104 protein-coding genes, 1 pseudogene and 1 riboswitch (1 of these 106 cut by a window edge) are annotated in these 111128 nt (G+C 74.5%); of the genes and pseudogenes, 37 read left to right on the top strand and 68 right to left on the bottom strand.

Annotation, left to right across the window (positions count from 1 at the left end; translation table 11 throughout):
• The 6 genes from ACIOHG_RS19605 to ACIOHG_RS19580 all read right to left on the bottom strand — a co-directional run.
• Positions 1-361, bottom strand: the 5' portion of a protein-coding gene (locus tag ACIOHG_RS19605) for an EF-hand domain-containing protein (protein ID WP_400952091.1). 209 nt of this gene lie to the left of the window's left edge; only the first 361 of its 570 coding nucleotides appear in the window; its start codon is at positions 359-361; its stop codon lies off the left edge, out of view.
• A 108-nt stretch (positions 362-469) separates the two neighbouring features.
• The gene (locus tag ACIOHG_RS19600) at positions 470-1417 is read right to left on the bottom strand and encodes a 2-hydroxyacid dehydrogenase (RefSeq protein WP_400952089.1); all 948 of its coding nucleotides are present in this window, start codon (positions 1415-1417) and stop codon (positions 470-472) included.
• Positions 1414-2451 (bottom strand): hypothetical protein, encoded by a 1038-nt coding sequence (locus ACIOHG_RS19595; protein WP_400952087.1) that lies wholly within the window; start codon positions 2449-2451, stop codon positions 1414-1416. The genes ACIOHG_RS19600 and ACIOHG_RS19595 overlap by 4 nt, the downstream gene beginning before the upstream one ends.
• Positions 2452-2540: 89 nt before the next feature.
• A complete protein-coding gene (gene tpg, locus ACIOHG_RS19590) occupies positions 2541-3083 on the bottom strand; it encodes a telomere-protecting terminal protein Tpg (protein WP_400952086.1) in 543 nt (180 codons plus the stop codon).
• A 150-nt stretch (positions 3084-3233) separates the two neighbouring features.
• Entirely contained in the window at positions 3234-5105 is a 1872-nt protein-coding gene (gene tap / locus ACIOHG_RS19585) for a telomere-associated protein Tap (RefSeq protein ID WP_400952084.1), read from the bottom strand.
• 127 nt (positions 5106-5232) lie between these two features.
• Positions 5233-5952, bottom strand: a complete 720-nt coding sequence (locus ACIOHG_RS19580) for a helix-turn-helix domain-containing protein (protein ID WP_400952081.1) — start codon at positions 5950-5952, stop codon at positions 5233-5235.
• Between the two features lie 377 nt (positions 5953-6329).
• Here ACIOHG_RS19580 and ACIOHG_RS19575 point away from each other — a divergent pair, with 377 nt between their 5' ends.
• The gene (locus tag ACIOHG_RS19575; RefSeq protein WP_400952079.1) at positions 6330-6884 is read left to right on the top strand and encodes a peptidase inhibitor family I36 protein; all 555 of its coding nucleotides are present in this window, start codon (positions 6330-6332) and stop codon (positions 6882-6884) included.
• Between the two features lie 131 nt (positions 6885-7015).
• Here ACIOHG_RS19575 and ACIOHG_RS19570 read toward each other — a convergent pair whose 3' ends face one another.
• Positions 7016-7366: a 5-carboxymethyl-2-hydroxymuconate Delta-isomerase gene (locus ACIOHG_RS19570; protein WP_400952076.1), complete on the bottom strand. Its 351-nt coding sequence runs from the start codon at positions 7364-7366 to the stop codon at positions 7016-7018.
• A 108-nt stretch (positions 7367-7474) separates the two neighbouring features.
• On the opposite strand from ACIOHG_RS19570, the gene ACIOHG_RS19565 reads away from it, so the two are divergent.
• Both ACIOHG_RS19565 and ACIOHG_RS19560 read left to right on the top strand, forming a co-directional pair.
• Positions 7475-8545, top strand: coding sequence for a hypothetical protein (locus ACIOHG_RS19565; RefSeq protein WP_400952073.1), 1071 nt, complete (start codon positions 7475-7477; stop codon positions 8543-8545).
• A 156-nt stretch (positions 8546-8701) separates the two neighbouring features.
• Positions 8702-9322 carry a hypothetical protein gene (locus ACIOHG_RS19560; RefSeq protein ID WP_400952070.1) on the top strand — a complete coding sequence of 207 codons (621 nt, stop codon included), beginning with the start codon at positions 8702-8704 and terminating at the stop codon, positions 9320-9322.
• An 18-nt stretch (positions 9323-9340) separates the two neighbouring features.
• On the opposite strand, the gene ACIOHG_RS19555 is transcribed toward ACIOHG_RS19560, so the two are convergent.
• Both ACIOHG_RS19555 and ACIOHG_RS19550 read right to left on the bottom strand, forming a co-directional pair.
• Entirely contained in the window at positions 9341-10735 is a 1395-nt protein-coding gene (locus ACIOHG_RS19555) for an oxygenase MpaB family protein (protein ID WP_400952067.1), read from the bottom strand.
• A gap of 219 nt (positions 10736-10954) precedes the next feature.
• Entirely contained in the window at positions 10955-11809 is an 855-nt protein-coding gene (locus ACIOHG_RS19550) for a DUF4253 domain-containing protein (protein ID WP_400952065.1), read from the bottom strand.
• A gap of 153 nt (positions 11810-11962) precedes the next feature.
• Between ACIOHG_RS19550 and ACIOHG_RS19545 the strand changes: the two genes are divergently transcribed.
• Positions 11963-12613, top strand: coding sequence for a lysophospholipid acyltransferase family protein (locus ACIOHG_RS19545; protein WP_400952063.1), 651 nt, complete (start codon positions 11963-11965; stop codon positions 12611-12613).
• Between the two features lie 203 nt (positions 12614-12816).
• Here the strand turns inward: ACIOHG_RS19545 and ACIOHG_RS19540 are convergent, their stop codons facing one another.
• Together ACIOHG_RS19540 and ACIOHG_RS19535 are read right to left on the bottom strand one after the other, a co-directional pair.
• Positions 12817-13575: a GNAT family N-acetyltransferase gene (locus ACIOHG_RS19540; protein WP_400952060.1), complete on the bottom strand. Its 759-nt coding sequence runs from the start codon at positions 13573-13575 to the stop codon at positions 12817-12819.
• A 43-nt stretch (positions 13576-13618) separates the two neighbouring features.
• Complete coding sequence (locus ACIOHG_RS19535; protein ID WP_400952057.1) at positions 13619-14584, bottom strand: phosphotransferase family protein; 966 nt, start codon at positions 14582-14584, stop codon at positions 13619-13621.
• 189 nt (positions 14585-14773) lie between these two features.
• Between ACIOHG_RS19535 and ACIOHG_RS19530 the strand changes: the two genes are divergently transcribed.
• Entirely contained in the window at positions 14774-15808 is a 1035-nt protein-coding gene (locus ACIOHG_RS19530) for an NlpC/P60 family protein (protein WP_400952054.1), read from the top strand.
• Positions 15809-15875: 67 nt separating this feature from the next.
• On the opposite strand, the gene ACIOHG_RS19525 is transcribed toward ACIOHG_RS19530, so the two are convergent.
• A complete protein-coding gene (locus ACIOHG_RS19525; protein ID WP_400952052.1) occupies positions 15876-16781 on the bottom strand; it encodes an EamA family transporter in 906 nt (301 codons plus the stop codon).
• 81 nt (positions 16782-16862) lie between these two features.
• On the opposite strand from ACIOHG_RS19525, the gene ACIOHG_RS19520 reads away from it, so the two are divergent.
• The 3 genes from ACIOHG_RS19520 (at position 16863) to ACIOHG_RS19510 (ending at position 20439) form a co-directional block, all read left to right on the top strand.
• Entirely contained in the window at positions 16863-17738 is an 876-nt protein-coding gene (locus ACIOHG_RS19520) for a LysR family transcriptional regulator (protein ID WP_400952049.1), read from the top strand.
• A 206-nt stretch (positions 17739-17944) separates the two neighbouring features.
• Positions 17945-19264, top strand: coding sequence for a bifunctional o-acetylhomoserine/o-acetylserine sulfhydrylase (locus tag ACIOHG_RS19515; protein ID WP_400952046.1), 1320 nt, complete (start codon positions 17945-17947; stop codon positions 19262-19264).
• The gene (locus tag ACIOHG_RS19510; RefSeq protein WP_400952212.1) at positions 19261-20439 is read left to right on the top strand and encodes a homoserine O-acetyltransferase; all 1179 of its coding nucleotides are present in this window, start codon (positions 19261-19263) and stop codon (positions 20437-20439) included. The genes ACIOHG_RS19515 and ACIOHG_RS19510 overlap by 4 nt, the downstream gene beginning before the upstream one ends.
• A gap of 74 nt (positions 20440-20513) precedes the next feature.
• Here the strand turns inward: ACIOHG_RS19510 and ACIOHG_RS19505 are convergent, their stop codons facing one another.
• The gene (locus ACIOHG_RS19505; protein ID WP_400952043.1) at positions 20514-20936 is read right to left on the bottom strand and encodes a DUF350 domain-containing protein; all 423 of its coding nucleotides are present in this window, start codon (positions 20934-20936) and stop codon (positions 20514-20516) included.
• Positions 20937-21083: 147 nt separating this feature from the next.
• Here ACIOHG_RS19505 and ACIOHG_RS19500 point away from each other — a divergent pair, with 147 nt between their 5' ends.
• Entirely contained in the window at positions 21084-21431 is a 348-nt protein-coding gene (locus ACIOHG_RS19500; protein WP_400952042.1) for a hypothetical protein, read from the top strand.
• A 5-nt stretch (positions 21432-21436) separates the two neighbouring features.
• Positions 21437-22666 carry a glutathionylspermidine synthase family protein gene (locus ACIOHG_RS19495; protein ID WP_400952040.1) on the top strand — a complete coding sequence of 410 codons (1230 nt, stop codon included), beginning with the start codon at positions 21437-21439 and terminating at the stop codon, positions 22664-22666.
• A 67-nt stretch (positions 22667-22733) separates the two neighbouring features.
• On the opposite strand, the gene ACIOHG_RS19490 is transcribed toward ACIOHG_RS19495, so the two are convergent.
• The gene (locus ACIOHG_RS19490; protein ID WP_400952038.1) at positions 22734-22985 is read right to left on the bottom strand and encodes a hypothetical protein; all 252 of its coding nucleotides are present in this window, start codon (positions 22983-22985) and stop codon (positions 22734-22736) included.
• A 262-nt stretch (positions 22986-23247) separates the two neighbouring features.
• Here ACIOHG_RS19490 and ACIOHG_RS19485 point away from each other — a divergent pair, with 262 nt between their 5' ends.
• Both ACIOHG_RS19485 and ACIOHG_RS19480 read left to right on the top strand, forming a co-directional pair.
• Positions 23248-23406: a hypothetical protein gene (locus ACIOHG_RS19485; protein ID WP_400952035.1), complete on the top strand. Its 159-nt coding sequence runs from the start codon at positions 23248-23250 to the stop codon at positions 23404-23406.
• 6 nt (positions 23407-23412) lie between these two features.
• Complete coding sequence (locus ACIOHG_RS19480) at positions 23413-23661, top strand: hypothetical protein (RefSeq protein ID WP_400952033.1); 249 nt, start codon at positions 23413-23415, stop codon at positions 23659-23661.
• 289 nt (positions 23662-23950) lie between these two features.
• On the opposite strand, the gene ACIOHG_RS19475 is transcribed toward ACIOHG_RS19480, so the two are convergent.
• Positions 23951-26788, bottom strand: coding sequence for an AAA family ATPase (locus tag ACIOHG_RS19475; RefSeq protein ID WP_400952031.1), 2838 nt, complete (start codon positions 26786-26788; stop codon positions 23951-23953).
• An 831-nt stretch (positions 26789-27619) separates the two neighbouring features.
• On the opposite strand from ACIOHG_RS19475, the gene ACIOHG_RS19470 reads away from it, so the two are divergent.
• Positions 27620-28114, top strand: a complete 495-nt coding sequence (locus tag ACIOHG_RS19470) for a DUF5709 domain-containing protein (RefSeq protein WP_400952029.1) — start codon at positions 27620-27622, stop codon at positions 28112-28114.
• 79 nt (positions 28115-28193) lie between these two features.
• Here ACIOHG_RS19470 and ACIOHG_RS19465 read toward each other — a convergent pair whose 3' ends face one another.
• On the bottom strand, positions 28194-28910 hold the full coding sequence (locus ACIOHG_RS19465) for a carbon-nitrogen hydrolase family protein (protein WP_400952026.1): 717 nt from the start codon (positions 28908-28910) through the stop codon (positions 28194-28196).
• A 1256-nt stretch (positions 28911-30166) separates the two neighbouring features.
• Here ACIOHG_RS19465 and ACIOHG_RS19460 point away from each other — a divergent pair.
• Positions 30167-31174 carry a GNAT family N-acetyltransferase gene (locus ACIOHG_RS19460; protein ID WP_400952025.1) on the top strand — a complete coding sequence of 336 codons (1008 nt, stop codon included), beginning with the start codon at positions 30167-30169 and terminating at the stop codon, positions 31172-31174.
• 160 nt (positions 31175-31334) lie between these two features.
• On the opposite strand, the gene ACIOHG_RS19455 is transcribed toward ACIOHG_RS19460, so the two are convergent.
• Positions 31335-32180: a spermidine synthase gene (locus ACIOHG_RS19455; protein ID WP_400952023.1), complete on the bottom strand. Its 846-nt coding sequence runs from the start codon at positions 32178-32180 to the stop codon at positions 31335-31337.
• Between the two features lie 187 nt (positions 32181-32367).
• On the opposite strand from ACIOHG_RS19455, the gene ACIOHG_RS19450 reads away from it, so the two are divergent.
• Positions 32368-33321, top strand: coding sequence for an alpha/beta hydrolase (locus ACIOHG_RS19450; RefSeq protein ID WP_400952021.1), 954 nt, complete (start codon positions 32368-32370; stop codon positions 33319-33321).
• A gap of 151 nt (positions 33322-33472) precedes the next feature.
• On the opposite strand, the gene ACIOHG_RS19445 is transcribed toward ACIOHG_RS19450, so the two are convergent.
• From ACIOHG_RS19445 to ACIOHG_RS19430, 4 genes are all read right to left on the bottom strand, one after another.
• Positions 33473-34588 carry an AI-2E family transporter gene (locus tag ACIOHG_RS19445; protein ID WP_400952019.1) on the bottom strand — a complete coding sequence of 372 codons (1116 nt, stop codon included), beginning with the start codon at positions 34586-34588 and terminating at the stop codon, positions 33473-33475.
• Positions 34589-35007: 419 nt separating this feature from the next.
• A complete protein-coding gene (locus ACIOHG_RS19440; protein ID WP_400952016.1) occupies positions 35008-35709 on the bottom strand; it encodes a glycerophosphodiester phosphodiesterase in 702 nt (233 codons plus the stop codon).
• Positions 35710-35981: 272 nt separating this feature from the next.
• Positions 35982-36395 (bottom strand): molybdopterin-binding protein, encoded by a 414-nt coding sequence (locus tag ACIOHG_RS19435; protein ID WP_400952015.1) that lies wholly within the window; start codon positions 36393-36395, stop codon positions 35982-35984.
• A 333-nt stretch (positions 36396-36728) separates the two neighbouring features.
• The gene (locus tag ACIOHG_RS19430; protein WP_400952012.1) at positions 36729-38156 is read right to left on the bottom strand and encodes an ROK family transcriptional regulator; all 1428 of its coding nucleotides are present in this window, start codon (positions 38154-38156) and stop codon (positions 36729-36731) included.
• A gap of 83 nt (positions 38157-38239) precedes the next feature.
• Here ACIOHG_RS19430 and ACIOHG_RS19425 point away from each other — a divergent pair, with 83 nt between their 5' ends.
• Entirely contained in the window at positions 38240-39433 is a 1194-nt protein-coding gene (locus ACIOHG_RS19425; protein WP_400952010.1) for an MFS transporter, read from the top strand.
• Between the two features lie 129 nt (positions 39434-39562).
• On the opposite strand, the gene ACIOHG_RS19420 is transcribed toward ACIOHG_RS19425, so the two are convergent.
• Positions 39563-40243, bottom strand: a complete 681-nt coding sequence (locus tag ACIOHG_RS19420) for a class I SAM-dependent methyltransferase (protein ID WP_400952007.1) — start codon at positions 40241-40243, stop codon at positions 39563-39565.
• A gap of 175 nt (positions 40244-40418) precedes the next feature.
• Here ACIOHG_RS19420 and ACIOHG_RS19415 point away from each other — a divergent pair, with 175 nt between their 5' ends.
• On the top strand, positions 40419-41366 hold the full coding sequence (locus tag ACIOHG_RS19415; protein WP_400952004.1) for a deoxyribonuclease IV: 948 nt from the start codon (positions 40419-40421) through the stop codon (positions 41364-41366).
• 9 nt (positions 41367-41375) lie between these two features.
• Positions 41376-42191: a TVP38/TMEM64 family protein gene (locus tag ACIOHG_RS19410; protein WP_400952002.1), complete on the top strand. Its 816-nt coding sequence runs from the start codon at positions 41376-41378 to the stop codon at positions 42189-42191.
• Positions 42192-42238: 47 nt separating this feature from the next.
• On the opposite strand, the gene ACIOHG_RS19405 is transcribed toward ACIOHG_RS19410, so the two are convergent.
• A complete protein-coding gene (locus ACIOHG_RS19405) occupies positions 42239-42607 on the bottom strand; it encodes a DUF2568 domain-containing protein (RefSeq protein WP_400952001.1) in 369 nt (122 codons plus the stop codon).
• A gap of 163 nt (positions 42608-42770) precedes the next feature.
• Here ACIOHG_RS19405 and ACIOHG_RS19400 point away from each other — a divergent pair, with 163 nt between their 5' ends.
• The 5 genes from ACIOHG_RS19400 (at position 42771) to ACIOHG_RS19380 (ending at position 47339) form a co-directional block, all read left to right on the top strand.
• Positions 42771-43298, top strand: coding sequence for a DinB family protein (locus tag ACIOHG_RS19400; RefSeq protein ID WP_400951998.1), 528 nt, complete (start codon positions 42771-42773; stop codon positions 43296-43298).
• 332 nt (positions 43299-43630) lie between these two features.
• On the top strand, positions 43631-44026 hold the full coding sequence (locus ACIOHG_RS19395) for a cell division protein SepF (RefSeq protein WP_400951996.1): 396 nt from the start codon (positions 43631-43633) through the stop codon (positions 44024-44026).
• A 167-nt stretch (positions 44027-44193) separates the two neighbouring features.
• The gene (locus ACIOHG_RS19390; protein WP_400951994.1) at positions 44194-44772 is read left to right on the top strand and encodes a TetR/AcrR family transcriptional regulator; all 579 of its coding nucleotides are present in this window, start codon (positions 44194-44196) and stop codon (positions 44770-44772) included.
• Positions 44769-46367 carry an MFS transporter gene (locus tag ACIOHG_RS19385; protein ID WP_400951991.1) on the top strand — a complete coding sequence of 533 codons (1599 nt, stop codon included), beginning with the start codon at positions 44769-44771 and terminating at the stop codon, positions 46365-46367. The genes ACIOHG_RS19390 and ACIOHG_RS19385 overlap by 4 nt, the downstream gene beginning before the upstream one ends.
• A 267-nt stretch (positions 46368-46634) precedes the next feature.
• Positions 46635-47339, top strand: a complete 705-nt coding sequence (locus tag ACIOHG_RS19380; RefSeq protein WP_400951990.1) for a hypothetical protein — start codon at positions 46635-46637, stop codon at positions 47337-47339.
• Between the two features lie 62 nt (positions 47340-47401).
• Here ACIOHG_RS19380 and ACIOHG_RS19375 read toward each other — a convergent pair whose 3' ends face one another.
• Entirely contained in the window at positions 47402-48949 is a 1548-nt protein-coding gene (locus tag ACIOHG_RS19375) for an oxidoreductase (protein ID WP_400951987.1), read from the bottom strand.
• Positions 48950-49010: 61 nt separating this feature from the next.
• Positions 49011-49211 (bottom strand): hypothetical protein, encoded by a 201-nt coding sequence (locus ACIOHG_RS19370; protein ID WP_400951985.1) that lies wholly within the window; start codon positions 49209-49211, stop codon positions 49011-49013.
• A 313-nt stretch (positions 49212-49524) separates the two neighbouring features.
• On the opposite strand from ACIOHG_RS19370, the gene ACIOHG_RS19365 reads away from it, so the two are divergent.
• Both ACIOHG_RS19365 and ACIOHG_RS19360 read left to right on the top strand, forming a co-directional pair.
• On the top strand, positions 49525-50658 hold the full coding sequence (locus tag ACIOHG_RS19365) for a nitrous oxide reductase family maturation protein NosD (protein ID WP_400951982.1): 1134 nt from the start codon (positions 49525-49527) through the stop codon (positions 50656-50658).
• Between the two features lie 151 nt (positions 50659-50809).
• The gene (locus ACIOHG_RS19360; RefSeq protein ID WP_400951980.1) at positions 50810-51850 is read left to right on the top strand and encodes a methyltransferase; all 1041 of its coding nucleotides are present in this window, start codon (positions 50810-50812) and stop codon (positions 51848-51850) included.
• 68 nt (positions 51851-51918) lie between these two features.
• Here the strand turns inward: ACIOHG_RS19360 and ACIOHG_RS19355 are convergent, their stop codons facing one another.
• The 10 genes from ACIOHG_RS19355 to ACIOHG_RS19310 all read right to left on the bottom strand — a co-directional run bounded on the left by ACIOHG_RS19355 (position 51919) and on the right by ACIOHG_RS19310 (position 60748).
• On the bottom strand, positions 51919-53286 hold the full coding sequence (locus tag ACIOHG_RS19355; protein ID WP_400951977.1) for an acetyl/propionyl/methylcrotonyl-CoA carboxylase subunit alpha: 1368 nt from the start codon (positions 53284-53286) through the stop codon (positions 51919-51921).
• Positions 53287-53296: 10 nt separating this feature from the next.
• Positions 53297-53791 carry an acetyl-CoA carboxylase biotin carboxyl carrier protein gene (locus ACIOHG_RS19350; protein WP_400951976.1) on the bottom strand — a complete coding sequence of 165 codons (495 nt, stop codon included), beginning with the start codon at positions 53789-53791 and terminating at the stop codon, positions 53297-53299.
• Positions 53788-55476 carry an acetyl-CoA carboxylase carboxyl transferase subunit alpha gene (accA, locus tag ACIOHG_RS19345; RefSeq protein WP_400951974.1) on the bottom strand — a complete coding sequence of 563 codons (1689 nt, stop codon included), beginning with the start codon at positions 55474-55476 and terminating at the stop codon, positions 53788-53790. Before accA ends, ACIOHG_RS19350 begins: the two co-directional genes overlap by 4 nt.
• A 117-nt stretch (positions 55477-55593) precedes the next feature.
• Positions 55594-55914 (bottom strand): TcmI family type II polyketide cyclase, encoded by a 321-nt coding sequence (locus ACIOHG_RS19340; protein WP_400952209.1) that lies wholly within the window; start codon positions 55912-55914, stop codon positions 55594-55596.
• 5 nt (positions 55915-55919) lie between these two features.
• On the bottom strand, positions 55920-56378 hold the full coding sequence (locus ACIOHG_RS19335; RefSeq protein WP_400951972.1) for an SRPBCC family protein: 459 nt from the start codon (positions 56376-56378) through the stop codon (positions 55920-55922).
• Position 56379: 1 nt separating this feature from the next.
• Positions 56380-56634 carry an acyl carrier protein gene (locus ACIOHG_RS19330; protein WP_400951970.1) on the bottom strand — a complete coding sequence of 85 codons (255 nt, stop codon included), beginning with the start codon at positions 56632-56634 and terminating at the stop codon, positions 56380-56382.
• A 20-nt stretch (positions 56635-56654) separates the two neighbouring features.
• Positions 56655-57878 carry a beta-ketoacyl synthase N-terminal-like domain-containing protein gene (locus tag ACIOHG_RS19325; RefSeq protein ID WP_400951968.1) on the bottom strand — a complete coding sequence of 408 codons (1224 nt, stop codon included), beginning with the start codon at positions 57876-57878 and terminating at the stop codon, positions 56655-56657.
• Positions 57875-59140, bottom strand: a complete 1266-nt coding sequence (locus tag ACIOHG_RS19320; protein ID WP_400951965.1) for a beta-ketoacyl-[acyl-carrier-protein] synthase family protein — start codon at positions 59138-59140, stop codon at positions 57875-57877. Before ACIOHG_RS19320 ends, ACIOHG_RS19325 begins: the two co-directional genes overlap by 4 nt.
• Positions 59137-59568, bottom strand: coding sequence for a cupin domain-containing protein (locus ACIOHG_RS19315; protein ID WP_400951963.1), 432 nt, complete (start codon positions 59566-59568; stop codon positions 59137-59139). Before ACIOHG_RS19315 ends, ACIOHG_RS19320 begins: the two co-directional genes overlap by 4 nt.
• A 49-nt stretch (positions 59569-59617) precedes the next feature.
• Entirely contained in the window at positions 59618-60748 is a 1131-nt protein-coding gene (locus ACIOHG_RS19310) for a SchA/CurD-like domain-containing protein (RefSeq protein ID WP_400951961.1), read from the bottom strand.
• Positions 60749-60982: 234 nt separating this feature from the next.
• On the opposite strand from ACIOHG_RS19310, the gene ACIOHG_RS19305 reads away from it, so the two are divergent.
• On the top strand, positions 60983-62644 hold the full coding sequence (locus tag ACIOHG_RS19305) for an FAD-dependent oxidoreductase (protein WP_400951960.1): 1662 nt from the start codon (positions 60983-60985) through the stop codon (positions 62642-62644).
• 135 nt (positions 62645-62779) lie between these two features.
• Positions 62780-63115, top strand: a complete 336-nt coding sequence (locus ACIOHG_RS19300) for an NIPSNAP family protein (protein WP_400951957.1) — start codon at positions 62780-62782, stop codon at positions 63113-63115.
• 36 nt (positions 63116-63151) lie between these two features.
• Here the strand turns inward: ACIOHG_RS19300 and ACIOHG_RS19295 are convergent, their stop codons facing one another.
• Positions 63152-64195: an MmcQ/YjbR family DNA-binding protein gene (locus tag ACIOHG_RS19295; RefSeq protein WP_400951955.1), complete on the bottom strand. Its 1044-nt coding sequence runs from the start codon at positions 64193-64195 to the stop codon at positions 63152-63154.
• Between the two features lie 128 nt (positions 64196-64323).
• Between ACIOHG_RS19295 and ACIOHG_RS19290 the strand changes: the two genes are divergently transcribed.
• Positions 64324-65412 carry a LuxR C-terminal-related transcriptional regulator gene (locus tag ACIOHG_RS19290; RefSeq protein WP_400951954.1) on the top strand — a complete coding sequence of 363 codons (1089 nt, stop codon included), beginning with the start codon at positions 64324-64326 and terminating at the stop codon, positions 65410-65412.
• Positions 65413-65419: 7 nt separating this feature from the next.
• On the opposite strand, the gene ACIOHG_RS19285 is transcribed toward ACIOHG_RS19290, so the two are convergent.
• The 8 genes from ACIOHG_RS19285 to ACIOHG_RS19250 form a co-directional block, all read right to left on the bottom strand.
• Positions 65420-65761 (bottom strand): hypothetical protein, encoded by a 342-nt coding sequence (locus ACIOHG_RS19285; protein ID WP_400951951.1) that lies wholly within the window; start codon positions 65759-65761, stop codon positions 65420-65422.
• On the bottom strand, positions 65758-66588 hold the full coding sequence (gene ddaH, locus ACIOHG_RS19280; protein WP_400951950.1) for a dimethylargininase: 831 nt from the start codon (positions 66586-66588) through the stop codon (positions 65758-65760). The genes ACIOHG_RS19285 and ddaH overlap by 4 nt, the downstream gene beginning before the upstream one ends.
• 80 nt (positions 66589-66668) lie before the next feature.
• Positions 66669-67913, bottom strand: a complete 1245-nt coding sequence (locus tag ACIOHG_RS19275) for an ATP-grasp domain-containing protein (protein WP_400951947.1) — start codon at positions 67911-67913, stop codon at positions 66669-66671.
• 53 nt (positions 67914-67966) lie between these two features.
• Entirely contained in the window at positions 67967-69232 is a 1266-nt protein-coding gene (locus tag ACIOHG_RS19270) for an MFS transporter (protein WP_400951945.1), read from the bottom strand.
• The gene (locus ACIOHG_RS19265) at positions 69229-70431 is read right to left on the bottom strand and encodes an FAD-dependent oxidoreductase (protein WP_400951944.1); all 1203 of its coding nucleotides are present in this window, start codon (positions 70429-70431) and stop codon (positions 69229-69231) included. The genes ACIOHG_RS19270 and ACIOHG_RS19265 overlap by 4 nt, the downstream gene beginning before the upstream one ends.
• Positions 70432-70435: 4 nt before the next feature.
• Positions 70436-72061: a class I tRNA ligase family protein gene (locus ACIOHG_RS19260; protein WP_400951942.1), complete on the bottom strand. Its 1626-nt coding sequence runs from the start codon at positions 72059-72061 to the stop codon at positions 70436-70438.
• Position 72062: 1 nt separating this feature from the next.
• Complete coding sequence (locus ACIOHG_RS19255) at positions 72063-72428, bottom strand: cupin domain-containing protein (RefSeq protein WP_400951941.1); 366 nt, start codon at positions 72426-72428, stop codon at positions 72063-72065.
• Positions 72429-72470: 42 nt separating this feature from the next.
• Positions 72471-73784, bottom strand: coding sequence for a lysine N(6)-hydroxylase/L-ornithine N(5)-oxygenase family protein (locus tag ACIOHG_RS19250; RefSeq protein WP_400951939.1), 1314 nt, complete (start codon positions 73782-73784; stop codon positions 72471-72473).
• A gap of 469 nt (positions 73785-74253) precedes the next feature.
• On the opposite strand from ACIOHG_RS19250, the gene ACIOHG_RS19245 reads away from it, so the two are divergent.
• Complete coding sequence (locus tag ACIOHG_RS19245; protein WP_400951938.1) at positions 74254-75498, top strand: hypothetical protein; 1245 nt, start codon at positions 74254-74256, stop codon at positions 75496-75498.
• 127 nt (positions 75499-75625) lie between these two features.
• Here the strand turns inward: ACIOHG_RS19245 and ACIOHG_RS19240 are convergent, their stop codons facing one another.
• The 15 genes from ACIOHG_RS19240 to ACIOHG_RS19170 form a co-directional block, all read right to left on the bottom strand.
• The gene (locus ACIOHG_RS19240; RefSeq protein ID WP_400951935.1) at positions 75626-76879 is read right to left on the bottom strand and encodes an ATP-grasp domain-containing protein; all 1254 of its coding nucleotides are present in this window, start codon (positions 76877-76879) and stop codon (positions 75626-75628) included.
• Between the two features lie 229 nt (positions 76880-77108).
• Positions 77109-78509 carry an MFS transporter gene (locus tag ACIOHG_RS19235; protein ID WP_400951932.1) on the bottom strand — a complete coding sequence of 467 codons (1401 nt, stop codon included), beginning with the start codon at positions 78507-78509 and terminating at the stop codon, positions 77109-77111.
• Positions 78510-78647: 138 nt separating this feature from the next.
• Positions 78648-79232: a hypothetical protein gene (locus ACIOHG_RS19230; protein ID WP_400951930.1), complete on the bottom strand. Its 585-nt coding sequence runs from the start codon at positions 79230-79232 to the stop codon at positions 78648-78650.
• A 161-nt stretch (positions 79233-79393) separates the two neighbouring features.
• Complete coding sequence (locus ACIOHG_RS19225; protein ID WP_400951928.1) at positions 79394-81913, bottom strand: SpoIIE family protein phosphatase; 2520 nt, start codon at positions 81911-81913, stop codon at positions 79394-79396.
• 180 nt (positions 81914-82093) lie between these two features.
• Positions 82094-82768, bottom strand: coding sequence for a TetR/AcrR family transcriptional regulator (locus ACIOHG_RS19220; RefSeq protein ID WP_400951926.1), 675 nt, complete (start codon positions 82766-82768; stop codon positions 82094-82096).
• 143 nt (positions 82769-82911) lie between these two features.
• Positions 82912-84537, bottom strand: coding sequence for a 4-coumarate--CoA ligase family protein (locus ACIOHG_RS19215; protein WP_400951924.1), 1626 nt, complete (start codon positions 84535-84537; stop codon positions 82912-82914).
• 211 nt (positions 84538-84748) lie between these two features.
• Entirely contained in the window at positions 84749-85576 is an 828-nt protein-coding gene (locus tag ACIOHG_RS19210; RefSeq protein ID WP_400951922.1) for an inositol monophosphatase family protein, read from the bottom strand.
• 269 nt (positions 85577-85845) lie between these two features.
• Entirely contained in the window at positions 85846-87018 is a 1173-nt protein-coding gene (locus ACIOHG_RS19205; protein WP_400951919.1) for an acyl-CoA dehydrogenase family protein, read from the bottom strand.
• Between the two features lie 66 nt (positions 87019-87084).
• On the bottom strand, positions 87085-89190 hold the full coding sequence (locus ACIOHG_RS19200; protein ID WP_400951918.1) for an acetyl/propionyl/methylcrotonyl-CoA carboxylase subunit alpha: 2106 nt from the start codon (positions 89188-89190) through the stop codon (positions 87085-87087).
• Positions 89191-89473: 283 nt separating this feature from the next.
• A complete protein-coding gene (locus tag ACIOHG_RS19195; protein WP_400951916.1) occupies positions 89474-91072 on the bottom strand; it encodes an acyl-CoA carboxylase subunit beta in 1599 nt (532 codons plus the stop codon).
• Positions 91069-92910, bottom strand: a complete 1842-nt coding sequence (locus ACIOHG_RS19190) for an acyclic terpene utilization AtuA family protein (RefSeq protein ID WP_400951914.1) — start codon at positions 92908-92910, stop codon at positions 91069-91071. The genes ACIOHG_RS19195 and ACIOHG_RS19190 overlap by 4 nt, the downstream gene beginning before the upstream one ends.
• A gap of 184 nt (positions 92911-93094) precedes the next feature.
• Positions 93095-93691, bottom strand: coding sequence for an SMI1/KNR4 family protein (locus ACIOHG_RS19185; RefSeq protein ID WP_400951912.1), 597 nt, complete (start codon positions 93689-93691; stop codon positions 93095-93097).
• Positions 93692-93909: 218 nt separating this feature from the next.
• Entirely contained in the window at positions 93910-94314 is a 405-nt protein-coding gene (locus ACIOHG_RS19180; protein WP_400951910.1) for a hypothetical protein, read from the bottom strand.
• 132 nt (positions 94315-94446) lie between these two features.
• A complete protein-coding gene (locus tag ACIOHG_RS19175) occupies positions 94447-95070 on the bottom strand; it encodes a hypothetical protein (protein ID WP_400951908.1) in 624 nt (207 codons plus the stop codon).
• Positions 95071-95299: 229 nt separating this feature from the next.
• Positions 95300-95722: a hypothetical protein gene (locus tag ACIOHG_RS19170; RefSeq protein WP_400951907.1), complete on the bottom strand. Its 423-nt coding sequence runs from the start codon at positions 95720-95722 to the stop codon at positions 95300-95302.
• Between the two features lie 382 nt (positions 95723-96104).
• Between ACIOHG_RS19170 and ACIOHG_RS19165 the strand changes: the two genes are divergently transcribed.
• The gene (locus tag ACIOHG_RS19165) at positions 96105-96497 is read left to right on the top strand and encodes a hypothetical protein (protein ID WP_400951905.1); all 393 of its coding nucleotides are present in this window, start codon (positions 96105-96107) and stop codon (positions 96495-96497) included.
• 19 nt (positions 96498-96516) lie between these two features.
• Here ACIOHG_RS19165 and ACIOHG_RS19160 read toward each other — a convergent pair whose 3' ends face one another.
• Positions 96517-96711: a hypothetical protein gene (locus ACIOHG_RS19160; protein ID WP_400951903.1), complete on the bottom strand. Its 195-nt coding sequence runs from the start codon at positions 96709-96711 to the stop codon at positions 96517-96519.
• 389 nt (positions 96712-97100) lie between these two features.
• Positions 97101-98192 (bottom strand): phosphatase PAP2 family protein, encoded by a 1092-nt coding sequence (locus ACIOHG_RS19155; protein ID WP_400951900.1) that lies wholly within the window; start codon positions 98190-98192, stop codon positions 97101-97103.
• Positions 98193-98376: 184 nt separating this feature from the next.
• Between ACIOHG_RS19155 and ACIOHG_RS19150 the strand changes: the two are divergent.
• A pseudogene (locus ACIOHG_RS19150) lies at positions 98377-98967 on the top strand (SDR family oxidoreductase); the annotation flags it as partial.
• A gap of 141 nt (positions 98968-99108) precedes the next feature.
• On the opposite strand, the gene ACIOHG_RS19145 reads toward ACIOHG_RS19150, so the two are convergent.
• The 3 genes from ACIOHG_RS19145 to ACIOHG_RS19135 form a co-directional block, all read right to left on the bottom strand.
• Positions 99109-99723: an MBL fold metallo-hydrolase gene (locus ACIOHG_RS19145; RefSeq protein ID WP_400951897.1), complete on the bottom strand. Its 615-nt coding sequence runs from the start codon at positions 99721-99723 to the stop codon at positions 99109-99111.
• Between the two features lie 66 nt (positions 99724-99789).
• The gene (locus ACIOHG_RS19140) at positions 99790-100899 is read right to left on the bottom strand and encodes a nucleotidyl transferase AbiEii/AbiGii toxin family protein (RefSeq protein WP_400951896.1); all 1110 of its coding nucleotides are present in this window, start codon (positions 100897-100899) and stop codon (positions 99790-99792) included.
• Positions 100900-101035: 136 nt separating this feature from the next.
• Positions 101036-101869 (bottom strand): bifunctional 5,10-methylenetetrahydrofolate dehydrogenase/5,10-methenyltetrahydrofolate cyclohydrolase, encoded by an 834-nt coding sequence (locus ACIOHG_RS19135; RefSeq protein WP_400952206.1) that lies wholly within the window; start codon positions 101867-101869, stop codon positions 101036-101038.
• Between the two features lie 124 nt (positions 101870-101993).
• Positions 101994-102080, bottom strand: a riboswitch (ZMP/ZTP riboswitch).
• Between the two features lie 115 nt (positions 102081-102195).
• Here ACIOHG_RS19135 and ACIOHG_RS19130 point away from each other — a divergent pair.
• The 3 genes from ACIOHG_RS19130 (at position 102196) to ACIOHG_RS19120 (ending at position 104637) form a co-directional block, all read left to right on the top strand.
• The gene (locus tag ACIOHG_RS19130; protein WP_400951894.1) at positions 102196-102735 is read left to right on the top strand and encodes a hypothetical protein; all 540 of its coding nucleotides are present in this window, start codon (positions 102196-102198) and stop codon (positions 102733-102735) included.
• A gap of 48 nt (positions 102736-102783) precedes the next feature.
• Positions 102784-103776, top strand: coding sequence for a GlxA family transcriptional regulator (locus tag ACIOHG_RS19125; RefSeq protein WP_400951893.1), 993 nt, complete (start codon positions 102784-102786; stop codon positions 103774-103776).
• 99 nt (positions 103777-103875) lie between these two features.
• Positions 103876-104637 (top strand): MBL fold metallo-hydrolase, encoded by a 762-nt coding sequence (locus tag ACIOHG_RS19120; protein ID WP_400951891.1) that lies wholly within the window; start codon positions 103876-103878, stop codon positions 104635-104637.
• A 96-nt stretch (positions 104638-104733) separates the two neighbouring features.
• Here the strand turns inward: ACIOHG_RS19120 and ACIOHG_RS19115 are convergent, their stop codons facing one another.
• A complete protein-coding gene (locus tag ACIOHG_RS19115; protein WP_400951889.1) occupies positions 104734-105009 on the bottom strand; it encodes a hypothetical protein in 276 nt (91 codons plus the stop codon).
• A 412-nt stretch (positions 105010-105421) separates the two neighbouring features.
• On the opposite strand from ACIOHG_RS19115, the gene ACIOHG_RS19110 reads away from it, so the two are divergent.
• On the top strand, positions 105422-106492 hold the full coding sequence (locus ACIOHG_RS19110) for a peptidoglycan-binding protein (RefSeq protein ID WP_400951886.1): 1071 nt from the start codon (positions 105422-105424) through the stop codon (positions 106490-106492).
• Between the two features lie 247 nt (positions 106493-106739).
• Complete coding sequence (locus ACIOHG_RS19105) at positions 106740-107747, top strand: FG-GAP repeat domain-containing protein (RefSeq protein WP_400951885.1); 1008 nt, start codon at positions 106740-106742, stop codon at positions 107745-107747.
• 34 nt (positions 107748-107781) lie between these two features.
• Here ACIOHG_RS19105 and ACIOHG_RS19100 read toward each other — a convergent pair whose 3' ends face one another.
• From ACIOHG_RS19100 to ACIOHG_RS19090, 3 genes are all read right to left on the bottom strand, one after another.
• Positions 107782-108681 (bottom strand): Gfo/Idh/MocA family protein, encoded by a 900-nt coding sequence (locus tag ACIOHG_RS19100; RefSeq protein WP_400952203.1) that lies wholly within the window; start codon positions 108679-108681, stop codon positions 107782-107784.
• Between the two features lie 211 nt (positions 108682-108892).
• Entirely contained in the window at positions 108893-109885 is a 993-nt protein-coding gene (locus ACIOHG_RS19095) for a phosphatidylinositol-specific phospholipase C (RefSeq protein ID WP_400951883.1), read from the bottom strand.
• A gap of 100 nt (positions 109886-109985) precedes the next feature.
• Positions 109986-110378, bottom strand: a complete 393-nt coding sequence (locus tag ACIOHG_RS19090) for a type II toxin-antitoxin system death-on-curing family toxin (RefSeq protein ID WP_400951881.1) — start codon at positions 110376-110378, stop codon at positions 109986-109988.
• A gap of 248 nt (positions 110379-110626) precedes the next feature.
• Here ACIOHG_RS19090 and ACIOHG_RS19085 point away from each other — a divergent pair, with 248 nt between their 5' ends.
• Positions 110627-110968, top strand: coding sequence for a S26 family signal peptidase (locus ACIOHG_RS19085; RefSeq protein WP_400951879.1), 342 nt, complete (start codon positions 110627-110629; stop codon positions 110966-110968).
• Positions 110969-111128 lie beyond the last annotated feature (160 nt).

Raw genomic sequence — 111128 nt, 5'->3', positions numbered from 1 at the left:
CCGGGTCGACGCGGCCGTCCCCGTCGGTGTCCGCGATCGACAGGAACGCCCGCGCCAGCGCCCCGAGGGTGCCGCGCGCCGCGGCCGGGTCGTCGGCGAGGGCGGCGGTGGCGGCGATGAACTCCTCCCGGCCGATCTCCTCGCTGCCCGGCGGCAGCGCCGACAGGTGCAGTTCGCGCCAGATGGCGACGTACGCCGCCACCAGCCGGGACTCCTGCGCCGAACCCGGCTCATGGCCCAGCGAACGGGCGGACGAACGCCCCATCAGGACGTGGTCCCGCTCCGTCAGCCGACCGTCCCCGTCCGCGTCGAGGCTGTCGAAACCGTAGGCGATCTTCGCCGTCAGCAGGTCGTCGCGCATGCCGCTCTCCTCCGCACTCCCGTCGGGCCCCCGGCGGGCCCGCCCCACGGACAACGACCGAACCGGTGACCGGACACCGCCCCACCGCGCGGAGCCGCGGGGGACGGGTCAGCGACCGCTCCCGAAGCGGCGGTCGCTCCCGAAGCCGCGGTCGTCCTCGAAGCGGCGGTCGTTCTCGAAGCGGAGGACGCGTTCGCGCAGGAGGCGCTTGGCGCGGGGCAGGAAGGCGCTGCTGGGGCCGCCGACGTGCGGGGTGATCAGGACGCCGGGGGCGTGCCAGAGCGGGTGGTCGGCGGGGAGCGGTTCGGGGTCGGTGACGTCGAGCGCGGCCCGCAGGCGCTGCGCGGAGAGTTCCGCCAGGAGCGCGCCGGTGTCGACGACGGGGCCGCGGGCGACGTTGACCAGCAGGGCGCCGTCCTTCATCCGGGCCAGGAACCCGGCGTCGACCAGGTGGCGGCTCTCGGGGGTGAGCGGGGTCAGCAGCACGACCACGTCCGCGGTGGGGAGCAGTTCCGCCAGCTCGCCGGTGCCGTGCACGCCCTCCTCGGGGCGGGGGCGGCGCGCGACCTTGACGATCTCGCACTCGAAGGGCTCCAGGCGGGCGGCGAGCGCCCGGCCGATCGAGCCGTACCCGAGGATCAGCACCGTCCGGTCGGCGAGGGACTGGTGGAACTCCTGCTGCCAGCGCCCCTGTTGCTGGAGGCGGGTGAAGTGCGGGACGCCGCGCAGCGAGGCCAGGACCAGGGTCACGGCCAGCTCGGCGGTACTGGCGTCGTGCAGCCCACGGGCGTTCTCGGCCCGGACGCCCGCCGGCACGTGCGGCAGGACGTCGTCCATCCCGGCGGTCAGCGTCTGCACCACCCGGAGCGCGGGCAGGCGCGGGATCAGCGGGAGCGCGACGGGGTGCCGCATGTACGGCAGGCAGAAGAACTCGACCTCCCGCAACGCCTCGTCCGGCGGCACCGGCCCGTCCCCGTCCCAGACCAGGACGTCGAGTCCGGCGGGCAGACCGCCGATCGCTTCGGGGGCGTACGGAAGGAGGTAACGGGCGCTCATCCTCCGACCTTAGCCACTCCCCCGTCCCGGCCCACGGGCCGGTGCTCCGGCAGGTCGATGACGGCGACGCCGTCCTCCAGGCCGACGGCGAGCCGCGTCCCGTCGGGGCTGACGGCCGCGACCGCGCTGGGGACGTGCTCCGCGCCGTAGCACTCGGTCTTCTCGGGAACGCCCACCTCGGGCCACTCGGCGACGACCCGGCCGGTCGCGGCGTCGAGCAGCCGCGGGTGGCCGTTCAGCGAGACCACCTGGGAGCCCCGGGCCAGCAGCGCACCGGTGAGGCGGTCGATCGGACTGCGGTGCAGCCAGCGGCGCTGCCCGACCGACCAGACCCCGAGCTGCATGGTTCCGAACTCGGGCTCCTCCTCCCAGCCGAGGGCCTCCCGGGTGGAGGCCATCACCACCCGGTCGGCGTCCAGCCAGCAGGCGGCCCCGATCTCGGCGTCGACCCCGGCGTGCGGCCCGAACAGACCGTCCCCGTCGAGGGTGGACGCGTCCTCGAACGCGGCCGCCACGTCGTGGACGTGCCCGACCCCGAGCGGCGCCCACACCCAGCCCGCCGACAGCAGGTGCCGGCCGTCGGGGCTGACCTCCAGCTGCGCGTGGAAGACGTCCACGGAGCCGCGCTCACCGGCGGTCAGTCGCGTGCCCGTCACCAACTCCTCGATCTCGATCCGGTGGTACGCCTCGGGGCAGTGCACCAGCACCTCGCGGCCGTCGGGGAGCCGGCCGAGCGCGATCGGGTAGTCGTAGTCCGTGGCCCGGTAGTGGCTGCGGTCGACCTCCCGGACGATCTTCGGCCCCCGGAGGTCCAGCACCAGGCCCTTGGTGCCGCGCTCCGTCCACAGCACGCCGTACCGTCCGGACGGGGCCACCGCCGCCCGGTCGAACGGGAACCCCCACCTGAGGCCGGAGTCCCGGAAGGTTCCGTCCGGCTCCCATCGCCGCCCGCCGCCGACCAGGTCGACCAGGTCCGCCCCGTCCCACCGGAGCGACTTCACCCCGCCCGGCGCCGTCCACGTCCGTACCGCCATCGCGCTCCCCCTCCGCTCCGTACCGTCGGGAACCGCAACGGCACCGTCCCGGCGATCGTTCCCCGGTGGGGCGGCGGGGTGGTGGCGGGTCAGATCTCCAGCTCGATCCAGCCGAGGTCGTTGATCTCGGCGGTGAGGCCGTCCGCGCGGCGGCCGCCGTCCTTGAAGTAGTGCTCCTGGAGGGCGGTGGCGAGGATGCGGCGCTGGTCGGTCTCGGTGGCCCCGGCGTCGCGGGCGGCGTACAGCTCGCGGGCGACCTCGCCGGGGAGGTGCTGGGTGATCAGGCGTTCGCGCGGGTCGTCGGTGGAGCCGGCCGTGGCGGTGTAGCCGAACCGGGCCTGGAGGTGCACCATGAAGCCGTCCGCCTCGGCCCGGCGGCGGACCCGGCGGCGGACCCCGGGCTGCCAGCGGGCCCGGACGCGTTCCTCGATCCGGCGGGCGGCGTCCGGTTTGGGGCTGCTGTCGCCCTTCAGCCAGCGCTGCACGGTGCGCCGGCTGACGCCGAGTTCGGCGGCGACGTCCCGGGTGGAACCCTTGGCCTGCTTGACCAGGTACCGGACCCGGGCGGGCACGCCGCGCGGGACGGGACGGGTCCGCTCGACCCGTTCCAACCCTTCTTCGATCTCCCCCACGGGGCGTCACTTCCTCACCGCTGCTGGACGGTCCACACCCACCACGGCCACCCCGCCGGACGGGCTCACTCCTCGGACGACCTCGTACGCCGGACGATCTCGTACGCCGGACGACCTCACGCGCCGGACGGGCTCGTACACGGGACGGGCTCACTCGTCGGCGGAGACCCGGCCGCCGGTCTTGATGTACCGGGCCGGGTTGGACCCGTCGGCGATCAGCTCGCGGACCTCGGCGAGCGGTCGGCTGCCCTCGAACTTGACGTGCCCGGGCGAGACGCCGAGCCGCAGCGCGGTGCTGAGGGTGCCGTCGGGGCGGCGCAGCACGTCGAGCGCGGAGGGGCCGGGGGCGGCGAAGACCGCGCAGTCGGAGAGGACGGCGAGCGGCGCGGTGCCGAGTTCGACGTGCAGCCGGGCGAGTTTGCGGTGCAGGTTGACGGTGGCGGTGTCGATCACCAGGGCGCGGATCAGCGGGTCCCAGGTGGGGCGTTCGAGCGCGGCCCAGCGCTGGCCGGGGCGGTAGCCGAGGCCGCGCGGGCGTTCGCGGAACTTGCCGATGGTGCCCTTGGCGGTCTGCTTGATCGCGCCGAGCACGGCGAGTTCGGCCGGGTCGCCGCCGGGCAGCGCGGCCATCGCGTCGAGGAAGGCCAGCGGGTCGCGGTCGGCGAGGTCGAGCGGGACGCCGAGCGCGGCCATGGTGTCGACGTAGGCCTGGCGCAGCCGCTTGTGCCAGGGGTCGAGGTACGGCCCGGACTCGTGCCGCAGCCACGCCTCGGTGGGCCGGACGTCGGCGCCGAGTTCCAGGGCGTAGGCGAGTTTGGCGGTGCTGTACCAGGCGGGGCCGGTGGGGGCGGTGCCGTCGGCGGTGAACGGGTTGGGCAGCAGCGGGTCGAGGGCGAGCCCGGAGAGGTCGGCGCGCCAACTGCCGGGCGTCTTGCGGTCGAAGACGGGGTCCAGCTCGTGGACGGGTTCGGACAGCGGCAGGGTGAGCCGCCCGGCGGCCGCGAGGAAGGCGGTGTTGACGTCGAGTCCGACGGCGAAGGGCGCGGCGAGTTCGGCCGCGGTGAGCGGGCGGTGCCAGTCCCAGGCCTCGGTGATCAGCACGCCGTCGTCCTCGCGTTCGGCGGCCAGCGGGTGCTCGTCGGGCACCTCGGGCGGCGCGGCGTCGGACACCCGGGTGCGGGAGCCCTCGACGGGGCCGGAGGCCCAGCCGCCGCTGGTGCGGACGGGGCGGGAGGCCCAGCCGCCGCCGGTGCGGACGGGGCGGGTCGGGGGGCGCAGCGCGGTGACGAGTTCCAGGCCGGAGACGGCGGTGGAGCCGCGCGGGGTGACGACCCGTCGGGCGTACGCGCCGAGCAGGCGGGCGAGTTGGGGGGCGGTCAGGGTGTCGGGGACGGCCCAGCCGCCGCCGGAGAGCGCGCCCCAGGGCAGCACGCAGAGCTGGACGCACTGGCGGCGGCTCGCCTCGGGCTCGCGGTAGATCCGGGCCCAGGGACCGAGGCCGCGCCGGGTCAGCTGCCAGCCGGCCCTGGCGAGTGCCTTGACCTGCCGGTGGGTGTCGGGGAGCCGGCCGATCCGGGCGACGTACTCGGTCTTCTCGTCGCGGCCGGCGGGCGGCAGGCCGAGTTCGGTGGCGGCGGCGTCGGTGAGGACGAGCAGCGGGTCGCCGTCCTTGCCGTGGCGGTGCAGACGGGCCGAGCCGAGACCGGCGGCCAGCGCCCACTCCAGCAGTTGGGGCAGCGCGCGTCCGGACGGGCGCTCGCCGGGCAGTTCGGCCCCGTCGGCGTCGTACCCGATCAGCGACCGGCCGTCGGGGGCCACCTCCAGCACGGCCAGCGGCCCGGCCGGGAAGCGCGCCGCGGCGGCCTCCTGCCAGTCCTCCGCGCCACCGGCCGCCGCCTTCCGCCCACTGCTGCCGCCCACACCACGGGGCTTCCCGGCGGCGACGGCCGACGCGGACCGCCGGGTCGGCAGCGACACGGCGGGGGCGGCAGCCTCCTCCCCGTCCTCCCTGTCCCCGGCCACCGACTTCCGCCCGCTGTCACCGGCCGCACCCCGAGGCTTCCCCGCAGCAACAGCCGACGCGGACCGCCAGGTCGGCGATGCCGAGGCAGGCGCAGCAGCCTCCGGCCCGTCCTCCCCATCCTCCCTGTCACCGGTCGCCGACTCCCGCTCGCCGCCCACGCCCCGAGGCTACCCAGTGGCAACGACCGGCGCGGGCCGCCGGGTCGGCAGCGAAACGGCGGGCGCCAGGGGCGCAACGGGCGCTGTGGGTGCTGTGGGCGCGACGGGGGCCGCAGGCGTGGCGGGCGCCGCCGGTCGGCAGAACCCGCCGAGGTGCATGGGCCGGCCCTGGGCCCGGCAGACCGAGGGCTGCCCGCACTGCACGCAGGGCGCGGCCACCGCCATCACCAGCGACCCGTCCGGATGCTGATCGAGCATCACCACCTGCTGCACCGGAGCGGGGGCGGCCACCGGGGCGGCGACCGGGGGCAGCCATCGGAACGGCCACGGGCTCCGGCTCGGGCTCGGGCTCGGGCTCGGGAACCGCCGTCTCCGCCACGGCCTCCGCCGCCTCCGCGAGTTGCGCGGCCATGCCCTCCAGCAGCCGGGCGTACGCGGCACGCCCCTCGGCCTGCGGGTCGCGGCGGCCCTGCTCCCAGGCGGTGAGCGTGGCGGCGCTGACGCCGAGGGCCTGCGCGGTCTCGGCCTTGCCCAATCCGTAGGCGGTGCGCAGCCGTTCGCGCTCGGCGGGCTCGGGCAGCGGAACAGGGCGGTGCGGGCCGGTGCCGAGCAGGGCGCCGATCGCGTCGGAGGCACCGGAGGCCCTGGGGGCGCCGGAGGCCCTGGGGGCGCCGGGGGTACCGGTCATCTCAGGCCGCCTCCGCCCGGGGAGCGCCGGTCGGGCCGGTCGCGCTTCCGTGTCGTGCTGCCGGGCGGGGGCCACACATCGTGCCGGTACACCTCTTCTTGCCTGCTGGAACGGTCGAGCTCCGGCCCAACACAGGCATCCGGCGCGCGGCGGCACAAGCAAGGGGCGCCCGCCGCGCGTCCCGCCCTGCGGGCCCCGGCCCCGACCGGCTTCGTCTGTCCGTTCGCCGGGTGAAAATCCGCCACCGACGGTGACACTTCAACACCAAACCGTCACGCCAAGTAGTCGAGACCGCCGCCCGGGTGACGGAATGTCACGAAATCGGACGGTCCGCGTACCCGGCGAGGCGGGAGGTCGTTGGGCGGGGCATGAAAAAGATGATCACTGGTGCGTCGGCGGGGCTGCTGCTCCTGGCCGCCACCTCGGCGACCGCGACCCCGGCCGGCGCGGCGACCGCCCAGCGCTCCGGCGCCCACCTGGTCCTCGGGCACGGGGTGGCGGCCTGCCCGGCGGACGCGTTCTGCCTCTACGAGCACGAGAACTACAACGACCGGGAGACCGGCCAGATCTGGATCTTCCAGCAGGAGAAGACCCGCAGCACTCCGCGCCTGGACCTGGCCCGGACGGGCGCCGTCGGCTTCGGCCGCTCGGCGGTGGCCAACGACACCGACTTCGTCACCATCCGGCTGTCGCCGAACACCTGCGCCACGGTGCACAACCCGGCCCGGGACTGGGAGTACCTGATCTTCCTCCCCGCCAGCGGCAACCCGGAGCGCACCGCCCGCCGCCCCGACCTGAACGGCGCCAAGGGAATCCACCACACCGCCCGGGAGGTGGACGACCAGGGCCGCCAAGTGATCTCCGGGCGCGCCCTCGACCTGGACAACCGGGCCCGCTGCCTACTCTTCGACGAATCCACCCCCGGACTGTGACCCGCCCGACTCCCCCACCACCCACCTGAGCCGAAACGATTCTGCCCGGTCGGCCGAGACGCCCGACCGGGCCCGCTCCACCCCGCCCCTGCGCTCCCGGGCGCCCGCTCCAGGATCGGCCGATCCGCGCCTCACTTCCCGTCGTGGTGGACGAAGACGTAGCTCTCCCGGTCGAGTTCGGTGATCTCCACGCCGAAGGCGGCGGGCACCCGGACGTGCGCCCGCAGCAACTCCGTCACCCCGGCGGAGAGTTCGGCCCTGAGCGCGGCGCTGCGCCCGGCCAGGATCTTGATCTCCACCAGCACCACCGCGTCCGCCGACGCACCGTCGCCGACCAGGTGCCGCAGGGCCGGACGCACCAGTGTCTTGCAGGCGTCGAGGGGCGCGTCGATCACCGTCGGGATGAGGGCGTGCACCTCGGCGGCGAAGGCGGTCGCGTCGAAGTCCAGGCCCGGCGAGTGGTCGATCAGGATCTGCGGCATGGCGGCGCGCCTCTCGGGACGACGGCCCGCCCGGGGCCCTCCCGGGTGCGGCGTCCGTGATCCAGAACATAGCCCCCGCGACCGGGCCCGCGCAGGCATACTGGCGCCATGCCCGACCACCGCCAGCCCGACGCCGTCGAGCCCCCGGACCCGTTCGAAGGACTGGTCCTGGACGAGGAGTTCGTCCGCTCCGCCACCGTGAGCGAGCCGTCCGCCCGGGCCCGGATGCTGGCCGAGCGCTGGCGCCGGGAACCCCCGGTCGACCCGGGCGACCGCCGTCGGTCCGCCGAGGGCCCGGCCCGGACCCGGCGCACCGGGGGGTGGCGGTGGCCGCGCTCCGGCCGCGACCGGTCGGACGACGGCTACCACGGGTCCGGCGTGTACCGTCAACCCGGACTGCGGGGGCGGTTCGGGTTGCTCAGCCGCGGCGAGCAGTGGTCCGCGGTGCTGGGCGTGCTGATCGTCCTGCTGGTGGTCGGCGGGGTGCTGTTCGGACCGAACCGGGCCCACACCCCGCAGATCGCGGACGGGTCCGCCCGGGTCGGCGTGCCGCGCCCCGCCGCCGACCGTGCGCTCCCCGGCGGTGGCGTGTTCGCCGGCAGCGCCTGCGGCCGACACGGCTACCACCGCTTCCCGGACACCGACCGGCCGACCGGACTGGACGGCGGGCCCGCGCCGCTCCTGGCGTTCGGGGCCTACGGCTACCAACGCCTCGGCACCTCCCAGCCGGGCGAGTTCCTCTTCGACCTGCTGGTCGCCGGCGGCTCCGGCCCGCTGACGCTGGCCGCGCCACTGGGCCGGGACGGCGTCGCGGTGGAGATCGAAGGTCCGGACGGGGTGGTCGCCGCCGCGTACGGGCTGCCCGCCGAGGTGTCCGGCGCGAGCCGCCTGCCGGACGGCGGCGGCTGGGTGATCGAGGGCTCGACGAGCGCCTCCGCCCACGTCGTCCTGCCGGAGGCCGCGCTCTGCCCGGGGGTGGGCGCGCTGGCGCTCGGCCCGAAACTCAAGCAGCCGACCGACGCGAACAACACCGTCTCCGGGCCCGCGCCGTACACCATCACGGTCTCGATCTCCGACCCGGAGATCGCCGAGGCACGCCGCACCATGCACGCGCAGTCCTCCGGCCAGGTGCTGGCGGCCACCAATCAGACCCTGTCCCCGAGCGCGAAAGCGGTCTGACCGCCGCCCGCCCGCACCCACACCCACAACAGCACCCGTTCCGGAGTCCGGACGGACACGCACTGCCCTTGCCGCGCGCACTTCCCACCTCCTCTCCCGCATGGTTCACTGACTCACCGTCAACTCCCGGAAGGCCGACGAACGGAGTCGCCCGCCGTGCCTCCCCGCCCGCGCCCCGCCAGCACCTCCGTCCTGCTCCGCGCCCTGCCTCCCGTCCTGCTCTGCGCACTCGCCCTGTCCGCCGCCGGCTGCTCCGACGACGGCCCGCCGACCCGGCACGTCCAGATCGACTGGGCCTCCCACTACGCCGACGTCCGGGAGTTGGACGCACACAGCGACCTCGCCGTGCTGGGTGTCTTCCAGCAGGACCTCGGCGAGTCCACCGACGCGGCCGGTGTCACCCGCACCGACTTCGGCTTCTTCGTCCAGCGCCAACTGTCCGCCCACGGGGGCGCTCCCCGGACGGGCGGCAGCACGATCCGCGTCCGCCAGAACGGCGGCCGTGCCGTCCGGGTCGAGGACGACGCACTGTTCGTGCTGGAGCAGCGCGCCGTCCTGTTCCTGCATCGGGCCGAGCCCGACGTCTACGTCGTCGTCGGCGGCCCGAACGGGCGCTTCGACATCTCCCCTCCGTCTCCCGGCACCAGTTCCGTCCAACTGCCCGACGACGACCTGGTCGTCCCGTACAACGACGCGACCGCCCGTTTCAGCGGCAGCGTCCGCACGCTGGCCGCCCTGCTCGACGCGTCGGCCACCGCCACTCCTGCCGCCAACTGACCATCGGGGCCAGGCCGTTCAGGCTCGGCCGAGTAACTGGGTACCCGGGATGCTGCCGGCGCGGACGGTGAAGAACTCGGTAAAGCCGCGGACGAACTCCTCCTCGGTGATCCGCCCGTCCCCGTCGGCGTCCAACTGCTGGAACCCGTGGGTGAGTTCGGCAGGGTGGACGCGCGAGCCGCCGAACAGCGCGCGGTACTCGTCGGCGTGCAGCAGGCCGCTGCCGTCGAGGTCGGCGGCCCGGAACATGGCCCGGACGGCGACGTGCAGGCCCGCCGCCAGGTAGTCGGGGTCGCGGTCGAGGCCGGCCAGCATCGCCGTGACGAACTCCTCGCAGGAGATCTCGCCGTCGCCGTCCGCGTCCATGCCGGCGCGCAACTGCTGCCACCAGGTGTCGAAGGCCGCGTGGACGGCGTCCTCCCCGGCCTGGTCCAACTCCAGTGGCCAGCAGACGTTGTGCGCCATCGCCCGGAAGTCGGCCGAGGTCAGCCGGCCGTCGCCGGTCTGGTCCATCACCTGGTGGTAGAAGGCGGCCAGCCGGGCGGGGCGGTCGTCCCGGCGCCGGGCGCGGGTCGGCCGGGGAGCCCTGGCGGCCCGGGCCCGCTGCCCGTCGGAGCCGGTGCGGTAGCGGAGCCGGTCAGGCAGGTGGAGGACGACCGCCCGGGCGCCGCGGTGGACCGTCCAGGACAATGCGGCGGCGGCCCGGCCGCGGGGCAGGCCGAACTTGGCCCGGAACTCGGGCGGCAGGTCGGCGAGGGTGAGCGCGGTGACGAAGCCGCCGACGATTCGCCGCAGCAGCGGCCAGGCGGGGCGGAGCCGGCCGAGTCGGCGCGGGGCGGGTGCCCGGGCGAGGACGTTGAACAGCATGTCCTGGGCGGCGTCGGTGAATTCGAGGGTGTCGCGGATGGTGTCCCGGAGGTAGCCGGGCACGTCGGCGGCGGTGGCCGGAAACAGCTCGTCGGGCAGTTCGAAGGCGGCGCAGACCTCGCGGAACTCGGCGTACAGCTGCTCCAGCCGGGCGGGGCGCAGCGGGCGGCCGGAGAGTTCGCCGAGGGCGGTCATCGCCTCGTAGAGCGTGACCAGCACCCAGACCCGGACGGCGGGATCGAGCGCGCTGTAGGGGCGGCCGAGGCGGTCGGTGCCGTGGACCCGGCGGTGGCTGCGTTCGAGGCGCTGGACCTCGCGGTGCAGGGCCTCCGGGTCGGAGAAGAACAGGCGGCGGCCGCTGTCCATGGTGTGCTCGATCCGCCGCCAGGGGTGGTTGCGGTAGATGGAGAGGCCGCCGACGCCGGCGCCGACGGCCGGGTGGGCGTTCTGCAGCACGAGCAGCCGCCAGGCGACCAGCGCGATCCGCCGCTCGCCCAGGGTGCGGCGCAGCATCGAGTCCGTCCCCGGCCGGGTGGTGTCCGTCATCCCCGTTCCCCTCTCTCCGCTCGCGGCGGGCAGGCTCCGATCGATCACGGTCACCCTAGAGGCGATTCGGCCTCGAACTCGCTTGCGAACGAACCAAACCACCCGGGCGAGGGAATCCCGGGCCCGTTCTCCACTCGCAAGGGTGGTTCGGTCCCGATCGAAGTTGACGGCCCATCAACTCCGTTCCCGGACCATCAACTCCGTTCCCGGCGAACCCCGTCAGTCCCACCAGAACGACCACTGCCCGGAGCCGACCAGCTCGGGGGCGTATTCGGCGAGGGAGCCGGAGCCCTGGAAGATGTTGTCGGGGCAGAAGGCGAGGTGCTCGGCGGCGACGTGCAGCGCGGCGTCGAGGTCTGCGGGCGGCGCGGCGACGCTCAACTCGAGCTCCGCGAAGCCGACCTGGACCAGCCGGGCGCCGAACCGGCGCTCCCAGTCGAGCAGCACGGCGGAAACCTTGGCGACGTCGTCCTCGTGGTTGACGGGGCCGGTCCAGCCCAGGGCGGTGAGCGCCTGCGCACCGGTGGCGGCCGGGACCAGGCCGATCCGCAGGCCCTGGCCGGCGCCGTTGGCGTACAGCTGGCGGGCGAGCGCCCGGGCGGCGTCGTCCGGGTCCCGGACCGGCCGGCCGGCGGGGGCGGGGCCGGGCCAGCCGGAGGTGAACGGGGCGATGCTCGCGTCGAGTTCGGCGCTCTCCTCGGGGTCGAGCGGCTCGCCCTCCTCGTCCAGCGTCACGGAGTACTGCCAGCCGGTGCGCAGCAGCGCGGCCGGGTCGTACCACTCCGGGTCGCTCGCGGAGCGGGGGTCGAACTCCCCGTTCGCCCAGGGGCGGAACTCCTCGTCCACCTTGAGCGGGGCCAGCAGCAACGGCCAGAGCCCGCTGGCCGGGTGGGCCCGGTGCAGCTGCTCCCAGAGCCCCATCGGGGCCTCCCCCTCGCTCAGCCAGAGCACCGGCTCGGCCTCCCGGTCGCCGAAGCCCGGCCTCACCAACCGCCCGGCCGGCAACAACCCGGCCACCGTCTCCGGATTCCCCTCCGGCGACAACCGACGCAGATCCCGCAGCAGATCGCTCATGCGAACACGCTATCGACCCGTACCGACAACCCGGACCCGTCCGGGGTTGAGTACCCGGGCTCAGGCCGGGCCGCGCGCGGCGGCGGCACAATGGGCGGGCCGCCCGGGACCACCGGGCCGAACAGCCGATCCCGAGGAGCCGAGGGCCGTCCCATGCTGAGCGCCGTCGCCCGCACCGTCGTCCCGGTCCTCGGGCGCCTCACCGTGACCGCGGACGAGGACGCGGTCCTGGCCCCCGGCAGCATCCTGGCTCCCAACCACTCCTCCCTGGTCGACCCGGGCGTGGTGCTCGCCGCCGTCCGGCGCCTCGGCGTCGAACCGGTGGTGCTGGCGACGGCCGGGCTCTGGCGCGTCCCGGTGCTGGGCGGCGCGCTGGTCCGCGAGGGCCACATCCCCGTGCACCGCGGCACCGAACGGGCCGCCGAGGCCCTGGACGCCGCGGCCGCCGCGCTGGCCGCCGGCCGGATCGTCGTCATCTACCCCGAGGGCCGCCTGCCGCGCCGGGTGGACGCCGCCGACAGCCCGCCCGGCCCCTTCCGCACCGGCCTGGCCCGGCTCGCCGCCCACGGCGCCCCGGTCGTCCCCCTCGGCCAGGCCGGCTCCCGCCGGATCAGCTCCGGCTCCACCGCCAAGCAACTCGCCGGCGTCCTCACCGCACCCCTGCGCCGCCCCGCCGTCCACGTCCACGTCGGAGCGCCACTGACCCTGGACGGCGACATCCCCACCGCCACCGCCCTGGCCCACGCCGCCGTCACCACCGCCTGGCGCACCGCGGCCACCCACCTCGCCGCCACCCGGAACTGACACCCTCCCGGCCCCTGCCCGACCGCGCTCCGACGAACCCGACCGTGCCCGACGAACCCGACCGTGCCCCGGCGGATCACCGCTGCGCGGCAATGCCCAGCGGGCCGCAGGCCGGTCCGAACCGCCTCCGCCCGACCGCCCCGGCCCGTCACGACCGCACGCCCCCGCCGCCCTACGACCGGCCCGCCCCCGCCGCCGGCGGGTCACCGCTGCGCGGCGGCGTCCAGCGGGCGGTAGGCGAGTCCGAACCGGCGGTAGAGGCGGATCGCGGGCGCGTTCCACTCGTGCACCATCAGCGCGGCGCGCGGCGAGCGCTCCAGGATGCGGGTCAGCACGAGCCGACAGGCGGCTTCGGCGTGTCCGCGGCCCCGCCCGCGCCCGGGGTCGGCGACCACGCCGGCCAGCAGGCCGACCTCGGGGGCGGGCCAGGCGTCGGCGGCGAGCGCGGTGAGCCGCCCCTCGGCGTCGCGCACCCCGGCCCAGGCGGTGGCCCCCGCCCGCCGGGGGTGGGCGTGCGAGTCGGGGAAGTGCCGGTCCATCAACTCGCCGGCCGCGCCCGACTCGGCCGGACCGAGCCACCCCGCGACGACCGCAGCACCGTCCACCGCCCCGCCCGCCGCGCCGTCCCCGAGCGGCCCGGTGCGGTCCATCCAGCCGAACCGCCCACGCAGTTCCAGGCGGTCGTCCCGGGCGGCGAGTCCGGCCAGCAGGTCGGCGTCGCCGAGCGGCCGGTACGTGGGGCCGACCAGGTCGATCACCTCGGCGAGCAGCGGCGACAGCTCCTCGACGGGACCGCGCACCGCGATCCGGTCGCGGCCGGAGAGCGCGGGGCAGGCCACCGCGACGGCCCGCCCGCGCGTCCAGGCCCGGGCTCCGCGGGTGAGGCCCTGCGCGGCCCAGAGCAGCAGGGCGTCGTCGTCGGAGGCGGCGCTCAGGTCGGCCACCGCGGTCAGTTCGAACACGGGTCGATCCTGCCCCACCCGCCGTCCGGCCCGGGCCCCGGGGTCAGGCCCCGCCGTCCCCGTAGCGGTCGAGCAGCGCGGCGACGTACCGCTCCAGGCGGTCGCCGAGCAGCTGCGGGGTGAGGTCGGTGCGGCCGAGTTCGCGCCAGGGGACGGCGACCTTCTCGGCGTCCGGCGCGAAGGCGAGCGCGTCGAGCAGCCGCCAGTAGAGGTGGTCGGCGGGGTCGTCCGCGAGGGTGCCGCCGGCGGCGGTGTAGCGGTCGGCGAAGGCGAGGCCGTGCTCGGGGCCGTACAGCAGGGCGTGCGCGGTGGCGCAGTGCGCGACGTCCAGATCGGCGGGGCCCCACGAGGTCTCCACCCAGTCGACGACCCCACTCACCTGAGGCTCCGCCCCGGTGTCGGGCCGCGGGGCGTACAGCAGGTTGCCGGGGTGGTAGTCGCGGTGCAGGAAGCAGGGTCGGTACCGGGGCGGGTGACGGTCGATCAGCGCGACGGCGCGGGACCAGAGCGCGGGGCGGGCGGTGCCGGGCGGGACCGCGACCCGCTCGGGGGCCGTCCAGGGCTGGTAGTCGCGCGGCCGGGTGGCGTCGGTGACCTCGGTGCGGTGGATCTCCAGCAGTTGACGGGCCGCCAGGTCGGCCCGCTCCGGCGCACCGGCCGGTTCCAGGCGGACGGCGCCGGGCAGCAGGGTCATCAGTAGCGAGGGGTGCTCGCACCGCGCACCGGTGGCGTCCACCGCGACCAGCCGCGCGGCCGGGACGCTCCCGGGGGCGAGCAGCCGCAGGATCGCGGCCTCCCGCCCGAGCAGCCCCTCGGCGTGCCGGACGAAGAACGGTTCGACGAAGGAGCGCAGCACCAGCGTCCGTTCGCCGCCCGGTCCGGTGACGGTCAGCCTGCGCATCTCGGACGTCCAGCCGCCGCGCAGCGCGGCCGCTGCGGTGAGGTGCTCGTCCCGCCCCAGGTGGTCCGCGACCCAGGCCGCGGTCCGCTCCCCGATCATCACAGTCATATGTGACACCTTACTCTCCTGCCACCTCCGCCCCCTGATCTGCCGTCAGCGACCCACCTGGGGAAACGACTTCGATCGGGGGCGAAAGTGGACGGGAGGCCCGGGACTTGATTACGGTCTGGCATCAAACCGATGTTCGGACCGTCGTTCCATCCCACCGGTCCGGCGTGGAAACAGAAGGAGCCTGCCGTGGCCGCCCACCGCCGTCCCAAGCAGCCGAGCCGCGCCCGGGTGACCGTGCTGACCGGCGCCGCCGCGACCGCGGTCGCCCTGTCGGCCCAGGTGAGCGCGCACGCCGCGCCCGCCCAGCCGGGCAAGGACGAGGTCAAGGCGCAGGTCGACAGGCTGATGGAGGAGCAGGAGCGGGCGGCCGAGAAGTACAACGGCGCCAAGGAGCGGGCCGACCAGCTGCGCAAGCAGGCCGACCAGCTGCAGGACCAGCTGGCCCGCGGCCAGCAGCAGTTGACCGAGCTGGCCGCCGGCCTGGCCGCCGTCGCCGGGGACGAGTACCGGCAGGGCGGCATCGACCCGTCGGTGCGGCTGATGCTCTCCACCGACCCGGACGAGTACCTCACCCGGGCCACCTCCTTCGACCGGGCCGCCGGCACCCAGGCCGACACCTTGAAGGCGCTCAAGGACCAGCAGCGCCGGCTCGACCAGCAGAAGCGCGAGGCCGCCGACGTGCTGGCCGAACTGGACGGCCAGACCCAGCTGCTGAACGGCGCCAAGAACGACGTGCAGGCCAAGCTGCGTGAGTCGCAGCAACTGCTCGGCCGGCTCAGCGCCGCCGAGCAGCGGGCCGTGCTGGACGGCGACGGCGCCGCCTCGCGCAGCGCCGAGCGGGTCGACCCGTCCACCCTGCCACCGGCCAGCGGCTCGGCCGCGGTCGCCGTCCGGGTGGCCCTGGAGCAGCAAGGCAAGCCGTACCACTGGTCCGCCACCGGGCCGGACCAGTTCGACTGCTCCGGTCTGATGGTCTACGCGTACGCCCAGGCCCACGTCTCGCTGCCGCGCACCTCGCAGGAGCAGGCCACCGTCGGCACCAACGTGGGCGACGACTGGCACAACGCCCAGCCCGGCGACCTGGTCATCTACTACGGCGACCGGCACCACGTCGGCATGTACATCGGCAACGGCATGGTGGTGCACGCCCCGCACTCGGGCGACGTGGTCAAGGTGATGAAGGTCGACGCGATGCCGATCTCCGTCATCCGCCGGGTCTGACCCCGCGCGACCCGCGGGTCCGACCCCGTTCGGCCCCGGGTCCGAACCGGCCCGCAGGCAGGCCGGATCACCCGGCCCGGTCGGGCAGCTGTCCGGCGACGATCGAGGCCAGCGCGAGCCCGAAGCCGAGCAGTTGCACGGCGCCGAGGGTCTGGTCGAGCAGCAGCGCGCCGAGCGCGGCGGCCACCAGCGGGGAGAGCAGGCCGAGCACGGCGGCGGCGGTCACCGGCAGGCGGGCGATGCCCTGGAACCAGAGCGCGTAGGTGAGCAGCCCGCCGACCAGGCCGAGCCAGAGGTAGCCGAGCGCGGCCCGCCCGTCGACGGCCGGGGGCGCGCCCTCGAACAGGAGCGTCGACGGGAGCAGCAGGAGTCCGCCGGCGGTGAGCTGCCAGCCGGTGAGGGCGAGCGGGCCGACGCCTTCGGGGCGGCCCCAGCGCTTGGTGAGGACGACCCCGAGCGCCATGCTGGCGGCGCCGCCGAGTCCGGCGGCGATCCCGATCGCGTCGAGGTGGGCCCGGGGGCCGATCACCACCAGTCCGACGCCGAGCACGCCGACCAGCGCCCACAGCAGCCGCCGCCCGGAGAGCCGTTGGCCCAGCACCGGGACGGCGAGCAGGGCGACGACCATCGGCTGGGCCGCGCCCAGGGTGGCGGCGACGCCGCCGGGGAGGCGTTCGGCGGCGGTGAACAGCAGCGGCAGGAACAGCCCGATGTTCAGCGCGCCGAGCACGGCGGCCTTCCACCACCAGTCGCCGCGCGGCAGCCGGCGGGTGAGGGCCAGCGCGATCAGCCCGGCGGGCAGGGCGCGCAGCAGGGCGGCGAACATCGGGTGGGCGGGCGGCAGCAGCTCGGTGGTGACGACGTAGGTGGTGCCCCAGACGGCGGGGGCGATCGCGGTCAGCGCGGTGCGCGGCAGCAGGGCGGGGCCCGAACGGGCCTGCGACGTCGGGGTGGTGAGGGTGTTCGCGCTCATGACGGGAAGTCTGGCGCCGCCGTGAGCGATGAGTCCAACACATGTTTGTCAGCGCATCGATCTCGTTGCACGATGGATCGCATGGAGCTGCAACAGGTGCGCTACGTCCTCGCGGTCGCCGAGACGCTGAACTTCACCCGGGCCGCCGAGCGCTGCCTGGTGGTGCAGTCCGCGCTCAGCCACCAGATCGCCCGGCTCGAACAGGAGCTGGGGGCGCGGCTGTTCGAGCGGACCAGCCGCCGGGTGCGGCTGACGGCCGCGGGCGAGGCGTTCCTGCCCGCGGCCCGGCAGTGCCTGGAGGCGGCCGAGCGGGCGGCGGCCGAGGTCGCGGCGGCGGTCGGCGAGGTGCGCGGGCGGCTGGCGGTGGGGCTGATCCCGACCGTGACGGCGGTCGACATCCCGGCCGGGCTGCGGGAGTTCCGCGGCCGCCACCCGCAGGTCCGGGTCCGGCTGCGGGTCGGGGCCAGCAACGACCTGTCGGAGCTGGTCCGGCAGGGGGTGCTGGACGTCGCGTTCCTGGGCCTGCCGCCGGGGCTGCGGCCGCCGGGGGTGGCGGTGCGCGAGCTGGCCCGGGGGCGGCTGGTCGCGGTGGTGGCGCCGGACCACCCGCTGGCGGCCCGCCGCCGGGTGCCGTTGTCCGCGCTGGCGGCCGAGCCCTTCGTCGACCTGCCGGCCGGGACGGCCGGGCGGGCCCAGACCGACCTGGCGTTCGCGGCGGCGGGCCTGGTCCGGGACGTGGCCTTCGAGGTGGACGACGCCGCCTACATCCCGCGCCTGGTCGGGCCGGGCCTGGCGGTGGCGATGCTGCCGGCCGGGTACGTCCCCGGGCTGGCGGGCGTGGCGGTGGTCGAGGTGGTGGACGCGCCGACCCGGGTGGAGACAGTGGTGTGGCCGACCGCCGGGCCCTCCCCCGCCACGGCGGCCTTCCTGCGGCTGCTGGAGGTCCCGTCCTCCTGACCTCGAACTCCATTCGTACGATCATCATCTGATAGCCCGTCAGATGACTTCCGCATGTCCTCCCGTGACGCCCGATGGCCACTCGGGCGATCCGCTGGCGGGCCGCTCCCGGGCCGTGCTTGTCTGACGCCGTGACCGTCCCGCGGCCCTCCCGCGCCGCCGAACCTCCCGACGGTCCCCCGTCCCGCGCGCCCTCCAGGAGCGACATGTCCGAGCAGAGTGCTGTCCCCGTACCCGGCTGGTCCTTCGAGACCCGGCAGATCCACGCGGGCGCGCAGCCCGACCCGGCCACCGGGGCCCGGGCCGTCCCGATCTACCAGACCACCTCCTTCGCGTTCCGGGACACCGCGCACGCCGCCGACCTGTTCGCCCTGGCCGAGCCCGGCAACATCTACACCCGCATCCACAACCCGACCACCGACGTCCTGGAGCAGCGCCTGGCCTCGCTGGAGGGCGGCGTCGCCGCGGTCGCCCTGGCCTCCGGGCAGGCCGCCGAGACGCTGGCCCTGCTGACGGTGGCGGGCGCGGGCGACCACCTGGTCTCCTCCGCCTCGCTGTACGGCGGCACCTACAACCTGCTGCGGCACACCCTGCCCCGGTTCGGCATCGAGGTGAGCTTCGTCGAGGACCCGGACGACCCCGAGGCCTGGCGGGCGGCGATCCGCCCGAACACCAAGGCGCTGTTCGCGGAGTCCCTGGGCAACCCGCGCGGCAACGTGCTGGACATCCGCGCGGTCGCCGACGTCGCGCACGCCACCGGGGTGCCGCTGATCGTCGACAACACCGTGCCGACCCCGTACCTGCTGCGCCCGATCGAGCACGGCGCGGACGTGGTGGTCCACTCGGCCACCAAGTTCCTCGGCGGGCACGGCACCACCATCGGCGGCGTGGTCGTCGACGGCGGCACCTTCGACTTCGGCGCGCACGCCGAGCGCTTCCCCGGCTTCACCGAGCCCGACCCCAGCTACCACGGCCTGCGGTTCTGGGACGCCCTCGGGCCCGGCGCGTTCGCCGCCAAGCTCCGGGTCCAGCTGCTGCGCGACCTCGGCCCGGCGCTCTCCCCGCACTCGGCCTTCCTGCTGCTGCAGGGCGTCGAGACGCTCTCGCTGCGCCTGGAGCGGCACACCGCGAACGCCCTGGAGCTGGCCCGCTGGCTGGAGCAGCGCGACGAGGTCGCGGCCGTCCACTACCCGGGGCTGCCCTCCAGCCGCTGGTACGGCGCGGCGCAGCGCTACCTGCCGAACGGCGCCGGCGCGGTGCTCTCCTTCGAGCTGCGCGACGGTGTGGAGGCCGGGCGGCGCTTCGTCGACGGGCTGGAGCTGTTCAGCCACCTGGCCAACATCGGCGACGTCCGCAGCCTGGTGATCCACCCGGCGTCCACCACGCACAGCCAGCTGGACGCCGAACAGCTGGCCGCGACCGGCACCGCGCCGGGCCTGGTCCGGCTGTCGGTCGGCCTGGAGAGCGTCACCGACCTGCGGGCCGACCTGGAGGCCGGCTTCCGCTCGGCGAAGGGCGCGTCCTGAACGGCGCCGACCCGCTCGCCTCCCCGGCGGTCGCCTCTGCGGTCGCCGACCCGCCGGCCACCGGGGCCTGGCGGGACGGCGACCCGGCCGGGCGGCGCCGCTTCCTGGCGCTGCCCGGCCCGCTCGCCCTGGAGGCGGGCGGGGTGCTGCCGAACGCCCGCCTGGCGTACGAGACCTGGGGCACCCCGGCGCCCGACGGCTCCAACGCCGTCCTGGTGCTGCACGCGCTGACCGGCGACAGCCACCTCGCCGGTCCGGCCGGGCCCGGGCACCCGACGGCCGGCTGGTGGGACGCCCTGGTCGGGCCCGGGCGGGCGCTGGACACCGACCGCTGGTTCGTGGTCGCGCCGAACGTGCTCGGCGGCTGCCAGGGCTCCACCGGGCCCGCCTCGACCGCGCCCGACGGGCGGCCCTGGGGCGGGCGGTTCCCGTTCCTCACCCAGCGCGACCAGGTCGCCGCCGAGGCGGCGCTCGCCGACGCGCTCGGGATCGGGCGCTGGGCCCTGGTGGTCGGCGGCTCGATGGGCGGGATGCGCGCCCTGGAGTGGGCGGTGACGCACCCCCGGCGGGTCGGGGCGCTGCTGGTGCTGGCCAGTGCGGCGGCGGCCTCCGCCGAGCAGATCGCGCACGCCTCCGCCCAGTTGCACGCCGTCCGGGCCGATCCGGGCTGGCACGGCGGCGACTACCACCACCTGCCGCCCGGCGCGGGCCCGCACCGCGGCCTCGGCCTGGCCCGCCGGCTGGCCCAGCTCACCTACCGCAGCGAACCCGAGCTCGCCGCCCGCTTCGGCCGCGCCCCGCAGCCGGGCGAACACCCCTGGCGGGGCGGCCGGTTCGCCGTCGAGTCCTACCTCGACCACCACGCGGCCAAGCTGGCCCGGCGCTTCGACGCGGGCAGCTACGTGGTGCTCAACGAGGCGATGAACGCGCACGACCTCGGCCGGGGCCGGGGCGGCACCGCCGCCGCGCTGCGCCGCGTCACCGCCCCCGCGCTGGTCGCCGCCGTCGACTCGGACCGGCTCTACCCGCCCGCCCAGCAGGCCGAGCTCGCCGCCCTGCTCCCGCACGCCGACGCCCTGCGCACCCTCGCCTCCCCGCACGGCCACGACGGCTTCCTGCTGGAGACCGCCCAGGTCGCGCCGCTGTTCACCGAGCTGCTGCCGAAGCGCGGCTGACGCCCGCTCAGGCCCCGGTCCGGCTCGACCCTGGCCCTGCCCTGCCTTGCCCTGTCCCCCCTGCCCTGCCCGGCTCAGGCGATCGACGCGGCGACGATCGCGGCGGCGGCCAGGTTGCAGCTGGCCGAGACCCACACCGCCGGGTGCGGCTCGGTGGAGACCAGGATCGCGCCGAGCCGACCCGGCGTCAGCAGGTCCAGCAGCCAGAACGCCAGCGCCATCAGCAGCAGGCCCAGCACCCCGAAGCAGAGCGTCGACACCAGGCCCTTGCCGAAGTCGTCGTAGGTGTACCGGATCGCGGTGTACACGATCCCGCCGACGCCCAGCAGCGCGGAGCTGAGCAGCACCGCGGCGTTCCGGTTGCCCTCGGCCCAGATCAGCCGGCCGAGCCTGCCCGGGGTGAGCACGTCGATCAGCGCGTAGCCGAGCAGCAGGAGCAGCAGGCCGGCCAGGCCGTAGACGGCGGCCGCGCCGAGGCCGTGCAGGATGTCGTTCATCCGTGGGACTCCCCGGAGGGTCGGGCGCGGCCGTCCACCGCCGCGCCATGGTCAAGGATCGGCAAAAGATATCCCATTTCCCTGGCGTCCCATCAGGTTCCGGGGTCCCCACCCGTATCATTCGGGCCGCGCGTACCATGGTCCGCCATGACACCGCAGCCTTCCGTTCCCGCCGGCCCGGGGCAGCCGACCCCGACCGGGCGCCGCCGCTCGGGCTTCGTCACCCTGGGCATGGTCGGCACGCTCGCGCTGACCCTCTCCGGCTGTTCCTCCTCCTCGGGGAGCACGCCGAGCCGCTGCGTCGACCCGACCACCCTGAAGGTCCTCGACCGGCACTCCTGCTCGGCGGGCGGCACCGGCGCGGGCGCGGGCCGCTGGTACTACTGCGGCTACGGCGCCGGCACCGCCAGCGGCGGGACCTTCGACAAGGCCGCCACCCAGCGCGGCGGCTTCGGCTGCCCCAGCGGCAGCAGCAGCGGCTCGGGCGGGGGCTGATCGCGGTGCGCCGGCACACCATCGCCCCGCGGCCCGACTGGCTGGCGACCGTCGAGTCGCAGGGCCTCGTCTACGCGATGTGCTCCGACCCGTGCAACCAGGGCGGCCCGCACCCCTACTGGGACGAGAGCGCCTACTACGAGTTCTCGCTGCCCGAGGTCGAGGCCCTGGAGGAGGTGGTCGAGGAGCTGCACGAGCTCTCCCTCGCCGCCGCCGAACACGTCGTGCGCACCGGCCGCTTCGCCGACTTCGGGATCACCGACCCGCGGCTGGCCGCCGTGGTCGCCGAGTCCTGGCGGCGGCGCGCCGAACAGCCCAGCGTGTACGGGCGCTTCGACCTCGCCTACGACGGTACCGGCCCGGCGAAGTTGTTCGAGTACAACGCCGACACCCCCACCTCGCTGATCGAGGCGGCCGGCCCGCAGTGGTTCTGGCTGGAGGAGCGCTTCCCCGGCGCCGACCAGTGGAACTCGCTGCACGAGCGCCTGATCGCCTCCTGGGAGCGGCAGAAGCACCTCCTCCCGCCCGGGCCGGTGCACTTCGCGCACTCCCGCGGCGACACCGAGGGCGAGGACTGGCTCACCACCCTCTACCTCCAGGAGTGCGCCGAGCAGGCCGGGCTGCGGACCGTCGGCATCGCCATGGAGGACATCGGCTGGGACGGCCTCTCCGGCCGCTTCGTCGACCTGGAGCACCGCTTCATCCGCTCCGCGTTCAAGCTCTACCCGTGGGAGTGGCTGGCCGAGGACGAGTTCGCGGACCGGCTGCTCGACGTGATCGACCTCGGCGGCGGCACCGGCTCCACGCTGTGGATCGAACCGGCCTGGAAGATGCTGCTCTCCAACAAGGCGCTGCTGGCGGTGCTCTGGGAGCTGAACCCCGGTCACCCCCACCTGCTGCCCGCCTACCTCGACGGCCCCCGCGAACTCGCCGACCCCGACGGCCCCGGCTACGCGGCCAAGCCGCTGCTGGGCCGCGAGGGCGCGGGCGTCCGGATCGTCGAACCCGACGGCCGGGAGACCCGGCTCGCCGCCTGGGCCGGCGACCCGGACCGCTACGGCGCCGAGGGCCACTGCTACCAGCAGTACCACCCGCTGCCCGACTTCGACGGCAACCGCCCCGTCCTCGGCGCCTGGGTCGTCGACGGCGAGTCGGCCGGCCTCGGCATCCGCGAGACCGACGACTCCCCCATCACCCACCAGGGCGCCCGTTTCCTGCCCCACCTGATCCGCTGACGCCCGTGGCGCCGTCCGACCACCGCCCCGGGTGACGGAGGGTCAGCGTCCTTTCCCGGCGGCGCGATCAGCCCTCCGGGCCGACCGACCGGGCCGAGCAGGTCCGCTGCGCGGGGATCAGCACGGACCGCCCGCCGACCTGGGTCCGCCGGGGCGCGGACTGCTCGCTCCGCGGGGAGATCCGCGCCAGCGAAGCCAGCCGGGACCGGCTGGTCTGCCGTTCGACCGTCCCCCGGCAGCGCGACAGTGCGGCGGCCGACTCGTCCGGGGCGGTGAAGTGCTCGCTGGCGTACAGGCGGAAGCGTTCGCGGCGGGTCATCGAAACCTCCTGAGGGCGGTCGGTGGCCGGCTCTGGCCGTCATCGGGACACCCCAAGCAAACCCCCGCCCCCACCCACCGAACAATGCGTACCCCCTACCCATCGTCCGGCCCGAACTCTGGGTACCCCCACTCCCCGGCGGCCACTACCCAGCCTTCACCTCCCGGGTTGGGTACCACTACGCATTGATCACCCCTGCGGGCCACCGGTTAGCTGGGACCTGTTCACGCCCCAGACCCTCAACCCTCACCCGGAGGTCCGGATGACCCGCCGCGAACGCTTCCGCCTGTACGCCAGCGAGCACTTCGCCGACCTCGCCCCGCAGCCCGCGGCCGGCCGGGGCCGGGGCACCGTCGAACGCCAGACCCGGCGCGCCAACCTCGCCCGCCTGGCCCGGCTCCCGCACCGCCCCCGCCCCTGAGCCACCATGACGATCACCGCCACCGAGGCCGTCCCGCACCCGCCGCCCGGCTACGACCCGCCGCTCTGGCTGGTCACCATGCCCACCACCGACGCCACCGGCGCCCGCGGCGAACAGACCTTCGCCGTCCGCGCCGTCACCCACGCGGCCGCCCTCGCGGCCGCCGAGAGCACCGCCTTCGCCCACCCGGCCCTCCGCCACCGCCGCGGTGCCCACATCGACCCCAGCGCCGCGTACGCCACCCTGCACCACTGACCACCGCCCCACCCCACCCGCGGACCTGACCGACCGTCACCCCGCAGGCCCCACCGGTCCGCTCCCCGGCCGACCGGAACCCCCGCCCCGGACCAGGCAACCACCCACCCCTGGTCCGCACGGCCCCACCTCCCCGAGCGCCCCGATCAGCCCCGGCCCTTCGCACCGCCGCGGCCCTCCGCCCCTCCGCCCGGCCGTCCTGCTGAACGGCACCCCGACCGGGCGGCACCGTTCCGTTCCGGGCCGCTCCGTTCCCCTCAGCTCCTCTCAGCCCTTCGTCCGGCTCCTCTCAACCCTCCGCCTCCGTCAAGGCCTCCCCCACGTCCTTCCGCCCGACCCCGAGCTTGCGCAGCACGCTCGCCACGTGGTGCTCGACCGTGCGCGGCGACAGGAACAGCGCCTGCGCGACGTCCTGGTTGCTGGCGCCCTGCCCGACCAGTTCGGCGACCTGCCGTTCACGCGGCGACAGCGCCTCGCCGTAGCCGCGCCGCCCGGGCGAGGCCATCCGCCCCAGGCCGAGATCCCGCCGGGCGTGCTGGCAGCGGGCCGCGTCGGACGCCGCCCCCAGCGTGGTGTACGCCGCCTCCGCGGCGGCCAGCCGTTCCGCCGCGGTCTGCGGGTCACGTTCGGCGAGGGTCCGCGCCAGCCGCTCCTCCGCCCGGGCGACCTCGTACGGTCGGCCGATCGCGCGCCAGGAGTCGCGGGCCCGCCGGTAGGCCTCGATCGCCCCGCACGAGTCGGTGGCCTCCAGCAGGACCCCGCGCGCCAGCTCCAGGCCCGCGTGCGCGGCGGGCGCGTCGATGCCGTGCAGGGCGTCGGTGGCCTCCTCCACCAGGTGCCGCGCCCCGTCCTCGTCACCCACCGCCCGGGCCGTCTCGATCGCGACCGGCAGCAGCTCCGCGCTCCGGGCCCAGGCCCCGGCCTGCCGCAGGATGCCGACCGCCGGGGCCAGCACCTCGGCGGCGGCCTGCCCGCCGCGCTCCACCAGGTCCAGCCCGGCCAGGCCCGCGGCCGACCGAATCGCGGCGGTGACCTGCGACTCCCGCTCCCCGTAGCGGGCCGCGGAGGTGAACTCGGCCCGGGCCAGCGCCAGCCGCCCCCGGGCCGCCGCCAGCCTGCCCAGCAGCATCGCGCGCTCGGCGGTGGCCATGGCCACGTCCGGGAACTCGGTGCCGAGCGCCTCGAACCGCTCCTCCAGGCCCTGCCAGCGGCCGGCCAGCCCGTCGAGGCGCAGCAGGGCGATCCGGCTGTAGCACTCCAGGTAGGAGATCGCGGCCTGCCGGGCCAGGGCGCGGCTCTCCGCGAGCAGCCGCCCGGCCCGCTGGTCGTGGCCGGTCTCCAGGGCGATGTCGCCGACGTTGAACAGGGCGCGGGTAGTCTGCCGGACCAGTTCGGGACTGCGGGCGTCGCGGGGCAGCCGGTCCAGTTCGGGCCAGAGCTCCGGGTCGCCCTCGCGGGCCTGGAAGGTCAGCCGGGTGGCCCGGTAGGCGGCGGCGACCTCCTCGTCCGGTTCGGCCTCCAGCGCGGCGGCGGCCTTGGCCATCCGCTCCCATCCGGCCGCCGCACCGCCGTCGCGTTCGTTCATGGCGAGCGCGACCAGGGCCCGGGCCGCCCGGGCCGGACGCTCGGCGAGTTCGTCCGCGGCCTGCTCTATCTGCGCGAACCCGGACCGGTCGCCGCCCTGGACGGCGAGGCGCAGACCCAGCGTCAGCCGGATCTCGCCGCGGTCGGCCACCGGCAGCCTGGGGTCGGCGATGATGCCGGCCAGGGTCTCGGTGCTGGCGGTGTCGTCGGCTGCGTTGGCAGCGATCCCGGAGAGCGCGCGGGCGGCCCTGCCGCGGCGCTCCGGCGCGAGGTCGGCCTCGGCGAGCAGTTCGCGCAGCAGTGGACCGGCCGCCGCCGTGTCGCCCTGCTGCACCGCCTGCTCCGCGGCGGCTTCGGCGGCCTGCTGCCAGGCCTCCCGGTCGCCGAGGGCGCGGGTGTGGGCGGCGATCCGGGCCAGCGGCTGCGGTTCCGCGGTGCGGAGCGCCGCGATGGCGCGCCGATGCAACGCCGACCGGATCGGGCCCGGTATCCGCCGGTACGCCACCTCCCGGGCGGGCGCCCACCGGAACGCGTACCTGGCTGGTTCGGGTTCGTCGAGGACCGCCGCCCGCAGGGCCTCGACCAGCCCCGCCGAAACCCGTTCCGCCGGCAGGGCGGCGACCTCGGCGATCAGTTCCTCCGTCGCGGGGCCGTCGAGGACCGCCGCGGTCTCCACGACCAGTCGCCCGTCGGGCCCCAGCCCCGCCAGCCGCTCGGTGATCGTGTCGTGCAGGCCGCGCGGCAGCCCGGCAGCGGCCAGCACCGTCGGCGGGTCCGTGTGCGGGCCGCTCGCCCGAACCGTCACCAGGTCCTCCAGCACGGCGGCGGGCAGGCCGCCGGAGCGTTCGTGCAGCAGGGCCGCCAGTGCCGGGGTGGCGCCGGAGCCGAGTTCGGCGCGGGCCAGCTCCAGTACCTCGGTCTCGTCCAGCGGTGGGACCTGGAGCAGGCCGCCCGCCACCCCCGGCGGGCAGCGGTAGGCCGCGCCCAGCACCGACGTCCCCTCCGGCATCTCGTCCGCGCGGTAGGTCACCACCAGCGAGAGTCCCGGCTGGGCGTCCCTGGCGAGGACCAGCAGCAGCTCCCGGGTCGCCCGATCGGCCCACTGCGCGTCCTCGACCTGCAACACGACCTCGCCGAGGGCGCCGAGCAGTGCCCGGGCTCCCTGCAGCACCCGGTACTGCTCGCTCCCGCCGGTGACGTCCTCCGGGAGCCGGGAGGCCAGGTCCGGCAGCCACGGCCGCAGTGCGCCCGCACTGCGTGGCACCTGCTCGGCCTCGGGCAGCAGCGGGCCGCTGTGCCGCAGCGCGTCGAACAGCGGTCCGTACGGTGTCGGCTCGGCCACCGGATGGCAGCGACCGGTCAGCGCACGGTGCGGCGGCACCGCCGCTTCCGCCAGTGCCCGCTCGACCAGGACGGACTTCCCGATGCCCGCTCCGCCCTCGACCAGCACGACCGCCGGAGCGGCCCGCAGGGCCTCCGCCAGCCGCGCCACCTCGGACCGCCGCCCGACGAAGGCCGGCACCCCGCCACCGTTCATCACCATCGCGCACCCCATCCGCACACCCGACCCGACCGCACCAACCGGCGAGAGCACGTGCCTGCCATGCGCCCCATCATGCCGTGCCGCCCCACCGCGCCGGTCCCCGCCCACCGTCGGACCGCCGCCCCGCAACACCATCCGCACCCGCACCCTCCGCTCCCGATAGTCCGTACCCGTTGCAGCCTTGCCTCGCCTTCCCCCTACTCGCTCTCGACCTCGGCCTCGATGTAGCCGAGTCCGTACCTGCACCCGACGTACCGTCCCCGTGCGCTCCGCCCCTGTTCCGTTCCTCCCACCTCCGCCGCCAGCGGACCCGGCCCCGCCATCGCCGCCTGCGCCGACCCGGGCGCACCCGTTTCCCTACACACGGCTCCTCGCGCGGCGGCTTCCACCTGGACCGGCTCCACCCGCGATCCGGGCCACGGCCCCATCAGCACCCGAGCCTGCTCGCCCACAGCCGGACCGTCGCCCGCGCCCGTTTCGCCCACCCTCACCGTCGGCCTCCCGATCTTCCGCTGTCGCTCCGACACCTCCACTCCATCTCGCGCTCCCGTCCACCCGTCCCGTTCTTGACGCCTTCGCTACGCCCACGAAGCGCCTGTTGATGTTTTCCCTCGCCGCACGCCCCGGACCCTCACCGTTCTGACCACGTCCGACCACATCCGGCCGCATCCGGCCAGCCTCCTCCAGGGCCGCAGGCTCGCCCCCTCGGGCACCGTCACCCCTCGTGCCGCCGCAGTTCCAGACCGCTCCGTGTTGCGGGCCGGGTGGCTCCCTGGCGAGCATGAAGAAACTGCGTGTGACCTCACCCGAGCGACGAGGACAGGTGCTGTCATGACCGACTGGGACGCCCAGGACCCGGAACCCGCCGAGGACGACGGCGTTCTCGAACCGGCCGATTCCCTGCTCACGGACCGGTTGAACGACGATCCGCTGGACACGGGCGTCATCCCCCCGGACGGCTACCAGGGCGCGACCGCGTACGGCACGACCCCCGAGGAGGCCGAGCGCGGCGAGTCCTTGGAGCAGTTGCTGTCGAAGGAGGAGCCCGACGACATCCCCGACGTGGTCGACGACCGCTGGTCCGACGGACCCTCCCCGCGGGCGGGCCGCCTCGTCGAGGACGGCATCGACACCGAGGGCACCGATGTCGGCCCCGACTGCGGTGCCGCCAGCGCCGAGGAGGCCGCAGTGCACCTGGTGTACCCGGACGATGACGCCGAGGCCGAGTTCGACGACGCCGGTCCGGACGAACCGCTGCGCGAGGCAGTCCGCTTCACCGTGCTCGACGACCTGGCGGACCGGGTGCCCGACGACGACTACCGCTGACCGGCCAGCAGGTCTCCAACCAATAACCTCCGCACCACCTCCTCGGCCACCGTCCCAGCCGTCCTGTGGTCACGCCGACTCATCCCTGTCTCTCCACCTCCAGGTCGGCCACCAGCAGTTGCGGTCCGCTCCCGTCGGCCTCCGCCACCACGTCCCCACCCGGTGACCACGCGGCACTCCCGCCACACCCCGTCCAGGGGCCGGCAGTGCCGACGTGGTTGGCGAGCACCACATGCATACCGGTGGCCTTCGCTATCGCCGGGTGCACGGTGCGTCGTTCTTCCCGCCCACTCCCGGTCCCGTACAGCGAACTCGCCAGGTGCACCTGGCAGCCCTGCGCGGCGTTCCGCGCCGACACCTCGGGAAAGTGGTTGTCGTAGCAGGTGGCCAGTGAGTAACCCACACCGTTCCACCGGAACCGGCCGCCGCCGACGCCGGGCTCGAACACACCCTGCTCGTTCTCGTACAAGTGCTCCTTCGCGTAGGTCGCCAGCACCTCGCCGTCCGGCCCGAACACGATGCTTTCGATCCGCGGCCGCCCTCCCGGGCCATGCCGCACACCGTTGACCACCAGAACGATCCCAACGCCCCTCAACGGGGCCAGCCTCGGATCGTCCGGCTCGGTCCACAACTCCCGGCCGGCCGAGATGAGCTCCAGCTCATACCCAGTCAAAGCCAGTTCCGAGCAGACCAGCACCTCCGCGCCGACCTCCCGCGCCTCCTGCGCCAGACCTGCGATGGTCCCGACATTGGCCGCCACATCTCCGACAGCACACTCAAACTGAGCTGCCGCCACCCGTACTTTCCCCATCCGTTTCCCCTACTTTCTCCCACCATCACGCTGGCGGTCGGGCCCGCTCGCCCTGCGGCGTTCTCCTCGGCCCAGCCCGTGGGCCGCGCGACCCCTTTCGCACACAGGACGCATGGAGCGCTGTCCTCGGCCGTCGGCACCAGGATCAACCACCCATCAACGATGATCAAGAAGCTGCCGAACGACCGACTTCCGCTTCATGCGCCAGCACAGGCGACAACAGCAACCACCCTCTTCCACGTCTGCGCTGACAAACACCGTGTCGTCTGGCTCCCCAGCGCACTCCGCTGTCGGCATCCGTCGCGCACTCCACCAAGTCGCCCGCCTCCACCGAAACGCCCAGTTCGCCGCACAATCACCGAACCTTTCGAACACAGGGTTCTCATTACCACCCGACATCGGTGACGCCATGGCTCCGAAGCCCAGCGGCACGTATCGAAACGAGTGATGAACAGGCTGATCCACTTGGCCACCTGGCCAATCCCCGCAGTCAGCCGCCGGCAGCTCCCATGAGCGGATCAGCGCAACCCGTCAGACCATTCACACCACCTTCGCTCACCGAATCCGACAGCCTCGCCCCCGATCCCCAAGAATCGACGCCTCCACTTCACCTTCGACACCAACAGTTCGACATCAACAGCAGGCAGCCACCCAGCTCCATCTGCCCACAAAGGATTGTCAAACTCGGCCATGGCGGCCACAGGACGCCCTTCGGCCCGCCGACGATGGGCAGCCCATCCGGTCGACTGACGCGGCAACCCCCGGCCACCCGCCGACACCCACGCCCGGGACCGGACTCTATCCACAGCCAAGAACAGAGAAAAATAAATTTCCCATAAAACTCAAGAGATTAATCCGATTAACTGGACCTCGACCCCGGGGTGACCCCGCACACCCAGCCAGGGCACCCCACCAAGACCAATTGGCAGCCAAATAAAACGTAGGGAAAACGTTTCTCCCTACCCCTGCAAGGATTCAATCGACCGCAACGAGAGCCGAACGGCCCCTCGATAATTAATTTGCACACGGCGTTCATGGCATCTAATCTCTGGGATCAATGAACGCCGGCCAGTCGACCGGCAGCAGCCGAGAGGAGGCGTGCGATGGTTCCGATAAGCGGTGTCCGGTCCACGGCGCCCCCGATCACAGCCCCTCCTGGCGAGCCGGATTCTCCGTGCTGCAGCACTCACGGGTTGCCATGATCGCTTGGGCGCCTCCCAATCTCCTTCTCAGGAGGCACCGTGATCTTCCGTCCGATCGTCCCCCAAGAGCTCGGTTCCGTTCTGGCGCACGTCCAGCCGGACTCCTCCACCGCGCTCTCCGCTGATCTCATCCGCTCCCGCCTCGCGCTGGGCGAATACCGACCAGGGTGGATCTGGATCGCTGAGCCCGTGCCCGGCAGGACACCGATGGCGATCGCCGTCTGGTGGGGAAGGCCGCTGGACTGCCATCCCGGCAGTCTGGACGCGCTGTTCGCGCCGCTCGGGCCCCTCCCGGTCTCCACCGGCTCGTCCCGGCCGGCGTCCTGGGCCGCGTCCTGTTCCACCGATCCGCGCAGTGCTGTGGCTGCTGCCCTGCTCACGGCGGCGCATCAGGTCTTTGCCGCCGACGGTCTCGCCATCGCACCACCGTTCCACCTCTTCCTGCCGCCCGAATGGCACGCCCGTTCGGACGTGGCCGCCGCAGTCGCGTGGCGGCGCCGAGCAGCGGAGGCTGCGGGTCTTCGCTGCGCCAACGAACGCCTACGGTTCGAGTGGACGACCGATCGGCCCGTTCCGGCACTGTCCGGGAGGCTGCGATTCGTTCCCGAACCCGACGACGAAGTCTTCGTCCGCCTGATCCGCCGTGTGCTTCCCGGCACCCTGGAACGGGCCGGCATCCGGGAGTGCATGCTCGTCGGCGCCGAGGCACAGGCCCGGGCCGAAGTCGCCTTCTACCGCCAGGAGATGTTGGGGAAGCGGGCTTGGTGGCGAATAGCCCGCACGACAACGGGCCAGGTGGTGGGGTTCGGCATCCCCTCCCACAACTCGGAGGTGCCCGTCACCGGCTGCCTCGGGGTACTTCCGGAGTTCCGCGGCCGCGGCTTCGCAGCCGAGATCCTCGCCGAGACGACCAGGATTCTGTCCGTCGAAACGGGGGCGGCCCTGATTCGCGGAGAAACCGACGCCACCAACCACCCGATGGTCGCCGCCTTCGAACTGGTCGGCTACCTCGACCACGCTCGCCGTCTCGTCCTGTCCGCCAACTGACCGACCGCTGGTGCGACGCCCGGCCTCCCGCCCCGCCGGGCGTCGCACCCAACAGCCCATCACCGCGAAGTCCCGAAGACCCGCCAAGACTCCAAAAGACGAAGGAGGCCCCGTGCAGTACGACTTCACCTACGCCGGACCACCGCGGCCGCCGCTGGGTTCAGTTCAGCGAGAAGGCCCCGGCCGGTGGCGGTGGCGAATCCTCGGCTGTCGCGTCGGTGACCGGCTCTGCCGCCTGCTCCGGCGACTCCGTCAGCCGTGCCGGGAAAGGGTCGGCGGCGAGCAGTCGCGTCAGTTCCCCGGCAGGGATCGGCCCGTCGGAGCCGATCAGCAGGATGTTCCCGTAGCGGCGCCCGCGCAGGACCGCAGGCTCGGCCACCAGGCAGATGTGCGCGAACACGGCCGCAAGGGTCGCCGCCTGGGCCTTGGCGAAGGCGAGTGGAGGTCCGTCGGCAAGGTTCGCCGCGTAGTAGCCTCCGGGGCGGAGCGCAGCCGCCGCCGACTGGACGAACTCGACACTGGTGAGGTGGGCCGGCGTCCGCGAGCCGCGGAACACGTCCGCGACGACCACGTCGACGCTTGCCTCTTCGACCGCAGCGAGCGCGGCCCGGGCGTCGTCGACGGTGACCTCGATGCCCGTCGGCCACGGCAGGTGGTCCGCAATGAACTCCGTCAGCGGGCCATCCACCTCGACCACCTGCTGCCGCGAGCCCGGGCGCGTCCGCGCCAGGTAGCGGGGAAGCGTCAAGGCCCCTCCGCCCAGATGCAGGGCGTCCAGCGGCTCCCCCGGGTCCGCGGCCACGTCCAGCAGGTGCGCGATCCGTTGGACGTACTCGAACTCGAGGTACGTGGGGTCCTGGAGGTCGACGTAGGACTGCGGGGTGCCGTCGAGGGTGAGCAGCCAGCCACCGTCGCGGTCGATGTCGGGCATCAACTTCGCGGTCCCCAGCGCCACTACCCGTTCGACCGGAAGCGGCTCCGACGCATCGGCCGGCGTGCCCGTCATCGGCCGGGCCGCCGAGGAGCGACGGGACGAAGAACGAGCAATAAAGCGACGACCATGCGGGCAGCTTAGGCCCCATCAGGGCGGTCTTCCCAAACGGACGGGGCTACCGACCGGTATGGTCACTGAGGAGATCCCGCCCGGGGAGGTCCCTGGCGGTGCGGCGCAGCGGGAAATGGGTGTGGCTGGCGTGGAGTTCCGTGAAGACATCCTGGGTGCCCCGTACGAGGCGGTGGAGCTCCCCCTCCTCCCGGACGAGGAAGGGGAGGTGAGCGCCACCCTGGTCCGCCGGCTGGTTCAGGGCTCGCGCCAGGCGGTGCTGTACCTGCACGGCTACACCGACTACTTCTTCCAGACCCATCTGGCCGACCACTACAACGCTGCGGGTTTCTCCTTCTACGCGCTGGACCTGCGCAAGTACGGCCGCTCGCTCCGGCCTCACCACTCGCCGAACTTCGTGACGGACCTCCGCACCTACGACGAGGAGCTGGACGAGGCGGTCCGCATCATCCGCGAACTCGACGGCCACACCCGGCTGTTGGTGAACGGGCACTCGACCGGCGGTCTGGTGGCGGCACTGTGGGCGGCCCGGCGCGAGGGGCTCGGCCTGATCGACGGCCTGTTCCTGAACAGCCCGTTCCTGTCGATGCCGACCGCTCCCGCCGTCCGAACGCTCGGCGCCCCCGCTCTCGACGCCCTCGGGCGGGCCGCACCGACCCGCAAGCTCCCGGCCCCGTTGAATCCGCACTACGTCCACAGTCTGCACCGGAACCACCGTGGCAGTTGGGAGTTCGACCTGGCGTTGAAGCCTGCCGAGGGCTTCCCGCTCTTCGCGGGGTGGCTCGCGGCGATCCAGCGCGGACACCGCCTGGTCCGCCGCGGGCTTGCCGTCGACTGCCCGGTCCTGCTGATGGCCTCGACCGCCTCCACCGTCACCAACCGCTGGGACGAGGCGCTGATGCGCACCGACGCGGTCCTCCGGGCCGACGACATCGCCGCACTCGCACCGCGTCTCGGACCGCACGTCACCACTGTCCGGATCGAGGGAGGCGTTCACGACCTGGTCCTGTCCGGCGAACCGGCCCGCACCCAGGTGTTCGCCGAACTCGACCGGTGGCTGACCGCCTACTTCCCGACCCCCTGACCGCCTTCCCGGCAGTCCCCCAACCGGCTCGCCAACGCCCGCTCCACACCAGTCCACCTCCGACCGACTGCCCCTGACGACCCGTCGGGCCGCGCCTCTTCCGAAGCGCGGCCGGGGTCGATGGGAAAGTCGACAGATCGACCGGCCGACGTCAGCTCTCGGCCCGAGAGTGCCTGCGTCGACTCATGGGCCCGCCCTGCTGCCCACCCCTGTCCCGGAGGACGGAGATCACTCCGAGGCCAGCCGCACTGACCGGGACGGCCAGCAGGGCGCCGATGATGCCGGCGATCCCCGAACCCGCCACCACCGCGATCATGATCGTGGCGGGATGCAGTTCGACGGTCCGGCTCTGGATGACGGGCTGCAGGATGTTTCCCTCGATCGCCTGAACGGCCAGCACCACGCCCAGCGCCCACAGCGCGGTCCCCAGGCCACCGTTCGCCAGGGCCACGAGTACGGCCACCGTCCCCGACAGAAAGGCTCCGACAAAAGGAATGTAGGCCCCCATGAACACCAGCGCGCCGAGGCCGGCCGCGCCCGGTACGCCCAGGACCAACAGTCCGATGGAGATGAAGGTGGCGTCGATCAGCGCGATCAGTGTGGTCCCGCGCATGAAACCCGCCATCGCCGCGAAAGCCTGCTGACCGCAGGCGATCACGGTGTCCGAGTGGCCGCCGGGGAAGGCGTTCTGGACGGCGTCCCCGAAGCGGTGGCCGTCGCGCAGGAAGAAGAAGACCAAGGCGAGCGCCAGAACGCCGCCCGTGAGCAGCTGCGTCACCAGGCCGAGGCCGGACAGCACGCCGGTCGCCAGCGAGTCGATCAGCGTGCTCCCGGAGCCCGAGCTCTGCTGCAAGGCGTACTGGACCTTGTCGCCGAACGGCCCCAGCCAGGAAGCGATCCGGTCACCGGCCTGTCGCAGGCCGGAGGCGATCTGCGGGGCGCTGTTCACCAAGGAGTTGACCAGCAGCGCGATGCCTCCGGTAACGGCCAGGACCAGGACGGTGCAGGTCAACCCGGCTGCGGCACCACGACTGACGCCCCGCCGGACCAGCCACGGCATGACGGGGTGGAGCAGCGCGGTGGCCAGCAGCGCGATCAGGATCGGGATCGTCGCCGCCCGTAGCTCCACCACCACGAACACCGCGAAGGCCGCCACCGTGAGGAGGAGGATCACCGCCGCCGACCAGGCGGCAGCCGCCCGAACCGATGGCGGCAGCATCTGGGACGGCCGCCGGTCGTCCGGCAAGGGTCTTTCCACCACGACCACCGCTCCTGCGGAGCTCGATGCTCGCTCAGCGCCCATGGAGGTGTTTCCTGTTGACGACGACTCCGCACCGGGACCGTCGCCCCGCCCGGGGTCCCGGTACGAACCCTTGGGCTCCTGGGCGCCCTGGTCGCCACTTCGGCCCGGCAGGTCCTGCGGGACCGGACCCTGGCCCGACCGGTCCTGCGGATCTTTGGGATTCTGCGGGCCCTGCGGATTCGAGGAGTCCTCTGCCGCCACCGCCACCTCCGCGACAAGACGCCATCATGATCGTCTCATTGCAGCACATGAGGGTGGTATCCGACGGAACGGACAGAACGGCGCGGCGCGTCGGCCGCCCCGCCGTTCCTCCCCGCTCGCGCCCTCCCACTCGGGGCGGTGGCTGTCCGACGGGCGGGGCCGAGACCCGCTCCGGCAACGGGTCAGCCGCTGTACTGGTCGATCGTTCGACGCAGCAGGGAGACCCGGTTGGAGGTCAGGGAGTCGATGCCGAGGCCGAGCATCTTCCGCATGGTCCTGCGCAGGTCGACGGTCCAGGTGGCCAGGCCCATGCCTTCCTCGTGGACCGCCGCCACCAGCCGCTCGTCGACCAGCCCGAAGGGAGGGTTCAGGTAGCTGGGGCGCAACTCGTCGAGCAGTCGCGCCTTGGGGAGTTGCAAACGGTTCCAGGTCAGCGAGATCTCCGCTTCGGGAGCGAGCTCCCGAACGACGAGCATCGCCGTCACCGGTCCGCAGAACGCGACACGGCTCGCCAGCCCCAGGTCCCTGACGACCTGCCAGGCCGCAGCGACGGGGACCGCGTCGTCGAGGTCGATCAGCAGTTGCCGGCCCTCGACGGCGGCGACGGCGGCCAGCGCCTCCGCCAGCGTGGCGATCCGCAGACCGGGAGTGGCGACTTCCTCGAGCTGATCGGCCGTCACCCGGGCGATCGGGCGCGGGTCGTTCCACAGCCGTTCCAACGTGCGGTCGTGGAGCAGGACCGGCACCCCGTCCTTGGTGAGCTGGACGTCGACCTCGACGGCGTCGGCCCCGGCCGCGAGAGCCGCCTCGACCGCCGGCAGGGTGTTCTCGCGGTGCAGGTACGGGTCACCCCGGTGGGCGACGGCGCGCACGCGGCTCTTCAACGGAATCGTCCTCTCGCACGATCGGGAAACGCACTGTCCGGGCCGCCCCGCCACAGGCCGGCCACCGGACTCCGCATCCTAGGCGGCTCGCGAGTACGGCTTTCGACCGGTCACCGGAACCGGCCTGCGGCCCTGGTGACGGTCGCCTCCTCCGGTGGAGAACCGCGCGGCACTCGACCGCGCCATTGCCCTCGACCGCGCCGTTGCCCTCGAACAGCCTGGGCCTGGGGTCGACCGTTCGGCCACCGGGGCGGACGCCGCCGGACGATCCGTCAGCGCCGCTCGACGACTACGTTGGTCGACTTGATCACGGCGGTGGCGGGCGCGCCCGGCACCAGTCCGAGCTCCTCCGCCGAATCGCGGCTGATCAGCGAGACCACCCGAAACGGCCCGGCCTGGATCTCCACCTGCGCGGCCACGTCGCCGAGGACCACCGCGGTCACGATCCCAGGAAAGCGGTTCCTGGCCGAGGAACGGCCTTCTGCCTCACTGGTCTCCGTCCGGGCCAGTTCCCTTGCAAAGGAGGCGAGTTCGGCCCCCGCGATGATTCGGTGGCCGTGCTCGTCGCGCGTCGCGGCCAAGCGGCCCGCGTCCACCCACCGGCGCATGGTGTCGGCGCTCACCCCCAGCATCGAGGCCGCCTCACCGATGCGGTACGGGTGGACGGGCCGATCGGAGGTGGCCATCGGTGCAGCTCCCGGGCGGTCGGAGGAGGGACGAACTGACCCCGTCATCCTGCCGTACCGCCCGCCCGTCCCGTACACGCCCCACGCCCGGCCCACACCAACCCCCGCGCCGCGCCCGCACCCAACCGCACAGCCTCAACCGGCCCCACCTCGGAACCCCGAACCGAGCCCGAACCCAAACCCGAGCCCGAGCCCGGCCGGCCCACCGACAGCCGCTCCGCCACCGACCGCCCCGCCCACCCGGGCAGATCGTCACCGACCGCACACCACAACCACCCGTCTACCCGACCGCCCGAAACGACGGGACGGTGCGACGCCGGGAGCACGGCCGCCTCACTCTCCTCCGAACAGTTCCCGGCGGACCGAATCACCCGCGGTCAGCACCGCACCGGCCAGGACGGCGCCGCCGCCCGCCGTCCCGGCCCGGACCTCGGTGGCGAGCGGGGAGAGCGTGGCCAGCCGACGTTCGACCCTGGCGGCCAGGTCGGGGCCGCCGGCCTGGCCGATCTCGCCGCCGAGCACCACGCACCCCGGGTCGAGGACGACGCAGATCGCGGAAGCCCCGACCGCGATCCGGGCGGCCAGCTCCTCCAGGAACTCCTCGGCCCCGATCTCCACCGCGTGCCGCACCACCGCCTCGGCGGCGGGCTCGATGGCATCGCCCCCGAGCGGGTCGGCCCCGAGGCCGGCACCGCCGCGACCGTCCGGTCCGGGACGGGCAGCGGGTTCAAGGTCAGCGGGCTCAGGGGTGTCGGCTCCGGCAGCAGTACCGAGAGCCCCGGGCTCGGGCTTCAGGCCGTGGCGCTCGGCGAGTTCGCAGATCGCCGCGCTCGACACCAGCGAGTGGAAACCGCCGTCGCACTTGGTGGCACCGGGCAGCCCGACCGTGCCGGGCACCGGGAGGAAGCCGATCTCCCCGGTGCCGCCGGAGGCACCGCGGCGCAGCCGGCCGTCCAGCACCACGGCGGCACCGACGCCGAGCCCGAGCCAGATCAGGGCGAAGTCCCGTCGGCCCCGAGCCGCCCCGAGCCGATGCTCGGCGATGCCCGCGAGGTTGACCTCGTTCTCGAGGATCACCTCGGTCCCGGGGCGGGACCGCAGGGCGGCGAGCAGCTTGGTGTGCCACTCGGGGAGCTTCCCCGAGTTGTTGAGGGTGCCGGTCGAAGGGTCCACCAGGCCGGGCGCGCCGACCGCAACGGTGTGCAACTCCTTCGCACCGGCCGCGGCAGCGGTGGCGAGCAACGCCTCGACGGTCCGCTCGACGAGCAGGTCGCCCTCCGCCCCGCCCTCGGCGGACACACCATCAGCCGCCCCGCTCCCCGTGGCGAAGCCGACCCCCGCACCAGCACCAGCCAACGCCTCCGCCCCCTCCGCCCCCTCTGACAGCACGGGCAGCACGGGCAGCACGGGCAAGGTCGCCGGGATGGTCGCAGTGCCGAGAGTGCGTCCGGTCAGGTCGGCGACCACCAGGCTGACGCCGGTGGAGCGGATGTCGATCCCGGCGAGGTGGGCCCGGTCGGCGACCAGTTCGTACAGGCGGGCGTTGGGGCCCCGGCGCAGCGCGGCGCTCTCGCCCGCATGGGCGACCAGGCCACTGCGCTGGAGGCGCTCGAGCAGGTCCGCGACGGTGGGTCGGGAGAGCCCGGTCAGGGTCCGCAGGTCGGATGCGGTGAGCGGGCCCCGTTCGAGCAGCAGCTCAAGGGCAAGCCGGTCGTTGATGGCCCGGGCGGTGCTCGGCGTGGCGGTGCGAGCGGTCGTCATGAGCCTGCATCCTTCCAGAGGTTTCTATCAGGCAGGGTCCCTGATAGTTTATGGCCATCCGACCGACCCAAGGGGGAGCCCGCATGGGCGAGACTCTCAAGGACGTCCAGCGCGCGAGGGTGAGCGTGGCGCTGGTGTTCGCCGTTCACGGCGCCGTCACCGGCACGTTCGTCACCCGCATCCCGTGGATCAAGGACCACCTCGATCTGAGTCCCGGTCAGCTCGGCATCGCCCTGGTCTTCCCGGCCGTCGGCGCGTCCGTGGCGATGCCGCTGGCCAGCCGGATCGTGCACCGCCTCGGCGCGCGCACCGCGCTCCAGGGGCTGCTGACGCTCTGGTGCCTCTCGCTGGCCCTCCCGGCCCTGATGCCGAACCTCGTCACGCTCTGCCTGTCGCTGTTCCTGTACGGCGCCACCGCCGGCATGTCGGACGTGGCGATGAACGCCCAGGGCGTCGAGGTCGAGGAGCGGCTCGGCCGGTCGATCATGTCCGGCCTGCACGGCATGTGGAGCCTCGGCGGTCTGATCGCCTCCGGGTTCGGCGTGCTGGCGGCCCACCAGGAGGTCGACGCCCGGGTCCAGTACGCGGCGACCGCAGCCGTGCTCGCGGTGCTTGCCCAGTTCGTCTCGCGCGGGGTGCTCGACGTCCGGCCCACCGCCGAGGAGGAGGCCCCGCCGCGCTTCGCGCTGCCGCCCAAGGAGGCCCTGCTGATCGGCCTGGTCGGCTTCTGCGCGGTGTTCGCCGAGGGCGCGTCGATGGACTGGAGCGGCGTCTACCTGCACGACGTCACGGGCGCCTCCGACTCCGTCGCGGCCGCCTGCTTCACCGCCTTCGCCGCCACCATGGCCGCGGCCCGGCTGGCGGGCGACGCCGTGGTCCGGCGGCTGGGCCCGGTGCGCACCGTCCGGCTGAGCGGCGCGGTGGCCACTGTCGGCGGCCTGCTGGTGGTGCTCGCCGACAGCCCGTACGTGGCCATCCCCGGCTTCGCGCTGATCGGCATCGGCATCGCCGTGGTGGTGCCGCTGGCCTTCGCCGCCGCCGGGCGGGCCGGCACCAACCCGAGCCAGTCGATCGCCGGCGTCGCCACCGTGACGTACACCTCCGGCCTGATCGCCCCGGCCGTGGTCGGCGGCATCGCGCAGGCCAGTTCGCTGACGGTCTCCTTCCTCGCCGTCACCCTGCTGGCCGCCGCGCTGATCCCGTCCGCGACGGCGCTGCGCCACCGCAGGCCGACCGACGCTCCGGCCGCGACGGGCTCCCTGGAACCCACGCACTGACGGGCGTCCCGGAGCCGGACGGTCCCTGGGCGCGCGGGGGCCGTCCACCGAGGGGCGCAGGAACGCACCCGCTCCCCTCGGCTCACGCGTCCCCCGTCCCCGTCCTCCGAGCAACACCGGCCCGGAAGATCAACCCGGCTTCCGCTGCGTCACCCGCCACAGCCGACGCGGGAGTTCGCCCTCCTCGAAGGGCTCGACGGAGGGCTCGGCGAAGGGCCCGCTCCCGGGCGCGCCCCAGCCCTCCGCCAGCCGGTCGACCAGCTCGCGCGAGAAGAAGTGCACCGCGAAGCCGCCGTGCTCCCAGATGCCGTCGCCGTGCCCCGTCCCGGCGCCGAAGTGCGCGTCGCCGGTGTGCCGCCCCGTGTACACCAGAGTGCCGCCGGGCCGGAGCACCCGCCGCACCTCCCCGACCAGCGCCACCAGCTCGTCGGTCGACAGGGCCATGCAGAACAGCATGTGCGCGTAGACAGCGTCCACCGCGTCGGCGGGCAGCCGCAGCGGCTCGCGGACGTCCTGCACCAGGGTGCTCACCGCCAGCCCCTCGGCCCGGGCCCGCCCGGCGAACTGGTCCAGGCCCACGGGGCTGAAGTCGGTCGCGGTCACGGCGAAGCCCCGGCGGACGAAGTACAGGGCGTCCCGGCCGTGGCCCGCACCGAGTTCGAGCAGCGCCCCGCCCGGGCGGAAGGCGGTGACCGCCTGCACGGCCGACTCGGAGGGTCGCTCGCCGTACATCCCGGGGTGCGCGGTGTACGTCCGCTCCCAGTACTCACGCTGCGCCCGCGCCAGCGCCTCACCCAGCGCCTCGCCCATCGTCTCCGCCCTCCTGCCGCCCGTCGCTCCACCGATGCCCGCCCCGCCAGTGCCCGCCCCGCCACAGCGACGACCGGGCAACCCGACGGACGGGCGACCGGGCAGCCGGACGGACGGGAGGAGGACCGACCTGCGGCGCCCACCCCGGGGAGCTGCGGTTCCATCCTGCCGTGCGATGCTCCTGGTCATGGACTCCGCCCCGCGCACCCCGATCGGCTCCGCCTCGCGCAACCCGATCGGTGCCCACGTCCCGGTGGCCGGCAAGGGCCTGGCGGGCACGGGGCTGGCGTACGCCGAGAAGGTGGGGGCCGAGGCGGTGCAGGTGTTCGTCGCCAACCCGCGCGGCTGGGCGACCCCGGCCGGGAACCCCGCGCACGACCTGGCGTTCCGGACGACCTGCGCCGAGCGGGGCGTCCCGGCGTACGTGCACGCGCCGTACCTGATCAACTTCGGTTCGGACTCGGCCACGACCGTGGAGCGCTCGGCCGAGTCGCTGTCGCACTCCCTGCACCGCTCGGCCGCGATCGGCGCGCGCGGCGCGGTGGTGCACACCGGGTCCGCGCTCTGCGGCGGCGGCACCCGCGCCGAGGCGCTGGCGCAGGTCCGGGAGCGGGTCATGCCGGTCCTGGACGGCCTGGACAGGTACGGGGAGGACGCCCCGTGGCTGCTGCTGGAGCCCACGGCCGGCCAGGGCAGCTCGCTCTGCGCCCGGATGGAGGACCTCGCCGCCTACCTGGCCGCTCTGGAGCACCACCCGCTGGTCGGGGTCTGCCTAGACACCTGCCACGCCTTCGCCGCCGGCCACGACCTGGCCGCGCCCGGCGGCGTGGATCAGCTCTTCGCCGCGCTGCACGAGGCGGTCGGCCCGGGCCGGCTGCGGCTGATCCACGCCAACGACTCGCAGGACGTGGCCGGCGCCCGCAAGGACCGGCACGAGAACATCGGCGCCGGCCACATCGGCGCCCCCGCCTTCGAGGCACTGCTCGCCCACCCGGCGACGGCCGGGGTTCCGCTGGTCATCGAGACCCCGGACGGCCGCCACGATCCGGCCCGGGTCGAGGGCGCCCGCCATGCCGCCGACATCGCACTGCTCAAACGATTGCGCGGCCTCGCCACCGGTTAAGCTCCCGGGGTGCCCGTCCCCCACCCGATAACCGGCTCCGACTCCCCGAACGCCCAGGCCCCAGGCGCCCCGGCTGCGGAGACGGCCATCGGAGCAACCCCCGAAGCGCCCACCGCGGCAATCCACGAAGCGCCCACCGCAGCAGCCGACGAAGCAACCGCCGGCCCCCTTCGCGCCCCGCTCCCCCGCCCGCACCGCCACGCGCTGCAGCGGCTCGCCCTGCTGGTGGCGCTGCTGGCCGCCGCCGCGGCCTCCCTGCTGCTGTGGGACCCGTCGGCGATGCTGGCGGCGGCCTCCGGTCCGTGGCGGGTGCCGCTCGCGGTGGCGGTGTACGGCTTCGGGACGGTGGCGTTCCTCCCCCGTCCCGCGCTCAACGCCGGGGTCGGGCTGCTGTTCGGCCCGGTGTGGGGCGTGCCGGTGGCGATCGCGGGGTCGGCGCTGGGGGCGGCGGTGGCGTTCGGGCTGGGACGCCGGCTGGGGCGGGACGCGCTGCGGCCGCTGCTGCGCGGCAAGGTGCTGGCCGCGATCGACCGGCGGCTGTCCGAGCAGGGATTCCGCAGCGTGCTGCTGGTCCGGCTGTTCCCGGGGGCGCCGTTCCAGGCGGGCAACCTCGCCTGCGCGTTCTCCGGCGTCCGGTTCTGGCCGTACCTGACGGGCACCGCGCTCGGCGTGGTCCCGACCACCGCCGCGTACGTGATCGCCGGGGCGAGCGCGGGATCACCGACCTCGCCGGCATTCCTGGTCTCCGCCTCGGTGATCGCCCTGATGTGCATGTTCAGCGCGGTCACACTCTGGCGGGCCCGCCCGCGCCGCGCCTCCTCCTGACCCGCACCCCTCCTGACCCGCAACCCCTCCTGCGGCCCCGCTGGCGGTCAGCGCTCGACGGCCGGCGACCACTCGCCGAGCAGCGCCAGCACCACCGTGTTGAGGACCATCACCGCACCGATCCCGAGCGCCCACCCGGGGCGCCCGGTGACCGCGAGCAGCGCCACCGCCCCGCCCCAGACCAGCAGCTGCACGGCGTACCAGGCCACCGGTGCGTCCCGGACCGGGCGGCGCGGCGTCGCGTACCGCCCCCACAGCACGATCGCGGCGGCGGGCAGCGCCAGCGCCAGCAGGATGCGCACCGCCAGCGGCCCGTCCTGCCACAGCCCGTACCCGCCGACCGCGAGCGCCACCAGCGAGACCAGCTCCAGCAGCAGCCGGAGCGCCAGTTGACTTCCCGTCAGCACCTTGCGCACGTCCACTCCCCCGTACCGGCGGCCCCGCGACCGCCACAACCGCCACAACCGCCACAACCGCCACAACCGGGCATTCCTACCACAGCGCCGGGCGGCCGGTCCCGTCCCGGACGGGACCGAAAAGGGTTCGCCGACCGGACGGGGGCTGCTCCACCATGGCGGCATGACGAACGAGAACCCCACCACCCTCCGGATCGACCCGCCGCTCGCCGCCGACGAGGCCACCATGCTCGGCGCCTGGCTGGACTTCCACCGCGCCACGCTGGCCCTCAAGTGCGAGGGCCTGACGCCCGATCAGCTGCGCGAGCGCTCCTGCCCCCCGTCCACGCTGTCGCTGCTCGGCCTGGTGCGGCACATGGCGGAGGTGGAGCGCCACTGGTTCCGCGGGGTGCTGGACGGCCAGGACCTGGGCGGCTCCGGCCGCTACTGGTCGGAGCAGTACCCGGACGGCGACTTCGACCTGATCGACGACGCCGACCCGGTCGCCGACACCGCGGCCTGGCAGGAGGACGTGGCGTTCGCCCGCGAGACCGCGCGCGGCCTGTCGCTGGACACCGTGACCAAGGGGCGGGCCCGCGACGGCGAGGTGACGCTCCGTTGGATCATGGTCCACATGATCGAGGAGTACGCCCGGCACAACGGCCACGCCGACCTGCTGCGGGAGCGGATCGACGGCGCCACCGGCGAGTAGCCCACACACACGGGCGCCCGCACGGAACAGCCCGCCCCGGCCCGCCCGGGCCGATCCGAAGCCGTTACATGATTGTTGACACCCAGTCAACTGAGTCCGGGCCGTCACCGATATGGTCGTCGCGGCAACCGTTCGGGGATCATGGGCGCCATTGCGGGTATCCGGGGAACACAGATTTTCCTCCGCGCCACAACCCGTGCGGCGGGCACAAGCGGGCACATCTGTGGTGATCAGTGCGATACTCGGACAGTTCCAACAAGTGGATGACGTGTCAAAACGACCCGTCGTCCCTCCGGGGGACGAGTACGGAACGAGAAAGGGAGGCGCGGCTAATGGGAGCACTTCGCGACGAGCACCACAACGGGTGGCTGATGCCTTCCGGAAGCTACCCGGCCGCGATGTACGAGGAACCGTGGGAGGGCGAGGAGACGCTGCCGAGCGTCCAGATCGGCCCGTCCCGGATCGTCTCGCTCCGCCCGACCGGCTTCGAGGCCGCCCGCACCGTGGGCGAGCACATCCGGGCATCGACCCCGGTGGTCATGGACCTCACCGAGATGAGCGACGCCGAGGCGAAGCGCATGGTCGACTTCGCCTCCGGCCTGATCTTCGGCACCGGCGGCGGCATCGAGCGGATCGCCCGCCGGGTGTTCCTGCTCACCCCGGCCGAGGTTGAGGTGATGGTCATCGACCGCCCGCTGGACGACACCGGTTTCTACAACCAGAGCTGACGCCCACCCGCACCCATTGGCACCCCGAAGGCCCCGCGCACCGCGCGGGGCCTTCGCCGTTCCCGCAACCGTTCCCCCGCCAGGGCCGGACCTCCCCACCGACGCCCCCGTGAGACCCGCGCGCCCATATTGAGACATTGATGTCTCACTTGCGCTAGGATCCTCTCATGGCAACCGACCGCGACTCCGTCCTCGAGGCGGCCGTCGGCGTCCTCTCCCGGCGCCCGACGGCCCATCTCGACGAGATCGCCCGCGCCGCGGGCATCAGTCGGGCAACGCTGCACCGGGTCTTCCCGGGGCGTGAGGCCCTGATCCGCGAGGTGGGCGCCCTCGGCCTGCGCCGGTTCGCCACCGCGCTGGACACCGCGCGGATCGAGGAGGGCGACGCCGAGGCGGCGCTGCGCCGCCTGGTGGACGCGGTGGTGCCGGACGCCGCGCTGTGCGCGTTCCTCGCCGGCGAGAACCAGCTGTACGAGCACGAGGAGATCAACGACCTCTGGGAGTTCCAGGACGCCCGGGTCCGCGCACTGTTCCTGCGCGGCCAACAGGAGGGCGTGTTCCGGGTCGAACTCTCGGCCGGCTGGCTCAGCGAGGCGTTCTTCGACCTGGTGGCCGGCATCGGCTGGGCCGTCCAGGAGGGACGGCTGGCCCCGCGCGAAAGCGCCTTCTCGCTCGCCGAGCTGTTCCTCGGCGGCGCCCTACGAAGAGATCCGCAAAGGGATCCACGGAGATCCGATACCCCATGAGTTCCACCCCCGTCGTCCGGTCCGGCCACCGCTGGACCGGTCTCGGCGTCCTCGTGCTGGCCGTCACCCTGGTGGCGGTCGACGCGACAGTGCTCTCCCTCGCCATCCCCTCGATCACCGAGACCCTGCGCCCGTCCGGCACCCAGCTGCTGTGGATCGGTGACGTCTACTCCTTCGTGCTGGCCGGCCTGCTGGTGTCGATGGGCGCGCTCAGCGACCGGCTGGGTCGCAAGCGGGTGCTGCTGGTGGGGTCGGCGGCGTTCGGCGCGGCCTCGCTGCTGGCGGCGTACGCGCCGGGTCCGGGCTGGCTGATCCTGGCCCGGGCGCTGCTCGGCGTGGCCGGTGCGACGATCATGCCGTCCACGCTGTCGCTGATCCGCACGCTGTTCCCGGACACCCGGGAGCGGGCCACCGCGATCGGCATCTGGGGCGCCGGCGCGGCGGCGGGCGCGGCGCTCGGCCCGCTGGTGGGCGGTGTGCTGCTGGAGCACTTCTGGTGGGGGTCGGTGTTCCTGCTGAACCTGCCGGTGATGGTGCTGCTGCTGGTGCTCGGTGCCTGGCTGCTGCCGGAGTCCCGCGATCCGCGGCCGGGCCGCTGGGACGTGCCCAGCGTGCTGCTGTCGATGGCGGGCGTGATCGGCGCGGTGTACGGCGTCAAGGAGTTCGCCGCGCACGGCTTCGCGGACTGGTCGACGCCGGTGGTGTTCGTGCTGGGCGCGGGCCTGCTGGCGGCGTTCGTCCGGCGCCAGTTGCGGTTGGAGACGCCGCTGCTGGAGGTCCGGCTGTTCCGGAACCCGCGTTTCACGGCGGCGGTGGTGTCCTCGCTGATCAGCCTGCTCGGCCTGTCCGGTGTGATCTTCTTCATGTCGCAGTACCTGCAGCTGGTCCGCGGCTACTCGCCGCTGCACGCGGGCCTGGCCGAGATGCCGGCCTTCGTCGGCTCGGTGGCGGGCGGCCTGCTGACGACCCGTCTGGTGCGCCGGGCGGGTGCCCGCGGGGTGCTGACGGCGGGTCTGTTCGTGATGGGCGTCGGCATCGGCGTGCTGGGCTTCGTCCGGGTGGACAGCGCCTACCTGCTGCTGGGCGCCTCGTTCCTGGCCCTCGGCACGGCGGAGGGCGTGGTCTACACGCTCTCCTCGGACCTGGTGCTGGGCACCGCCCCGGCCGACAAGGCGGGCGCGGCCTCGGCGGTGTCGGAGACGGCGTACGAGCTGGGCGCGGCGCTGGGCATCGCGCTGGTCGGCTCGATCGTGACGGCCCTGTACGCGGGGTCGCTGACGGTGCCGACCGGTGTCGACCCGGCGTCGGCCGCCCGGGCGGGCGAGTCGCTGGGCGGCGCCCACGAGGCGGCGTCCACCCTGCCGGCGGGCCTCGCCGAGCAGCTGACGAACAGTGCGGACAGCGCCTTCGTGCACGGCATCACGGCCGCCGCCTGGGTCTCGGCCGCCCTACTGCTGGGCGCGGCCGTCCTGGCCCACCGCCTGCTGCGCCGCACCGCCCCGACCGGAACCGAACCGGACCAGCACGACCAGCAGCACCAGCAGAACCAGCAGCACCAGCAGCACCAGCAGGTGCACCTCCCCGCAGAGCACTGACCGGCACGCCCCGCCCAAAGCCGTCCCCGCCCCGCCCCCGCATCTCGCGCCGGACGCCGCCCACCTGACAGCCCGTCCGACAACCCGTCGGGCTCGCCCCATTGGCGCAGCGCCGCTGGCCCGGGGCGCGGGCGGGCTCGGACGATGGGTGGTGGCGGGTCCGGCCGGGCCGGTTCCGCACGTCCGGACGCGGGCCGCGGGCCCGCCGGACCGACCGCGGCGCGCACGGGCCGACGCGGAGTTCGTCGAGCGAAGGGTGCACCGGCCATGCAGAAGACGGAACGGGACGGTTCGGACGGCGGCGGCGGTCTGCGGCGGCAGGGCCCGGCGCGGAACAGCGCCAGGGGTCCGGTGGCGAGGCCGACCGCACGCCGGCGCGGCCTGCGCGCGGGGCTGGCGATCGGCGCGGCGGTGGCGGGTATCGCGGGCATCGCCGCCTGCGGCGGCAGCTCGGGCGAGAACCCGGTGCAGGCGGCGCTGTCGACGTTCACGGTGGGGGCGCCGCCGGAGACGGCGGGCTTCTCGGGCGAGCCGCCGTCCGCGTTCGCCTCGGCGCACGCGTCGGCGCTGGCCTCGGTGTCGGCGGCGGAGGCGTCGGCCTCGGCCCGGGCGTCGGCGTTCGAGGCTTCGGCGAACGCCCAGTTGGCCGCGGGCCGCGACAAGGCCGCGCAGGTGCTGGCGAACGTCCCGGACGCGGGCAACGCGATGGCGGACGTGACGCTGACGGGGGTGCCGAACTCGGTGTCGGGCGATCTGACGGCGGCGGTGGTGAAGGTCGCCAACAGCACCGGCGAGACCCGCTCCTACGCGGTCCAGGTCGATTTCGTCGACAACACCGGCAAGGCGGTGAGTTCGACGGTGCTGGGCGTGGAGCAGCTGGCGGCGGGCGCGACCGCGAACCCGGTGGCCTTCTCCAGGGCGGGCAAGGACGTGAACGTGAACCCCGTCGTGGTGAAGGCCTACCGGTACTGACCTCCCGGCACGAACGGCCCCGGTACTGACCTCCCGGCACGAACAGCCCCTGGTACGAACGGTCAGGTGCGGTTCAGCGCCCGGGTGACCCCGGCCACCGCGGCGGTGGTCAGCACCCAGCCCGCGGCGACCAGCAGGTAGCCGACGGTCTGCCGGTAGTCCGTCCAGTACCAGGCGGAGCGCTGCCCGAAACCGCCGATCGGCACCAGCAGGTCGAGGGTGTAGACGAGCGGGTTGAAGGGCGTGCCGGGGCCGCCGGACTGGGTGGACTGCTGGCCGCCGCCGGAGAACAGCGCGGTGCCGAGCGCGGTGAGGACCAGTAGCCAGAGCCCGGCCTGCCAGGGGCGGTAGCCGTAGCCGACGGTGGCGTCGAGCAGGCGGCCCCAGGCCCGACCGGTCGGGCCGAGGGTGCGCCGGCGGCGGCGCTGCTTGGCGAGCAGGACCCGGCGGGCGTCGTCGTCGTGGCCGATCTTGCGGTACCAGGCGGCGAGCTGTTCGTAGGGCTGGGGCGCGTAGCCGGGCAGCGCGGCGAGCCAGCCGAGGCGGTGGGCGAGGGTGTGGGCGTCGCCGTCGGGGTGGATCGAGGTGTAGCTGAAGCCGTCGAGGCGGCTGTCGGCGGGCCAGCTGCGGGCGTGGTCGTGCAGCACGGTGACCTGCGCCTCCTGCAGGTCGACGGCGCCGGTGGGGGTGGCGGCGGGGGTGAGGCGGAGTTCGCCGGCCTTGAGCCGCTGGGCGTCCAGGGCGATCGGGTCGCCGCCGGTGGGCCGACCGGCGTCCAGGACGGCGTCGTGCAGCGAGAGCTTGCTGCGGACGGTGGCGCCGGGCAGCCGGACCGGGCCGTGCGCGCGGAAGCCGTCGGAGAGCAGCATGGTGCCGGTGCTGAGGTCCTCGCCGCTGAGCGCGTCGCCGCAGGGGTTGTGCAGTTCGGCGCCCTCCAGGAAGAGTCCGCCGCCGAGTTGGGCGCCGACCAGGCGCAGGCCGCCGCGCACGACGAGGCCGTGCCGGCCGAACAGGCCGCCCTCCATGACCAGGCCGCCGGCCCACAGCGCCCAGACGTCGCCGGCGGGCAGCGCGGCGGGGTCGTCGGGGTCGGTGCCGACCAGTTCGCGGGCGGTCAGGTGGACGCCGCTGAGCCGGAGTTCGCCGGTGATGTGGGCGCGGGTCAGGGTGAGTCGGCCGTCGATGACGGAGTTCTCGAAGAACAGGTTGCCGTCGACCCGCAGCAGCCAGCCGTCCAGGCCGGGCAGCCAGCAGCCGACCAGGCCGGTCGAGCGCAGTTGCGCGCCGCGCAGCACGACCGGCCGGTCGAAGTGGCAGCCGCTCAGGGTGAGCGCGTGCGGGACGGCGGCGTCGCCGAGGTCGAGGTGCCCGGTGATCCGGGCGCCGGTCAGCCGCAGGGTGCCGGGGGTGCCGGAGGTGAGCAGGGCGTGCAGCGCCGCGGCCCGGACGGTGCGCTCCTCGCCCCAGGCGACGCCGTCGCGCGGGTCCTCGGTGCCGTCCCTCGGGTCCCCCGACCGGCTGCCCTCCGGCCGCAGGTCCACGTGGGCGCCGGCGGTGAAGCCGTCCCAGACCCGTTGTTCCGTCTCGCTCAGCTCGGCGTACGCCAGCACTGCCCGCTCCCCCCGCCCGCCCCGTCGGTCAGCGCACAGCGTACCGGGGCGGCGGGGGCGGTCAGTTGACGGAGCGGAGGATGACGTCCTCGTAGTCGCAGACGCCGTCCTCGATCCACCGTCCTCCGGCGGGTTCGGCGGGTTCGGCGGCGAGCAGGCCGGCGCGGTCGGCGGGCAGCGGGTCGCCCGGCCGCAGGACGGTCGGGTCGGCGAGGTCCGCGAGGGCGGCGGGGTCGGCGAGGTGTCCGGTGTACGTGTCCATGGCTCCATAGTGGGCGGATCGGCCTGGGTCGGCCTGGTGCCCGGCCGGAGAGCCGCCCGATCGGGTGTACGGGTGGTGCCTTCCTCCGCTTCACCCGGCCGCCGCACCGGGTCGTCCGCGAACCTCCCGGCCGCGGGGGCCGTCCTGACGCCCCGTCACCCGATCGGCGGGCGGCGGGAACCACCCGCCCGGCGGCCGCTGCCCGCCCGGGCCCGCGGACCGGCTGGCCGGGCCCGGGGCGCGACCTTAGCTTCGAGGCGGCGGGCGCGCCGACGCCGCCCGCGACCGCGACTTCCGGAAGCCGGCCCGTTCGATGACTGCTCCCCGCACCCCGGCGCGCCCACGCGCCCACGCCCACCGACGCCCCCGCACTCGCCTCGCCGCCGCCCTGCTGTCCGGTGCCTGCGCGCTGCCCGCCGTCCTGACCGCCGCCCCGGCAACGGCGGCCGCCCCGCCCCGGGTGCTCCGGGTGCCGCCCGGCGGCTCCGTGCAGGCGGCGCTGGACGCGGCCCGCCCCGGTGACGTGGTGGAGCTGGCCGAGGGCCGCTACCCGGGCAGTCCGACGCTGGCCACCGACGGGGTGACGCTGCGCGGCGCGGGCCCGGGCACCGTGCTGGTGCCGGACCCGGACGACCGGGGCGCCTGCGCCCGGGCCGGGAACGGCCTGTGCGTGGCGGGCGCCGCGGACGACCGGGGCGTACCGGTGCGGGTGCTGTCGGGGGTGGCGGTGGAGGGGCTGACGGTGGCGGGCTTCGCGCGCGACGGCCTCACCGCGGCTGTCACCGACAGCCTGACGGTGCGCGGGGTGACGGCCCGGGACAACAGGCTGCAGGGCATCAGTGTCGAGATGTCGACCCGGACGGTGCTGTCCGGCAACACGGCCCGCGACAACGGCCAGGCCGGGATCTTCGTCGCCAACTGGTACGACCGCAAGGGCGGGGCGCTGGACACCCGGGGCACCGAGGTGTCGGCGAACGAGCTGACCGGCAACCGGATCGGCCTGCAGCTGCGCCGGGTCCGCGACCTGGCGGCCCGGGCCAACCTGGTATCGGGCAACTGCGGCGGCGTGTTCGTGGTCGGCGACGACGGGGTGCCGCGGGCCGGGGCGCTGACCGTCGCCGACAACGTGGTGCGCGCCAACAACCGCTACTGCCCGCCCATTCCGCGCCTGGACGCGGTGCAGGGCACCGGCATCCTGCTGACCGGTACCGAGGACGTCACGGTCTCCGGCAACCGGGTCGCCGACCACGGCGGGGCGTCCCCGATGTCGGGCGGCATCGTGCTGTACCCGAGCGTGGTGGGCGCCCCGAACGCCCGCGCCACCGTCACCGGCAACGCGCTGGACGGCAACCTGCCCGCCGACCTCGCCGACCGCGACCCGGCCGGCCCCGGGAACGTGTTCGCCGCCAACTCCTGCCGCACCTCCGAGCCGGCCGGCCACTGCTGAGCCACCGCCACTCCCCCACCGATAACCCGAAGACCTGAAAGACCGCAGAGCCGAAAGCCCGACAGACCGCAAAGCCGAAAGCCCGACAGGCCGCAGAGCCGAAAGCCCGAAAAGCCGACAGGCCGAGAGCAAGACCGAAAGGCAGTCCCCCATGACCTCCGCCACGACCTCCGCTCCTCCCCTCTCCGTCCCGCCCTCGATGCTGCTGCGCGAGCTGGTCTTCGGCGCGGCCTGCGCGGGCGCGGTCCGCGCCGCCGCGAGCCTGCGGCTGCCGGACGCGCTCGACGAGGAACCCGCCTCCGCCGCCGAGCTGGCCGGGCGCCTGGACGTCGAACCGGGCCCGCTGGAGCGCCTGCTGCGGGCGCTGGCCTGCTACGAGGTGTTCGCCGAGGACGGCGACGGCCGCTACCGGCACACCCCGCTGTCCCGGCTGCTACGCACCGACGAGCCGGGCAGCCTGCGCGACATCGCGCTGTGGTGCACCGAGCCGTGGACCTGGCAGTCCTGGTCCCGGCTGGACGACGCGGTGCGCACCGGGCGCAGCGTGTTCGGCGACACCTTCGGCAAGGAGTTCTTCCAGTACCTGCACGACGACGCGCCGGAGTCCGCGGCGCTGTTCAACCGGGCGATGACGCAGTCCAGCCGGCAGTCCGCGCAGGACCTGGCGGGGTTCCTGGACCTGGTCGGCGTCGACTCGGTGGCGGACATCGGCGGCGGCCAGGGCCTGGTGCTGGCGGAGCTGATGGAGCGTCACCCGGACCTGCACGGGACGCTGCTGGACCTGCCGAAGGTGGTGGAGCACGCCGATCCGCGGCTGCTGCCGGGCGGGGCGCTGGCCGACCGGGCCCGGCTGGTGCCGGGCGACTGCCGGGTGGCGGTCCCGGTGCAGGCGGACCTGTACATCGTGAAGAACATCCTGGAGTGGGACGACGACTCGACCCGCCGGACGCTGCGCAACCTGCGCGAGGTGGCCCGGCCGGGCGCCCGGGTGGTGATCGTGGAGAACCTGGTCGACGACTCCCCCTCGATGCGGTTCACCACCGCGATGGACCTGCTCCTGCTGCTGAACGTGGGCGGTGCCAAGCACACCCGGGGCAGCCTGACCGCACTGATCGCCGAGTCCGGCCTGGTGCTGGACTCGCTGGCGCCGGTCAACCCGTACCTGCACGCCTTCTCCTGCACGGTGCCGTAACCACGCGCACGGAACACACAAACATACGGAAGGGGCCGCCCGGGCGGCCCCTTCCGCGTGCGCCCGCCTCAGTGCACGGCGGCGGCCTCCTCGGCGGCCATCTCGGCGACCAGCGCGGTGGTGTGCCGGCCGGCCCGGAAGCGCGGGTCGGCGAGGACCCGGCGCAGGTAGCCGGTGGTGGTGCGGACGGCGGGGCCGTCGATCCGGAACTCGTACAGGGCGCGGTCGAGCCTGGCGATCGCCTGTGCGCGGTCGGGCGCCCAGGCGACGGTCTTGGCGAGCAGCGAGTCGTAGTCGGGGCCGACCGGCCAGCCGGGGTAGGCGTGGGTGTCGACCCGGACGAACGGGCCGCCGGGCGGCACGAACTCGGTGAGCAGCCCGGGGGTGGGCAGGAAGCCGCGTTCGGGGTCCTCGGCGTTGACCCGGGCCTCGACGGCGCAGCCGCGCGGGCGGACGGCGTCCTGGCGGACCGTCAGCGGGAGGCCGGCGGCGACGGTGAGCTGTTCGCGGACCAGGTCGATGCCGGTGACCATCTCGGTGACGGGGTGCTCGACCTGGAGCCGGCAGTTGACCTCCATCAGGTGGAAGGCGCCGTCGGGGGCGAGCACGAACTCGAAGGTGGCGGCGCCGACGTAGCCGACGGCGAGGGCGCCGCGGACGGCGGCGGCGCAGATCTCGCGACGCAGCGGGTCGGGCAGGTTGGGCGCCGGGGACTCCTCGATCAGCTTCTGGTGGCGGCGCTGCACCGAGCAGTCGCGTTCGGCGAGGTGGACGGCGTTGCCGTGGCTGTCGCAGATCACCTGGACCTCGATGTGCCGGGCGCCGTCCACGTAGCGTTCCAGGTAGAGCCGTTCGTCGCCGAAGACGGCGCGGGCGTGCGCCCGGGTCTCCTGGTAGGCGCCGGCCAGGTCGGCGGGGTCGCGGACCACGGCCATGCCGCGTCCGCCGCCGCCGGCCACGGCCTTGAGGATGACGGGGTAGCCGGTGCGGGCGGCGGTCTCGCGGGCCTCGGCGGGGCTGCGGACGGCGCCGACCGAGCCGGGCAGCACGGGCAGTCCGGCTTCGCCCATCAGGCGGCGGGCGACGGCCTTGTCGCCGAGCTGCTCCATCACCCGCGGCGGCGGGCCGATGAAGGTGAGGCCGTTGGCCTGGCAGATCTCGGCGAAGTCGGGGTCCTCGGAGAGGAAGCCGTAGCCGGGGTGGACGGCTTCGGCGCCGGTGAGCCGGGCGGCCTCGACGATGGAGGGGATGTGCAGGTAGCTGAGCCGGGCGGCGGGCGGTCCGAGGTGGACGGCCCGGTCGGCGAACCGGACCACCGCCGAGTCGCGGTCGGCGGTGGAGTGCACGGCGACGGTGCGGATGCCCATCTCGCGGCAGGTCCGGGCGATCCGCAGCGCGATCTCGCCGCGGTTGGCGATCAGCACGGTGGAGAACACGCCGCCCCCCTCAGGCCGGTTCGACGGCGATCAGCCGCTGCTGGAACTCGACGGGCGCGCCGTCCTCGACCAGGATCTCGACGACCCGCCCGGCGGTGTCTGCCTCGACGGGGCTCATCATCTTCATCACTTCGAGGATGCCGATCGGCTGGCCGACCGCGACGGTGTCGCCGACGGCGACGAACGGCGGCGCGCCGGGCTCGGGCGAGCGGAAGAAGGTGCCGACCATCGGTGCGCGCACGTGCCGGGCGGTGCCCGCCTCGGGCGGTGCGTCCGGCGCGGGGGGAGCTGCCGTGTCCGCCTGCTGCTCGGCCGGCCATTCGACCTCGACGGCGGTGCCGAGGTGTTCGAGCCGGATGCGGCGGGGCGGGCGGGCGGTGGTGCGGGCGAGTTCGGCGACGCTGCGGCACAGCGCGGCGAGGTCGGCGACCGGGTCCGCGGCGGCGCCGTCGCCGATCAGGGTGATCCGGTCGCGCCGGGCCTCGTGCTTCACCTCGACGGTCATGACTGGCTCCAATCTGCCGCGGTGGGGCCGGTGCGGTCGCCGGTGCCGTAGCGGTGGAAGCGGGCCCGGCGGTCGGCGAGCAGCCGCTCCGGGTCCCACGGGATCAGTTCGTGCAGGGCGGCGGTGACGGCGGCCTCCAGCAGGTCGGCGGCGGCGGCGTGGTCCCGGTGCGCGCCGTCGGGCGGTTCGGGGACGATGCCGTCGACGACGCCGAGGCCGAGCAGGTCGCCGGGGTGCAGCCGGAGCGAGGCGGCGGCGGCGGGCGCGGCCCGGGCGTCCTTCCACAGGATGGCGGCGCAGCCCTCGGGGCTGATCACCGAGTAGGTGCCGTTGGCGCAGACCAGCACCCGGTCGGCGACGGCCAGGGCGAGCGCGCCGCCGCTGCCGCCCTCGCCGATCAGCACGGCGACGACCGGGACGGGCAGCCGGGCCATCAGCCGCAGGTTCTCGGCGATGGCGGCGGCCTGCCCGCCGGTCTCGGCCGCGGGGCCGGGGTGGGCGCCGGGGGTGTCGATCAGGGTGACGACGGGGAGGCCGAGTTTGGCGGCGAGCCGCATCAGCCGGTTGGCCTTGCGGTAGCCGGCGGGCCCGGCCATGCCGAAGTTGCGGCGGCGGCGTTCGCCGAGGTCGCTGCCGCCCTTGTGGTGGCCGATCAGCACCACGGGGGTGCCGGCCAGGCGTCCGGTGCCGGCCACGATGGCGGGGCAGTCCTCGGTGAGGCGGTCGCCGTGCAGTTCCTGGAAGTCGTCGACCAGGCGGCGGACGTAGTCGAGGGTGCTGGGGCGTTCGGGGTGCCGGGCCAGCCGGACGCCCTGCCAGGGGTCGCAGCCGGCCAGGTCGTCGGCGGCGCGCAGGATGGCGTCGGCGTCGCCGGGCGGCAGCGGGCCGGTGGGGGTGCGCAGGCCGAGCAGCCGGCCGAGGACGGGGCGCAGCCCGACCCGGGGGACGACGTCGTCGACCATGCCGTGGGCGAGCAGGAACTCGGCGGTCTGGAAGCCCTCGGGGAGGGTCTCGCCGGTGGTCTGTTCGACGACGCGGGGTCCGGCGAAGCCCATCCGGGCGCCGGGTTCGGCGAGGATGACGTCGGCGAGGGCGGCGAAGGAGGCGGCGACGCCGCCGTAGGTGGGGTCGGTGATCACCGAGACGGTGAGGACGCCGGCCTCGTCGAGTTCGGCCATCGCCTGGGCGGTCTTGGCCATCTGCATCAGCGACAGCACGCCCTCCTGCATCCGGGCGCCGCCGCTGGCGGTGACCAGCACCAGCGGGACGCGGCGGTCCAGCGCGGTGCGGGCGGCGTGCGTGACGAGCGCGCCGGCGCCGCAGCCGAGGCTGCCGCCGAGGAAGCGGAAGTCCATCACGGCGGCGACGCAGGGCTGGCCCTCGACCGTCCCGGCGGCGCACAGCACGGCCTCGTCGAGGCCGGTGTCGGCGCGGGCCCGGTCGAGGCGTTCGGCGTAGGGGCGGCTGTCGACGAAGCCGAGCGGGTCGTGCAGGGCGGGCACCGCCCCGAGGGGTTCGGCGGTGCCCGGGTCGAGCAGCTGGTCGAGCCGCTGCGGGGCGGTGAGCCGCCCGTGGTGCCCGCAGTCGGGGCAGACGTGCAGGGTGCGCGTCCAGCGTTTGCCGTAGACCAGAGCGCCGCAGCCTGCGCAGCGCTCCCAGTCCGCCGGGTGTTCCCGCTCGGCCACGGCGGCTCTCCCTTCCTCGTGCGGGTGGGTGGTTCACTCGTGCGGGTGGGTGGTTCACTCGTGCGGGTGGGTGGTTCACTCGTGCGGGTGGGTGGTTCACTCGTGCGGGTGGGTGGTTCAGCGGTCCCAGCGGTAGAACTCGTGCGCCATGGCGTCCTGCGGTCCGCGCCAGGTCGCCGGGTCGTAGGCGTCGACGTAGACGGCGAGGCGGTCGCTGATGTCGCGGAACTCGGGGTGGGCGGCGTACTTGGCGACCTCGGGTCCGGCGGGGCGCTCGGACTCGATGAGGTGCAGGTAGACGTCGCCGAACTGGAACAGGCTGCGGCCGCTGACGCCGATCAGGCCGGGCAGTTCGCCGCGGTCGGAGTCGGCGAAGACGCCGGCGATGTGCTCGGCGGTGCCGGGCTTCATCCGGGCGACGATCAGGCTGCGGTGCAGGGGGCTCATCCGGCCGCTCCGGCCCGGTGCTCGACCTTGGCGCGGATGAGCTCCATCTGGACCTTGGAGTTCCGGTTGATCCGCTCGGTCATGCCGAGGTCGTCGACGGGCGCGGTGGGCTTCATCGCGAAGTCCTGGATCCAGCGCATCCGGGTACCCTGCGGCAGCTCCTCGTACTCCCAGCGGATCTCCATGAACTCGAACGGGCCGGGTTCGACCCGGCGGGCCCGGACGGCGAGCTTGTCGCGGTCGGTCTCGCGCTCGGAGACCCAGCTCCACACCTGGCCGTTCTCGTCGGGGTGCATGGTGAGCCGGAACCGGACCAGTTCGCCCCGCCGGTCGAGGATCTCGACGGAGGCGTACTCGCTGAACAGCTGGGGCCAGTTCTCCAGATCGTTGGTCATGTCCCAGACCAGGTCGACGGGGGCGTCGATGACGATCGTGTTGTCGGTGTGTCCGGGCATCTCAGGCACCAGCCTTCACGGAGGAGTTGACGGTCTGCAGGAACTCGGCGACGGGGCGGCCGAGCAGGTCGGAGGAGTCGAGGGAGACGCCGTAGCGGTTCTCCAGGTCGGCGAGCACGCCGAGCACGCCGAGCGAGTCGACGCCGAGGTCGAGGAACATCCGGCCGGGGGCGGCGAGGTCGTCGACGGTGACGGCCACGCCGGCCCGGGTCTTGATCAGGGTGGCGAGTTCCTCGTAGGTGATCTCGGAGGACATGGCAGCTCCTTGGCGGTGGTTCAGGCCCGGCGCAGCAGCAGGGCAGTGTTGGAGCCCATCAGGCCGCGGCTGAGCACCAGGGCGGTGCGCAGTTCGGCGGCGCGCGGGCGGCCGGTGACCAGGTCGAGGCCGTACGGGCAGTCCGCGGTGTGCGGGGTGGGCGGGACCAGGCCGTGCTCCAGGGCGAGCACGGCGGCGGCGACGTCGAGCGCGGGGGCGCCGCAGTGCGCCCGGCCCAGGCCGGCCTTGGGGGCGGTGACGGGGACCCGGGCGGCGTGGTCGCCGAGCGCGTCGGCGAGGGCGAGTGCCTCGGCGCGGTCGGCCTCGGGGACGCCGAGGGCGTCGACGAACACCACGTCGACCTCGTCGGGGGCGCACTGCGCCTCGGCGAGGGCGCCGCGGATCGCGTGGGCGAGTCCTTCGCGGCTGTCGGCCCAGCGGGCGGCGCCGGTGAAGGTCGCGGCGTGGCCGGCGATCCGGGCCCGGGCCCGGGCGCCGCGGGCGCGGGCGGCCCCGGCCTCCTCGACCACGAACATCGCGCCGCCCTCGCCGGGCACGAACCCGGTGGCGTCGGAGCCGAAGGGGCGGTAGGCGCGGTCGGGGTCGGCCTCGGTGGACAGCCCGGGGTAGCCGAGCTGGCAGACCATCGAGTAGGGCGCGACGGGGGCCTCGGCGGCGCCGGCCAGGACGGCGTCGGTGGTGCCGCGGGCGACGGCCCGGGCGGCGTGCGCGAGCGCGTCCAGGCCGCCGGCCTCGTCGGAGGCGACCACCCCGCAGGGGCCCTTGAAGCCGCCGCGGATGGAGATCTGGCCGGTGGAGGCGGCGTAGAACCAGGCGATCGACTGGTAGGGGCCGACGTGGTGCGGGCCCTCGGACCACAGGTGCTGGAGTTCGCACTGGCCGAACTCGCCGCCGCCGGAGCCGGCCGCGGTGACCACGCCGACGCCGTACGGGTCCTCGGGGTGGTCGGCCAGGCCGGCGTCGGCGGCGGCGAGTTCGGCGGCGGCCAGCGCGAAGTGCGTGAACCGGTCGGTCTGGACCAGGTAGCGCGGCTCCACGTAGGTCTCGGCGTCGAAGCCGCGGACCAGTCCGGCGACCTTCAGCGGCAGGTCCGTACAGCCGTCCCGGTCGATCGGGGCGAGCGCGGAGCGGCCCTCGGACAGCGCCTTCCAGTGGTCGTCCGCGCCGATGCCGTGCGGGGCGACCACGCCGACGCCGGTGATCACCGCGGTGCGCCCGCTCATGCGGCGGCCTCCACCTTGCTCAGCACGACCGCGGTCTGGAAGCCGCCGAAGCCGCTGCCGACCGACAGCACGTGCCGCAGCGGCGCCTCGCGGGCGGTGCGGGGCACGTAGTCGAGGTCGCACTCGGGGTCGGGTTCGGTGTAGTTGGCGGTGGGCGGGACGACGCCGTGGTGCAGGGCGAGGGTGCAGGCGACCAGTTCGATGGCGCCGATCGCGCCGAGCGAGTGCCCGACCATCGACTTGATCGAGCTCATCGGGGTGCGCCGGGCGTGCGCGCCGAGCGAGCGCTTGACGGCGGCGGTCTCGTGCCGGTCGTTCTGCTTGGTGCCGGAGCCGTGCGCGTTGACGTAGTCGACGGCCTCGCCGGGGAGCCCGGCGTGCGCGAGGGCGCGGTCGATGGCCCGGGACATCTCCACGCCCTCCTGGGTGAGGCCGGTCATGTGGTAGGCGTTGCCGAAGGTGGCGAAGCCGCCGAGTTCGGCGTAGATCCGGGCGCCGCGCCGCTCGGCGTGCTGCCACTCCTCCAGCACCAGGACGGCGCCGCCCTCGCCGAGCACGAAGCCGTCCCGGCCGGCGTCGAAGGGCCGGGAGGCGTGCGGGGCGTCGTCGTTGCGGGCCGAGGTGGCCTTGATGGCGTCGAAGCAGGCGACGGTGATCGGCGAGATCGGCGAGTCGCAGGCCCCGGCGACCACCACGTCGGCGCGGCCCTCCTCGATGGCGAGGGCGGCGTACCCGACGGCGTCCAGGCCGGAGGTGCAGCCGGTGGAGACGGTCTGCACGGGGCCGTGCGCGCCGATCTGCTCGGCGACGGCGGAGGCCAGCGTGGACGGGGAGAAGGCCCGCTCCAGGTGCGGCTGCGCGGGCCGGTGGTCGACGTCCCAGTGCTCGCCGCGGCCGCTGACCAGCACGTAGTCCTGTTCGAGCCGGGTGGTGCCGCCGACGGCGGTGCCGAGCGAGACGCCGGTCCGCCAGGGGTCCGTGCGCCCGGGGTCGAGTCCGGCGTCGGCGACCGCCTCGGCGGCGGCGACCAGCGCGAACTGCACGTAGCGGTCGTTGCGGGCGGTCTGCTCGGGGGTGAGGCCGTGCGCGGCGGGGTCGAAGTCGCACTCGGCGGCGATCCGGGAGCGGAAGCCCTCCGGGTCGAACAGGGTGATGCCGCGGGTGGCGGTGCGGCCGGCGGTCAGCAGGTCCCAGAACCGCGGCACGCCGATGCCGCCCGGCGCGACCACGCCGATCCCGGTGACCGCGACCCGGCGCCTCACGAGGCCGCCCCCGCCGGTTCGGGCGGTCCCGCTTCGGTCGCGCCCTCCTCCTCGGTGTCGACGTGCCCGAGTTCGGGGCGCGGGGCGAGCGGGCCGAGGTGGAAGACCATCCGGGCCTCGCCGGTGCCGACGTTGCGGAAGCGGTGCCGCATCCCGATCGGGATCATCAGGCCCTGGTCGGGGCGGAGCTTCTGCGGGACGCCGTCCAGGTCGACCTCCAGGTCGCCCTCGACGACGAACACGAACTCCTCGGAGTAGGGGTGGTAGTGCTCGCCGATCCGTTCGCCGGGGCCGACGATCGCCACCCCCATGAAGCCGCTGGTGGCGCCGACCGCGGTCGGGGTGAGCATGGCCCGCAGGTCGCCGCCGCGCTTGCGGTTGGGCGGGGCGTCGTCGACGTGCACGACGCGTGGCAGTTCGGTGGTCACGGTGGGTCTTCCTCTCGGTCGGGTGGTCACGGGGCCGGGCGGCGTCCGCTCAGTCCTCGGCGGCGCTGCGGTCGGTGACGGGGGTCATGGCGCACTCGGCGAGCAGGCGGCGCAGGCCGTCGGGGCTGCGGTCGGCGGGCCCGGCGAGCTTGCCGAGGACGGCAGCGGCGCCGGGCCCGGCGACGCCGAGCGCGGTCGCCGGGTCCTGCGCGGGGTCGGCCAGCAGGTCGACCAGCCGGACCACCAGGTCCTCGCGCCGGTGCACGGTGGAGCGCACCAGCGGGCTGCCGGGGTCGGCGACGGCGTGCTCGTCCTCGGTGGCCAGCAGGTCGGCGAGGAAGCCGCCGGCGCCGGGGCGGACGGGGTACAGGTAGGCGTGCCGCTGCACGGGCCCGGTCTTCAGCCCGGCGTGGTGGTGGACGGCGGGCAGTGCGGCGCGCTGGAAGAAGTCCCGGGCGGACAGCGGGTCGTCGAGGTCCCGGTCCTCCTCCAGGTACGGGTTGATCGCCTCCTCGACGGCCCGCACCTCGGGCTGCCGGGCGACGTGCCGCAGCGCGGCGACCAGGTCGCCGGCCACCTCGACGCAGCGCACCACCCGGTTGCCGCGGATGAACAGCGAGGTGCGCAGCAGGCGGGTGGTGTCGTCGACCCGGGCCTGCGGGGAGCGGTAGCCGGCCAGCAGTTCGGCGGCCTTCGCCTCGGTGCCGGGCCGCACGGTGAAGCTCAGCCCGTGCCGGACCACACCGTCCGGGCCGGGGCGGGGCACCCCGGGCACGCCGGGGTGGTGCTCGCCGGGGCGCAGCGGGGCGGCGGCGGTGTCGGTGGCGGTGGTGCCGCGGGTCTCGCGCAGCACGGTGTAGCGCAGCGAGCGGGTGTCGCGGACGCAGCCGTGCATCGGCTTGACCATCTCGCGGTGGGCGGGGCTGTCGACCCAGGCCAGGAAGGGTTCGGCGCTCTCCCACTCGCTGGTGATCAGCCAGCGGGACGGGTCGTCGATGGACTGGCAGAGCTGGTCGCTGACGTGGCCGGGGACGGCCGAGACCTGGTAGCGCAGCAGCTCGTAGGCGTCCAGGAAGCGGTCCTGGGCGCCCTCGTAGACCTCCAGCATCAGGATGACGCGGAGCCGGCCCGGGGTGGGCCGGCCGGTGGTGGGCCGATCGGTCTCGGAGAGCAGGGTCATGGCGGGGAATCCTGTCGTTTGCGCACGGAGGGCCCTTCGCCGACTTGGGCTTCCGATGTCGTTCGCCGGGGGTCGGCCGGGCGGGGCACGGTTCGCCCTCGATCGTCATTGCGGTGCGGGGTGCGCGCGAGAGTTCGCGGCCATCCGGGCGAAGCACCCTGCGTGGCCGTCCGCGGCGGGGGATGGATGTCCGGTCTGGCGCGTCCCGCGCCCCGCACGGATGGAGCAGAGCAGATGAACACACAGATGGCGGACCGGGTGCCGGTCCTGATCGCGGGCGGATCGCTGGTGGGGCTGTCGGCCTCGCTCTTCCTCGGCCGGCTCGGCGTCCCGCACCTGCTGGTGGAGCGGCACGCGGAGACCTCCCGGCACCCCCGGGGCCGGGGCAACAACCTGCGCACCATGGAGCTGTTCCGCACCGCCGGGGTGGAGCACGACGTCCGCGAGGCGGCCTCGGTGCTGGCCGACAACCACGGCATCCTGCAGGCCCGGACGCTGGCCGGGGACGAGCAGGAGTGGCTGTTCCGGGAGATCGACCCCGGCGGGGGCCTGGCCAGGTTCAGCCCGTCCGGGTGGTGCCTGTGCAGCCAGAACGACCTGGAGCCGGTCCTGCTGCGGCACGCCGCGCTCCGCGGCGACCTGCGCTTCAACACCGAGCTGCTCTCCTTCGAGCAGGACGCCGACGGGGTGACGGCGCGCCTGCGGGACCGGGCCACCGGCGAGGAGCGCGAGGTCCGCGCCGACTACCTGATCGCCGCGGACGGGCCGCGCAGCCCCGTCCGCGAACGCCTCGGCATCGGGCGGTCCGGGCGCGGCGACCTCTTCCACAACGTCTCCGTCACCTTCCGCGCCAAGCGGCTCGCCGAGGTGGTCGGCGACCGCCGGTTCATCGCCTGCTACCTCACCGACCCGGACGGCGCGGGCGCGCTGCTGCCCGTCGACAACCGCGAGCAGTGGGTCTTCCACCTGCCCTGGCACCCCGAGCGCGGCGAGCGCGTCGAGGACTTCACCGACGAGCGCTGCACCGCGCACATCCGGGCCGCGGCGGGCGTCCCCGACCTGGAGGTGGAGATCACCGGCCGGGCCCCCTGGCACGCCGCCGAACGGGTCGCCGACCGGTACGCCGAGGGCCGGGTGTTCCTCTGCGGGGACGCCGCCCACGAGATGCCGCCGACCGGCGCGTTCGGCTCCAACACCGGCATCCAGGACGCGCACAACCTGGCCTGGAAGCTCGCCGCCGTGCTGGCCGGCTGGGGCGGGCCGCGCCTGCTCGACTCCTACGGCGCGGAGCGGCGCCCCGTCGCCGTGCAGACCGCGGCCCGGGCCGCGGCCCGCTCCGTCGAGCACCAGCACCCCGGCTTCGACGCGGCGCCCGTCGGCGGGCCCCGGACCAACGTGCTCGCGGTCGCGCTCGGCTACCGCTACCTGGAGGGCGCGCTGGTCGGCGCGGACGCGACCGCCGGGGTCGTCCCCGAGCGGTTCGCCGCGACCGGGGAGGTCGGCACCCGCGCCCCGCACCTGTGGCTGCGCGACGCCGCCGGCGAACGCCTCTCCACCCTCGACCTGTTCGAGTCCTCGCTCGTCCTGCTCGCCCCCGCCGAGGGCGGCGCGCACTGGCGGGAGGCGGCCCGGCGGGTCGCCGAGGAGACCGGCGTCCCGATCCGCTGCCTGCTGCTCGGCCCGGACGGGGACCTCTCCCCCGAGCCCGTCCCCGAGACCCCGCCCGGGCGCGGCCCCGCCGGCCCCGCCAACTGGCCCGCCGTCTACGGCCTGCGCCCCGGCGGCGCGACCCTGGTCCGCCCCGACGGCTTCGTCGGCTGGCGCGCCACCAGCTCCGTCGGCGACCCGGCGGGGGCGCTCAGGATCGCGGTCCGGGGGGTGACGGCGAACCGCTGACGCGGCGCCGGGCGGCGATTGGCACCGAACGTAGCCGGCTTGCTACGTTCGGGGAGCGAGGCCGCCGGGGGACGGCCGAGCGGAGCACGCGGACCACCGGGCCGATCGGCCCCGAACAGCAGCAGGAGACCGGCCGTGATTCTGGAGATCCGCACCTACCGGCTGAAGCCGGGCACCCGCGAGGAGTTCGTGCGCGTGATGCGGGAGGAGTCGGTGCCGCTGCTGGAACGGGCCGGGATCCGGGTGGTCGACTGCGGCCCCTCGCTGGTGGCCGAGGACGGGCACGAGGAGGCCTACCTGATCCGCGCGTTCGCCACGCTCGACGAGCACCGCAGCCAGGAGGAGGCGTTCTACCGGAGCGCCGCCTGGCGGTCCGGTCCCCGGGAGGCCATCGTGTCCCGGATCGACAGCTCCCACTCGATCGTGCTCGACGCCCCGGAAGCGGCGGCCGCCGCACTGCGCCGCGCCTGATCCGGCCCGGCCCCCGGCGGGACGGGCCGGGCCGGGTCAGTCGGCGGTGGCCGCCGGCTTCATCGACAGCCGCACGTAGAGGTACTCGTCCAGGACCTTTGCGAGCGAGACCGGGGCGCGGCCGACCAGCTCCGGCACGGACGTCCCGCCGTCCGCCGGTGCTCCGGCCGTCCGGGCCTCGGCGAGCACCGCGCGGGCCCAGGTCCGGCCGAGGGTCAGGTGGCGGGCGAAGGCGTCGGCGTCCCTGGCGCCGTGCAGGTGCTCGGCGATCGCGGCGTCCCAGGGCATCACCGCGGCGGGCCGCAGCGCGTACAGCGTTTTGGCGGCGGCGGTGGGTCCGAGCGTACGCGCGGACCGGCCGGCCGCGACCGGCACCGCGGCCAGGTCCGCGTAGGCGTGGGCAAGTCGCCGGATCGCGGTGTCGTCGAGTTCGGCGAGGCCCGGGCCGGGGGCCGGGAGGCGGTCGGCCCAGGCCGTCCACCAGTCGGCGAGTCCGGTGTCGAACAGGTCCGGTTCGCCCTCCCTGGGGTAGCGGATCCGGCAGCCCCAGGAGTTGAGCCAGCGCAGCAGTGCCCGGCGGTGCGCCGCCGAGCCCGGGTCCGGGGCGGGGCCGGTGAGCTCCCGCAGGGCCAGCCAACTGCGGTCGACGCCCGGGAAGCCGTTGAAGACCTCGGCGGCGGCGGCGAGGTCGGCCAGCGCGGGCGCGGCGATCGCGGCCGCCCCGGCCTGTGCCTCGCACTGCCGCGCGTACTCCGCCGCGACGCGCTTGGGGACGACCATCCGCCATGCGTCGAGCACCAGTTCGCGCATCTCCGCCGCGTCGATCGCGCCCGTCCTGACCTGCGCCCAGTGGAACCGCTCGTCGGCCGGCTCAGGCGGCAGGAACTTCGCCGGCTCGGCGGCGACCAGGGCCGCCCGCTCCTCCTTGGGGTGGGCGAAGCCCAGCACCGTCTCGTCCCTGGAGAACGCGAGGTAGACGATCCGGCCCACCCGGAACTTCACCCGGTCGCGGACCAGCGCCTCGGTCGAGCGGGGAAGGGTCCGGGCGAGGGCCCGTACCTCTTCGACTGTGACCGCCATCTCGGTACCATCTCCTGTTGATCGACATGGGCATGTCCGACTCCGATCGCGGCGGCGGCGCACCGCGGCTCTGCGGTGCCGGCCGACCCGTCGTCGGGGACAGGACTTCTTATCGTGAGGACGGGAATGTGAGCCACCGCGAGACCCACCTGGTGTCAAGACTGCCGCACCTGAGCGAGCCGACGGTCCAGGTGTACGAATTCGCCCTCGACCGGGCGACATTCACCGCGGACGAGGCGGAGGCCGCGCTGGGGCTGTCCCGGGAGGCGGTCGACGAGGCCGTCCGGGGACTGGTGGAGCTCCGGCTGGCCCGCCGCACCGCGGCGGACAGCGAGGTGCTGGTAGCGATGAACCCCGAGGTCGCCGCCGCCCAAGTGCTGCTGCCGGCCGAGCGGGCGCTCCGGGTCCGACAGGAGGAGATCGAGCAGGTCCGGTCGGAGATGGACGCGCTGCTGCCGCTGTTCGCCGAGAGCCGGGGCCGCCTGGAGCGCAGCGCCTCCGTCGAGGCGCTGCCCAACCTGGACACCGTCCGGGCGGTCCTGACCCGGCTGGCCGCCCTCTGCAGCACCGAGGTGCTGACCTCCCAGCCGGGCGGCGCGCGCACCACCGCCGTGCTGGAGGAGGCGATAGTCCGGGACGAGGGGATGCTGCGCCGGGGCGTCCGGATGCGGACGCTGTACCAGCACACCGCCCGGTTCAGCCAGCCCACCATCGCCTACGTCGAGCGGGTCGGCCGGCTGGGGGCCGAGGTCAGGACGCTGAGCGACGGGTTCCCCCGGCTGATCGTGTTCGACCGCGAACGGGCGGTGCTGTCGATGCGCGACGAGCCGATGAGCGCGGTGCTGATCCGGGACCCGAGCGTGGTGGACTTCACCGTCGCCGCGTTCGAGCGGACCTGGTCGCAGGCCGTCCCGTTCGCCCGGCAGGCCAACCGGGGCGAGATCCAGGCCCTCTCCGAGGAGGCCAAGCGGACCATCGCGCTCCTGCTGGTGGAGGGCCTGGACGAACGGGCCATCGCCCGAAGACTCGGCATGTCGCTGCGCACCTGCCAGCGGCATGTGTCGGAGATCATGGACCGCCTCGGGGCCAGGGGCCGCCTCCAGGCCGGCTACCTGCTCCGCGCGCACGGCCTGCCCGCCCCGTCCGGCCGGGAGCCCGCCGGCTGGGCGGGCCCCGCCGAAGCGCCCGACGACCCGCCGCCGCCCGACCGGTCCTGACCCGCCGTCAGTCCGGCGGGAGCTCCTCCAGGTAGGAGATCCCGGAGTCCGCGTGCCGGCCGAACCGCTCCCACTGCTCGTGCAGCCGGATCCGCCCGTCCGGCAGGAACTCGGGGGTGTTGACGCTGTGCCCGGAGATGACGTCGCCGTTGTCGAGCACCATGCAGTACGCGAAGTCGAGCGTCCCCCGGTCGTCCAGCACCCTTCCGGCCAGCGAGCCGTGCCGGACGTCCCGCCCGGCGAACTCGGCGCGCAGCAGGTCGCCGTCCTGCCGGTAGAGCGCCACCGGGGCGTCCCCGTCCGGGCCGGCGTGGGTGGAGCGGAAGCGCCTCCCGTCGTAGTCGATCACTCTCCCGCCCCCCGCAGTTCCAGGGTGCAGCACTTGACGCTGCCGCCGGCCTTGAGCAGTTCGGTGATGTCGACGCCGATCGGCTCGAAGCCGCGCTGCCGCAGCGCCTCGGCCAGTTGGACCGCCGCCTCGGGCAGCACCACCCGGCGGCCGTCCGAGATGGCGTTCAGGCCGAACACCGCGGCGTCCTCCGCGGTGGCCGGCACCGCGTCCGGGTACAGCTCCTGAAGCGTCGTCAGGCTCTCGGCGGAGAACGCTCCGGGGTAGTAGGCGATCTCGGTCTCGCTGAGCACCGACAGCGCGGTGTCCAGGTGGTAGTAGCGGGGGTCGACCAGTTCCAGGGTGACCACCGGGCGGCCCAGCACCCGCTCCGCCTCGGCGTGCGCCCGGCGGTCGGTGCGGAAGCCGGTGCCGGCCAGGATGCGCTCGCCGACGACCAGGTAGTCGCCCTCGCCCTCGTTGGTGAACTCGGCCCGGTGCACCACCGGGTAGCCTTCGGCGCGGAACCAGTCGACGTAGGCCGGGGCCTCGTCGGCGCGCTCCGGGTGGCGGAACCTGGCCACCAGGGCCTTGCCGTCCACCACCGTCGCACCGTTGGCCGCGAACACCATGTCCGGCAGGCCGGGGATCGGCTCGATCAGTTCGACGGTGTGACCGAGCTCCAGGAAGAGGGCGCGCAGCTGCTCCCACTGGGCGATCGCCAGGCCGGCGTCGACGGGCTTCGTCGGGTCCATCCACGGGTTGATGGAGTAGTCCACGGCAAAGTGGGTCGGGCGGCACATCAGGTAGTGCCGGGATCGGGCGGTCCGAGTGGGGTCCGAGGACACAGGAGGTTTCCTTCCGGTACGGGTGGCCGGTACGGGGTGGACGGGTCCAGGGGTCCGCAGGGGGACGCCCCGGTCGGGGATCACTGCTCGAACTCGACGCGGATCCGCGCGGCGAGTGCGGTGGCGGTGTCCATGGCGGCTTCGAAGGACGAACCGGTCGCCCCGAGGAAGCCGAGGATGTTGTTGCCCTCCGGCGGGCGCTTGATCAGGTCGCCGGGGGACGCGGTGATCTTGAAGAAGAAGAGCTCTTCGGCGCCGGAGACGTCCTCGGGGACGTCGATCGCGGCGAGCCGGCCCGCCCGGGAGACCAGGCACATCGCCGCGGTGTGCACCCCGGTGGGGCGGAAGTGGTCCACCCGGGGGCGCACCCCGCGGGCGACGTCGGCCACCGCCCGGATCGGGTCGTAGCCGGCGCTGATCCTGGCCATGTGGTCGAGGCCGCCGCCGCCGGGACGGACCGCGATCTCCAGCAGGAAGGGCCGGCCCCGGTGGAAGCGCACCTCGGCGTGCAGGACGCTGCGCCGCACCCCCTGGGCCCAGGCGCCGACCCGGACCACCCGGTGCACCTCGGCCAGCTCCTGCGCGGTGAGCGAGGTCGGGGCGTGGTGCACGTCGTCGTCGAAGGTGTCGCCCTCGACCGTGACCCGGTCCACCACCGAGCCCAGGTAGACCTCGTCGTCCCAGGCCAGGGCCTCGATCAGGAACTCCCGGCCGTCCAGGTAGGACTCCACCAGCAGACTGTTCGGCCCGAGGTCGACGCCGTCGGCCTCCATGGTCACCCAGGCCATGTCCTTGATGCCCTCGGCGGCCTGCGGGTAGCGCTCGCGCATCTCCTCGGGGCTGTCGACCTTGAAGACGAAGTAGCTGCCGGCGCCGAGGGTGGGCTTGAGGACCAGCGGGTACCCCAGCTCCTCGCCGGCCGCCAGCGCCCGGGCGAGGTCGGGCACCAGCCGGAAGGCCGGGTGGGCGGCGGCGCCGCGCTGGTGGGCCTGACGCATCAGCAGCTTGTTGCGGCTGGTGCGGGCGGCCTCCGGCCCGATGGTGGGCAGGCCGAGCGCCTCGGCCACGGCGGCGACCGCGGTCACCGAGGCCTCCGCGAAGGTGAGGACGCCTTCGAAGGCGTGCTCCCGGTGCCAGTCGGCGGCAGCCGCGATCAGGTCGCCGATCTTCTTGCTGCCGACGATCCGGTTCCGGTCGGCGGGCCAGGTGCCTTCGACCCCCTCGCCGTTGAGGACGAAGAGTTCGGCGCCGGCCGCCTCGACCTGCTGGTAGCGGGAGACGTAGTAGGTGCCGTACTGGCTGGCTTCGAGGGCGAGCAGCCTCATGGTGTGCCTTTCTGCGGGGACGTACAGGGTGGTCGGCGTCGGGGCGGCCGACGTCAGAGCGCGGGTTCGAGGGCCGGGTCGGCGCTGTCCTCGGCGGCCGGCTTCCGGCGGTGGTTCCAACCGCGGAGCGAGAGGACCGTCAGTGCGGCCGCGCCGCCGATCAGCACGGCCAGGCCGAAGTAGCCGTTCCTGATCCGACTGTGGTCGGAGAGCACCGACAGGCCGAGCGTGGCGCCGGCGCTGATGGCCAGGCCGAAGGCGTTGGTGGCGCCGAAGACGGACCCCGCCCGGCGGTCCTCGACCTCGGTGAGCAGCAGGGTCCGGGCCGAGATCCGGGCCAGGCCGAAGGTGAGCGCGCCGCACGGCAGCAGCAGCATCAGCCCGCCGACCCCGAACAGCGGCTCCAGCGTGATCAGCCCGGCGCAGCCGAGGTAGCCGAGCAGCGCCAGCCCGAGGTTGCCGATCCGGACGCTGAACCGGGCGTACAGCACCGCCGCGACGGTGAAGCCGACCCCGGCGAGGGCGTCGACCACGCCGAGCACGCCGGCCTTCTGGTGGAAGCCCTGCACCACCAGGACCACGATCAGGGTGTTGCTGGCGGTGATGACCACGTTCCCGAGGGCGTAGAGCAGGCCGAGCCGGGCCAGCGGGGCGCGCCGGGGGACGGTCGCGGCGGCTTCGGCGGCGGGCCCGCCGCCCGCGGCCGGAGCCTGGTCCGGGGTGGTGTGCGGCCGGCGGCCGAGCAGCAGCCAGCAGAGCGCGGAGGCCAGGAAGGTCAGCCCGTTGAAGAAGAACAGCGGCTGGGTGCCGAAGAGCTGGACCAGGAAGCCGCCGACCGAGGCCGAGATCAGGGTCCCGGCCTGGGTCGCCACCTCGTAGGCCGCGTTGAACCTGCCGATCCGCTCGGGCCGCACCCGTTCCTTGATCAGGGCGTTGCTGGCCGGCATGAACAGTGCGGCCACCAGTGACAGCGCGAAGTTGGTGACGTAGACGGCGGTGCCGGTGGGCCCGTCGAGCAGCAGCCAGACCGGCAGGGCCAGCGCCGCGAGCATGCTGAGCAGGTCGCAGAGCAGGCAGAGCAGCCGGCGGTCGAAGCGGTCGGCCAGCCGTCCGAACCAGACCGAGAGCAGCACCTGCGGGATGGCGACCGCGATGAACAGCCATCCCACCGAGAGGGCGGTCCGCTCGGCCTGCACCACCAGCAGCGAGGCGGCGGTGAGCTGGATGCTGTTCCCCAGGCAGGTGATGAAGGTGGCGGGGAGCAGCAGCTTCTCGGCGCGGTTCGCACCCTTGCGGGACGCGCTCGGGGGGGCAGTCATCGAATTCCTGACGTGTGCGGGACGGTGGTGGTGGAGGGGGTCGCGCCGGCGTCGAGGTGGGCGAGGCCGGTGGGCGCGACCGGCAGGTCCAGGGCCCGTTCGGCCAGCGACCGGGCGATCAGCGGGGCGAGTTTGAAGGAGCCGCCGCCGCAGGCCGCGAACGCCCAGGCCCGGCCGGGGCGGAGTTCCACCAGCCGGGGGCCGTGGGTGGACTCCTCGGCCAGGTAGTAGGCGTCCTGGGCGCCGGTCACCCAGTCCGCCCGGAAGCCGTCGAGCAGGTCGCGGAACAGTTCGGTGAGGTGTTCGCGCAGCGGGGCCGGTGCGGCCCGGCCGTCGATCCGGTCGACCGGCCGGCAGGCGGAGGCCGCGCTCAGCTTGAGCGGGGTGCCGCCGGCCGGGGGCACCAGCCAGGCGCCGTGCGGGCCGCCGAGCGCGGGGACCGCGGGCAGGGCGGCCAAGGCCGGGTCGAGCACCGCGTGGTCCGCGCAGTACAGCTGGGTCTGCCGGTACAGCCGCAGGCCCCGGGTGGCCTCCGGCGGCAGCAGGGCGCGCGACCAGGGCCCGGCGCAGACCACGATCCGGTCGCCGGGCACCGGTTCGCCGTCGGCGAGCCGGACGGTGCCGCGGTCCGGGTCCAGGCCGGCCACCCGGGCGCGGGCCCGCAGCGTCACCCCGGGCTGCTCGCGCAGCAGCGCGGTCAGCCCGTGCAGGACCCGGTCGGCCAGCAGGATTCCGCCGTCCGGTTCCAGCACGCCCGCCCGGCCGCGCTCCGGCCTGAGCGGCGGGTGGCTGCGGCGGGGGTCGTCCAGGAGCCGGACCGGGGCGCCGGCCGCGGCGAGGGTGTCGGCCGCGGCCCGGGCCCGTTCGGGCTCCAGCACCGTGAGGGCGCCGGTGCGCAGCAGCGGCGCGGGCCCCGGTACCCGGTCGGCGATCAGCGCGGACAGCTCCGCCCAGCGGGCGGTGGCGGCCGTGGCCGCGCCGGTGGCGGCCGGGTCCCCCGGGTACAGGGCGCGCAGGATCCGGTGGCGGTCGTACGAGGCACCGTGCGGGTTGGGCAGGTCGGCGGCGTCGAGCAGGGTGACCTGTGCGCCCGCGCGGGCGCACTCGTGGGCGGTGAGCAGGCCGACCACCCCGCCGCCGACGACGGTGACCCGGGGCCGGGCGGCGGGGCGGGGGGTCCGGGGAGCGGTGTGCGGCACGCCGTCAGCCCAGGCCGGGGGCGTTGCCGAGCGGCGGCAGCGGGAACGGGGCGATCTCCGCCACGTCCACCGCCTCGGCGTGGAGCCGTCCGTCGACGCCGTCGCGCAGGGTCGCGGCGGCGAGGTCGGCCAGGATCGGCGCGGCCGCGGCGACCAGGGTCCGGCTCTCCAGCAGGAGGTCGCCGAGCCGGGCGGGCAGCTGTTCGGCGGGCGTGGTCTCCAGGGCGAGGGAGCGTCCGCGCAGCCGGCCGAGGTGTTCGACGATCAGGTCGGCGGCCCGGGCGAGGCTGAAGCCGGCCAGTTCGTAGCTGTGCGAGAACCGCTCCACCATGGCGGCCGCCCGTCGGCGGGCCTCGGCCGACACCGGCAGCCGGGCGCCCTCGGCGCCGGTGGCGCCCAGGTCGGCGAGGGCCTTGGTGATCCGGCCGGCCAGGTCGTTCCAGGGGCCGGTGAGCCGTTCGGCGGTGATCTTGTCGAGGGCGGCCCGGCCGAAGTTGGTGCGCTGGTGCTCCGGCGCGGTCAGCGCCAGGTAGAACCGCATCAGGTCCCTGGGGACCTCGGCGGCCAGGTCGCGGCCCCAGACCACGTGGCCCTTGCTGGTGGAGAACTTCTCGTGCTCCAGCTCGTAGAACTCGTTGCTGACGATCGCGGCGGGGCGGATGTACCTGTCCCCGTGCGCCATCAGCAGCGCGAGGTGGGTCATCCCCCAGAAGTAGACGTTGTCGAAGCCCAGGAAGTAGACCAGTTCCACGTCGTGGGCGGTCTTCCACAGCTCGTCGTTGCCGCCGGGCTCCTCGCCGCTCTCCCGGGCGGCGTGGGCGGTGCAGTACATCGAGGCCGGCATGCCCTCGACCCAGGCGTTGACCGTCTGCCCCGGCGTCTCGGCGAACGGCGCCGGGATGCCCCAGGGCGTCGGGTAGGTGATCGGGAAGTCGGGCAGCGGCCGGGCCAGTGCCTCGCGCACCAGCTGCCGGGTGTGCGGCCGCAGGTGGACGGCGCTGCTCCGGTAGTAGGCGGTCAGCTCGTCGCGGTAGCGCTCCATCGGGAGGACCAGGACGGTCGCCTCCCGGGTGGTCAGCACCTCGTCCGGGTCGACGGTGGAGCGCGGGTCGATCAGCTCGTCGAAGTTGTTGGGGTGGCCGCAGCCCTCGCAGAGTCCGCCGCGGCTCTCGGCGAGGCAGACCGGGCACTCGCCGGCGACCAGCCCCTCCATCAGGTACTCGCCGGTCCGCTCCGCGTAGGGGAAGCGCACGGTGCGCAGCTCGAACCTGCCCGCCTCGTGCAGGGCCTCGACGAAGTCCAGCACGGTGCGGCGGTAGCCGTCGTCGAACGGGGCGAAGCCGTCGACGGCCATGCCGGTAGCGGCCAGGGTGTCGCGGATCTCCGTCCAGGAGCGTTCGGCGAGGGCCTGCGGGGTGGTGCCCCGGCGGCGGGCGGTGGCGACCACGTAGGTCTGGCTGTCGTCGGTGCCGGTCGCGTACAGCACGTCCCGGCCGACCGCCCGCAGGTAGCGGGCGTAGACGTCGCAGGCGAGGTAGGGGCCGGCCAGGTGGCCGACGTGCAGGTCGCCGTTGGGGGTGGGCGGCGGGGCGATGACGACGGTGCGGCGGGCGCCTCGGGGTTCGGGCATCTCAGGCCTCGTCCCGGTGCCGGGCGCCGAAGCGCGCCGACATGTCCTCGTCCCACCAGATGCTGTACATCTCGAAGTCCTGGTCGCTCTCGTTCACGACCCGGTGCTCCTGGCCGGGCCGGAAGTGCACGACGTCGCCGACCCGGAACGGCTCCCGGCCGCCCTCGGACTCCAGGAACGCCTCGCCGCCGACGGCGATGAAGATCTCGTACTCGTGGTGGGCGTGCGCGGTGGAGGCGGTGCCGGGGCGGATCACGCACCAGGACCCTTCGAAGGGGGCGTTGAGCGCCGCCCACGGCAGCAGTCGCTGGGCGTCGAGCCCGTTCTCGTGCTTCAGCCGGTCGCGGTCCAGCGGGTGGATCTCCATGGGGTCTTCCTGTCTCTTCCGGTGGGTTCTCGGGGCAGCGGCTCAGGCGGCCGCGGGCGCGGCCGTGCCCTGGGACGGGATCAGCACGCCGGGGGCGGTGCCGCGCCGGGCGAGGAGGTCGGCGGTGATCTCCGAGGAGCGCCGGGCGAGCACGCTGAGCAGCGAGTCGGAGATGCCGTGGGTGGCCTCGTTGACGCCCTGCAGGTGGACGGTCGCGGCGGTGTCCTGGCCGAGGTCCCAGCGGTAGGCGCGGGTCACGTCGAAGTGCTGCACCCCGAGGTCGGCGGCCAGGTCGCGGAGCAGCCGCGGCATCTCGGGCACGAAGCCGGTGCCGAGCAGCACCAGGTCGGCCCGGAGCTCCTCGCGCTCCCCGGTGCGGCGGTTGCTCAGTTCGAGCACCACCTCGTCGTCGTCCATCCGGGCGGCGGTGATGTCCGTCATGGTGCGCATGGCCAGCCGGTCGCCGCCGGTCAGCCGCTGGTTGTAGAACTGGCGGTAGAGCGTCTCCAGGAAGTCCGGGGCCAGTCCGGCGTAGTTGGTGCGGTGCATCTCGCGCAGCAGCTGCGTACGGGCCGGGGCGTCGGCCGCGAAGAACTCGTCGGTGAAGGACGGGTAGAACAGCTCGTTGGTGAACTTGCTGTTCTCGTAGCTGTTCAGGCCGATCGAGCGCATCACCCAGGTCGGCCGGCAGTGCGGCAGCTCGTCCTGGACGGAGTGGAAGAGTTCGCCCGCGCTCTGCGCGCCGCCGACCACGACGACCCGGTACGGGAGGTCCTTGGACAGCTCGGCGATCCGCGGCAGGTACTGGGTGCTGTGGACGACCTTGGCCGCCGGCAGGCCGGCGAACACCTCCGGCACCAGCGCGTCCCGGCCCGAGCCGAACACCAGGTGGCGGGCGCCGACGGTGGACCCGTCGGCGAGCCGGACCAGCCAGCCGACCAGCGCCCCGGCGCCGTCGCGGCGCGGCTCGACGGAGGTGCAGCGGCTGTTGTAGCGGACCCGCACCTTCTCGAAGGACTCGGCCACCCAGCGGTGGTAGCCGGAGATCTCGCTGCGGTAGGGGGTGAACGTGCCCAGGTTGACGAAGTCGTCCAACCGGTCGTTCTCGTGGAGGTAGTTGAGGAAGGAGAACCGGCTGCGCGGGTTGCGCAGGGTCACGAAGTCCTTGATGAACGAGACCTGGCTCTGCGACCAGGGCAGCAGCATCCCGCGCTGCCAGGCCACGCAGTCGCCCTGCTCGACGAGCAGCGTGTCGCCGGCCAGCTCCTCCGGGGCCAGCTCCTCCAGGGCCACGCCCAGGGCCAGGTTGGACGGCCCCGCTCCGACGGCCAGTACTTCGACGTCCTGATGTTCCATGCTTCTTTCCTTGTGCAGAGGCGTGATCGGCGCGGCGGGATCTCCGCCGGCCGTCTGTCGAAATGGGGTGCCGCCCGCCGCGCCGGTCCCGCGGCGGGCGGGGCCCAGTGGCCGGAAGGCTCAGCCCCAGCCGGTGTCGCCGGTACCGGACGACACGCCGACCGCACCCGCGATGAGCGCAAGGATGTGCGCCAACGTTCCCCCCTCACGTCGCAGGCACGCGTGGGTTCCTGACCACCTGTCAGTCGCGGTGGCCGACCCGCGTGCCGTGCCCTCACCCTGGCCGCACTCGAGGGGCGCCGGAAGGGCCCTGGAGTGGTCGTGTCACCGCCTGGCGCAAACACGAGCATTTGACAGACCGCAAGAAATCGGACATCTACCCGCTTTGGGGCCGCCCGAATACCCACGCCTCGCCGTGCACATGCCGCCGGGTTCCTAGGCTGTGAGCCCCCGATGCCACGGAGACGAGATGTCCACCGAATGGGCCGAGCACCCTCTCTCGGCTTCGGTCGAGGCCTTCGAGCTGAGCCGACTCCTGCACCCGGCCGCCCCCGGAATCCATCCCGGTCCGCACGCCCGCCCGGCCTTCCCCCGCCCCGCCGGTCCGACCCCCCTGGCCGACCCCGGCGGGGCGGCCGACCCCCTCACGGCGCAGCGGCTGCTGTTCGCCGCCCACGAGGCGCTCAACCCGACCTTGGTCCGCTGTCGCTGCGGTCCCGGCGACCCGGACCATCGCTCCGCCCGCTCCGCCCGCCACCGCCGCAGCGCCGCGGCGGCCCTCCCCCGCCTGTGGGAGCAGTCCTTCGGCACGTCCGCGCCGAGGGCCGCGCGCTCGCTCCCACTCCTGCCGGACGGCGGCACCGGTGCGGACGCCGAGCTGTGGCTCCGCCACTCCCTCGGCCGCGGCCTGGACCGGGCGGAGCTGGCGCCGGCCGCCGCCGTCGCCGCCGTCGACCCGGCCGCCGCGGGCCGGGCGATGGCCGCGCAGCTGGCGCTGTCCGGTGGCCCCGGCCCGGCCGGGCGCGGCACCGCGGGCGGCCTGATGATGCGTGAACTTCGGCTGACGGCAGGAGAGTTGTTCGATCCGGGGCAGTACTGGAACTTCTACCTGCCGACGGCGCTGGCGTTGCGCAACTACCTGGAGGGCGCCCGGCGCAGCCCCGGTGCGCAGTTCCTGCTCACCGGTGCCGCCGCCTGGCTGGGCCTGCGGGTCGCCTCGGTCCGGTCGGCCAGGCTGGCGGCACTGTGCCCGCCACCGCCACGCCGGGGCGCCGCCCGGGCACCGTACGGCCCGCCGGAGGGGGTGCGCGGGGCGCGGATCGATGCTCTCGTCGCCGTGGCCCGCGACCACGGGGCTTCGGTGGCCCGGGAGTTGGCCCAGGGCGCGGAGCAGATCCGGCAGCTCGCCGAACTGGCCGACTGTGAGCTGGCCGCCCAGCTCGCCTGGCGCCCCCGGCCGTGCGCCGTGCTCCCGGACCTGCGCGAGGGCTTCGGCCCGCCGGTCCCGCTCGGCACCGCCGACCCCTTCCGCACCGTCGTCGTCGAGCACCGGCTGCGGCTCGCCGTCCTCAGCGGCCGGATCGTCCTGCACCATCTGGGCACCGGCGGCGGCACCACCGTGCCGGCCCGGCACTGCCTGCCGATCCCGGCGGGTCGGCTCTGGGGCGTGGTCGCCCTGGAGCCGGCCGTCGTCGCCATCGGCATCCGGCCGTGACCGGGCGGGGGCGGACTGGCGCCGGGCCGGGCGGGGCCGCCCCGGGCCTGGCCGGGCGAGGTCGGGCGGGGGCGGGCAAGGCCGGGCGGGGGCGGGCAAGGCCGGGCGGGGTCAGCGCGGCCCGGCGTCAGTCCGTCACGGCCGTGGCCTTGAGCAGCACCGCCGCGGCGGCCCGGTCGAGGCGTTCCGCGCAGGTCCGCGGGTCGTCGGCCGCGCAGATCACGTACGCGTACCGGCCGAGGTAGCCGCGCGGGGGCAGCCGCAGCACGGTGCCGGGTTCGACGATGGCCGCGGCCTCCAGCAGTCCGGGCAGTTCGCCCGCGGCCGGGACCTCCACCGACTCGATCACGCTGTCCTGCTCGGGGCAGAGGAAGCGGATGCCGACCGTCTGCGCCGTGCCGGGCGTCAGCTCCGGTCGGCGGCCCAGGGACAGCTCGGTGGCGATCGCGGCCGGGTCCAGGCCGGAGGCCAGCTTGCCCAGGTACGGGATCAGGTCGCCGCCGAGCCGGCCGTTCACCTCGACGATCACCGGCCCCCTGGGGGTCAGCTTCAGCTCGGTGTGGGTCACCCCGTCGGACACCCCGAGGACGCGGTGCGCCTCGGTCAGCACCCGCAGCAGCTCCGGGTCGGCGAGCAGCGGGTCGACCGAGTCGACCAGGTGGCCGATCTCCTCGAAGTACGGCTCCGGGCCGGTCGTCTTGTGGGCCAGGAAGAACGGGCGGTACTCCCCGCCGTGCGAGGCGCCGTCGACGCTGATCTCCGGACCATGGACGAACTCCTCCAGCAGGACGCCGCCTTCGTAGGCCGGGGCGCCACCGTGCCCGGCCCGCTCGGCGACCGTGAACGCCGCGTCCAGCTCCGCCACCGAGTCGACCCGGACCACCCCGATGCTGGCGCCCATGCCGCGCGGCTTGAGCACCAGCGGGAAGCCGATGTCCGCCGCCGCCTCGCGCGCCTGCTCGACCGTCCCGACCAGCGCGAACCGGGGCTGCGGCAGTCCGGCGGCGGTCAGCGCCTGCCGGGTGCGGTGCTTGTTCCGGCAGTTGTCCGCGCCCTCGACGGACATCCCCGGCAGGCCCAGCCGCTCGGCGATCCGCGCGGTGGCCATCACCAGCGTCTCGTCGTAGCTGAACACCCCGGCGACCTTCCGCCGCCCGGCCACCCGGTCGGCCGCCGCGAAGAGGCCCGCCTCGTCCGGTATCAGCCGCGCCCGGTCGAGCAGCTCGACCACCTCGGCCCCCTCGACGTACGGCAGCTGCCACCCGGGCTCGGCCGCGTCCAGCAGCCAGACCGGATGACGGCGCGCCGCGCCCGCCAGCAGGTACTCGCGGTAGCGGCGCACACCGCTGCCGACGACCAGGACGACCTCGTTCTCGGTCACAGAAAACCCCCACGTGCCTTGGTTGACAGGGATACGGCGAAATTGCCGATGCACAACATAGGGTCGCGCCTCGGCCCGGCGCCATGACTTCGGCCGGCTGCGGGCAAGCGGAGTGACGCCTCGACACGGCACGCGGGCCGGTGAAGTCACGCCTCGACACGGCACGCGGGCGAGCGGGGCCGGTCTGCGGGCCTCTGCTCCCGGGGGGTTGCCGGGGGGTGACGGGGGGTCAGTTTCGCAGTGCGGCGGCCAGGGCGAGGAGGACGAAGGCCAGGACGACGGCGAGGCTGAGTTGGAAGGCGGCCGGGTAGTCGGCGGGGGTGCGGAGGTGGGTGAAGAAGGTGGCGCCGACGGTGGCGATGCCGGCCGCGGAGCCGATGCGTTGGGCGGTCTGGAGGACGCCGCCGGCGCTGCCGGCCCGGCTGACGGGGACGTCGGCGAGGGTGAGGGCCTGGTTCGGGGAGACCACCAGGCCGCTGCCGGTGCCGGCCAGCAGCAGGGGCAGGGCGGTGGCCCAGCCGACCTCGGGGCCGTCGAAGAGGTGGACGGCGAGGGCGGCGAGGGCGAGGCCGACGGTGACGGTGAGCAGGCCGGCGGCGATCAGGCGGCGGCCGTGGCGGGTGACCAGGCGGCCGCCGACGGTGGAGGCGACGGCCGAGGCGAGAGCGAAGGGGGTGATGGCGAGACCGGCCTGCAGGGCGCTGTAGTGGCGGCCGGACTGCAGGTAGAGCGTGAAGACGAAGAACACGGCCGTGAACCCGGCGAAGTACAGCAGCGACACCAGCGAGCCGGAGGTGAAGGACCGGGTGCGGAACAGCGCCGGGTGGACCAGCGGTTCGTGCCGCCGGGCGTACCGGCGCTCCCAGCCGGTGAAGGCCGCCAGCACCGCCGCCGCACCGGCCAGCAGCAGCCACTTGCGGGCGTCGTGCCACTGCGCCTGGACCAGGGGCAGGAGCAGCAGCACCGTCCCCGTGCCGAGCAGCAGCACGCCGACCGGGTCGAAGTCGCGGCGGGCGCAGGTGTCCGGGGTCGGGGCGGGGAGCAGGCGGTGCGCGAACGGGAGGGCGGCGACGCCGATCGGGAGGTTGACGTAGAACACCCAGCGCCAGCCCTCGGCGGTGCCGAAGGCGGCGATCAGCAGGCCGCCGAGCAGCGGGCCGACGGCGGTGGAGAAGCCGATGGTGGTGCCGAGCAGGCCGAAGGCGCGGGCCCGCTCGCCGCCGCGGAACAGCTGCTGGATGAAACCGGAGACCTGCGGGACCAGCAGCCCGCCGGCCATGCCCTGGAGCAGCCGGGCCAGGACCAGCCAGAGTTCGGTGCGGGCGGCGCCGGCGAGGGCGCTGGTGGCGGTGAACAGGGCGAGGCCGGCCAGGAAGACCGGGCGGCGGCCGATCGCGTCGCCGAGCCGTCCGGCCGGGACCAGGACCAGCCCGAAGGCCAGCGAGTAACCGGAGAGCACCCACTGGAGTCCGGCCTCGGACAGGTGCAGCCCGGCGCGGACCGACGGCAGGGCGACGTTGACGATCGACACGTCGAGCAGGGTCATGAACCCGGCGACCAGGCAGACCGCGAGGGCCCGCCAGCGGCGCGCCTGCGTGGTGGGGGCGGCCTGGGTGGGCTGGGTGGTCATCCGGTTCCTTCCGTCCGCGCTCCAGTCTGGGCGGCGCGGACGGTACCGGGCGGGCGGCGCGCCGGGGCCGACGACCGGCGCGGCCGAGCGGACCGGCGCGGCCGACGTGGCTGGCGCGGCTGACCGGCTGACGTGGCGTCAGGTAGCGGGGGCCTGGTCGAGGAGGATCTTGCGGGCGTCGGCGGCGGCGGGCGGGGTCGCGCCGAGGTCGGTGAGGGTGGTGATCAGGACGGCGTCCACTCCCGGCAGCCAGTTGCTGGTCTTGGACGGGACGACCACGGTCTGGGTCTGCTCGGTGCCGTCGCAGGTCACCTGGGTGGGCGAGGTGCGGGTGGCGCCGAAGGCGACGGTGGCCGGGTCGGTGGGGTCGGTCTGCTCGGCCGAGGTGTTCAGCGAGCGGGGCCCCTCGGCCGGGGCGCAGGTGTAGGCGAGGGTGACCCGGACCCGGCCGGGGTACTTCGGGTCGATCACGGCGCCGCGCAGCGCGATCACGGTGGTGGCGGGCGGGGCGGTGGGCGCGACGGTGGACGGGGCGGTGGACGGGGCGGTCGGCGCGTCCGAGGGCGAGGAGGAGGGCGAGGGCGGCGCGGAGGGTGACGGGCTCGCCGGGTCGCCGGTGGCGGACGGGGACGCGGACGCGGGTTGGGACGGGGGCGGGGCGAGCGCGGCGGCTCCGGCGGCGAGGGCGAGCAGGCCGGCGGCGGCGAGGAGGCGGACGGGCACGGCGGGACCTTTCGGCGGGGCGGATTTCTCCGACTCTCCGTCAGCCCCGCCGCCCCGGCGACCGGTCGCCGCCACCCGGGTGCCGGACGTGCCGCCGGGGCCGGTGGGCCCGAGCAGCGCTGCGCGGCGCGGGCGGGGCCGGGCGGCGCGGGCGGGGCCGGTCAGCCCTGGCGGTACGGGAGTTCGATCTCGGCCCAGACCACCTTGCCGTGCCGGGTGGGGCGGCTGCCCCAGCGGTGGGCGAGTTCGCTGACCAGGTGGATGCCGCGGCCGCCCTCGTCCTCCTCGGCGGAGGAGCGCAGGCGGGGCGGTTGGCCGCCGGCGTCGGAGACTTCCAGGGTGAGGGTGCGGTCGCGGAACAGGCGCAGCCGGCGCGGGGCGTCGGCGTGCAGCAGGGCGTTGGTGACGAGTTCGCTGACCACGAGTTCGGCGTAGTCGGTGAGCGCGGACAGGCCCCAGCTCTCCAGGGTGGCGCGGGTGAAGCGGCGGGCCCGGGCCGGGAGCGGGCCCTCGCCGGGGAGCAGCAGGGTGGCGATCCGGTCGGACGGGACGGGCAGCACCCGCGCCATGATCATGGCGATGTCGTCCTCGGTGCCGTCGGTGACCAGCGCGGCGAGCGCGGCGTCGCAGCTCTCCTCCAGGGTGTGGCCGGGGACGGAGAGGGTGCGGGCGAGCAGGTCGATGCCCTCGTCCAGGTCGCGGCCGCGCCGTTCGACCAGGCCGTCGGTGTAGAGCGCGAAGGTGGAGCCGACCGGGAGGGTGAACTCGGTGGACTCGAAGGCGCCGCCACCGACGCCGAGCGGGACGCCGGGCGGCAGGTGGACGACGTGGGTGCTGCCGTCGGGGTCGACCCGGACGGGCGGGAGGTGGCCGGCCGAGGCGATCACGAAGCTGCGGTCGACGGGGTCGTAGACGGCGCAGACGCAGGTGGCGAACTGGCCGTCGCCGATCGCCGAGGCGGTCTCGTCCAGGCGGCCGAGGACCTGTTCGGGCGGCAGGTCGAGGGTGGCCAGGGTGCGGGCGACGGTGCGCAGTTGGCCCATCGTGGCGGCGGCCCGGATGCCGTGGCCCATCACGTCGCCGACCACCAGGGCGACCCGTCCGCAGGAGAGCGGGACGACGTCGAACCAGTCGCCGCCGACCTCGCTGACCACGCTGGAGGGCAGGTAGCGGTGGGCGATCTCCAGACCGAGGGTGCGGTGGATCTCCTGCGGCAGCAGGCTGCGCTGCAGGGTGAGGGCGGTCTCGCGCTCGCGCCGGTAGAGCCGGGCGTTGTCGATGGCGAGGGCGGCGCGGGCGACCAGTTCCTCGGCGAGCGAGACGTCGGCGGCGCCGAACGGCTCGGGGTTGCGGGTGCGGACGAACTCGGCGCCGCCGAGCACCATGCCGCGGGCGATCAGCGGCACCAGCAGGTACGAGTGGATGCCGGCGGCGAGGCCGGGCGCGACCCGGTCCGGGTCGGGGACGAGTCCGCGCAGCACCTCCTCGTCGACGTGCGCCTTCAGCAGCGGGCGGCCGGAGCGCAGGCACTGGGTGTAGACCCGGTGGGCACCGTACTCGGTGGTGCCGCCGACCTGATCGGCGGCACCGGTCAGGCCGGAGCCGTAGGCCTCGCCGACCGCGACGGCGCGGACCTCGATGGGCTTCTCGGGCTGGATCGGGGCGGGCTCCTCGCCGCGCAGCACCGGCTCCAGCAGGTCGACGGTGGCGAAGTCGGCGAACCGCGGGATCACCGCCTCGACCAGTTCCTCGGCGGTGCGCCGCAGGTCGAGGGTGGTGCCGATGCGGGCGCTGGCGGAGGCCAGCAGGGTGAGCCGCTCCTGGGCGCGGGCGGCGCGGGCCTCGGCCTGGAAGCGCTCGGTGACGTCGATGATCGAGGAGGAGACGCCGAGCACCCGGCCGGTGGAGTCCTCCAGCCGGAAGTAGGACGCCGACCAGGCCCGGTCGCGGCGCGGGTCGCCGGGGACGCGGCCGTGCGAGCGGGCGTCGATGACGGGCCTGCCGGTGGTGAGCACCTGCCGCATCACGGCCTCGACCTCGGCGGTGTTGATGCCGGGCAGCACGGTGGAGATCCGGCGGCCGAGGTGCTGTTCGACGGTGAGGCCGTTGATCCGGGCCAGCGCGGCGTTCAGCCGGACGAAGCGCAGGTCGGTGTCGTAGACGGCGAGGCCGATCGGGGACTGGGTGAAGAAGCCGTCCAGCACGGCGAGGTCGGACTCGACCTCGCGCAGGGCGTGCACGTCGGAGGCGGTGGCGAGCAGCAGGGTGCTGCCGTCCGGGCCGGTGATCGGGTAGGTGTGGAACTCCAGCTCGACGTCGGAGCCGTCCCGGCGGCGGACCCGGTGGGTGCCGGACCAGCCGCGGCCGGCCACCAGTTGGCGGAACAGCTTCTGGCCGGCCTCCCGGGCCTCCTCGGGGAGCAGCAGCCGGGCCGGGTAGGAGCCGATCGCCTCCTCGGCGGTCCAGCCGGTGAGGGCCTCGGCCTCCTCGCTCCAGTGCAGGACCCGGCCGTCCTCCTGGACCAGCGCGGTGGCCAGCGGGACCAGGCGGTGCCCGGCCAGGCGCGCGGAAGCGGCGCCCGCCGCGTCGTGGTCGGGCGTCTGTTCGAACCCGTGCGTGCTCAGTTGGCCACCTGCCCGGTACGTACCTTCCCCGGTGCCGCCGGTCGTTCCGGCTTCCACCAGACTGCACGTCCGGCAGCACGCTGGCGACTGGTGGTCGGGCGGGCGGTCGGACCGAAAAGGCGAGTCTGGTGGATTCGGGCCTTTCCGGGCAAGGGCGCGGTGGCGATCTGCCGGTGCGGTCCGCCGGACGGCGCGTCGCGGCCGGTCAGCGCGGTGTCCCAGCAGGTCACGGCTTGATCACGAGGCGTTCGGGGTGGCTCCGGGGACGGCGTCGGGAGTGGGGGCCGGGCCCGGGCCCGGAGCGGCCAGGGCGGCGTCGAGCAGGCGGGACCACTGGCGGACGATGCCGGCCCGGCGCGGGCCGTCGTCGGTGAGCAGGTTGGCCAGGCCCAGGCCGCGGGCCAGGTCGAGGGTGGCCTGGACGGTCTCCCGGACGCCGGTGGCGCTCTCGTCCGCGCCCAGGCACTCGACGGCGGCGCGGTGCGCCTCCCGGCCGATGTGGTTCTCCAGGCTCACGATCCGCTCGCGCAGCGGGTCCTCGGTGGCGGCGGCCACCCAGAGGTGCAGGGCGGCCCGGAACAGCGGGCCGGTGTACAGCCGGACGATCATCTCGACCACGGCCTCGGTGCGGGCCGGGCCGGCCGGCGGCAGCCGTTCGACGTGCGCGAGGACGGCGGCCAGCCGCTCGGCGGCGACGTGCTCGACGGCGGCGGTGAACAGGTCCTCGCGGGTGCGGAAGTGGTGCTGGGCGGCGCCGCGGGTGACGCCGGCCCGTTCGGCGACCACGAGCACCGTGGAGCCGTTCCAGCCGACCTCGGCCAGGCACTCCACCGCCGCTTCCAGCAGCCGGCGGCGGGTGGCGCGGCTGCGGTCCTGCTGGGGGGTGCGGGCGGCGGGGGTGCTGGTCGGCATCGGCGGCTCCTGCTCGGCGGGTTCGGCCCCCGGGGTGCCGGGGCGCCGGGAACCGATCCTATGTGCGGGAGCCGCCGCCGGACCCTCGTGCGGAAGCCGCCGGGCCGGGGCTTCTTCGGACGGGTCCCTGTGGGTCCCTGGTGTCAGCCGCGCTTGGCGCGCTCGCGCAGCTCGCGGCGGAGGATCTTGCCGCTGGCGGACTTCGGCACCGCCTCGATGAACTCCACCTCGCGCACCTTCTTGTACGGAGCGACCCGGCGGGCCACGTACTCCGCCACCTCCTGCTCGGCCAGCTCGCAGCCGAACGCGGGCACCACGTACGCCTTGGGGCGCTCGGTGCCCTCGGCGTCGGTGACGCCGACCACGGCGGCGTCGGCGATGCCCGGGTGGGTGAGCAGCACGGCCTCCAGTTCGGCCGGGGCGACCTGGTAGCCCTTGTACTTGATCAGCTCCTTGACCCGGTCGACGACGAACAGGTAGCCGTCGGCGTCGACGTGGCCGACGTCTCCGGTGTGCAGCCAGCCGTCCTGGTCGATGATCGCGGCGGTCTCGGAGTCCCGGCCGAAGTAACCTTTCATCACCTGCGGGCCGCGGAACAGCAGTTCGCCGTCCTCGCCGGGGCCGAGGTCGCGGCCGGGCCGGTGACCGAGCTCGTGACCGGGCTCCTGGGCCGACCGGGGGCCGGGCCGGTCGAGGGCGATCACCCGCAGTTCGGTGCCGGGGACGAGACGGCCGACGGTGCCGACCGGCGGGTGCGGGTCGTTCGGCGGGACAACGTGGGTGACCGGGGAGAGTTCCGTCATGCCGTAGCCCTGCAGCAGGTGCGGCAGGCCGAGGCGGCGGGCGCAGGCGGCGGCGAGCTCGGCGTCCAGCGGGGCGGCGGCGCTGAGCACGTGCCGGATCGAGGACAGGTCGTAGCGGTCGACCAGCGGGTGCTTGGCCAGCGCGAGGACGATCGGCGGAGCCACGTACACCGCCTCGATCCGGTGCTCCTGGATGGCCGTCAGGAACTGCTCCAGGTCGAAGCGGGGCAGCACGACGATGGTGGAGCGGGCCCGCAGCGGGCGGTTGAGCAGCGCGGTCAGGCCGTAGATGTGGAAGAACGGCAGGACCGCGAGGATGCGTTCGCCCGGGGTCGGGCCGAGCAGGGTGTCGACCTGGGCGAGGTTGGTGGAGACCGAGCGGTGGGTGAGCATCACGCCCTTGGGCAGGCCGGTGGTGCCGCTGGAGTACGGCAGCACGGCCAGGTCGGCGGCCGGGTCGAGGACGGGCTGCGGCTCCGGGGCGGAGCCGGCGGCCAGGTCGGCGAGCGAGCGGTGCCCCTCGGCGGGGTCGCAGACGAAAATCTCCGCCACCGGGTGCGCGGCGGCGGCCTCGCGGGCGACCGGCAGGAAGGCCGCGACGGTGATGATCCAGCGGGCGCCGGAGTCGCGCAGCTGCCCGGCCAGCTCCTCGGCGGTGGCGAGCGAGCTGACCGGGGTGACGGTCGCGCCGGTGCGGGTCGCGCCGTAGAACGCCAGCGGGTAGGCGAGCGAGTTGGGGCTGAACAGCGCCACCACCTCGCCCTTGCCGACGCCCGCCTCGGCCAGGCCCGCCGCGACCCGCCTGGTACCGGTGTCCAGTTCCCGGTAGCTGACGCTCCGTCCGGTCAGGCCGTCGATCAGCGCGGGCCGGTCGGCGTGCTCACCGTCGGCGCAGCCGCCGAGGACGGCCTCGTGGATCGGCAGGTCCAGCGGGGCGACGGACGGGTAGTCGCTGTGGAACACCATGCGGGCCTCCGGGGCGGGTCGGCGGGCGGTCGGGTCGGGCCGGGCTGTGGCGGGTCGTGGGGGCGGGGTCGTGGGGGCGTGTTGGTGGGGGATGGCGGTTCGTGGGGGCGGCTCATGTGGTGCTGGGTGCCTCAGATGATGCGGGGCGAGGTGACGGTGCGCGGCCAAGACTGCCGTTCTTCGCTCCGGATCACCAGGGCGCGTAGCGGGCTTACTGGCGTACGCCGCCGCTCCGTTGGCGTTCGATCAGCTCCAACAGGCGGGCGTGCGTCCTGGCGTCGGCGGCGACGACCAGTCCGCCCCCGCCGCTGTGCAGCGGTTCGCCCCGGAGGTCGGTGACGGTGCAGCCGGCCGCCCGGCAGAGCGCGATGCCCGCGGCGAAGTGCACGCTGTCGGCGAGGTGACCGTCCGTCAGGTAGGCGGCGCGGCGGCCGGCCGCGACCCAGGCCACCGCGATCGTGCTGGACACCACCCGGGGACGGAACTCCGCCTCGAAGTCCGGTTCGGTGAGCAGCCGGGCGACCCGGATCTCCGGGGCGTTCGGGTAGGGCGGGTCGAGGTTGAGGTCGACCAGCCGGGACCCGGCGGACGGGGCCAGCGGGGTGTCGGCGCCGCCGTGGCGGAGGTACGCCCGCTCGCCGTCCGTCCAGTACGTCTCGCCGGTGTACGGGTCGGCGGTCGCGGCGGCGGTGGTCCGGCCGTCCTCGCGCAGGGCGACGTTGACGCCGACCAGGTGGGTGCCGACCGCGTAGTTGAGCGTTCCGCAGAGCGGGTCGACCAGCCAGCGGCGGGGGGCGTCGGCCGCGCCGCCGCTGCCGCTCTCCTCACCGGTGCAGGCGTCCTGCGGGCGGGCGGCGCGGAGCACGTCGAGGATGGCGCGCTCCGCGGCGAGGTCGGCGGCGGTGGCGAAGTCGCCGCCGCCCTTGTCGTGCTTCTCGACGCCGTGCCACGGGTGGGCCCGGACGGCTTCGGCGCCGGCTTCGGCGGCGCGCAGCGCGAGGGCTGCGTCGCCGGTCGGGTCGGGGTGGGGTGCGGTCATGGCTGCTCCGTCCGGGAGTTGCGGCGTTTCGGGCGTCCGGGGCGCCTCCGACCGTCGGGCCGGTGGGTGGTCTCGGACTCGGAGCAACCGTAGAAGGTGAGCAGCGGTTCGGTGGCGGTGGGGCTGCGGGATCGGCCGGGGTGGCTGGTGTTGTGGGGGCGGCGGGTGCGGTGGGGGGCGGGTGCGGTGGGGGCGGAGGGCGTGGGGCGGCGGGTGTGGTGCGGGATGCCTCCCCGCCGCCCGGTTCTCGGTCCGTTCCGCCGGTGGGCTCAGTAGGAGCGGGGCAGGCCCAGGGTGTGCTGGGCGACGTAGTTGAGGATCATCTCCCGGCTGACGGGCGCGACCCGGCCGACCCGGGTGGCGGTGATCAGCGCGGCCAGGCCGTACTCCTGGGTGAGGCCGTTGCCGCCGAGGGTCTGGACGGCCTGGTCGACGGTGCGGCAGGAGGCTTCGCCGGCCGCGTACTTGGCCATGTTGGCGGCCTCGCCCGCACCCAGGTCGTCGCCCGCGTCGTAGAGCTGCGCGGCCTTCTGGGTCATCAGGCGGGCGAGTTCGACCTCGATGGCGCACTGGGCGAGCGGGTGGGCGATGCCCTGGTGGGCGCCGATCGGCCGGTCCCAGACGGTGCGGGTGCGGGCGTAGGCCACGGCCGTGTCGAGGGCGTAGCGGGCGATGCCGAGAGTGAACGCGGCCGTCATGATCCGCTCCGGGTTGAGGCCCGCGAACAGTTGCAGCAGCCCCGCGTCCTCGTCGCCGACCAGGGCGTCGGCGGGCAGCCGGATGTCGTCCAGGAAGACCTGGAACTGCCGTTCCGGGGCGGTGAGTTCCATCGGGATCGGGCGGTACTCGAAGCCCGGGCTCTCGCGCGGGACGACGAACAGCGCGGGCTTGAGCTTCCCGGTCCGGGCGTCCTCGGTGCGGCCGACGAACAGGACGGCATCGGCGTGGTCGATGCCGGAGACGAACACCTTGCGGCCGCTGAGCAGCCAGTCGCCGCTGCCGTCGTCGGCGCGGCGGGCGACGGTGGAGATCCGGTGCGAGTTGGAGCCGGCGTCGGGCTCGGTGATGCCGAACGCCATCACCCGGGTGCCGTCGGCGAGTCCGGGCAGCCAGCGCTGCTTCTGCTCCTCGGTGCCGAACCGGGCGATCACGGTGCCGCAGATCGCCGGGGAGACGATCAGCATCAGCAGCGGGCAGCCGGCCGCGCCCAACTCCTCCAGTACCACGGCGAGTTCGGCGATGCCCGCACCCCCGCCGCCGTACTCCGCGGGCAGGTTGACCCCGAGGTAGCCCAACTTGGCCGCCTCCGACCAGAGTTCCTCGACGGGCTCACCGGCCCGGGCCTTGCGCTGGAAGTACTCGCGGCCGTAGCGGCGGCCGAGGGCGGCGACGGCTTCGCGCAGGGCGCGGCGGTCCTCGGTCTCGATCAGCGGTGCGGACATGAGGGTGGTCCTTTCCGTGTTTCCGAGTGGGTGGTGCGGCGGCGGGGCGTGAACGGTGGCCGTGGGTCAGGCAGTTGCGGTGGCGGGACTGGGGGCGGGGACGGCGCCCGGGCCCGGTTCGGCGGCGGGGCCGGGGGCGGCGGCGGGGCCGGGGGCGGCGGCGGGGCCGGGGGCGGCGGCGGGGCCGGGGGCGGGTTCGAGGTCGGATTCGGGTTCGACGACGGCGAGGACTGTGCCGGTTTCGACCTGGTGGCCGGCCTCGGCGTGCAGGGCGGCGAGGGTGCCGTCGGTGGGGGCGGTGACCTGGTGCTCCATCTTCATCGCCTCCAGCCAGAGCAGGGGTTGGCCTGCGGTGACGCGGTCGCCCGCCCGGGCCGCGACCCGGACCACGGTGCCGGGCATCGGGGCGAGCAGGGTGCCGGGGGCGAGTTCGGCGGCGCGGTCGGGGAAGCGGTCGAGGGCGACCAGGGCGTGGTGCCCGGTCGGACCGTCGACGTGCACCCGGTCGCCGTAGCGGGCGATCCGGTAGCGGTGGCGTACCCCGTCCACCAGCAGGTCGACGGACTCCCCGGTGGAGTGCAGGAGTTGGACGCCTGGGTGGTCCTCGGCGTGCAGGCCGTCGCGGGTGAGGCGGTAGCGGACGTCGAAGGCGGCGCCGGCGGGGTGTTCGGGGTCGGCGTCGGCGGGGCGGTAGCGCTTGGTCTGCGGCTGGGAGGGCAGGTTGCGCCAGCCGGACGGGAGGGCGTGCGGTCCGGGGCGGCGGGCGGCGGCGTCCGCGAGGGCGGCGGCGAGGGCCGCCAGTGGCGTGAACTTGTCTTCCCTGGTGGTGAGTTCGTCGGCGTGGTCAGTGAGGAAGGCGGTGTGCACGGCGCCGTCGAGGAAGGCGGGGTGGCGCAGGGCGCGGACCAGCAGGTCACGGTTGGTGGCCGGGCCGTGCAGCCGGGCCCGGCCGAGGGCGTCGGCGAGGCGGCGGGCGGCGGCGGCGCGGGTGGGCGCCCAGGCGATGACCTTGGCCAGCATCGCGTCGTAGTGCACGGTGATCCGGTCGCCGTCGCCGACGCCGGCGTCCAGCCGCAGGCCAGTGGTGGTGGCGGCGGTCGGGAGGGTGGCGAACTCGACGTCCACGCCCGGGATTTCGATCAGGTGCAGGGTGCCGGTGGCGGGGCGCCAGCCGTGGGCCGGGTCCTCGGCGTAGAGCCGGGCCTCGATCGCGCAGCCGCGGCTCGGCGGCGGGTCGGCGGGGAGCTTCTCGCCCTCGGCGACGGCGAGTTGGAGCGCGACCAGGTCGAGGCCGGTGAGGCACTCGGTGACAGGGTGCTCGACCTGGAGGCGGGTGTTCATCTCCAGGAACGCGAGCCGTCCGTCCGGGGCGAGCAGGAACTCGGCGGTGCCGGCGCCCCGGTAGCCGATCGCCCGGGCGGCGGTGGTGGCGGCGGCGTGCAGGCGGGCGCGCAGGGCGGGGTCGAGGCCGGGGGCCGGGGCCTCCTCGATCACCTTCTGGTGCCGGCGCTGCAGCGAGCAGTCCCGGTCGCCGACGGCCCACACGGTGCCGTGCGCGTCGGCGAGCAGCTGCACCTCCAGGTGGCGGCCGGTGGGGAGGTAGGGCTCGCAGAACACCTCGTCGTCGCCGAACGCGGCGGCGGCCTCGGCCCGGGCGGCGGCGAGGGCGCCGGGCAGTTCGGCGAGGGTGCGCACCACCCGCATCCCGCGACCGCCGCCACCCGCGGCGGCCTTGACCAGCAGCGGCAGGTCGGCCTCGACGGGTTCCGCGCCGACCGTCAGGACCGGGACGCCCGCCCGGGCCATCAGCTCTTTCGCGGCGGTCTTGGAGCCCATCGCGGCGATCGCCTCCGGCGGCGGGCCGATCCAGGTCAGTCCGGCGCCGAGCACCGCGCGGGCGAACTCGGCGTTCTCGGACAGGAATCCGTACCCCGGGTGGACGGCGTCCGCCCCCGCGTCGAGCGCCGCCCGGACCAGCAGGTCGGCCCGCAGGTAGGTGTCGCCCGGGGCGGCTCCCGGCAGGCGGACGGCGAGATCGGCCTCCCGGACGTGCGGGGCCTCGGCGTCGGGGTCGGAGTGGACCGCGACGGTGGCGATGCCGAGGCTGCGGCAGGTGCGGAAGATCCGGCGGGCGATCTCGCCCCGGTTGGCCACCAGCAGGGAGGTGATCATCCGTCGGTTCGCCTTTCTAGCGGGAGTTAGAGGGTGTAACTGGTGCGTTGGCGTATCACGTGCGCGTGGTGGCGTAACTGGTGCGTGGCGCCCCGGTTGCCGCTTGTGGGCGCAGCTGGTGCTTTAAGGCGTAACTAGTGTTTGAGGCTGTAACTTTCGCTTGATGCCATAAATGGTGCGTGTGGGTGTCACCACCCTGTGGGGCTGTCACGGGCGCGTGGAGGTGTCACGGGCGCGTGCGGGCATCACCGGCATGCGGGGGTATCACCGGTGCGCGCGGGTGTCACATGCGGAAGACGCCGTAACCGCGGGCGCCCTCCACGGGGGCGCTGTGGATCGCGGAGAGGCAGAGGCCGAGGACGGTGCGGGTGTCGCGGGGGTCGATGACGCCGTCGTCGTAGAGGCGGCCGGAGAGGAAGACGGGGAGCGATTCGGCCTCGATCTGCTGCTCGACCATGGCGCGGATCGCGGCGTCGGCGTCCTCGTCGTAGGGCTGTCCCTTGGCGGCGGCGGACTGGCGGGCCACGATGGAGAGGACGCCGGCGAGTTGCTGGGGGCCCATGACGGCGGACTTGGCGCTGGGCCAGGCGAACAGGAAGCGGGGGTCGTAGGCGCGTCCGCACATGCCGTAGTGGCCGGCGCCGTAGGAGGCGCCCATCAGGACCGAGAGGTGCGGGACGGTGCTGTTCGAGACCGCGTTGATCATCATTGCGCCGTGCTTGATGATGCCGCCCTGCTCGTACTCCCGGCCGACCATGTAGCCGGTGGTGTTGTGCAGGAAGAGCAGCGGGATGTCGCGCTGGTTGGCGAGTTGGATGAACTGGGCGGCCTTCTGCGACTCCGCGCTGAACAGCACGCCCTGGGCGTTGGCGAGGATGCCGACCGGGTAGCCGTGCAGTTCGGCCCAGCCGGTCGCCAGGCTGCTGCCGTAGCGGGGCTTGAACTCGTCGAAGTCGGAGCCGTCGACGACCCGGGCGATCACCTCGCGCGGGTCGAACGGCGCCTTCAGGTCGCCGGGAACGATGCCCAGCAGTTCGTCCTCCGGGTACTTCGGCGGCTCGTAGCAACCCCTCGGCTCGGGGCCGGACTTGCGCCAGTTGAGGCGGTGCACGACCCGGCGGGCCAGTCGCAGGGCGTCGGGTTCGTCCAGGGCGAGGTGGTCGGCGAGTCCGGAGGTGCGGGCGTGCATCTCGGCGCCGCCGAGCGACTCGTCGTCGGACTCCTCGCCGGTGGCCATCTTGACCAGCGGCGGGCCGCCCAGGAAGACCTTGGCCCGCTCCTTCACCATGATCACGTGGTCGGACATGCCCGGCACGTACGCCCCGCCCGCCGTGGAGTTGCCGAACACCACGGCCACGGTGGGGATGCCGGCCGCGGAGAGCCGGGTGAGGTCGCGGAACAGCGCGCCGCCCGGGATGAAGATCTCCTTCTGGCTGGGCAGGTCGGCGCCGCCGGACTCGACCAGGTTGATCAGCGGGAGCCGGTTGCGCAGCGCGATCTCGTTGGCCCGCAGGGCCTTGCGGAGCGTCCACGGGTTGGACGAACCGCCGCGCACGGTCGGGTCGTTGGCGGTGATCACGCACTCGGTCCCGGCGACGGTGCCGATGCCGGTCACCAGCGCCGCCCCCACCGGGTAGTCACTGCCCCAGGCGGCCAGCGGGGAGAGTTCGAGGAACGCGGAGTCCGGGTCGAGCAGCAGCTCGATCCGCTCGCGGGCCAGCAGCTTGCCCCGACTCCGGTGCCGCTCCACGTACTTGGCCCCGCCGCCGGACAGTGCCTTGGCGTGCTCGGTGTCGAGGTCGGCGAGTTTGGCCAGCATCGCGGCGCGGTTGGCGGCATGCTCGGCCGCGGCGGGGTCGAGCCGGGTCGGCAGTACGGTCACAGCAGAGCCTCCGGGATGTCGAGCCGGCGCGAGCGCAGCCACTCCCCCAGCGCCTTCGCCTGGGGGTCGAACCTGGCCTGGGCGGCGACGCCTTCGCCGAGCAGGCCGTGGATGGTGAAGTTGACCGCCCGCAGGTTCGGCAGCAGGTGCCGCTCCACCGCCAAGTCGGCCGTCTCCGGGAGCAGTTCGCGCAGGCGCTCGACGGTGAGGGTGTGCGCCAGCCAGCGCCAGCCGGCCTCGCTGCGGGCCCAGACCCCGAGGTTGGCGTCCCCGCCCTTGTCGCCGCTGCGGGCCCCGGCGACCAGGCCGAGCGGCGCCCGGCGGGTCGGCCCCCGGTACGGGTCCGGGTCCGGGTTCGGGTCCGGCGGAGGCGGCAACTCGGAGGTGGGGGTTTGTTCCTGGTGGAAAGTCAGGTCGGGTGCGGGAATGGTTATTCGGTCACCGGACGGCAGGTGGGCCACTTGTTCGACCGCCTTGGCGTCCACGTACTTCGCCTCGAACACCCCGTAGGGCGTGGCCTTTCCGGGCGGAGCGGTCAGGTGGAAGCCCGGGTAGCCGGCCAGTCCGAGTTCGACGGCGGCGGCGGTGAGGGCGCGCCCGACCCGGTGTTCCTGCGGGTCGCGGGCGGTGAGGCGGAGCAGGGCGCTCGCGGACTCCTCGGTGTCGGCGTCCGGGTGGTCGGTGCGGGCCAGCGTCCAGCGCAGTTCGGCGGGAGGGGCGGCGGGAGGAGCGGCGGGCGTTCCGGGGGACGGGTCCGAGGGCGGGGCGGAGGGTGGGGCGTCCGGGGTCAGGGCGCGGGTCAACTGCCGTTGCACGAGTGCGGCCTTGGCCTCGATGTCGAGTCCGGTCAGGACGAACACCAGCTCGTTGCGGTAGCCGCCGAGCCGGTTGAGGCCGACCTTGAGGGTGGCGGGCGGGGCCTCGCCGCGCACCCCGGTGATCCGGACCCGGTCCGGGCCGTCCTGGGTGAGGGCGGCGGTGTCCAGGCGGGCGGTGACGTCCGGCCCGAGGTAGCGCGGTCCGCCGGTCTCGTACAGGAGTTGGGCGGTGACGGTCTCGACGGTGACCGCGCCGCCGGTGCCCGGGTGCTTGGTGATCACGCTGCTGCCGTCGGCGTGCAGTTCGGCGATCGGGAAGCCCGGGTGGTCGGTGTCGTGCTCGGTGAAGAACGCGTAGTTCCCGCCGGTGGCCTGGGCGCCGCACTCCAGGACGTGCCCGGCCACCACCGCCCCGGCGAGGGCGTCCAGGTCGGCGGGCGTCCAGCCGTAGTGGGCGATGCCCGGGCCGACCACCAGCGCGGCGTCGGTGACCCGCCCGGTGACCACCACGTCCGCGCCGCCGCGCAGGCACTCGGCGATCCCGTACGCGCCCAGGTAGGCGTTGGCGGCGAGCAGCGGCCGTGGGTCGGCGCCCTCCCCCGTCCAGCCGAACTCGGCTGCCCTGGGCAGGAGTTCGTCGCCGGTGAGGTGGCCGATCCGGACGCTCAGCCCCTGCCGTTCGGCGAGTTCGCCGAGTGCGTCGGCGAGCCGGGCCGGGTTGAGGCCGCCCGCGTTGACCACGATCCGCACCCCCTGGTCGAGCGCCTGCGCGAGACACTCCTCGGCCTGCCGCAGGAAGGTCCTGGCGTAGCCGAGCCCCGGGTCGCGCAGCCGGTCACGGGCCAGGATCAGCATCGTCAACTCGGCCAGGTAGTCGCCGGTCAGGACGTCCAGCGGGCCGCCCGCGAGCATCTCGCGGAACGCCCCGAACCTGTCGCCGTAGAACCCCGACGCATTGCCGATCCGCAGCACGGCACCTCCCCGACTTCCCCGACTCGCCTGCACCGCATGGCCGTTCATCCGCTGAATGGCCTGGCCGGTCGACGGTCCGCGCCAGCGGTCCCGTGCGGGTCCGGCCGCGACCGAGCGTGTCACCGGAGCGACAACAAATCAAGCACGCGTGCTTGTTTTTCTCGCCGGAGAGGGCTCCGGGCGTAGGCGCAGCACGAGAATCGGCCACCGGCGGAGGTGGGCCCGGCCGCCGTCACCCCCAACCGGGCGGCAGCAGGCTCCAGGAGTCGCGACCCAGCCACTGGCCGAAGGTGACGGGCTCCGCGCCGCCCGAGTGGTCGAGGGACAGCGGGAGGATCAGCTCGCAGGTGGCCCGGCCGTCCCACCACATGGTGCCGGCCAGCGGGCCGGTGATCGCCAGCAGGGTGCTGAAGCCGCAGCCGTGCTCCTGGACGACGATCGCGCCCGCCGTCTTCCGGTCCTCGAAATCGTCGCACTCCTCCAGCCAGTCGCCACGGGCCCGTTCGTAGGACTGCTCGTCGGGGAAGTCCGCCGGCTCGGGGCAACGCCCCTCCAGTACGCCCTCGGCCGCGACGTAGGAGTCGGGGTGGGGGAAGGGCAGCGCCAGCAGCCCGCGCCGCACCGGATCGTCCCCGGCCCAGCGCCAGCCCTGCCCCGTCCGTTCGAGTCGGGTGACAGCCAGGCCCGCGCTCACGGTCAGCAGGTAGGTGCGGTACTCCGTCGGGAAGGATACCCCGAACTGCCGCTCGGCCTCGGCGACTTCGGCCTCGGTGAGCGGCGGCGGCAGGGAGGGGCCGCGGGTGTACCCGTCCCAATCGTCGGCGTCCACTCAGGCACCACCGTCCGGGTGCGCGGTGCGGCCGAGACGGCGGCGGGGCTCCGACGGGCGGGCAGCCGTTCGCCGTCGCGCTGCTCCTCGGCGTCGCTTGTGGGCCGCCTCCGGTCCGTCGACCGTCCGGAATTGCCTTTCCCCGCCCATGTTTCCACCTCTCCGTCGTCGGGCCGTCAGTCTGCCGCAGGCGGAACATCGCCGTCGGGGATTTTTGATCACGCTCCGAAGCGCAGGGCGGCGTGTTCGAGTTCGGCGAGGTACCGGGGCAGGTCGAAGCGGACTTCCTCGACGAGGTGGCCGTCGGCGTCCGGGTAGGCCAGGTCGCTCCAGGTCACCGTCCGGCTGCGGAGGCGGAGTTGGAACCGTACTTCGGCGGCGGCGTCCGCGACGGTCACCCGGACGGTTCGGGGCCGGTCGGCCGGGTGGAGCGGGCCGCCCGGGCGCAGCAGTTCGGCGGGCGGGGCGCCGAGGGCAGTGGCGTTGGTGCGGGTGATCAGGTCGAGTCCGTCGACGAAGAGGTAGCTGTGCAGGGCAGTACAGGCCGGCGGTCCCGGGCAGGCGCCGAGCAGCAGCGTGCTGGCGGTTCCGGGCGTCGTGCGGTCGGCGGTGGCGGCGCGCACCGCGCGCGGAGGTCTACGCGGCACGGCGCCGCTGCGGGGTTCCCATGGTGGGGACGTTAGTGCCGAACGGGTGCCGCGAGCAGCCGATTTGTTCGGCCACGGCCACTGGTCTGCCGATGGCTGTCCCGCTGTCTACTCGCGGTTGCCGGGTGGCTGGTTCCCGGTGGACGTGGTGGTCGGGCGCAAGTACTGGGAGACGCCGCGGGCGAGTGGGATGCCCGTGTCGGTGGCGAATGCGTGGGCCGCACGGCCGATCCGCATGCCGGAGATCCGATGGCCGGCCGCGGTCTCGACCGGGGCCGGCCGGGTTGCTGCCCGGAGAGCCCGCCAGACGGTGCGCGTCTGTTCGGTCAGGAGCCGGTGCATCTCGGGCCCGACCTCGGGTTCGAACCAGCGCACCGCGAGGCGGCCGGCGTCGAAGACTTCCCCGTTGCGGTTCTGCCTGCGTCGCGAGCACAGCAGTTGGACCACTGCGCTCGGCCGACCCGGTCCGGTGGCGGATCCGGTCAGGTCCTGGACGCCCGCCGGGGCGGCCGCTCCCGCCGGCAGGGCCAGCAGAGCCTGGACGCCACCGCACCGCAGGGCATCCTGGACCGAAGGATGCACATGCACCTGGTGCAGGCCCAACGGGCCCGGTTGGCTGCAAAGCCACCCGGCGCCGGGCAGGAGTTCGGCGATCCGCTGCCCGACCGAGGCTTCGTCTTCCGGCAGCAGCCAGCAGTCCGTCGTCTTCGTACGGGAGCCCGGGTGTGCCATGGGGGACAGCATGACAGCAGGTGCCGACAGAGCTGCCCGGCAGCACGGTGGGGCCCGGAGGAGCGAGGAGCGTCCACCGCCGGTGGGACGGGTCAGCCCGTGGCCGGAGGTCGTCGCCGGCGGCGGCCGTCCGGGCACCGGTCTCGTGCTCCTGCGGCGGGCTCACCGGGTGGCCGACCGGGTACGGCCGCGAGCAGGAGCAGGTCGGCGCCCGCTCACGGGGCAGTCCTCAGACGGTCCAGCAGTACAGGGACTCGCCGTTGTGGTGGGCGGTCGTGGCCAGGGCGGCCAGCTCGGTGAGGATCTCGGTGGCGGTCTCCGGGGCGAGGGCGGGGGCCTCCGCCGTCCAGGTTCCGACAGTCTCGTCCAGTTGGGCCGGGGTGGCGGTGGCCAGGGCGGTGGTCAGGCGCGGGGAGAGGGCGAGGACCAGGCAGCCGCTGTTGTCGGGGGCGGTGAGCCAGCGTGGCTCGTCGGCCTCGATCAGTGCTTCGACGGTATCGCCCGTCAGTGCGCTCTCCCACTCCAGGATCGCGCCCTCGGCGTCGAAGTTGCCGAAGCGGCAGGAGGGGAGGGCCCGGCCGGGGCCGGTCGGGGCGGTGAGTGCGGCGGAGGTGTCGTCCGGGGACGCGAAGAACTCCACGATCACGCTCACTGCCGTTGTCCTCTCCGCCGGTCGTGGGCCTCGGCCGCGACTCCTGGTCGACGTCCGGACAGTGTGCCACCGGCGACGGACGACGGAGGGAGGAGGAGGGTGGACGGCGGGTGCGGGGCGATGGTGCGAGGTGGCGGGGTGGCCGGGGGGCGAAGTGGGGCGGGCCGGTGGGTGGGATTGGCGGTTGGGCAGGCCGATCGGGAGTTCCCGTTCGAGTTGCTGTTGGCGGTGGGTGAGCTGTCGGCGCTGGAGGGGGCCTGTCCGGTGAGCTGACGGGCCGTTGGCTCCGAAGGTCGGTCGGGGTGGTGACGGGGCGTCGGGCGGGCACCCCGGTCGGTGGATTGTCGGTGCGGTGCGGGATGCTCCACGCATGCTTCACGCGATGACCGAGCGCGGACTGTCGATGCGCGATCCGGGGCCGGTGGCCCTCGGCCTGATGGTGGCCAACCTGCAGCGCGGGGACTCCTTCCTGATCGTGGAGCGGTTCGGGCCGGACGAACCGGCGGGCGACTGGTACGTGCAGGTCCGGTTGGCGGAGAACGGGGTCTTCGAGGTGGAGTACCGGGACGGGGTCCCGGCGGAGCACTACCGGACGCTGACGGTGTCGGCGGAGCGGGCGACGGCCGCCGTGGTGGGCTGGGCCACCGGGGAGCCGGCCTGGCGGGCGGGGTTCCGGTGGACCTCGATCGGCCACTGGTTCGCCGAGGCCGGGGAGTCGCACACCGCAGCCGCGGAACCCGCCGCTGCGCCCGTCGGGGAGGGGACGGTCCGGTAGCGCGGCGCGGCGTCCGGGTTCAGAGCAGCCAGAGGCCGAGGCCGGCGACCAGGATGCCGGCGGCGATCAGCAGCGGGCCGAGCAGGTGGTCGCGGGGCCGGTCGGCGCCGGGGCGGATCCGGATGGTCGAGGCCAGGCCGACGCCGGAGAGCACGACGCCCAGCGGAGTCAGGAGCGCCCAGAGGGCGGGTGCGGCGAGGTGACCGGAGATCATCGGGCCGTCGGCAGGACGGCGGCCAGGGGACGCCCGCCGGGCGTGGACGGTGCGTGGGGTGCGGCCATGGTGGGTCCTCCTGCTGGGCTCCGCACGACGCTACCCGGGCACGGAACAAGACTCCGCCACGGATTGGCAAAGCCTTCACCGCAGCCCGCCGCCGAGGGCCGTGGGAACCGGTACTGACGGACCGTCAGCTTCACTCGGGCGGCCCACCAGCGCGAACGTCCCCCTGGCGGATTCCCAGCGAATGTCCAGGGCGCTCCCAGTGATCGCTCACCGCACCCGCCCGCTGCACCCGCCCACCGCACCCGCTCGCCGCAGGCGGAAGGGCCCCGACCCGGCGGTGCCGGACCGGGGCCCTCGGGCCAGTGGACGGGTGGCCTCGCTCAGCCCAACCGAGCGGTGGCGGGCCGCTCGGCGGCCGGGACGGCCGGGGCCACCGGGACGGCCGGGGCCACCGGAGCGAGCGCGTCCGCCGGGGTGGAGCCGGCGGTGTCGGCGGAACCGGCACCGGCGGCAGCCGTCCGCTTCGCGGTGCGGTGTACCGTCCAACGGGCCGCCAGCCGGTTCACCAGGGTGACCACCGCCCAGGCGTAGGCCCAGCCGACCAGGATGTCGATGATGAAGTGCTCGGCGCCGTAGACCAGAGTGAAGGCCATCGCCAGGGGGTACGCGGCGAGCAGGATGCGCAGGGCCCGGCCAGCCTTCGGCCAGAAGGCCAGGGCGATCATCATCGGGTAGGCGGCGTGCAGCGAGGGCATCGCGGCCACGTCGTTCGCGAACCTGCTGCCGTTCTCGAAGATGGTGCCGGCCCGGTGCAGTCCGCTGTTGTCGAGGACGGTGGCGACGACCCGGTTGACGGCCGGCAGGTGGCCCTCCAGGGCGGCCAGCCACGGCGGGTCGGCGGGGTAGAGGACGTAGGTGACGAAGCCGATGAAGGTGATCGTCAGGTAGGAGGAAAGGAAACGGCGGAACCGGGCGTGGTCGCGCTTCCACAGCACCGCGAGGATCACGAAGACGACGAAGAAGTGCGACATGTAGACGGTGACGGCGGCGTAGTCGTACCACTGCGGATCGCCGGGGTGGTAGAGCCAGTGCTGCAGGCGCACCGTCCAGGTCTGGCCGAAGCCGAGCACCTCGTCGAAGGCGATCTGCGGGGCGTAGTGCGGCCGCCAGGGGGTGTGCGCCCCGTAGCCGCGGAGCGCCGAGTAGACCCAGACCACGGCCATCACCGGGACCCAGTCGCGCAGGACGCGCAGCCAGCCCTTGCGGCCGCCGCTGTGCACGGACGCCGCGACCAGCGCGGCGATCAGCCAGAGGAAGACCACGTCGTTCGCGTAGGGCAGGCCGTAGACCGCCAGGTAGCGCCAGAACGCCAGGGCGAACAGCGGCCAGGCGAGGTGGCGTGGTTTGAGCCGGGCCAGCGCGTGGTGCGCCAGGGAGCGTGACCGGGCTGCCGAGGGGGACGAGTCGATCATGCGACCCGAAGCTAGCAAGGACGTCTTGGAGATTCCTCCGCCGCGCGGCGGGGTTCCCAGCGAGTTCCCAGGCGTCTTGGGGCACTGGTCGTTCGAGCGCCGACCACCGGACGGGAGCCCGCACAGCAGGAGCAGCAGCAGGACCAGCAGCAGGACGGACCGCAGGCCCGGGGAGGGATGCCCTACCTCGGAGCGGGAGTGGGCCGGGGTGGTGGCGTACGCGCAGGCCGAGTTCGGCGCGGTGCGCGGGCTGGTCAACAACGCGGGCATCTCCGCCGGCAGCTTGCTGGTGGCGGAGTCGGTGGAGCGCTTCCGCAAGGTGCCCGACGTCAACCTGGCGGGCGTGTTCATCGGCATGAAGGCCGTCGTCCCGGCGCTGCGGGCGGCGGGCGACGGGCGACGGCTCGGTGGTGAACGTCTCCTCGGCGGCCGGGCTGATGGGCCTGGCGCTGACGGCCGGGTACGGCGCCTCGAAGTGGGGCGTGCGCGGCCTGACCAAGATCGGCGCGGTGGAGCTGAGCGCGGACCGGATACGGGTCAACTCGGTGCACCCGGGCATGACGTACACCCCCATGACGGCATCCACCGGCATCCGGCGGGGTGAGGGCAACTACCCCCCAACACGCCGATGGGCCGGGTGGGCGAGGCGCCGGAGATCGCGGCCGCCGCGGTCTTCCTGCTCTCCGGCACCGCGTCCTACGTCACCGGTGCGGAGCTGGCGGTGGACGGCGGCTGGACCGCCGGGCCCACCGTCCGCTACGTGATGGGCCAGTGATGGTCCGTCAGGGATCGCCGGGGCATCGGTCGGCCCGTCCGGGTCAGCCGGTCCGTCCGGGTCAGCCGGTCCGTCCGAGTCAACTGGTCCGTCCGAGCCAACTGGTCGGGCAGGGGTGGCCGGTCAGTCAGGGGGCGCCGGTCAGTCCAGGTCGGCGGAGGCGCCGAGGGCGATCCGGGCGTAGCGGGTGCTCTGTTCGCCGCCGAGCCAGCCGTCGAAGTTCGCCATGCCGATCTCGCTGAGGTTGGCGTCGTGGATCGGGAAGGTGCGCTCCGGGCGGACGGCGCGCACCATCTCGATCGCCGCGCGCAGCGCCAGCCAGGGCCCGGAGGCGGGTAGCAGCAGGGCGCGGACGTCCTCGTCCGGGACGTCCAGGGCGTCGCCCGGGTGGTAGACGCCCTCGACCAGGTAGCCGAGGTTCGCGCAGTTCGGGTGGTTGTCGATGGTCACGGCGTGCCGCCCGCCGACCGCGCGGACCTCGAACCCGCCCGCCGTGAAGCGCTCCCCCACCTCGACCGGTCGGCCGCCGATCTCGGCCGCCAGCGCCGGGTGGGTGTACACCTCCAGCTCCGGTCGGGCGGCGCGGGCCGCGGCCAGCAGCTCCTCGTCGACGTGGTCGGCGTGCTCGTGCGTGATCAGCACGGCGCGGACGCCGTGGAACGCCGCGGGGTCGGTCCAGCACCCCGGGTCGATCAGCAGGGAGCGGTCGCCGTCCTCGATCCGGACGCAGGCATGGGCGTACTTCGTCAGGCGCATCCGACCAACGTACCGACCGGTCGGGGCGCGGCGCCTCCGGTTTTCCGGCCCCCTACTGACGGCCCGTCAGCTGATGTCCGTCGACTGATCCGTCGGCTGATTCGCCAGTTGATCCGTCAGCGGGGCGAGCGCGGTGCGCAGGCGGGCGGCCCACGCCTCGGCGGGGCCGTGCAGCACCGGGTGGCCGGGGTGCGCGGCGAGCAGGTCGGCCCAGTCGGCGGGGACCTCGGGGAGGAGGACGGTGGCGAGGGTGCCCGGGTGGCCGGGTTCGCGGGCGATCACGCGGCGCAGCAGGGCCGGGTCGAGGGTGTGGGCGCAGCGTTCGGCGAGCAGGACGGCGTCGTACAGGTCCTTGGCGCGGGCGCGTTCGGCGTCGGTGTGCAGCCAGAGCAGCTTCCAGGCGAGCGCGAGTTCGGGGCTCGGGGTGCGGACCACCGTGGCACCGGTGCCGTCGCCGCGCGGGACGGCTGTCCGGACGGGCGGCGCGGGCATCCGTTCGTCGCGGGCGAAGTCGACCCTGACGGTGCCCTCCGTGACGATGCTCTCCGTAACGGTGCCCTCCGTGACAGTGCCCTCCGGGTCGGTACTCTCAGCGCCGATGTCCTCGGTGAGCCAACGGACTTCGACGCCGACGCCGGGCACGTTCTCGTCGTCGTACGTCCAGGTGCCGCTCTCCCGGACGGAGGCCGGGTCGAGCAGCAGGCCCGGGGCGACCTGCGGGTTCCGTTCGACCAGTTCGCGCAGCATCTCGTCCGGGCCGGTGGACTCGGGTTCGGCCTCCGGTACCCAGTGCAGGCCCTCGGGCGGGAGGTGGGCGCGCAGGCCGCCGGCGTCGAACTCCTCGAACTCCCACATCTGGTGGGCCCCGGCCCCGTCGGCGGCTTCCGGCCACTGCTGGACGGCGGACAGGTCGGGCAGGTACGGGTACGGGTCGAGGGGGTCGATCGGGACCAGGGTGGACGGCGGGACCAGGAAGTCCAGGTCGGCGGGCTCGCGCGCGGCCGGGCCGAGCCAGGCGGGCAGCACCATGCTGCCGCGCAGCACCAGTGCTTCGGACCAGGGCGAGGCGGCGAGCAGCGCGAGCAGGTGGTCGAGCACGGCGCGCCGGGCCCGCCGGGCGTCCCAGGGCTGCCCGGCGGGTCGGTCCTGCCGCCGCCGTCGTCGCGGGTCGCTCATCGGGCTCGGCCCGCCTCTCTGCTCCGTCGCGGGTGGTGCGGCGGGAGCCTAACCGGCCCGGCCGACAGTGCGGGCGCGGTGCGGTGCGACGCGGTGTGCTGCGACGCGGCAGGTCGGCCGGGCCGGTGAACGGCCGTCAGGCGGTGGCGAGTTGGCGGGTGGCGGCCTCGACCGTCTGGGCGAGCAGGACGGCGATGGTCATCGGGCCGACGCCGCCCGGGACGGGGGTGATCAGCGAGGCCCGGGTGCGGGCCGACTCGAAGTCGACGTCGCCGACGTTGCCCTCGTTGTAGCCCGCGTCGATCACCACGGCGCCGGGCTTGATGTCCTCGCCGGTGAGGAACCGGGCCCGGCCGACCGCCGCCACCAGGACGTCCGCCTCGCGGACGATCGCGCGCAGGTCGCGGGTCCGGGAGTGGCAGTACGTCACGGTGGCGTCCCGGCCGAGCAGCAGCATCCCGGCGGGCTTGCCGAGGATCGCGCTGCGGCCGACCACCACCGCGTGCTTGCCGCGCAGGTCCACCTGGTACTCGTCCAGCAGTCGGAGGATGCCGCCGGGCGTGCAGGAGGCGAAGCCCGGCAGGCCGAAGCCCATCGCGGCGAAGGAGTGCATGGTGACGCCGTCCACGTCCTTCGCCGGGGCGATCGCCTCGAACGCCGCCCGCTCGTCGATGTGCGGCCCGACCGGGTGCTGCAGCAGGATGCCGTGCACCGCCGGGTCGGCCGACAACTCCCCTACCCTGTCGACGAGTTCGGCCGTGCTGACGCCCGCGGGCAGCGCCAGGTGCCGGGGCTCGATCCCGGCCTTCGCGCACCGCGCCCGCTTCATCCGGACGTACGTCACCGACGCCGGGTCCTCGCCCACGAGCACGGTGGCCAGGCACGGGGCGACGCCCGTCCGCTCCCGGAGCGCGGCCGCGGCCGCCGCCGTCCGTTCGGTGATCCGGCGGGCCGGGCCGGTGCCGTCCATCAACCTCGCCTGCTGCGGGGCGAGTTGGTCCTTCGGGTGGGAAGTGCCGGAAGTTTCGGAGGTGTCGGTGGTGTCAGGGGTGTCAGGGGTGTGCGGCATGGGCTCGGCGCTCCCGGGCTCGTGGCGGGTTCGCCCAGGCGCGCGGCAGTGACGAGGTGTCGGGCCGCTCCCCGGTGGTACTCCACCCTGTGCGCCAGTCACGGCCTGCCGCCCACCCTACCCGTCCCCGCCGGCCCCGGCCCCGTTGGCCCCGGCCGCCCGCCCCGGGCATACTCGCCGAACGGCCGTCCCCTCCCCGGCCGGTGCGTCGACAAGGAGCCTTTCACGTGCGGGACTTGACCGAGAACGAGGCGCGCGGGCTGCTGCTGCGCCACCTCACCGAGACCCTGCGGGCGCTGCCGGCCGGGACGGCACTGGTCCACCGGCACCCCGGGCTGCCGACGGCGGTCTTCGGCAACGAGCGGGTCGTGCCGTCCGACGACGTCCTGTACGAGCCGGGCGAGCGCGACGACACCGCGTACCTGCGCGCCGCCTACTGGGTGCTCGGGGTCGAGCCCTTCGACTCTGCCGAGGCCGCCGAGGCCGCTGCCGGGGCCGCCGGGCCCGATCCGCTGCTGGAAGCGGTGCTGGCCGCCTGGCGGCGGTCGGGCTGGCGGACCCGGCTCGCCGACCACCACCCGCGGGTGGCGAGCGGTGAAGCCCCCGACGGTTTCGGCGTCTCCGTGCGCCGCAGCCTCCAGGGCCACTTGAGCGTGTTCGGCTCCTCCCCCGTCTTCCGGGCCCGTCCCGCCGACCCCCCGTTCGAGCCGCTGCCGGACCGGATCGACCACCCGGGCCGGCACTCCCCGCTGGATGGCCCGATCTGACAGATCCTGGTCGTTGCGGCCGTCCCGGCCGGGCGGAAGGATCGGGGCATGCCCGCACCGCACCACGTCGTGATCGCCGCCTTCCCCGGGATCGAGCTGCTGGACGTCACCGGACCGGCCGAGTTGTTCTCGGTCGCCTCCCGGGTGGCCGGCGCCGACCGCCCCGGCTACCGGGTGCGGATCGCCACGGCCGACGGCGGCCCGGTGGCCAGCTCAGGCGGGGTCCGGCTGCTGGCCGACCTGGCCTTCGCCGAGGTGGCTCCCGCCGGGCCGGCCGACCCGGTGGACACCCTGCTGGTGGCGGGCGCGATCGAACTCGCCGACGGCGGCCGGGTGGAGCCGGTGGTCGACCGTCCGCTGGTCGACTGGCTGCGCACGGTGTCGCCCCGGACCCGGCGGATCGGTTCGGTCTGCGCCGGGGCGCACCTGCTGGCCGCCGCCGGGCTGCTGGACGGCCGCCCCGCCACCACCCACTGGCTGACCGCCGACCGGCTGGCGGCCGACCACCCCGGCGTCCGGGTCGACCCCGACCCGATCTTCGTCCGGGACGGTTCGGTGTGGACCTGCGCGGGCGTCACCTCGGGGATGGACATGGCGCTCGCCATGGTCGCCGAGAACCACGGCCCCGAACTCGCCCTGGCCACCGCCCGGATGATGGTGATGTACGTCAAACGCCCCGGCGGGCAGAGCCAGTTCAGCGTGCCGCTGTCCGTCCCGGCCGACGTGGACGACCCGATCGACGAGGTGCGCCGCTGGATCGCCGACCACCTCACCGCGGAACTCTCGCTGGACGTCCTGGCCGCCCGCACCCATCTGAGCGCCCGGCACTTCACCCGGCTGTTCCGGCAGCGCACCGGCACCACCCCCGCCGCCTACGTGGAGGCGGCCCGACTGGAGGCCGCCCGGCGGCTGCTGGCGGACGGCTCCCGCAGCCTGCCGGAGGTCGCCGCCGCCAGCGGCCTCGGCTCCGTGGAGACGCTGCACCGCGTCTTCCGGCGACGGCTGGGCACCACGCCCGCCGAGTACCGCCGCCGTTTCTGACTGATCGTCACTTTCCTTTCCCTGCAAGGCTGTTCGCGTTCGTGCAGCGGCCGTACTCCGGCGTGCCCGCACGCCCCCGTCACCTCCCGGAGGAGAACCGTGTCCCGTACCGCCGCGTCCCGTACGAAGGTCGTCCCGATCCCCGTCCTGGGCCGCCACCACATCAACGCCTACCTGCTGCTCGGCCGCCGCCCCGTGCTGGTGGACGCCGGGACGCCCGGCAGCGGCCGGCGGATCCACGACGGGATCGCCGCGCACGGCGTGGACCCCGCCGACCTGGCGCTGATCGTCCTCACCCACGGCCACCTCGACCACTTCGGCTCGGCCGCCGAACTGCACCGGCTCACCGGCGCCCCGCTGGCCGGGCACGCCGCCGACCTCGGGCCGTACCGCTCGGGCCGGGTCCGCGAGCCCTACCTGCCGACCGGCCCGATGGGACGGCTGATGGCCCGCAACCGGAAGCTGCACGTCGCGGCCGAGCCGTGCGAGCCGGAGCTGGTGGTGCGCGGCGAGACGAACCTGGACGAGTTCGGGCTGGCCGCCCGCATCATGCCGACGCCGGGCCACACCGCCGGTTCGATCTCGGTCCTCACCGAGGACGGCGCCCTGGTCGCCGGCGACCTGATCGCCAACTCCTTCATGGGCCTGCTCCCCGGCCGCCCCGCCGCCCCGCCCTTCCACGACGATCCCCGCCGCAACCTCACCAGCCTCCGCGCCATGCTCGCCCTCTCCCCCACCACCCTCTACGTCGGCCACGGCACCCCCCTCCCCGCCTCCCGGGCCCGCACCTGGGCCGACCGGGAACACCGCCGCCTCACCCGCCGCACAGCCGCCGGACGCCTCCCCGCCCGCACCGACTGACCGGCCCCGGCCGCACAGCGGACTTCTGGACCGACCCGTCACTCGGGACGCCCCGGTGGGGGAACGCCCGGTCGGGAGAGCTGTGCCCGGCACCGGTCACCGGACGAACAACAAGTAGACAGCGCCTCCCAGCAGCCCGATGCCGACGACGAGGGAGACGGCTCCGTAACTGCTCACCGCGGCCGCCGAGACGGTGGTGCGGAAGGTGGGCGACGGAATGTTCTTGCGCTGCTCGGCGAAAAAGGCTGCCACCCGGTCCGAGGCGACGAGGAGCACAGTCCCGCACATCGAGAACCACGCCCCGCAGAGGAGGAGCAGGAACTTCGCCGCCGTCGGCGGTCCTGACGGCGCGGCCGTGATGAAGTGCTGCACGAAAACCTTCCGCCCTTCCGTCCGAGCACGCGTCCACACGGTCCCGCGCCCCTGCCTCGGCTCCGTAGGTTCCCGCTCGAACAGATGCTCTGTCAAGGAACATCCGGGCACGCCCGGCTCTCCACCGACTGGAGGCTTCGACGCTGGTAGTAGCGGGTATGGACGGTCTGTCGGCCGTTCCCGGGTCGGGCGTCGCGGCCCCGGCGGGGGCGCTCCGCCGCTGACGGCCGGCTCTCCCTCCCGCACCGTTCCTCCCTCTACGTCCCCGTTCCGGCGGTGCCCGTCCGCGCCTGCCGTTCTTCGCCCGTTCTTCCGTGGCCCGCCGCTGCCGTGACCGGTGGGGCTGCCGTATCTCCCTTGCGTCGCCCGGCCTTTCGGGGTCCGGGCTGTTCAGCGCGCCCTGGAGGACCCCATGCGCAATGAATTCGTGGCTCTGCTGCTCGGTCAGGTCGGTCAGCACGAGGGACGCGACCCCGACGGCAGCTGGAACAACCACCAGCGCTACAGCACCGAGACCCCCGGCCTGGAGTGGTCCGACGGCCAGCCCTGGTGCGCCACCTTCGAGTCCTGGGGCGCGCACCAGGTCGGCATGGACGGACTCTGGCCGATCACCGCCTCCTGCCTCTACGCCGTCAACTGGTGGAAGCAGCAAGGCCGTTGGACCGAATATCCGGTGCTCGGCGGCCCGTTCTACCTCGGCCCCGACGGCGGCACCCACACCGGCGTGGTGGTCGCCTACGACGCCGACACCATCACCACCGTCGAGGGCAACACCAACCTCGACGGCTCCCCGCAGGGCGACGGCGTCTACCGCCGCACCCGCAACCGCCGCGGCCCCGGCTCCCCGTACGGCTACGGCGTCCCCGCCTACCCCGAGGGCACCGTCTCCGCCGACCCGGCGCTGGGTGGCACGCCGTCCGCCGCGGTGTCCGCGCCGAGCGGCCAACAGGCTCCGGGTCCGGACGCCTTCCCGGGGGCGGACGCGTTCGGGCCGGGCCGGTCGAACGCGTACGTCACCCGGCTCGGCCGGATGCTGGTCGGGCGCGGGGGCGGCCGGTTCTACCGGGTGGGCCCGGGGCCGGAGTGGGGCGAGGCGGACCGGGCGGCGACCGCCGCGTTCCAGCGGGCGCAGGGCTGGACGGGCGGCGACGCGGACGGTCTCCCGGGGCCGCGCACCTGGGAGTTGCTGGTCACCGGCGGGGGCAGCGACATCCCGCCGGCCGTACCGGCCGCGCCCGCCGGGCCGCCGCCGTTCCCCGGCCGGGACAAGTTCGGGCCGGGGCAGGTCAACGACTTCGTGCTGCAACTGGGGCGGCAGCTGGTCCGGAAGGGCTTCGGGGGCGCCTACCGGGTCGGCCCGAGCCGCAGTTGGGGCGAGGCCGACCGCCGCAACGTCGCCGCCTTCCAGCGTTCACGCCCGGAGCTGGCCGGTGCCGCCGACGGCTACCCGGGCCCGCTCACCTGGGAGTTGCTGTTCTCCTGAGCCCGTGGGAGCGGCGGGGACCACCGGGGGCGTGAGGTGCTCCGTTCCGGGGAGGCGGGGGTGTCGGTGCCGGGGGTTCGTCGGCGAACGGGTGAGCATGGGCGGGACGGAAGTGGTGCGGAGCGGAGGTCGGCGGATGCGGCGGAGCGGGTGGCTGGCGGGGTTGGTGGCGGTGGGGGTCGCGGTCGGGGGTGCGGGCGGGGCCTGGGCCGAGGGGCGGGTGTTCCGGGCGAAGGCGGACTATCCGGTGGGACGTGATCCGCGGGCGGTCGCGGTGGGGCGGTTCGCCGGGGACGGGCCGCCGAGCGTGGTGGTGGCGAACACGGGCGACGGGACGGTCTCGCTGCTGGCCGGGTACGGGGACGGCCGCCTCGCGCCGCAGCGGGTGTTCGGGGTGGGCCCGGGCCCGAGCGCGCTCGTGGTGGGGGACGTGAACGGCGACGGCCGGGCGGACGTGCTGACGGCCGATCAGGACGGCGCGGCCGTCTCGCTGCTGCTCGGGCGGGGCCGCAACGACTTCGAGCCGGAGCGCCGGATCCCGGTCGGGGCGTACCCCGACGCGGTGGCGCTGGGCGACTTCGACGGGGACGGGCGGCCTGACCTGGTGGTGGCCGGTCTCGGCGAGCAGGCGGTGGAGCTGCTGCACGGCTGCCCGGACGGCGGGTTCGACGCCCCGGTGCGCTACCCGACCGGGGAGAACTCGAACCCGGCCTCGCTGGCGGCGGTCGACCTGGACGGCGACGGTCGTCTCGACCTGGCGGTGGCGCTGGACGGCGTGAGCGAGGTCGCGGTGTTCCCCGGTCGCGGCGACGGCACGCTCGGCGCCCCGGCCCGCTACCGGACCTCGGGCGTCCCGGTCTCGCTGGCGGTCGGCGACTTCGACGGCGACCGGCACCCGGACCTGGCGGTGGTGGACGACAGCACGGCCGTTCGGGTGCTGCTGAACCGCGGCGACGGCACCTTCGGCCCGCAGCGCGAGGTCCTGGCGGGCGAGGACCCGCACGCGCTGGTGGCCGGTGCGTTCACCCGCCCGGGCCGGACCGACCTGGCGGTGGCGACGGGCGGCAACACGGCGGCGCTGCTGCGCGGCAACGGCGACGGGACGTTCCGCGCCCCGGACGCCTACCGCGTCGGCCGAGGTCAGTACTCGACGCCGAACGGCATCGCGGCGGGCGACCTCACCGGCCGCCACCGCCTCGACCTGGTGGTGGCGGCCGCGCAGGACGACACCGTCTCGGTGCTGCTGCACCGCTGACAGAGCGTCGACCGACCTCCGGTGCTCCGGCGGGTCAGGCCGCCTCGGCCTCGATCCGCCGGACGATCAGCTCGCACAGCTCGTGGGTGCGCAGCGCGTCGGTGGCGTCGAGGGTCTTGCCGGCCCGGAGCGCGTCGAGGAAGTGCAGCACGACCTGTTCGATGCCGCGCTGGCGGGCGACCGGCACCCAGTCGCCGCGCCGCCGGACGGTCGGCTGGCCCTTGTGGTCGATCACCTCGGCCAGGTTGTGCACCTCGCGCTTGGCGTCGGCGCCGGAGACCTCCAGGACCTCCTCGGTGGAGCCGGAGACCCGGTTCATGATGCCGAGCGCGGTGAAGCCCCGCCCGGCCAGGGTGAGCACCACGTGCTCGACCAGGCCGTCGCGGGTGCGGGAGCGGACGTCGACGTGCTCGATCTCGCCGGGGACCAGGAAGCGCAGGCTGTCGACGACGTGGATGAAGTCGTCGTAGACCAGGGTGCGGGCGGCCTCGGGCAGGCCCTCGCGGTGCTTCTGCAGGACGATCAGGTCGCGCGGGCGCTCGGCGGCGAGCAGGTAGCCGGGCGCGTGGCGGCGGTTGAAGCCGACCAGCAGCGAGCGTCCGGTGTGCGCGGCGAGGTCGACCAGGCGGCGGGCGCCGTCGAGGTCGTAGGCGAGCGGCTTGTCCACGTAGACGTCGACGCCGCTGGTGAGCAGCTTCTCGACGATCGGCACGTGCTGGTCGGTGGCGGCGTGCACGAACGCGGCCCGGATGCCGGAGTCGATCAGCTCGTCGAGGTCGGTGGTGCGGAACGGGAGCCGGTGGGCGTCACCGATCCGGTCGAGCTTGGCCCGGTCACGGGTCATCAGGCGCAGGTCGATGCCGGGCTGCGCGGTGAGGACCGGGAGGTAGGCCTTCTGCGCGATGTCGCCGAGTCCGACGACGCCGATCGGGATCGTGGTGCGGTCTTCTGACGCGTGGTCACTCATCGGGCACTCCTGCGGACGTCGGTGGCGGTCCTCGCTGACCATCCGGCAGCATATGCCAGCCCGGCCGTTGAGCTGTTCGAACACCCCGGCCCGGCCGGTTCGCGCCGCCCGGCCCCGTCGGGGAGGACGGGGCCCGTGGACCGGGCGGCCGGGCGACTCGGTTGCGACGGTGCCCGGATCAGGCGGTGAAGTTCTGGTCGATCAGCAGCTGCAGGACGTTGACGTGGAAGTCGGGGAAGTCCATCGGGACGATGCCGTAGCGGCCGGGGCGCCCGGCGTGGGCGGTGAGGTACGGGTAGATCGACTGGTCCATCAGGGTCTGTTCGGCGCTCTTGGGCCAGTAACCGCCCGCGTAGCTGAGGAAGTTGACGTACATCTGCGGGGAGGAGGGGTCCGCGACGGCGGCGTCGAACTGCTGGGTGATCGCGCGGCCCTTGGCCGGGAGCGGGAAGAGCTGGTCGATCTGCCAGAGGTCCTGGGTGCGGAAGTAGGCGTTGCTGCCGCTGGACCACTGGATGACGCCCCAGTCGTTGGCGAAGTCGGCGACCAGGACGATCCGGCCGCGGGCGGTGCCGAGGGTGGGCCAGCCGGAGAGGTGGAACAGCGGGCGGTAGCCGAGGTCGTCGAGGTAGTGGTTGACCCGGCGGCGGAACTCGGCGGCGTCGAGCGCCTGGCCGCCCGCGTTCTCGTTGCGCAGCCGCATCACGATCGTCTCGCCCCGGTGGGCCGCCAGGAACGCCCGGCACTGGTCGAGGACGTCCTGCAGCCGGACGTACTGGTAGGCGTCCGAGTGGTAGATCCCCAGGTCGTCGGCGGTGCCCTGGAGTCCGTTGCAGCGGATGTCCAGGAAGCGCACGCCCTGGGTGAGTTGCTCGGGGACGCCCCAGTTCTGGGTGTGCGACCACTCGGTGCCGTGGGCGGGGTCGGTGCAGCACGAGTCGTGGGTGCCCGGAACGGTCAGGCCGAGCAGCGACCGGCCGGCGTCGAGCCGCCCCATCCAGTCGGCGGTGGGCACCCCGCCCGGGGTGGCACCGGCGAGGGACGCGCCGCGAACGGCCGTGCCGCGAACGGCCGTTGCGGCGCGGGCGGCGCCCGGGAGGGCGAGTCCGCCGAGCGCGCCGGCCAGGGTGGCGGCGGCTCCGGTGAGCAGTGTGCGGCGTGCCACGGTCATGGGTGGGCTCCCCCGGTCGGCCGGGGCTCCCCGGCGCGAATGTTGTCCGGTTCATGCCCGGATTGCCCGGCGGCCAAGCACCCGCCCGTGGGGCACCAGGTCACTCCTCGCCGAGCATCCGGCGGAAGTCGGTGACCGCGGTTTCGAACTGCCCCGCGTAGCCGCCCTGGGCCAGGCGCAGGACGAACTCCACCGCCGCGTCCGGGTGCGGGTCGGTGTAGGGCTGCCCGTTGTAGTCCAGGAAGAGCAGCATCGACTCGAAGGCGGTGCGCTTGTTCCGGTCCGTCAGGGGGTGGTTGCGGGCCAGGGACTCGCCGAGGGCGACCGCCTTGGACCAGGTGTCCGGGTAGGCGTCCGCGCCGAAGGCGGTGGCCTGCGGACGGCCCAGGGCGGAGTGCAGCAGCGAGGGCTCGCGGAGCACGGCGGCCTCCCCCATCAGGAAGAGCACGTCCTCCGCGTCGAGGTGGTCGGTGAACGGCTGACGGGTGTTCACAGGTCGGCCAGCCTCTCCAGCGTCTCGGCGTTCGCCGCGCGGATCCGCGCCACCAGGGCGGCCCGGCGGGCGGCGCGGGCGAGTGCCTGCCGCTCCTGGTCCTGCTGCTCCATGGCGCGGCTCCCCTCCCGGCTCGATCGGATCCGCAAAGTAGCAGGCGGGGCGGGTCGCAGTCGATCGAATAAGCCCCGGTGGGCGGGCCGGGAAACCGGTGGCGGGCGGGGCCGGACGGCTGGGACGCTCGTCCGATGGGAGCGATGGACGCGGTGGCGGCCCGGGTGGCCGCGGGGGCGACGGTGGAGTTCCGGCCGACGGGGTCCTCGATGGTCCCGCTGATCCGCAGCCGGCAGCTGGTGACGGTCGCCCCGGTCGATCCGGCGGGGCTCGCGGTGGGTGACATCGTGCTGGCCCGGGTCGCGGGCACGGTGTACCTGCACCTGGTCTCGGCGCTGGAGCCCGCCCGCCGCCGGGTGCAGATCAGCAACAACCGGGGCCGGGTCAACGGCTGGACGGGCCACGACCGGGTCTTCGGCATCTGCACGGCGGTCGACGGCGTGCCGCGCCCGGGCGCGGCGGCGAAGGTCCGCTGAGGCCCCGTCGGGCCCCGCCGCGACTGGAAACGACACAGCAAACCGGAACACAACGCCGCAGGCGCAACGCCGCAGGCGCAACGCCGCAGGCGCAACGCCGCAGGCGCAACGCCGCAGGCGCAACGCCGCAGGCGCAACGCCGCAGGCGCAACGCCGCAGG

This window comes from Kitasatospora sp. NPDC088134, from assembly GCF_044741705.1.
Lineage (GTDB): Bacteria > Actinomycetota > Actinomycetes > Streptomycetales > Streptomycetaceae > Kitasatospora.
This window is presented reverse-complemented; position numbering and strand designations above follow the sequence as displayed.

Excerpts from the sequence above, each read along its gene's own strand:
- ACIOHG_RS19600 (WP_400952089.1), bottom strand. The coding sequence starts at position 1,417 with ATGAGCGCCCGTTACCTCCTTCCGTACGCCCCCGAAGCGATCGGCGGT.
- ACIOHG_RS19595 (WP_400952087.1), bottom strand. The coding sequence starts at position 2,451 with ATGGCGGTACGGACGTGGACGGCGCCGGGCGGGGTGAAGTCGCTCCGG.
- ACIOHG_RS19580 (WP_400952081.1), bottom strand. The coding sequence starts at position 5,952 with ATGACCGGTACCCCCGGCGCCCCCAGGGCCTCCGGCGCCCCCAGGGCC.
- ACIOHG_RS19575 (WP_400952079.1), top strand. The coding sequence starts at position 6,330 with ATGATCACTGGTGCGTCGGCGGGGCTGCTGCTCCTGGCCGCCACCTCG.
- ACIOHG_RS19570 (WP_400952076.1), bottom strand. The coding sequence starts at position 7,366 with ATGCCGCAGATCCTGATCGACCACTCGCCGGGCCTGGACTTCGACGCG.
- ACIOHG_RS19565 (WP_400952073.1), top strand. The coding sequence starts at position 7,475 with ATGCCCGACCACCGCCAGCCCGACGCCGTCGAGCCCCCGGACCCGTTC.
- ACIOHG_RS19555 (WP_400952067.1), bottom strand. The coding sequence starts at position 10,735 with ATGACGGACACCACCCGGCCGGGGACGGACTCGATGCTGCGCCGCACC.
- ACIOHG_RS19550 (WP_400952065.1), bottom strand. The coding sequence starts at position 11,809 with ATGAGCGATCTGCTGCGGGATCTGCGTCGGTTGTCGCCGGAGGGGAAT.
- ACIOHG_RS19545 (WP_400952063.1), top strand. The coding sequence starts at position 11,963 with ATGCTGAGCGCCGTCGCCCGCACCGTCGTCCCGGTCCTCGGGCGCCTC.
- ACIOHG_RS19535 (WP_400952057.1), bottom strand. The coding sequence starts at position 14,584 with ATGACTGTGATGATCGGGGAGCGGACCGCGGCCTGGGTCGCGGACCAC.
- ACIOHG_RS19525 (WP_400952052.1), bottom strand. The coding sequence starts at position 16,781 with ATGAGCGCGAACACCCTCACCACCCCGACGTCGCAGGCCCGTTCGGGC.
- ACIOHG_RS19520 (WP_400952049.1), top strand. The coding sequence starts at position 16,863 with ATGGAGCTGCAACAGGTGCGCTACGTCCTCGCGGTCGCCGAGACGCTG.
- ACIOHG_RS19515 (WP_400952046.1), top strand. The coding sequence starts at position 17,945 with ATGTCCGAGCAGAGTGCTGTCCCCGTACCCGGCTGGTCCTTCGAGACC.
- ACIOHG_RS19505 (WP_400952043.1), bottom strand. The coding sequence starts at position 20,936 with ATGAACGACATCCTGCACGGCCTCGGCGCGGCCGCCGTCTACGGCCTG.
- ACIOHG_RS19500 (WP_400952042.1), top strand. The coding sequence starts at position 21,084 with ATGACACCGCAGCCTTCCGTTCCCGCCGGCCCGGGGCAGCCGACCCCG.
- ACIOHG_RS19490 (WP_400952038.1), bottom strand. The coding sequence starts at position 22,985 with ATGACCCGCCGCGAACGCTTCCGCCTGTACGCCAGCGAGCACTTCACC.
- ACIOHG_RS19485 (WP_400952035.1), top strand. The coding sequence starts at position 23,248 with ATGACCCGCCGCGAACGCTTCCGCCTGTACGCCAGCGAGCACTTCGCC.
- ACIOHG_RS19480 (WP_400952033.1), top strand. The coding sequence starts at position 23,413 with ATGACGATCACCGCCACCGAGGCCGTCCCGCACCCGCCGCCCGGCTAC.
- ACIOHG_RS19475 (WP_400952031.1), bottom strand. The coding sequence starts at position 26,788 with ATGGTGATGAACGGTGGCGGGGTGCCGGCCTTCGTCGGGCGGCGGTCC.
- ACIOHG_RS19470 (WP_400952029.1), top strand. The coding sequence starts at position 27,620 with ATGACCGACTGGGACGCCCAGGACCCGGAACCCGCCGAGGACGACGGC.
- ACIOHG_RS19455 (WP_400952023.1), bottom strand. The coding sequence starts at position 32,180 with ATGACGGGCACGCCGGCCGATGCGTCGGAGCCGCTTCCGGTCGAACGG.
- ACIOHG_RS19435 (WP_400952015.1), bottom strand. The coding sequence starts at position 36,395 with ATGGCCACCTCCGATCGGCCCGTCCACCCGTACCGCATCGGTGAGGCG.
- ACIOHG_RS19430 (WP_400952012.1), bottom strand. The coding sequence starts at position 38,156 with ATGACGACCGCTCGCACCGCCACGCCGAGCACCGCCCGGGCCATCAAC.
- ACIOHG_RS19425 (WP_400952010.1), top strand. The coding sequence starts at position 38,240 with ATGGGCGAGACTCTCAAGGACGTCCAGCGCGCGAGGGTGAGCGTGGCG.
- ACIOHG_RS19420 (WP_400952007.1), bottom strand. The coding sequence starts at position 40,243 with ATGGGCGAGGCGCTGGGTGAGGCGCTGGCGCGGGCGCAGCGTGAGTAC.
- ACIOHG_RS19415 (WP_400952004.1), top strand. The coding sequence starts at position 40,419 with ATGCTCCTGGTCATGGACTCCGCCCCGCGCACCCCGATCGGCTCCGCC.
- ACIOHG_RS19400 (WP_400951998.1), top strand. The coding sequence starts at position 42,771 with ATGACGAACGAGAACCCCACCACCCTCCGGATCGACCCGCCGCTCGCC.
- ACIOHG_RS19395 (WP_400951996.1), top strand. The coding sequence starts at position 43,631 with ATGGGAGCACTTCGCGACGAGCACCACAACGGGTGGCTGATGCCTTCC.
- ACIOHG_RS19390 (WP_400951994.1), top strand. The coding sequence starts at position 44,194 with ATGGCAACCGACCGCGACTCCGTCCTCGAGGCGGCCGTCGGCGTCCTC.
- ACIOHG_RS19385 (WP_400951991.1), top strand. The coding sequence starts at position 44,769 with ATGAGTTCCACCCCCGTCGTCCGGTCCGGCCACCGCTGGACCGGTCTC.
- ACIOHG_RS19380 (WP_400951990.1), top strand. The coding sequence starts at position 46,635 with ATGCAGAAGACGGAACGGGACGGTTCGGACGGCGGCGGCGGTCTGCGG.
- ACIOHG_RS19370 (WP_400951985.1), bottom strand. The coding sequence starts at position 49,211 with ATGGACACGTACACCGGACACCTCGCCGACCCCGCCGCCCTCGCGGAC.
- ACIOHG_RS19365 (WP_400951982.1), top strand. The coding sequence starts at position 49,525 with ATGACTGCTCCCCGCACCCCGGCGCGCCCACGCGCCCACGCCCACCGA.
- ACIOHG_RS19360 (WP_400951980.1), top strand. The coding sequence starts at position 50,810 with ATGACCTCCGCCACGACCTCCGCTCCTCCCCTCTCCGTCCCGCCCTCG.
- ACIOHG_RS19350 (WP_400951976.1), bottom strand. The coding sequence starts at position 53,791 with ATGACCGTCGAGGTGAAGCACGAGGCCCGGCGCGACCGGATCACCCTG.
- ACIOHG_RS19335 (WP_400951972.1), bottom strand. The coding sequence starts at position 56,378 with ATGCCCGGACACACCGACAACACGATCGTCATCGACGCCCCCGTCGAC.
- ACIOHG_RS19330 (WP_400951970.1), bottom strand. The coding sequence starts at position 56,634 with ATGTCCTCCGAGATCACCTACGAGGAACTCGCCACCCTGATCAAGACC.
- ACIOHG_RS19325 (WP_400951968.1), bottom strand. The coding sequence starts at position 57,878 with ATGAGCGGGCGCACCGCGGTGATCACCGGCGTCGGCGTGGTCGCCCCG.
- ACIOHG_RS19310 (WP_400951961.1), bottom strand. The coding sequence starts at position 60,748 with ATGACCCTGCTCTCCGAGACCGATCGGCCCACCACCGGCCGGCCCACC.
- ACIOHG_RS19305 (WP_400951960.1), top strand. The coding sequence starts at position 60,983 with ATGAACACACAGATGGCGGACCGGGTGCCGGTCCTGATCGCGGGCGGA.
- ACIOHG_RS19295 (WP_400951955.1), bottom strand. The coding sequence starts at position 64,195 with ATGGCGGTCACAGTCGAAGAGGTACGGGCCCTCGCCCGGACCCTTCCC.
- ACIOHG_RS19275 (WP_400951947.1), bottom strand. The coding sequence starts at position 67,913 with ATGAGGCTGCTCGCCCTCGAAGCCAGCCAGTACGGCACCTACTACGTC.
- ACIOHG_RS19270 (WP_400951945.1), bottom strand. The coding sequence starts at position 69,232 with ATGACTGCCCCCCCGAGCGCGTCCCGCAAGGGTGCGAACCGCGCCGAG.
- ACIOHG_RS19260 (WP_400951942.1), bottom strand. The coding sequence starts at position 72,061 with ATGCCCGAACCCCGAGGCGCCCGCCGCACCGTCGTCATCGCCCCGCCG.
- ACIOHG_RS19255 (WP_400951941.1), bottom strand. The coding sequence starts at position 72,428 with ATGGAGATCCACCCGCTGGACCGCGACCGGCTGAAGCACGAGAACGGG.
- ACIOHG_RS19250 (WP_400951939.1), bottom strand. The coding sequence starts at position 73,784 with ATGGAACATCAGGACGTCGAAGTACTGGCCGTCGGAGCGGGGCCGTCC.
- ACIOHG_RS19245 (WP_400951938.1), top strand. The coding sequence starts at position 74,254 with ATGTCCACCGAATGGGCCGAGCACCCTCTCTCGGCTTCGGTCGAGGCC.
- ACIOHG_RS19235 (WP_400951932.1), bottom strand. The coding sequence starts at position 78,509 with ATGACCACCCAGCCCACCCAGGCCGCCCCCACCACGCAGGCGCGCCGC.
- ACIOHG_RS19220 (WP_400951926.1), bottom strand. The coding sequence starts at position 82,768 with ATGCCGACCAGCACCCCCGCCGCCCGCACCCCCCAGCAGGACCGCAGC.
- ACIOHG_RS19215 (WP_400951924.1), bottom strand. The coding sequence starts at position 84,537 with ATGGTGTTCCACAGCGACTACCCGTCCGTCGCCCCGCTGGACCTGCCG.
- ACIOHG_RS19210 (WP_400951922.1), bottom strand. The coding sequence starts at position 85,576 with ATGACCGCACCCCACCCCGACCCGACCGGCGACGCAGCCCTCGCGCTG.
- ACIOHG_RS19205 (WP_400951919.1), bottom strand. The coding sequence starts at position 87,018 with ATGTCCGCACCGCTGATCGAGACCGAGGACCGCCGCGCCCTGCGCGAA.
- ACIOHG_RS19200 (WP_400951918.1), bottom strand. The coding sequence starts at position 89,190 with ATGATCACCTCCCTGCTGGTGGCCAACCGGGGCGAGATCGCCCGCCGG.
- ACIOHG_RS19190 (WP_400951914.1), bottom strand. The coding sequence starts at position 92,910 with ATGAACGGCCATGCGGTGCAGGCGAGTCGGGGAAGTCGGGGAGGTGCC.
- ACIOHG_RS19175 (WP_400951908.1), bottom strand. The coding sequence starts at position 95,070 with ATGGCACACCCGGGCTCCCGTACGAAGACGACGGACTGCTGGCTGCTG.
- ACIOHG_RS19165 (WP_400951905.1), top strand. The coding sequence starts at position 96,105 with ATGACCGAGCGCGGACTGTCGATGCGCGATCCGGGGCCGGTGGCCCTC.
- ACIOHG_RS19160 (WP_400951903.1), bottom strand. The coding sequence starts at position 96,711 with ATGATCTCCGGTCACCTCGCCGCACCCGCCCTCTGGGCGCTCCTGACT.
- ACIOHG_RS19155 (WP_400951900.1), bottom strand. The coding sequence starts at position 98,192 with ATGATCGACTCGTCCCCCTCGGCAGCCCGGTCACGCTCCCTGGCGCAC.
- ACIOHG_RS19145 (WP_400951897.1), bottom strand. The coding sequence starts at position 99,723 with ATGCGCCTGACGAAGTACGCCCATGCCTGCGTCCGGATCGAGGACGGC.
- ACIOHG_RS19140 (WP_400951896.1), bottom strand. The coding sequence starts at position 100,899 with ATGAGCGACCCGCGACGACGGCGGCGGCAGGACCGACCCGCCGGGCAG.
- ACIOHG_RS19135 (WP_400952206.1), bottom strand. The coding sequence starts at position 101,869 with ATGGACGGCACCGGCCCGGCCCGCCGGATCACCGAACGGACGGCGGCG.
- ACIOHG_RS19125 (WP_400951893.1), top strand. The coding sequence starts at position 102,784 with ATGCCCGCACCGCACCACGTCGTGATCGCCGCCTTCCCCGGGATCGAG.
- ACIOHG_RS19110 (WP_400951886.1), top strand. The coding sequence starts at position 105,422 with ATGCGCAATGAATTCGTGGCTCTGCTGCTCGGTCAGGTCGGTCAGCAC.
- ACIOHG_RS19095 (WP_400951883.1), bottom strand. The coding sequence starts at position 109,885 with ATGACCGTGGCACGCCGCACACTGCTCACCGGAGCCGCCGCCACCCTG.
- ACIOHG_RS19085 (WP_400951879.1), top strand. The coding sequence starts at position 110,627 with ATGGGAGCGATGGACGCGGTGGCGGCCCGGGTGGCCGCGGGGGCGACG.